Annotated in this window: 106 protein-coding genes, 6 pseudogenes and 4 riboswitches (2 of these 116 cut by a window edge); of the genes and pseudogenes, 48 read left to right on the plus strand and 64 right to left on the minus strand. The window is 70.5% G+C overall.

Annotated features, from left to right (window positions below; all coding sequences use genetic code 11):
* Positions 1-730, plus strand: the 3' end of a protein-coding gene (locus ACGFML_RS29745; RefSeq protein ID WP_393548702.1) for a fumarate reductase/succinate dehydrogenase flavoprotein subunit. It extends 2,126 nt beyond the left edge of the window; the window shows 730 of its 2,856 coding nt (coding positions 2,127-2,856); the start codon falls outside the window, past its left edge; it ends in the stop codon at positions 728-730.
* Positions 731-812: 82 nt separating this feature from the next.
* Here the strand turns inward: ACGFML_RS29745 and ACGFML_RS29750 are convergent, their stop codons facing one another.
* The 3 genes from ACGFML_RS29750 to ACGFML_RS29760 all read right to left on the minus strand — a co-directional run bounded on the left by ACGFML_RS29750 (position 813) and on the right by ACGFML_RS29760 (position 2,683).
* Positions 813-1,313, minus strand: a complete 501-nt coding sequence (locus ACGFML_RS29750; protein WP_393548703.1) for a nucleoside deaminase — start codon at positions 1,311-1,313, stop codon at positions 813-815.
* Positions 1,314-1,472: 159 nt separating this feature from the next.
* Positions 1,473-1,943 (minus strand): cyanase, encoded by a 471-nt coding sequence (cynS, locus tag ACGFML_RS29755; protein ID WP_393548704.1) that lies wholly within the window; start codon positions 1,941-1,943, stop codon positions 1,473-1,475.
* Positions 1,944-2,089: 146 nt separating this feature from the next.
* A complete protein-coding gene (locus tag ACGFML_RS29760) occupies positions 2,090-2,683 on the minus strand; it encodes a carbonic anhydrase (protein ID WP_393548705.1) in 594 nt (197 codons plus the stop codon).
* 126 nt (positions 2,684-2,809) lie between these two features.
* On the opposite strand from ACGFML_RS29760, the gene cynR reads away from it, so the two are divergent.
* Positions 2,810-3,715 carry a transcriptional regulator CynR gene (cynR, locus tag ACGFML_RS29765; RefSeq protein ID WP_393548706.1) on the plus strand — a complete coding sequence of 302 codons (906 nt, stop codon included), beginning with the start codon at positions 2,810-2,812 and terminating at the stop codon, positions 3,713-3,715.
* Between the two features lie 189 nt (positions 3,716-3,904).
* Here the strand turns inward: cynR and ACGFML_RS29770 are convergent, their stop codons facing one another.
* The 3 genes from ACGFML_RS29770 to ACGFML_RS29780 form a co-directional block, all read right to left on the minus strand.
* On the minus strand, positions 3,905-4,243 hold the full coding sequence (locus tag ACGFML_RS29770) for a hypothetical protein (RefSeq protein ID WP_393548707.1): 339 nt from the start codon (positions 4,241-4,243) through the stop codon (positions 3,905-3,907).
* Between the two features lie 1,272 nt (positions 4,244-5,515).
* Entirely contained in the window at positions 5,516-5,683 is a 168-nt protein-coding gene (locus ACGFML_RS29775; protein ID WP_393548708.1) for a hypothetical protein, read from the minus strand.
* Between the two features lie 359 nt (positions 5,684-6,042).
* Positions 6,043-6,333 carry a hypothetical protein gene (locus ACGFML_RS29780; RefSeq protein ID WP_393548709.1) on the minus strand — a complete coding sequence of 97 codons (291 nt, stop codon included), beginning with the start codon at positions 6,331-6,333 and terminating at the stop codon, positions 6,043-6,045.
* A gap of 190 nt (positions 6,334-6,523) precedes the next feature.
* On the opposite strand from ACGFML_RS29780, the gene ACGFML_RS29785 reads away from it, so the two are divergent.
* The gene (locus ACGFML_RS29785; RefSeq protein ID WP_393548710.1) at positions 6,524-6,883 is read left to right on the plus strand and encodes a hypothetical protein; all 360 of its coding nucleotides are present in this window, start codon (positions 6,524-6,526) and stop codon (positions 6,881-6,883) included.
* Between the two features lie 333 nt (positions 6,884-7,216).
* Here ACGFML_RS29785 and ACGFML_RS29790 read toward each other — a convergent pair whose 3' ends face one another.
* Together ACGFML_RS29790 and ACGFML_RS29795 are read right to left on the minus strand one after the other, a co-directional pair.
* Complete coding sequence (locus tag ACGFML_RS29790; protein WP_393548711.1) at positions 7,217-7,594, minus strand: hypothetical protein; 378 nt, start codon at positions 7,592-7,594, stop codon at positions 7,217-7,219.
* A gap of 165 nt (positions 7,595-7,759) precedes the next feature.
* Complete coding sequence (locus ACGFML_RS29795) at positions 7,760-8,350, minus strand: cysteine hydrolase family protein (protein ID WP_393548712.1); 591 nt, start codon at positions 8,348-8,350, stop codon at positions 7,760-7,762.
* A 160-nt stretch (positions 8,351-8,510) separates the two neighbouring features.
* Between ACGFML_RS29795 and ACGFML_RS29800 the strand changes: the two genes are divergently transcribed.
* Positions 8,511-9,521 carry a GlxA family transcriptional regulator gene (locus ACGFML_RS29800; RefSeq protein WP_393548713.1) on the plus strand — a complete coding sequence of 337 codons (1,011 nt, stop codon included), beginning with the start codon at positions 8,511-8,513 and terminating at the stop codon, positions 9,519-9,521.
* A 102-nt stretch (positions 9,522-9,623) separates the two neighbouring features.
* Here ACGFML_RS29800 and ACGFML_RS29805 read toward each other — a convergent pair whose 3' ends face one another.
* Positions 9,624-10,052 carry a DUF6086 family protein gene (locus ACGFML_RS29805; RefSeq protein ID WP_393548714.1) on the minus strand — a complete coding sequence of 143 codons (429 nt, stop codon included), beginning with the start codon at positions 10,050-10,052 and terminating at the stop codon, positions 9,624-9,626.
* Positions 10,053-10,141: 89 nt separating this feature from the next.
* On the minus strand, positions 10,142-10,744 hold the full coding sequence (locus tag ACGFML_RS29810; protein WP_393548715.1) for an FG-GAP-like repeat-containing protein: 603 nt from the start codon (positions 10,742-10,744) through the stop codon (positions 10,142-10,144).
* 58 nt (positions 10,745-10,802) lie between these two features.
* Between ACGFML_RS29810 and ACGFML_RS29815 the strand changes: the two genes are divergently transcribed.
* Entirely contained in the window at positions 10,803-11,210 is a 408-nt protein-coding gene (locus ACGFML_RS29815) for a DUF3662 domain-containing protein (protein WP_393548716.1), read from the plus strand.
* 250 nt (positions 11,211-11,460) lie between these two features.
* The gene (locus tag ACGFML_RS29820) at positions 11,461-11,703 is read left to right on the plus strand and encodes a hypothetical protein (protein WP_393548717.1); all 243 of its coding nucleotides are present in this window, start codon (positions 11,461-11,463) and stop codon (positions 11,701-11,703) included.
* A gap of 281 nt (positions 11,704-11,984) precedes the next feature.
* Here the strand turns inward: ACGFML_RS29820 and ACGFML_RS29825 are convergent, their stop codons facing one another.
* Positions 11,985-12,449, minus strand: a complete 465-nt coding sequence (locus ACGFML_RS29825) for a hypothetical protein (protein ID WP_393548718.1) — start codon at positions 12,447-12,449, stop codon at positions 11,985-11,987.
* A 523-nt stretch (positions 12,450-12,972) separates the two neighbouring features.
* Between ACGFML_RS29825 and ACGFML_RS29830 the strand changes: the two genes are divergently transcribed.
* On the plus strand, positions 12,973-13,839 hold the full coding sequence (locus tag ACGFML_RS29830; RefSeq protein ID WP_393548719.1) for a hypothetical protein: 867 nt from the start codon (positions 12,973-12,975) through the stop codon (positions 13,837-13,839).
* Positions 13,840-14,075: 236 nt separating this feature from the next.
* Here ACGFML_RS29830 and ACGFML_RS29835 read toward each other — a convergent pair whose 3' ends face one another.
* Entirely contained in the window at positions 14,076-14,354 is a 279-nt protein-coding gene (locus ACGFML_RS29835; RefSeq protein ID WP_393548720.1) for a hypothetical protein, read from the minus strand.
* Positions 14,355-14,365: 11 nt separating this feature from the next.
* On the opposite strand from ACGFML_RS29835, the pseudogene ACGFML_RS29840 reads away from it, so the two are divergent.
* The 4 genes and pseudogenes from ACGFML_RS29840 to metE form a co-directional block, all read left to right on the plus strand.
* A pseudogene (locus tag ACGFML_RS29840) lies at positions 14,366-14,563 on the plus strand (SRPBCC domain-containing protein); the annotation flags it as partial.
* Between the two features lie 113 nt (positions 14,564-14,676).
* Positions 14,677-14,895, plus strand: a riboswitch (cobalamin riboswitch).
* A gap of 150 nt (positions 14,896-15,045) precedes the next feature.
* A complete protein-coding gene (gene thiI / locus ACGFML_RS29845) occupies positions 15,046-16,380 on the plus strand; it encodes a tRNA uracil 4-sulfurtransferase ThiI (RefSeq protein ID WP_393548721.1) in 1,335 nt (444 codons plus the stop codon).
* A complete protein-coding gene (gene cobF, locus ACGFML_RS29850; protein WP_393548722.1) occupies positions 16,377-17,198 on the plus strand; it encodes a precorrin-6A synthase (deacetylating) in 822 nt (273 codons plus the stop codon). The genes thiI and cobF overlap by 4 nt, the downstream gene beginning before the upstream one ends.
* 332 nt (positions 17,199-17,530) lie before the next feature.
* Positions 17,531-17,759: riboswitch (cobalamin riboswitch) on the plus strand.
* A 161-nt stretch (positions 17,760-17,920) separates the two neighbouring features.
* Positions 17,921-20,239 (plus strand): 5-methyltetrahydropteroyltriglutamate--homocysteine S-methyltransferase, encoded by a 2,319-nt coding sequence (metE, locus tag ACGFML_RS29855; RefSeq protein WP_393548723.1) that lies wholly within the window; start codon positions 17,921-17,923, stop codon positions 20,237-20,239.
* A 592-nt stretch (positions 20,240-20,831) separates the two neighbouring features.
* On the opposite strand, the gene metF is transcribed toward metE, so the two are convergent.
* A complete protein-coding gene (gene metF / locus ACGFML_RS29860; protein WP_393548724.1) occupies positions 20,832-21,743 on the minus strand; it encodes a methylenetetrahydrofolate reductase [NAD(P)H] in 912 nt (303 codons plus the stop codon).
* 232 nt (positions 21,744-21,975) lie between these two features.
* On the opposite strand from metF, the gene folP reads away from it, so the two are divergent.
* Complete coding sequence (gene folP, locus ACGFML_RS29865) at positions 21,976-22,836, plus strand: dihydropteroate synthase (RefSeq protein ID WP_393548725.1); 861 nt, start codon at positions 21,976-21,978, stop codon at positions 22,834-22,836.
* Between the two features lie 103 nt (positions 22,837-22,939).
* Here folP and ACGFML_RS29870 read toward each other — a convergent pair.
* A pseudogene (locus ACGFML_RS29870) lies at positions 22,940-23,149 on the minus strand (citrate/2-methylcitrate synthase); the annotation flags it as partial.
* On the opposite strand from ACGFML_RS29870, the pseudogene ACGFML_RS29875 reads away from it, so the two are divergent.
* Positions 23,148-23,910, plus strand: a pseudogene (locus ACGFML_RS29875) (short-chain fatty acyl-CoA regulator family protein); the annotation flags it as partial. The pseudogenes ACGFML_RS29870 and ACGFML_RS29875 overlap by 2 nt on opposite strands.
* A 92-nt stretch (positions 23,911-24,002) precedes the next feature.
* Here the strand turns inward: ACGFML_RS29875 and ACGFML_RS29880 are convergent.
* The 3 genes from ACGFML_RS29880 to ACGFML_RS29890 all read right to left on the minus strand — a co-directional run bounded on the left by ACGFML_RS29880 (position 24,003) and on the right by ACGFML_RS29890 (position 25,571).
* On the minus strand, positions 24,003-24,356 hold the full coding sequence (locus tag ACGFML_RS29880; protein ID WP_393548726.1) for a hypothetical protein: 354 nt from the start codon (positions 24,354-24,356) through the stop codon (positions 24,003-24,005).
* 213 nt (positions 24,357-24,569) lie between these two features.
* Positions 24,570-25,328, minus strand: coding sequence for a CbtA family protein (locus tag ACGFML_RS29885; protein WP_393548727.1), 759 nt, complete (start codon positions 25,326-25,328; stop codon positions 24,570-24,572).
* A 21-nt stretch (positions 25,329-25,349) separates the two neighbouring features.
* Positions 25,350-25,571 (minus strand): CbtB-domain containing protein, encoded by a 222-nt coding sequence (locus tag ACGFML_RS29890; RefSeq protein WP_393548728.1) that lies wholly within the window; start codon positions 25,569-25,571, stop codon positions 25,350-25,352.
* Between the two features lie 35 nt (positions 25,572-25,606).
* Positions 25,607-25,764: riboswitch (cobalamin riboswitch) on the minus strand.
* A 168-nt stretch (positions 25,765-25,932) separates the two neighbouring features.
* Between ACGFML_RS29890 and ACGFML_RS29895 the strand changes: the two genes are divergently transcribed.
* Entirely contained in the window at positions 25,933-26,670 is a 738-nt protein-coding gene (locus ACGFML_RS29895) for a (2Fe-2S)-binding protein (RefSeq protein WP_393548729.1), read from the plus strand.
* A gap of 173 nt (positions 26,671-26,843) precedes the next feature.
* Positions 26,844-28,097 carry an MFS transporter gene (locus ACGFML_RS29900; RefSeq protein ID WP_393548730.1) on the plus strand — a complete coding sequence of 418 codons (1,254 nt, stop codon included), beginning with the start codon at positions 26,844-26,846 and terminating at the stop codon, positions 28,095-28,097.
* An 84-nt stretch (positions 28,098-28,181) separates the two neighbouring features.
* Here ACGFML_RS29900 and ACGFML_RS29905 read toward each other — a convergent pair.
* The 5 genes and pseudogenes from ACGFML_RS29905 to ACGFML_RS29925 form a co-directional block, all read right to left on the minus strand.
* Positions 28,182-28,426, minus strand: a pseudogene (locus ACGFML_RS29905) (IS630 family transposase); the annotation flags it as partial.
* Positions 28,419-29,783: an erythromycin esterase family protein gene (locus ACGFML_RS29910; protein ID WP_393548731.1), complete on the minus strand. Its 1,365-nt coding sequence runs from the start codon at positions 29,781-29,783 to the stop codon at positions 28,419-28,421. The gene ACGFML_RS29910 and the pseudogene ACGFML_RS29905, both read right to left, overlap by 8 nt.
* 92 nt (positions 29,784-29,875) lie before the next feature.
* Complete coding sequence (locus ACGFML_RS29915; RefSeq protein WP_393548732.1) at positions 29,876-30,133, minus strand: transposase; 258 nt, start codon at positions 30,131-30,133, stop codon at positions 29,876-29,878.
* A gap of 186 nt (positions 30,134-30,319) precedes the next feature.
* Complete coding sequence (locus ACGFML_RS29920; protein WP_393548733.1) at positions 30,320-31,003, minus strand: DUF899 family protein; 684 nt, start codon at positions 31,001-31,003, stop codon at positions 30,320-30,322.
* Positions 31,004-31,653: 650 nt separating this feature from the next.
* The gene (locus ACGFML_RS29925; RefSeq protein WP_393548734.1) at positions 31,654-32,625 is read right to left on the minus strand and encodes a helix-turn-helix transcriptional regulator; all 972 of its coding nucleotides are present in this window, start codon (positions 32,623-32,625) and stop codon (positions 31,654-31,656) included.
* A gap of 103 nt (positions 32,626-32,728) precedes the next feature.
* Between ACGFML_RS29925 and ACGFML_RS29930 the strand changes: the two genes are divergently transcribed.
* Positions 32,729-33,139: a DUF3224 domain-containing protein gene (locus tag ACGFML_RS29930; RefSeq protein WP_393548735.1), complete on the plus strand. Its 411-nt coding sequence runs from the start codon at positions 32,729-32,731 to the stop codon at positions 33,137-33,139.
* 202 nt (positions 33,140-33,341) lie between these two features.
* Here ACGFML_RS29930 and ACGFML_RS29935 read toward each other — a convergent pair whose 3' ends face one another.
* From ACGFML_RS29935 to ACGFML_RS29945, 3 genes are all read right to left on the minus strand, one after another.
* The gene (locus ACGFML_RS29935; protein WP_393548736.1) at positions 33,342-33,794 is read right to left on the minus strand and encodes a VOC family protein; all 453 of its coding nucleotides are present in this window, start codon (positions 33,792-33,794) and stop codon (positions 33,342-33,344) included.
* 93 nt (positions 33,795-33,887) lie between these two features.
* Positions 33,888-34,418 carry an EF-hand domain-containing protein gene (locus ACGFML_RS29940; protein ID WP_393548737.1) on the minus strand — a complete coding sequence of 177 codons (531 nt, stop codon included), beginning with the start codon at positions 34,416-34,418 and terminating at the stop codon, positions 33,888-33,890.
* A gap of 158 nt (positions 34,419-34,576) precedes the next feature.
* Complete coding sequence (locus ACGFML_RS29945; protein WP_393548738.1) at positions 34,577-35,017, minus strand: MarR family winged helix-turn-helix transcriptional regulator; 441 nt, start codon at positions 35,015-35,017, stop codon at positions 34,577-34,579.
* 156 nt (positions 35,018-35,173) lie between these two features.
* On the opposite strand from ACGFML_RS29945, the gene ACGFML_RS29950 reads away from it, so the two are divergent.
* A complete protein-coding gene (locus ACGFML_RS29950; protein ID WP_393548739.1) occupies positions 35,174-35,752 on the plus strand; it encodes a quercetin 2,3-dioxygenase in 579 nt (192 codons plus the stop codon).
* Between the two features lie 114 nt (positions 35,753-35,866).
* On the opposite strand, the gene ACGFML_RS29955 is transcribed toward ACGFML_RS29950, so the two are convergent.
* Together ACGFML_RS29955 and ACGFML_RS29960 are read right to left on the minus strand one after the other, a co-directional pair.
* Positions 35,867-36,628, minus strand: a complete 762-nt coding sequence (locus ACGFML_RS29955; protein WP_393548740.1) for an IclR family transcriptional regulator — start codon at positions 36,626-36,628, stop codon at positions 35,867-35,869.
* Between the two features lie 16 nt (positions 36,629-36,644).
* On the minus strand, positions 36,645-38,072 hold the full coding sequence (locus tag ACGFML_RS29960) for an MFS transporter (protein WP_393548741.1): 1,428 nt from the start codon (positions 38,070-38,072) through the stop codon (positions 36,645-36,647).
* Between the two features lie 167 nt (positions 38,073-38,239).
* Between ACGFML_RS29960 and ACGFML_RS29965 the strand changes: the two genes are divergently transcribed.
* The 5 genes from ACGFML_RS29965 (at position 38,240) to ACGFML_RS29985 (ending at position 43,503) form a co-directional block, all read left to right on the plus strand.
* Positions 38,240-39,214: a 2-hydroxyacid dehydrogenase gene (locus tag ACGFML_RS29965; protein WP_393548742.1), complete on the plus strand. Its 975-nt coding sequence runs from the start codon at positions 38,240-38,242 to the stop codon at positions 39,212-39,214.
* Positions 39,215-39,977: 763 nt separating this feature from the next.
* On the plus strand, positions 39,978-40,133 hold the full coding sequence (locus tag ACGFML_RS29970; protein ID WP_393548743.1) for a hypothetical protein: 156 nt from the start codon (positions 39,978-39,980) through the stop codon (positions 40,131-40,133).
* A 132-nt stretch (positions 40,134-40,265) separates the two neighbouring features.
* Positions 40,266-41,507 carry a hypothetical protein gene (locus ACGFML_RS29975; RefSeq protein ID WP_393548744.1) on the plus strand — a complete coding sequence of 414 codons (1,242 nt, stop codon included), beginning with the start codon at positions 40,266-40,268 and terminating at the stop codon, positions 41,505-41,507.
* A 39-nt stretch (positions 41,508-41,546) separates the two neighbouring features.
* On the plus strand, positions 41,547-42,062 hold the full coding sequence (locus ACGFML_RS29980; protein WP_393548745.1) for a hypothetical protein: 516 nt from the start codon (positions 41,547-41,549) through the stop codon (positions 42,060-42,062).
* Positions 42,063-42,162: 100 nt separating this feature from the next.
* Positions 42,163-43,503, plus strand: coding sequence for an MFS transporter (locus ACGFML_RS29985; RefSeq protein WP_393548746.1), 1,341 nt, complete (start codon positions 42,163-42,165; stop codon positions 43,501-43,503).
* A 79-nt stretch (positions 43,504-43,582) separates the two neighbouring features.
* Here ACGFML_RS29985 and ACGFML_RS29990 read toward each other — a convergent pair whose 3' ends face one another.
* The 5 genes from ACGFML_RS29990 to ACGFML_RS30010 all read right to left on the minus strand — a co-directional run bounded on the left by ACGFML_RS29990 (position 43,583) and on the right by ACGFML_RS30010 (position 48,155).
* Positions 43,583-44,092 (minus strand): GNAT family N-acetyltransferase, encoded by a 510-nt coding sequence (locus tag ACGFML_RS29990; RefSeq protein ID WP_393548747.1) that lies wholly within the window; start codon positions 44,090-44,092, stop codon positions 43,583-43,585.
* Positions 44,093-44,353: 261 nt separating this feature from the next.
* Positions 44,354-45,517, minus strand: coding sequence for an oxygenase MpaB family protein (locus ACGFML_RS29995; RefSeq protein WP_393548748.1), 1,164 nt, complete (start codon positions 45,515-45,517; stop codon positions 44,354-44,356).
* Positions 45,518-45,633: 116 nt separating this feature from the next.
* Entirely contained in the window at positions 45,634-46,686 is a 1,053-nt protein-coding gene (locus ACGFML_RS30000) for a polyprenyl synthetase family protein (protein WP_393548749.1), read from the minus strand.
* On the minus strand, positions 46,679-46,969 hold the full coding sequence (locus ACGFML_RS30005; protein WP_393548750.1) for a polyprenyl synthetase: 291 nt from the start codon (positions 46,967-46,969) through the stop codon (positions 46,679-46,681). Before ACGFML_RS30005 ends, ACGFML_RS30000 begins: the two co-directional genes overlap by 8 nt.
* Before the next feature lie 238 nt (positions 46,970-47,207).
* The gene (locus ACGFML_RS30010; protein ID WP_393548751.1) at positions 47,208-48,155 is read right to left on the minus strand and encodes a LysR family transcriptional regulator; all 948 of its coding nucleotides are present in this window, start codon (positions 48,153-48,155) and stop codon (positions 47,208-47,210) included.
* A 355-nt stretch (positions 48,156-48,510) separates the two neighbouring features.
* On the opposite strand from ACGFML_RS30010, the pseudogene dnaE reads away from it, so the two are divergent.
* Both dnaE and ACGFML_RS30020 read left to right on the plus strand, forming a co-directional pair.
* Positions 48,511-52,108 (plus strand): annotated as a pseudogene (gene dnaE / locus ACGFML_RS30015) (DNA polymerase III subunit alpha).
* Positions 52,105-52,464 carry a DUF6300 family protein gene (locus ACGFML_RS30020; RefSeq protein WP_393548752.1) on the plus strand — a complete coding sequence of 120 codons (360 nt, stop codon included), beginning with the start codon at positions 52,105-52,107 and terminating at the stop codon, positions 52,462-52,464. The pseudogene dnaE and the gene ACGFML_RS30020 overlap by 4 nt, the downstream one beginning before the upstream one ends.
* Positions 52,465-52,621: 157 nt before the next feature.
* Here ACGFML_RS30020 and ACGFML_RS30025 read toward each other — a convergent pair whose 3' ends face one another.
* Both ACGFML_RS30025 and ACGFML_RS30030 read right to left on the minus strand, forming a co-directional pair.
* Positions 52,622-53,086, minus strand: coding sequence for a hypothetical protein (locus tag ACGFML_RS30025; protein WP_393548753.1), 465 nt, complete (start codon positions 53,084-53,086; stop codon positions 52,622-52,624).
* A 223-nt stretch (positions 53,087-53,309) separates the two neighbouring features.
* Positions 53,310-54,041, minus strand: coding sequence for a TetR/AcrR family transcriptional regulator (locus tag ACGFML_RS30030; protein WP_393548827.1), 732 nt, complete (start codon positions 54,039-54,041; stop codon positions 53,310-53,312).
* Positions 54,042-54,180: 139 nt separating this feature from the next.
* Between ACGFML_RS30030 and ACGFML_RS30035 the strand changes: the two genes are divergently transcribed.
* Positions 54,181-55,863, plus strand: a complete 1,683-nt coding sequence (locus ACGFML_RS30035; protein ID WP_393548754.1) for a CocE/NonD family hydrolase — start codon at positions 54,181-54,183, stop codon at positions 55,861-55,863.
* A 105-nt stretch (positions 55,864-55,968) separates the two neighbouring features.
* On the opposite strand, the gene ACGFML_RS30040 is transcribed toward ACGFML_RS30035, so the two are convergent.
* The gene (locus ACGFML_RS30040) at positions 55,969-56,760 is read right to left on the minus strand and encodes an alpha/beta fold hydrolase (RefSeq protein WP_393548755.1); all 792 of its coding nucleotides are present in this window, start codon (positions 56,758-56,760) and stop codon (positions 55,969-55,971) included.
* A gap of 111 nt (positions 56,761-56,871) precedes the next feature.
* Positions 56,872-57,066 (minus strand): annotated as a pseudogene (locus ACGFML_RS30045) (ABC transporter ATP-binding protein); the annotation flags it as partial.
* On the opposite strand from ACGFML_RS30045, the gene ACGFML_RS30050 reads away from it, so the two are divergent.
* Together ACGFML_RS30050 and ACGFML_RS30055 are read left to right on the plus strand one after the other, a co-directional pair.
* The gene (locus ACGFML_RS30050; RefSeq protein ID WP_393548828.1) at positions 57,061-57,234 is read left to right on the plus strand and encodes an alpha/beta hydrolase; all 174 of its coding nucleotides are present in this window, start codon (positions 57,061-57,063) and stop codon (positions 57,232-57,234) included. The pseudogene ACGFML_RS30045 and the gene ACGFML_RS30050 overlap by 6 nt on opposite strands.
* 233 nt (positions 57,235-57,467) lie before the next feature.
* Positions 57,468-58,088, plus strand: coding sequence for a cysteine hydrolase family protein (locus ACGFML_RS30055; RefSeq protein WP_393548756.1), 621 nt, complete (start codon positions 57,468-57,470; stop codon positions 58,086-58,088).
* A 29-nt stretch (positions 58,089-58,117) separates the two neighbouring features.
* On the opposite strand, the gene ACGFML_RS30060 is transcribed toward ACGFML_RS30055, so the two are convergent.
* From ACGFML_RS30060 to ACGFML_RS30080, 5 genes are all read right to left on the minus strand, one after another.
* On the minus strand, positions 58,118-60,073 hold the full coding sequence (locus ACGFML_RS30060; RefSeq protein WP_393548757.1) for a helix-turn-helix domain-containing protein: 1,956 nt from the start codon (positions 60,071-60,073) through the stop codon (positions 58,118-58,120).
* A gap of 94 nt (positions 60,074-60,167) precedes the next feature.
* A complete protein-coding gene (locus tag ACGFML_RS30065) occupies positions 60,168-61,559 on the minus strand; it encodes an MFS transporter (protein ID WP_393548758.1) in 1,392 nt (463 codons plus the stop codon).
* Between the two features lie 128 nt (positions 61,560-61,687).
* Positions 61,688-62,485 carry a 3-hydroxybutyrate dehydrogenase gene (locus ACGFML_RS30070; RefSeq protein ID WP_393548759.1) on the minus strand — a complete coding sequence of 266 codons (798 nt, stop codon included), beginning with the start codon at positions 62,483-62,485 and terminating at the stop codon, positions 61,688-61,690.
* A 175-nt stretch (positions 62,486-62,660) separates the two neighbouring features.
* Positions 62,661-63,143, minus strand: coding sequence for a DUF3515 family protein (locus tag ACGFML_RS30075; RefSeq protein WP_393548760.1), 483 nt, complete (start codon positions 63,141-63,143; stop codon positions 62,661-62,663).
* Between the two features lie 1,162 nt (positions 63,144-64,305).
* A complete protein-coding gene (locus ACGFML_RS30080; RefSeq protein ID WP_393548829.1) occupies positions 64,306-65,415 on the minus strand; it encodes a GDSL-type esterase/lipase family protein in 1,110 nt (369 codons plus the stop codon).
* Positions 65,416-65,687: 272 nt separating this feature from the next.
* On the opposite strand from ACGFML_RS30080, the gene ACGFML_RS30085 reads away from it, so the two are divergent.
* Together ACGFML_RS30085 and ACGFML_RS30090 are read left to right on the plus strand one after the other, a co-directional pair.
* Positions 65,688-66,314, plus strand: a complete 627-nt coding sequence (locus ACGFML_RS30085) for an alpha-ketoglutarate-dependent dioxygenase AlkB (protein WP_393548761.1) — start codon at positions 65,688-65,690, stop codon at positions 66,312-66,314.
* Between the two features lie 321 nt (positions 66,315-66,635).
* Positions 66,636-67,517 carry an RNA polymerase sigma factor SigF gene (locus ACGFML_RS30090; RefSeq protein ID WP_393548762.1) on the plus strand — a complete coding sequence of 294 codons (882 nt, stop codon included), beginning with the start codon at positions 66,636-66,638 and terminating at the stop codon, positions 67,515-67,517.
* Between the two features lie 117 nt (positions 67,518-67,634).
* Here ACGFML_RS30090 and ACGFML_RS30095 read toward each other — a convergent pair whose 3' ends face one another.
* Complete coding sequence (locus tag ACGFML_RS30095) at positions 67,635-67,871, minus strand: hypothetical protein (RefSeq protein WP_393548763.1); 237 nt, start codon at positions 67,869-67,871, stop codon at positions 67,635-67,637.
* A 206-nt stretch (positions 67,872-68,077) separates the two neighbouring features.
* Positions 68,078-68,239, minus strand: a complete 162-nt coding sequence (locus tag ACGFML_RS30100) for a hypothetical protein (protein ID WP_393548764.1) — start codon at positions 68,237-68,239, stop codon at positions 68,078-68,080.
* Between the two features lie 285 nt (positions 68,240-68,524).
* Here ACGFML_RS30100 and ggt point away from each other — a divergent pair, with 285 nt between their 5' ends.
* From ggt to ACGFML_RS30125, 5 genes are all read left to right on the plus strand, one after another.
* Positions 68,525-70,366: a gamma-glutamyltransferase gene (gene ggt / locus ACGFML_RS30105; protein WP_393548765.1), complete on the plus strand. Its 1,842-nt coding sequence runs from the start codon at positions 68,525-68,527 to the stop codon at positions 70,364-70,366.
* Positions 70,367-70,632: 266 nt separating this feature from the next.
* Positions 70,633-71,028, plus strand: a complete 396-nt coding sequence (locus tag ACGFML_RS30110) for a DUF4180 domain-containing protein (RefSeq protein WP_393548766.1) — start codon at positions 70,633-70,635, stop codon at positions 71,026-71,028.
* Positions 71,029-71,175: 147 nt separating this feature from the next.
* Entirely contained in the window at positions 71,176-71,883 is a 708-nt protein-coding gene (locus ACGFML_RS30115) for a formylglycine-generating enzyme family protein (RefSeq protein ID WP_393548767.1), read from the plus strand.
* A 396-nt stretch (positions 71,884-72,279) separates the two neighbouring features.
* Positions 72,280-72,885: a GPP34 family phosphoprotein gene (locus ACGFML_RS30120; RefSeq protein ID WP_393548830.1), complete on the plus strand. Its 606-nt coding sequence runs from the start codon at positions 72,280-72,282 to the stop codon at positions 72,883-72,885.
* A 66-nt stretch (positions 72,886-72,951) separates the two neighbouring features.
* Positions 72,952-73,212, plus strand: a complete 261-nt coding sequence (locus ACGFML_RS30125) for a DUF6640 family protein (protein WP_393548768.1) — start codon at positions 72,952-72,954, stop codon at positions 73,210-73,212.
* 244 nt (positions 73,213-73,456) lie between these two features.
* Here ACGFML_RS30125 and ACGFML_RS30130 read toward each other — a convergent pair whose 3' ends face one another.
* From ACGFML_RS30130 to ACGFML_RS30140, 3 genes are all read right to left on the minus strand, one after another.
* The gene (locus ACGFML_RS30130; RefSeq protein WP_393548769.1) at positions 73,457-74,290 is read right to left on the minus strand and encodes an SAM-dependent methyltransferase; all 834 of its coding nucleotides are present in this window, start codon (positions 74,288-74,290) and stop codon (positions 73,457-73,459) included.
* A 313-nt stretch (positions 74,291-74,603) separates the two neighbouring features.
* Positions 74,604-75,317 carry a DUF6333 family protein gene (locus ACGFML_RS30135; protein ID WP_393548770.1) on the minus strand — a complete coding sequence of 238 codons (714 nt, stop codon included), beginning with the start codon at positions 75,315-75,317 and terminating at the stop codon, positions 74,604-74,606.
* A 281-nt stretch (positions 75,318-75,598) separates the two neighbouring features.
* Positions 75,599-75,826, minus strand: coding sequence for a hypothetical protein (locus ACGFML_RS30140; RefSeq protein ID WP_393548771.1), 228 nt, complete (start codon positions 75,824-75,826; stop codon positions 75,599-75,601).
* 431 nt (positions 75,827-76,257) lie between these two features.
* Between ACGFML_RS30140 and ACGFML_RS30145 the strand changes: the two genes are divergently transcribed.
* A complete protein-coding gene (locus ACGFML_RS30145; protein ID WP_393548772.1) occupies positions 76,258-76,815 on the plus strand; it encodes a DUF3291 domain-containing protein in 558 nt (185 codons plus the stop codon).
* A 155-nt stretch (positions 76,816-76,970) separates the two neighbouring features.
* Here ACGFML_RS30145 and ACGFML_RS30150 read toward each other — a convergent pair whose 3' ends face one another.
* Complete coding sequence (locus ACGFML_RS30150; protein ID WP_393548773.1) at positions 76,971-77,414, minus strand: VOC family protein; 444 nt, start codon at positions 77,412-77,414, stop codon at positions 76,971-76,973.
* 866 nt (positions 77,415-78,280) lie between these two features.
* Between ACGFML_RS30150 and ACGFML_RS30155 the strand changes: the two genes are divergently transcribed.
* A complete protein-coding gene (locus tag ACGFML_RS30155; RefSeq protein WP_393548774.1) occupies positions 78,281-79,105 on the plus strand; it encodes an alpha/beta hydrolase-fold protein in 825 nt (274 codons plus the stop codon).
* A gap of 31 nt (positions 79,106-79,136) precedes the next feature.
* On the opposite strand, the gene ACGFML_RS30160 is transcribed toward ACGFML_RS30155, so the two are convergent.
* The 6 genes from ACGFML_RS30160 to ACGFML_RS30185 all read right to left on the minus strand — a co-directional run bounded on the left by ACGFML_RS30160 (position 79,137) and on the right by ACGFML_RS30185 (position 86,533).
* Positions 79,137-79,928 (minus strand): enoyl-CoA hydratase, encoded by a 792-nt coding sequence (locus tag ACGFML_RS30160; RefSeq protein WP_393548775.1) that lies wholly within the window; start codon positions 79,926-79,928, stop codon positions 79,137-79,139.
* On the minus strand, positions 79,925-80,878 hold the full coding sequence (gene mmsB / locus ACGFML_RS30165; protein WP_393548776.1) for a 3-hydroxyisobutyrate dehydrogenase: 954 nt from the start codon (positions 80,876-80,878) through the stop codon (positions 79,925-79,927). Before mmsB ends, ACGFML_RS30160 begins: the two co-directional genes overlap by 4 nt.
* The gene (locus ACGFML_RS30170; protein WP_393548777.1) at positions 80,875-81,984 is read right to left on the minus strand and encodes an enoyl-CoA hydratase/isomerase family protein; all 1,110 of its coding nucleotides are present in this window, start codon (positions 81,982-81,984) and stop codon (positions 80,875-80,877) included. Before ACGFML_RS30170 ends, mmsB begins: the two co-directional genes overlap by 4 nt.
* Positions 81,981-83,129 (minus strand): acyl-CoA dehydrogenase family protein, encoded by a 1,149-nt coding sequence (locus ACGFML_RS30175; protein ID WP_393548778.1) that lies wholly within the window; start codon positions 83,127-83,129, stop codon positions 81,981-81,983. The genes ACGFML_RS30170 and ACGFML_RS30175 overlap by 4 nt, the downstream gene beginning before the upstream one ends.
* A gap of 5 nt (positions 83,130-83,134) precedes the next feature.
* A complete protein-coding gene (locus tag ACGFML_RS30180) occupies positions 83,135-84,634 on the minus strand; it encodes a CoA-acylating methylmalonate-semialdehyde dehydrogenase (RefSeq protein WP_393548779.1) in 1,500 nt (499 codons plus the stop codon).
* A 200-nt stretch (positions 84,635-84,834) separates the two neighbouring features.
* Positions 84,835-85,021: riboswitch (cobalamin riboswitch) on the minus strand.
* Between the two features lie 102 nt (positions 85,022-85,123).
* On the minus strand, positions 85,124-86,533 hold the full coding sequence (locus ACGFML_RS30185; protein ID WP_393548780.1) for a short-chain fatty acyl-CoA regulator family protein: 1,410 nt from the start codon (positions 86,531-86,533) through the stop codon (positions 85,124-85,126).
* Positions 86,534-86,898: 365 nt separating this feature from the next.
* On the opposite strand from ACGFML_RS30185, the gene aceA reads away from it, so the two are divergent.
* The 4 genes from aceA to argG all read left to right on the plus strand — a co-directional run bounded on the left by aceA (position 86,899) and on the right by argG (position 92,526).
* A complete protein-coding gene (gene aceA, locus ACGFML_RS30190; protein ID WP_393548781.1) occupies positions 86,899-88,179 on the plus strand; it encodes an isocitrate lyase in 1,281 nt (426 codons plus the stop codon).
* A 179-nt stretch (positions 88,180-88,358) separates the two neighbouring features.
* Complete coding sequence (gene aceB / locus ACGFML_RS30195) at positions 88,359-89,990, plus strand: malate synthase A (protein WP_393548782.1); 1,632 nt, start codon at positions 88,359-88,361, stop codon at positions 89,988-89,990.
* The gene (locus tag ACGFML_RS30200; protein ID WP_393548783.1) at positions 89,987-90,868 is read left to right on the plus strand and encodes a 3-hydroxybutyryl-CoA dehydrogenase; all 882 of its coding nucleotides are present in this window, start codon (positions 89,987-89,989) and stop codon (positions 90,866-90,868) included. Before aceB ends, ACGFML_RS30200 begins: the two co-directional genes overlap by 4 nt.
* A gap of 206 nt (positions 90,869-91,074) precedes the next feature.
* Positions 91,075-92,526, plus strand: coding sequence for an argininosuccinate synthase (argG, locus tag ACGFML_RS30205; RefSeq protein ID WP_393548784.1), 1,452 nt, complete (start codon positions 91,075-91,077; stop codon positions 92,524-92,526).
* Positions 92,527-92,663: 137 nt separating this feature from the next.
* On the opposite strand, the gene ACGFML_RS30210 is transcribed toward argG, so the two are convergent.
* The 4 genes from ACGFML_RS30210 to ACGFML_RS30225 form a co-directional block, all read right to left on the minus strand.
* Positions 92,664-93,416 carry an IclR family transcriptional regulator C-terminal domain-containing protein gene (locus tag ACGFML_RS30210; protein WP_393548785.1) on the minus strand — a complete coding sequence of 251 codons (753 nt, stop codon included), beginning with the start codon at positions 93,414-93,416 and terminating at the stop codon, positions 92,664-92,666.
* Positions 93,413-93,928 carry an RNA polymerase sigma factor gene (locus ACGFML_RS30215; protein ID WP_393548786.1) on the minus strand — a complete coding sequence of 172 codons (516 nt, stop codon included), beginning with the start codon at positions 93,926-93,928 and terminating at the stop codon, positions 93,413-93,415. Before ACGFML_RS30215 ends, ACGFML_RS30210 begins: the two co-directional genes overlap by 4 nt.
* Before the next feature lie 791 nt (positions 93,929-94,719).
* On the minus strand, positions 94,720-95,175 hold the full coding sequence (locus ACGFML_RS30220) for a PaaI family thioesterase (protein ID WP_393548787.1): 456 nt from the start codon (positions 95,173-95,175) through the stop codon (positions 94,720-94,722).
* A gap of 41 nt (positions 95,176-95,216) precedes the next feature.
* Entirely contained in the window at positions 95,217-95,834 is a 618-nt protein-coding gene (locus tag ACGFML_RS30225; RefSeq protein ID WP_393548788.1) for a LysE family translocator, read from the minus strand.
* Positions 95,835-95,945: 111 nt separating this feature from the next.
* Between ACGFML_RS30225 and ACGFML_RS30230 the strand changes: the two genes are divergently transcribed.
* Positions 95,946-96,398 (plus strand): Lrp/AsnC family transcriptional regulator, encoded by a 453-nt coding sequence (locus tag ACGFML_RS30230; protein ID WP_393548789.1) that lies wholly within the window; start codon positions 95,946-95,948, stop codon positions 96,396-96,398.
* A 108-nt stretch (positions 96,399-96,506) separates the two neighbouring features.
* Here ACGFML_RS30230 and ACGFML_RS30235 read toward each other — a convergent pair whose 3' ends face one another.
* Positions 96,507-96,791: a hypothetical protein gene (locus ACGFML_RS30235; protein WP_393548790.1), complete on the minus strand. Its 285-nt coding sequence runs from the start codon at positions 96,789-96,791 to the stop codon at positions 96,507-96,509.
* Positions 96,792-97,173: 382 nt separating this feature from the next.
* On the opposite strand from ACGFML_RS30235, the gene ACGFML_RS30240 reads away from it, so the two are divergent.
* On the plus strand, positions 97,174-98,847 hold the full coding sequence (locus ACGFML_RS30240) for a CocE/NonD family hydrolase (RefSeq protein ID WP_393548791.1): 1,674 nt from the start codon (positions 97,174-97,176) through the stop codon (positions 98,845-98,847).
* A 53-nt stretch (positions 98,848-98,900) separates the two neighbouring features.
* On the opposite strand, the gene ACGFML_RS30245 is transcribed toward ACGFML_RS30240, so the two are convergent.
* The 3 genes from ACGFML_RS30245 to ACGFML_RS30255 form a co-directional block, all read right to left on the minus strand.
* Entirely contained in the window at positions 98,901-99,344 is a 444-nt protein-coding gene (locus ACGFML_RS30245; RefSeq protein WP_393548792.1) for a hypothetical protein, read from the minus strand.
* A gap of 537 nt (positions 99,345-99,881) precedes the next feature.
* Positions 99,882-101,309 carry a GntP family permease gene (locus ACGFML_RS30250; protein ID WP_393548793.1) on the minus strand — a complete coding sequence of 476 codons (1,428 nt, stop codon included), beginning with the start codon at positions 101,307-101,309 and terminating at the stop codon, positions 99,882-99,884.
* A 121-nt stretch (positions 101,310-101,430) separates the two neighbouring features.
* Positions 101,431-102,423 carry a Bug family tripartite tricarboxylate transporter substrate binding protein gene (locus ACGFML_RS30255; protein WP_393548794.1) on the minus strand — a complete coding sequence of 331 codons (993 nt, stop codon included), beginning with the start codon at positions 102,421-102,423 and terminating at the stop codon, positions 101,431-101,433.
* 98 nt (positions 102,424-102,521) lie between these two features.
* On the opposite strand from ACGFML_RS30255, the gene ACGFML_RS30260 reads away from it, so the two are divergent.
* The 3 genes from ACGFML_RS30260 to ACGFML_RS30270 all read left to right on the plus strand — a co-directional run bounded on the left by ACGFML_RS30260 (position 102,522) and on the right by ACGFML_RS30270 (position 106,372).
* The gene (locus tag ACGFML_RS30260; RefSeq protein ID WP_393548795.1) at positions 102,522-104,168 is read left to right on the plus strand and encodes an ATP-binding protein; all 1,647 of its coding nucleotides are present in this window, start codon (positions 102,522-102,524) and stop codon (positions 104,166-104,168) included.
* Complete coding sequence (locus ACGFML_RS30265) at positions 104,165-104,857, plus strand: response regulator (protein ID WP_393548796.1); 693 nt, start codon at positions 104,165-104,167, stop codon at positions 104,855-104,857. The genes ACGFML_RS30260 and ACGFML_RS30265 overlap by 4 nt, the downstream gene beginning before the upstream one ends.
* A 378-nt stretch (positions 104,858-105,235) precedes the next feature.
* Entirely contained in the window at positions 105,236-106,372 is a 1,137-nt protein-coding gene (locus ACGFML_RS30270) for a M20 family metallopeptidase (RefSeq protein ID WP_393548797.1), read from the plus strand.
* Between the two features lie 80 nt (positions 106,373-106,452).
* Here ACGFML_RS30270 and ACGFML_RS30275 read toward each other — a convergent pair whose 3' ends face one another.
* The 3 genes from ACGFML_RS30275 to ACGFML_RS30285 form a co-directional block, all read right to left on the minus strand.
* Complete coding sequence (locus ACGFML_RS30275) at positions 106,453-107,178, minus strand: VOC family protein (RefSeq protein ID WP_393548798.1); 726 nt, start codon at positions 107,176-107,178, stop codon at positions 106,453-106,455.
* A 299-nt stretch (positions 107,179-107,477) separates the two neighbouring features.
* Positions 107,478-108,170: a DUF305 domain-containing protein gene (locus ACGFML_RS30280; protein WP_393548799.1), complete on the minus strand. Its 693-nt coding sequence runs from the start codon at positions 108,168-108,170 to the stop codon at positions 107,478-107,480.
* 85 nt (positions 108,171-108,255) lie between these two features.
* A complete protein-coding gene (locus tag ACGFML_RS30285; RefSeq protein WP_393548800.1) occupies positions 108,256-108,675 on the minus strand; it encodes a DUF6153 family protein in 420 nt (139 codons plus the stop codon).
* Positions 108,676-108,775: 100 nt separating this feature from the next.
* Here ACGFML_RS30285 and ACGFML_RS30290 point away from each other — a divergent pair, with 100 nt between their 5' ends.
* The 3 genes from ACGFML_RS30290 to ACGFML_RS30300 all read left to right on the plus strand — a co-directional run.
* A complete protein-coding gene (locus ACGFML_RS30290; RefSeq protein WP_393548801.1) occupies positions 108,776-109,261 on the plus strand; it encodes a hypothetical protein in 486 nt (161 codons plus the stop codon).
* Between the two features lie 157 nt (positions 109,262-109,418).
* Positions 109,419-110,585, plus strand: coding sequence for a PLP-dependent cysteine synthase family protein (locus ACGFML_RS30295; protein WP_393548802.1), 1,167 nt, complete (start codon positions 109,419-109,421; stop codon positions 110,583-110,585).
* Positions 110,582-111,121 carry the 5' end (the start) of an MFS transporter gene (locus tag ACGFML_RS30300; protein ID WP_393548803.1) on the plus strand. Its footprint extends 747 nt past the window's final position, so the window shows 540 of its 1,287 coding nt (coding positions 1-540); it begins with the start codon at positions 110,582-110,584; its stop codon lies beyond the right edge, outside the window. The genes ACGFML_RS30295 and ACGFML_RS30300 overlap by 4 nt, the downstream gene beginning before the upstream one ends.

The following is a 111,121-nucleotide window of genomic DNA, read 5'->3' on the forward strand; positions in this document are numbered from 1 at the left end:
CGGCCCCGCCCTCGCCGCGGCACTCGCCGATCCCGACCCGGCCGTTCGCTCGGCCGCCGCCGCCTCGCTGCGCGAACTGGTCGAGGTGCTGCCGCCGGTGCCCGACCTGCGTGAGCCGCTGACCGCCGCCGTACAGGGACCCGACACAACCGTCCGTTCGGCGGCCCTCGACGTCCTGCGCGCACTGCGCCTCGGCGACCGGGCCCTGTTCACCACCGCACTCGCCGATCCCGCTGTGGACGTACGCATCCAGGCCGTACGCGCCCTGGTCTCCGTCGACGCCGCCGACGCCCTCCACAGCGCCGCCGCGGACCCCTCCCGCGAGGTCCGGGTGGCCACCGCGCACGCGCTGGGAACCGTCGGCGCACCGGAGGACCTGGCGGATCTGGTCCACGACAACGACATCCTCGTACGGGCCGCGGCACTCGCCGCACTGGCCGCCACCGGCTGCCCGGCGCCGTACGACAAGCTTGCCACCACGGCGCTGCGCCACCCGGCCTGGCAGGTCCGCGCCGGCGCCGCCACCGCCCTGGCGGCCGCCCGCCCCGAACAGGCCGTACCCGCCCTGCTCTCCACCCTCGCCGACTGCCACGCGGACGTACGCAAAGCCGCGGTACTGGCCCTGCGCCACCACACCGCACACAAGGACACCCACCACGCACTGGCCACAGCCATGCACGACTCCGACCCCGACGTCCGCGCCTACGCCCGGCAAGCCGCAGACAACTGACCCCGCACGATCACCACCACCCGGACCAGTACCCCGCACCCGGGAGCGGCCGAGAGCCATCGGCTCGGGTCCTGCGAGCGGTTCAGTCCGCGGTGGGGGCGCCGGTCACACGGCGTTCGCCGCCGTTGCGTTCCTGCCAGAACCTGTACACGTCGACCGCCGCCTCGCGGGCCTCGTAGCGCATCGGCATGCGGCGCTCGGTGTGGTCCTTGGCGAACTCGCCGTAGAAGGTGTCGAGTTCGAAGTACTTGCGGTCGTCCACGTAGTGGGGCTCGTAGGCGTCGCGAGTGGTGAGGAAGACGACCTCGTCCGGCGAGCAGTAGTAGAGCGAGCCCAGGCACATCGGGCAGGGGTGGGCGAGAACGTAGATGGTGGTGCCGGTCAGGTGCTCGGTGCCCAGCTTCGTGCACGCCTCGCGGATCGCGAGGATCTCGGCGTGCGCCGTCGGGTCCGAGGTCTGCGCGACGAGGTTCGGGCTCTCGGCGAGGATCTCGCCGTCCTTGACGATGACGGTCGCGAAGGGGCGGCCGCCTTCAGCGACGTTCCGGTGGGCGATGTCGATGGTGCGCTGGACGAAGTCCATGAGAAACCTCCGGGGATGGAAGGGGGAAGGCTGTGGCCGGGCCCGGCGTGACCTGGCGGGTGGGTGGGCCGTAGCGGGTCGGGGCAGTCGGGCGACCGGGGGCGGGGCGGGCGGGAAGCGTCGCGGCGTCCACACCCGCCCGGGGGGGGCCGGCGTGGGTCAGAAGGGCTTGGTGGGCAGGTACTTGCCGTCCAGCGTGATCACCGCGCGCTCGCCGCCCTCGGGATCGGCGACCTTCTTCACGTCCAGCGTGAAGTTGATCGCACTGATGATGCCGTCGCCGAACTGCTCGTGGACCAGGGCCTTGAGGGTGGTGCCGTAGACCTGGAGCATCTCGTAGAAGCGGTAGATCGTCGGGTCGGTGGGGATCCCGCCGTCGATGGAACCGCGGGTCGGGATGGTCTGCAGCAGCATCGCGGCGTCGTCGTCCAGGCCCAGGAGAGCGGCGACGGCCTGCGCGGCCTCGGCCGGGAGGGCGTGCTGGCCCAGGACGGCAGCGGTGACGAAGGCGACCGACAGGCCGGCGGCGTCCGCGATCTCCTGCCAGGACAGGTCCTTGCGGGTCTTGGCCTCCACCGCGGCGATGGCGAGCTGCTGACGGGCAGTGGGGTCGAACTGGGCGTGCACCATGAGGTGATCTTCCTTTCGGGTGTGCCGACCGCGATGGAGGGGCGGAGCGGCGGGATCGTGGGTGGTGGTGCTCCCGGGCACGGCCACGGCGTGCCGGAGGGAGCGAGCGGGGGCGGGGCCGGAGCCGGATCCTGGGCCTGGGCCCGTCAGGCTGTGAGAGCCCTGTTGCCGCCAGGGGCGTTGAGGGCCTCGACGCGGCCGGTGGCGATGTCGAAGACCCAGCCGTGCAGGGCCACCGTCTTCCGCGCCAGGGCGCGGGCGACCGAGGGGTGCGTGGCCAGGTTCGCCAGCTGGGCGAGCACGTTCTCGCTCACCAGCGCATCCACCGCGCCGACGGTGGTGGTGCGGGCCCGGGAGGCGTCGGCGTGGCGCAGCCAGTCGGCGACCGCTGGCGCGCCGCTCAGGTCGTGGCCCTCGGCCAGCGCGGTCATCGCGCCGCAGGCCGAATGCCCGCACACGACGATGTCGGACACACCCAGGACGGCGACGGCGTACTCGATGCTCGCCGCCACCCCGTCGGCGCCGGGACCGTAGGCGGGGACCAGGTTGCCGGCGGTGCGGATGACGAAGAGCTCGCCCGGCTCGCTCGCCGTGATCAGCTCGGGCACGACCCGGGCGTCCGAGCAGCCGATGAACACCGTGCGCGGTGTGTGATCGGTGGCCAGGCGGGCGAACAGGTCCGCCTTGGCCGGGAAGACGTCCCGCTGGAAACGCGTGACGCCCTCGGCGAGGACTGCCATGGTCACTCCCTTCGATGGCTTCCGGCCCCGGTGGGGCCGGACGAAATCCACCATGCATGACCTGCCCCTATAGCGTCCAAGACGCAATAGCCATGACTGCTATCGATGTCATCTATAGTCGGTCCCATGGCCCTGGAACTGCGTCATCTGCGCTATCTGCTCGCCGTGGCCCAGCACAGCAACTTCACCCGCGCCGCCGAAGACCTGCACATCTCCCAGCCGACCCTCTCCCAGCAGATCAAACAGCTGGAGCGCACCCTGGGCGTGCAGCTGCTCGACCGCACCGGCCGCACGGTCCGCCTCACCGACGCCGGTGAGGCATACGTGCACCATGCCCGGCGCGCGCTGCGGGACCTGGCAGCCGGCGAACGCGCCGTCCACGACGTCCAGGACCTCTCCCGCGGCCACCTACGGCTCGCGTTGACCCCCACCTTCACCGCCTATCTCATCGGCCCCCTCACCGCCGACCTCCACGCCCGCCACCCCGGCATCACGCTCACCGTCCAGGAGATGACACAGGACCGCATCGAGTCAGCCCTGCTCGCCGACCACGTCGACCTGGGCATCGCCTTCCAGGACCCCCACCTGCCCGGCGTCACCGCCACCGCGCTGTTCACCGAAACCCTCAGCCTCGTCATCGGCGCCCACCGTCCCGACACCGGCCCCCGACCACTGCCCGTGCGCCACCTCGCCGAACATCAACTCGCCCTGCTGAGCGGCGACTTCGCCACACGCAGCCATATCGACGCCTACTTCGCCCAGCAGCACGTCACCCCCCGCATCACCGTCGAAGCCAACTCCGTTCAGGCCCTCACCGAAATCGTCCAGCGCACACCACTGGCCACCGTCCTGCCCGACGCCATCACCCACGACCACCCGGACCTCACCCCCATCGCCCTCGACCCCCCGCTCCCCACCCGCACCGTCGCTCTCCTGCGACGCGCGGACGCCTACCGGAGCGCCGCCGTCCGCGCCTTCACCCAACTCACCCACGACCTCACCCACCACCGCGGCTACACGCCCGCCCCGTAACGCGAACGCCGCAGCCTGCGCCGGCGCCGGCGCAGGTATCAAGGGACAGGGCGCCGGCCCGGGTCTCGCCATGCTGATCTGCCAGGTCTGCCGGGTCATCAGGAGTGGGTGGGAAGACATGGGAGAACAGGAGAACAGCAGCAGGGGCCCGCCGTGGGCGGGCCCCTCTGGTGCATGCGGGCTCAGTGGTCAGAACTGGCCCAGACCGCCGAGTTCACTGCCTCCGCCGACCTGCCCCAGCCCGCCGGACATACCCTCTCCGACGGACTCGCCCCGACCGCCGAGCGCGCTGTCCCCGAGGGACTGGCCCCGACCGCCGAGCGGACTGCCGCCGAGGGACTGTCCGTCTCCCGAAGCCTGACCGCCGAGCATTCCCTCGCCACCGAACGTGCTCTCCGGTCCGTTCATCCCGCCGGACGTTCCCACGCTTGCGGGCTCCTTCTGGGGGGTGTCCTGAGCGTGCGCGACACCGCCGCTGAGGCAGAAGCCGAGAGCCACGGCGGCGACAGCGAGGGAACGGAACTTCATGAGCGATCTCCTTGAGGGATGACAGATCCGGCGGCTTCCTGACGACAAGATCCACGCTTGCCTTCGGGAGAGGTACAGCTGCTGTCCGGCGACATGCCTGACCGTCCAGCCCGCCTACCGGCCTTGGGCCGCCTGCGAACGGGGCAACTATCCACCGCTGTCAAGTGGAATGCTCGATCTGGCCGACTGACGCGCCATTTCTCACTGCATCGGCCGGATCTCCGGTCGGCGCGGGCCGAGCAACAGATGCCGCAAGACCGCGAGAGTCACCCGGCCGGACGGTACGACGGCGGCGCCTCGGGACGGTGGTCGTAGCTCCCGTATGCGGGCTGGTGACGGGCAGGTCCCGGGCAGGCAGGACGTTCCACGCACGCACGGGCGGAGAGGGTCGCCGGCGAACGGGACCGTTCACCGGCACGTCGGACCGGGGCGTCGGTGGCGGACGGGGCCGACCGGCGCAACCACAGCAGGCCAGGCCCCTCGCCCGGTCGGCGTGCTCCGGTGCGCGCCACACGTCACCGCCGACCCCGTCGGACCCCACACCGCGATGGCGACGTCGCCGCTTGGCCTCCTGGGGTGCCGGGAACAACGGTCTTCCGGCCCTCTGGCACAGAGGCGAGGTCCTCATGGTCCACGATCGGTTCCGAGATGCCTGGGAGCTTCCCGGCGGCAGGGGAGCGGGCAGGTGCCCGACGGCCTGTTGCCGTGCGCCGGTTACGCGAGCTTCTTGCTGGGACCCGCGCAACGGGCCGAGTACGTGGCCTTGTTCAGCGACCACGCAGTCGGTCTCCGCGACTTCGCGACTTCGCGACTTCGAGGCCAATGACGAGATCGCGTCCATCCGCTGGTGGGACCACGGCATGCGGCGGGCCTGACCCCTATGCCGAACGGGGCTCGCGGCGCTGCCCGTGAAGGCGAAGCGCCGCGGGCCCCGCACACAGGCGGCGGACGAGGCCGTCCCGATCGGCGTGGCCGGGCACTGGAGGGGCGATCGTGCCCGGCGAACTCCCGTAAGCATGCGGCTCTTTCCGGGGTGCCTCGAAGGCCGGTAGCGGACAGGTGGGCGGGCGGCCGAGAGCCGTCGACCGCGCACACTCGCGGCGATGCACGGCGGCACGGAGGCACGGCGCGAAGTACTCAGGGTGGGGCCCGCCTCCGGCTCGATCTCCCATTGCCCGCAGAGAAGAGCGACGGGGGCGGGACGGGATATGGGACGTCCGGCATCATCAGCGCCTTGATCAACTCTCGCCGGATCGCCAGCGGGGACGATTCCTAAGGCGTGTCCTGCGGAACAGCACTGATGCCGAGGTCGTCGAGGATGTGGTGCAGGAGGCCCTGTTTGTGCGAGGCTCCGTCGTCGTCCGCTGTGGCCACGCTCGCGCCACCCAGCACGACAGTGGCGGCCAGTGCGACTGCCGCGAGGACGGTTCGGATACGCATGTTGTGCTCCTGTTGTCGGGGATGCGTAACTCCACGATCCGCGGAGGCATGGGCAGGCGCGCGGCGGGCTACTCCATAGCGTGTCGGGGTGCACCCGATGGGGTGGGTGGGGTGGGCGGCCTGTCCTGCATGCTGTACCGCAATACGGCCCGGTCACCGGCCCGATGAGACGCCGACCGACGCCATCCGTCCTTGATCGGCGGATGAGTGCGTTTCCGCGCCGGCGTCCAGGCGACCCGGGCGACGGAGGAGACGTGGGGGGATGCGTCCCGGTCGGTGCCCACGCCGAAAGACCGGCGGAGCCGACGGCCACATGTGACCGTCGGCTCCGCCGGCGTTGTCGGGCTCGATGCGCTCTATCAGTCGGTAACACCGAGGAGGTGGTCCATCACCTGCTGGAGGGCCGACTCGTTTTCGGGGGCTTGCCGCTGCGTTGCGGGCGCGGGCATCTCGTCACCGAGACGCCCGGAGGACATCGGTCCGCCACTCTTGGTGTCCCCGAAACCGGATTTCCACATGTGGCCGTCGAGCGACGTCTCATCCGCAATCTGGTGCGTGGGGGGCATCGGTCCTACTGCGGACGCCGTGCCTGCGGTGATGATGAGGGATACCGCGGCCAGGGTCAGGGCATGTGCTGTGTGCTTGATCATGAATTGGTAAACGATCCGACGATCTCTGGGTTTCCCCCACTCACCCGTCCTCGCACCGGCCGGCGCAGCTCGCGACGGTCCGCAAGAGGCGCCCCCGCCCCCGCCCCTGACGGCTCGAGATCGACCGTTCCTGCTAAAGAATTCACCGACTCTCCGCCCGTCCCGCATTCCCGTCGCTACGGTGACCGGCATGAACGCCAACGACGCGCACCCCGCCGACGAATGGCCCCTGCCCCCGTCATGGATGTGGAGCTGCCACGAATGCACTGAGCTGTACAAAGCGATGAAGCGGGCTCCCGAAGTGGTCGATGCGGCACGAAGGGCCGGCGAGCCGGGCATGGACTACGACCCGATGGACTCGGTGGTGAGCACCCAGATCCGGCTCGCCCGGCACATCGCCACCCATCACGCTCCGGATGTCCCCGACGCCGACCAGACATGCGACAGATGCGTATCCGACGCCACCACCCGGGAGATTCCTGCCGCACTCGCCCTGGAACACCGCGCCCGCCACGTGTTCGCACCACCAAGCATCGCCGGCCTGCTCTGATACCGCAGCCGGCATGCTCAGATGCGGTCCGGGCGGATGCGGCCGGTCCGCTTGACGGTGGTCAGGAATCGGGGTGGCTTCCATGCCGGTGACGCGTTCCAGGGGGCCGATGGAATCGGTCGGTGAACATCCGGACCCCACAGGTGGTGGTGCTGGACGGTGGCGCTGCCCGACCCGTGCTGGTCTGATTCCACGGCGGCGGTGTCACCAGTGGTTCGGGCGGCTGGGACGGGTACGACGGAGCCCGCCCGGCCGCCTTGCCCTACGTTGCCGGGCCGGGCTCACAGGCCCTGCACTTCCGCTGACCGGAGCTCAGGGCCGCCGGGAAGTCGGTCAGCCGGTGATCGTCACGCAGGGCAGGCCGACGCTTTCGCCGCCACGGAAGCCTTCCGCACACAGCCTGGTGCCCGACGGGAAGTGGCGTTGAGGGTATGCCTGGTCGCGGTAGGTGCGGAACTTCGCAACGTCCTCGACCTTCGTCTTGGCGCTCCACCCGTTGGTGGTCCACACCCGCGCGGAAATCCTGTGCGGCTGATTGGTGTTGACGACCGACACCTCCACCCTGCCCAGGTAACTCCCCGAGTCATAGGTCTCGATGCAGACGGAGTGGTTGCACCACTTGCCGGCGGCCGTGGCGGGCGGCCCAGCGGCGAAGACGATACCGACAGCCGCAGCTGTCGCCGCGATACCTGTGACGAGCTTCCGAACCATGGTCATACCTTGATCAACGACTACGCCGAGTCCTTGTCACGCGCAGCCGGTCACTGCGGTCGGACCATTCGGTTCCACTGCGGCCAACGGCGTGCCGAGCCGCCGCGGAGAACGCATCGAGCGGGGACGCGGCGTTCTCCGCGGCGGGGTCCGCCGGCCGGGCGCTCAGCTCAACGACGAGCCGGACGGGACGATGACGCCGTAGAGGTCGTGGATCGTCGCGAGCGCGCTGTGGTGGATCTGTTCGGCGGACAGGTCGGAAACCACCGTCGTCAGAGGCCGCGTGGCGCAGGCGTCGGCGACGACGGTGGGTCGGTTGCCGCGCAGGAATGCGCCGGATGCCGTGAAGGCGACGCACATGTGGGTCATGAACCCGGCGATGATGACGTCGTCGTTCCCGGCGGCGTCGACGTGGTCGCCCAGGTCGGTGTCGACGAACGCGTTGGGCGTGGTCTTGACGACGACGGGCTCGCCGTCGATGGGCGCCACACGGGGGTGGATCCGGCCGATGTCGGACCGGACGTCGTACGGGGTTCCCTCGCCACCGTCGTTGATGACGTGGATGACCTTCGCGCCCGCGCTCCTGGCCCGGTCCAGCAGTGCGGCGGCCGAGTCGAGGGCGGACCGCCATCCCGTCAGCTCCATCACGCCACGGGTGTAGGTGTTCTGATAGTCGATCAGGATCAGCGTCGCGCCGGCCAGCGACGCCGGAGTCTGATCGAAGCCGTTGAGTTCCCGCAGAGTTGTCGTAGGCATTGCTGCACCTTCTTGGGCTACGTGTCGAAAGGTTCGGGCCACCGCGCGATGACACACCCCACGCTATGATCCGCCCCGCATGGCGGCAATGTCATGCAACTTGCAGATACGGACATCCGATGCGTCATCGAATCAGCATCGCCGACCGGACGGAAGCCCCTTGAGCAGCATCAAACGGTTCATCGTCGTCCTCCTCTTCGACGGCGTCGACCTGTTGGACGTCACCGGGCCCCCGGAGGTGTTCTCCCTGCTGCAACGGGAGGTGGACGACGCGACGGGTTACCACGTCGTTCTGGCCGCCGAAACCATGGACCCCGTCACCACCTCCGCCGGGGTTCGGGTCCTCCCCGACACCACTTTCCAGGAGGTAGCCACGAGGCGTATCGACACCCTCCTGGTTCCCGGCTCGGTCGAAGTCGACGACCAACGCCGTGTCCACGCCGTCACCGACCCGGCAGTGGTCCACTGGGTGAGGACACTCGCCTGCAGGGCACGGCGCATCGCTTCCGTCTGTGTGGGGGCGCATGTTCTCGCAGCCGCCGGGCTGCTGGACGGCAAACGTGCCACGACCCACTGGTCGACCGCGCAGCAACTCGCCACCGACCATCCGTCGATCGAGGTCGACGCCGACCCGATCTTCATCCGTGATCGCGATGTGTGGACCGGCGCGGGCATCACCGCTTGCCTTGATCTGTCACTCGCCCTCGTCGCCGAGGACTTCGGCGAGGCCGTCGCGCTTCGCGTCGCACGGCAGCTTGTGATGTACCTGAAGCGACCGAGTGGGCAGAGCCAGTTCAGCGTCCCGATCGAACCCGTCTCGACGACGCGACGCATGGACGATCTCCGCCACTACATCACGCGAAACATCACCGGACGCCTCACGGTCGCCGACCTCGCCCAGCACGCCCACGTGAGTGAGCGACAGCTCACCCGGATCTTCACGACTGAACTCGGCATGACTCCGGCGACGTACATCGAATCGGCCCGCGTCGAAGTGGCGCGGAACCGACTCGAATCCACGGATGACACCCTCGAACGCGTCGCGTCCGCTTGCGGCTTCCACACGACCGACACCCTCATCCGCGCATTCCGCCGGAAGCTCAACACGACACCGACGGAATACCGCAATCGATTCCGGCACTCCGGTGAGCGCGAACGGTCCGTCCGATGATCGCGTAGCTGCGGCGGCCCGGACGGCCACTCCTCGCCCCGCGCCACAGACCCTAGCCGGCGTGCCGACCGCCCTTCCCGGCAGCTCCCTGGCAGACCGGGCTCAGGTCGCCATGAATCGGCCCAGCTCGCGCGACTTCTGCTGCAGGGCGGCCGCCCACGCCCCCTCAGGGGAACCCGAGGCCGCGAGGACCTGAACATCCTGGGGCTCGCCGCTCCCGGCACAGTCGGGCGGTTGCCAGTTCACCTCGATGCCCGCCCTCTCCGCCAGCACCAGCACCGTGGCGACGAACCCCTCGGACAGGGCAGCCATGACGGCGTGGTTCGTTCTGCGGTGCCACGCGAGCAGGGCGTCGACGAACGCGGTGAACGCGGTCGGGTCGATCTGGCACTCGTCGTCCTTCATGGGGCCGATGCCGGACGGCAGACCCACTTCGGCCCGATAGATGTCCACCTGGCCGATGAACAACCGCGAGGCCCCGTTGGACGGATTCCACAGGGTCTGGTCACCCATGTCGAAGTACTGGCTCACTGCGACCTCTTCCTGCTGGTCATACGGACCAGCATCATGAGCCGCCGACATCACGGTCGGTCGGTCGGGCCCGCTCGTGCGAGGCGGTGTCAGCGCAGGAAGGTGCCGAACCGTGCCTTGGTGACGGGGCCTGCGACGTCGCCGGGGCCGAAGGCCGTCGCGGTCTTCGTCGTCAGGCCGTCGGTGGTACCGCTCAAGGGCCACACTGCGCCGGCCGAACCGTTCTCCGCCGTCGCGGAGACGGCGAGGTCGCGATGACCGTCACCGTTGGTGGCGCGGACGTCGCACGCCGCGCCGAAGGCGTCGCCCTTCTCCGCGACCCCCGGCACACCCGGGGCATTCTGGGTCAGAATCTGGCTGCCGGTACCGGTGACGCCGGACGCGGTGCCGTGCAGCAGCGCGACCGAGCCCACGTCGGTGAGGCCACTGAAGTCCTCACCGCTGATGCCGAGCGCGACCTCCGCGCGGCCGTCGCCGGTCACATCGGCGACCGCGACGCAGGAGCCGAGCCGGTCACCGTCCTCCTGGGCGCCGTAGAACCCGGGCAGGCTCTGGTCGAAGGTCTGGGTGCGGGTGGCGGAGGGGCCGGTGGGCGTGCCGTAGGCGACCGTGACCTTGCCGGTGTCCTCGTCGTCGCCGGCCACCACATCGCCGTATCCGTCGCCGTCCACGTCACCCACGCCGACCGGCACTGCCGCTCCACTCGGCGACCCGGCGGTTGGCCGACCGCGGCACGGGCACACGCACCCCATGGGCTTTCTGAGGCGGATGGAACGCGTGGTGGAGGAGTGCGAGAGCACGCTGCTGGCCAAGATCTTCCCGACCGAACCGGTCGAGCTGTTCGACGATCTACGGGACGAGTGCGACGACCATGCGATCGTCTGCAGCCCCGACCGTGTCCTTGTGCCCAATGACTACACCGTCGAGCTCGCACGAGTGGTGCACGACAAACTGGCCGAGGAAAGCGGGCAAGTGGGACGGCAACTGACCGATGTGCTGGCCCGCCACGCCGCCGAGCGCGGCTACGAATGGGCCGGCCCGCTCACCGTCCATGTCACCACCGCAGACGTGCCCAACGGCCGGTACCGCATATCGAGCGCGGCCCTCGCCCACGTCCCGGCCGCCGCCTCCGGCCCGTCCTCGTCACACGTGCGGTAACCCCGCGGCTGCGCGATCCCACGCGACCGTCGACCGTGTCACTGCCGGCGGGCATGGAACGGACGGGTTCGACCGGGCGCGGAGTCGGCGGGCCGGTCCGCGTCCGCTCTGTCCAAACGGCTCACCACGCGCAGCGCACGGGGCCGTGTCGAGGTGGCGAAGGGCCACCAGGGAAACCCGGGCATGCCGCAACGGTGCTCGGGTACGGGGCCAGGACACCGACGTAGCGATGAAGGAGGAAGCTCAACTGATGTCCCGCCGTGACACGTCGAGCGACGACAGCACTCCGATACCCCATGACCTGCCGAGCCACCAGGCTGATGCCGCCGGTCGGGTCCCGGATCCGTGGGACCCGGAACTGTCGGAGGGCGAGACCGAGGGGCCCGACAAAACGGTCCCCGACACCGATCAGGCCGGCACCGGTCGGACCGGCGTCCCCAAGGCCGCCGGCGTTCGCGCCGACCAGCCCGTCCCGCATGAGCCGGTCGACTGACGTCGCCCGTCCGGGATGCGCGGGCCGTTTTCGTTCGCCGCGCTGATCGCGGGCGGCGAACGAACTCGGCCGGCCGAGGGCCTGTGTGGACGGCTCCTCCGCTCCTCCGCGCACGCGAAGAAAAGGGAAGAACAGGGGTGCCGACACCGGTCCGTCGCCCTCCGGCCGGCGCACGACGGACACCACGGCACCACTCGGTCCGCGACGGACCCGGCATCCCGCTTCCGGCCTGCTCGACCCACCGGGCGCATCCACCGGCGGCACCCCCGCGAACCCCTGATTCAGCCGCTACACAGAGCACCTGTCGTGGGAGGTGTCCCGTCGAGGTACCAACGGCTGTTGTTCACCTTCAGCGTCCAAGAGGTACAGACCGCGCCGTGGTTGCCACGTCCTCTGACGACGAGGTAGCGATCGCTGTCCAGCTTCTCCACCACCGGTCGGAGTCCGTGTGCGTTCGCGGCCTTGAGTTGGACAAAGTAGTTATCCGCATACTTTTCGGCAACGCTGTCGTGCGTGAAAAGCCGCTGCAGGCGACCTGCATCCTGCTCCTGAACGGCCGTGCGGAACGCGTCGCGCAGCGCGGCGGGCGACGACGATCCCTTGGACGGTGCGTCGGCGCCCGCCTTCTCCGACGGTTCGTTGGCTATGGACACACAGAGAAACGCCACCCAGCCGAAGAACAGCGCCGCCGCGCCATATTGAGCCCAACGCAGGCCCTTCGTCTTCTTGCCCTTGGGCCCGGTCACTTGCTTCCTCCTTGCGGCACGCATGCCGAACGGCACGCGGATTCAGTACGCGCCCCATCCGAGTGGGGCAACATGGGGCAACAAAAGACTAGCTACTGTCCGTGCCGTCCCCTGAGCGTCTCTCCCCCGGAGTCGACGCGCGGTGGGGGGCGCCACGAACAGCACCCCCGCCGCCGGATACACCTCCAGGCCGTCGACCGTCGAAGCCCACCCCACTCCGGCAACGGCCCGCCACACACCCCACACCCCACACATCTGAAGTCCGGCGTAGAGGCGTGACATGCCTGCAATCGGGCGGCGACTGGGGCAGGGGCGCCATCGAGCCCCGTCCCCCATCCCGGCATTCAGGATGACATGTCCGGAGCGCTCCGGACGCCGGCAATGAATCTGCACGGAAGCATCACAAGCCCTACGCGATGCCTTCGGCAGGTGCCGTTAGCGTGACTGACCGCTCGATCCCGCGTGCGAACGCGAACAGGTCTCCGGCGTCCCTGGCGACGCAGCAAGCACAGAAAGATCGCAGATGGACTACTGCTCGTCGTGCCGCCGGAATCTCAATGGCGCCCTCGTGTGCCCGGGATGCGGGGATTACGCCCCGGACATCGCGCCGCCTTCCCACCGCCGCGCACCGGCCGCCACCGCGGCGACCTGGGAGGCATGGCCGGCCGAGGCGGCCCCCGCACCGCGGGCCTTCGATGCCCCGCCTGCCGCGAACGACGGCATATCCGACGCGACGCCGCCCGAGGGCTCGGGCGCCGGTTCCACCACCGGCTTCGAAGCCGCCGCCCCCACCGGGCAGGGCCGGGCGGCGCGGCGTCGGCAGCTGGCGCGCTGGAAGAAGCACCGTCGTCGGGCTGCGGCCGCAACGGCCTTCGCCCTCGCCGGGGGCGCGTTGACCGTTGCCCTGCTACCCGACAAGCCGTCCAGCAGCCACGCACAGGCGGCCGGGTCGCCGGACCCGGAGCGCTCTGCCGCGTCCCGGACGGCCACCCCCTCCTCGCCGTCGGAACGGCCGGACTCCCGCGCGTCGCGGCACATCGGCACCCGCCCGTCCAGGGAGACCGGGCACCAACCCACCGTCGACGCCGCATCTCCCACTGCCACACCGGTCCGGCACCAGCAATCCCCAGCGGCCGGCCACCCCTTCACGCACCCGAGCACGCCGCCGCACACTGCGTCCACGCCGGCCAGGACCACGCACACCGATACCGCGCCCACCCACGACACCGCAGCAGCAGCACCGAAGGCCACCCCGTCCGCTTCCGCCGAACCGTCCGACACCGCCACGTCGCCGGCCGGCCAGCAGCAGCCGACGGCGCAGCCCACCCCCTCGGCCGACCCGGCAGCGCCGACGCAGGTATGCGTACTGGGCGTGGTCTGCCTCGGCTGACGGCGCTCCGCCGCTCGTGCCCTCGCAGGGGGCGCCGACCCAGCACCGGCACGCCCGGCACGAGCTCTCCGTACGCCCGATCCGGCGCAGCTCGCGACGACTTGCGCCGGGGCCACGCAGGGCGGGTTCCCGGTCAGGTCCGTGAGCTGCGCGAAGCGGGCACCTGCGCAAGCGCACGGCAGTCGCCGGCGCTTCCTCAGGTCCGCACGGTGATACCCGGGCGACGCCTTCCCGTCTCAAGGGCGCCAGCGGGGGTCCTGGTCGTCCGGGGTGTCGGGGCTCCCGAAGTGGAAGGGAACCGAGAGGTGGGCGGCCAGGGCCCTGCCGGCCCTGTCGGCGGCTGCCGCCGAGGGGTGAACCGGGCCCTCACCCTCGCGTGTTCCGAGGTACCGCACGGCCGTGTCCCGGTAGATGGTGGCCATCGGCTGCTCTCCCGAGGGGTCGGCGGTGACGGCCGGCACGTTCACGAACCAGTCGTGGACAGTATCGCCATCCCACACCGCCTCGATCGCCACGATGCGGCCGGGATACCTCCGCCGCCAACACCGCCGACTGGACGATCACCTGGACGCTGGAGCCGGAAGGTCGCGGAACTCGCCTCTTCCTCGTCCACGAGGGGTTCGACCCGGACGACCCGGCCCAGATGATGGCCCGCAAGCTCATCGGCAGCGGCTGGCGCACACACGTCATGGACGCGCTCCGGAACGTGCTCGGGCGGCTGTAGCCGTACAGGTCACACGCCTCGATCAGGGTATCCCGTGACCCTGCACGCGCGACGCCGTGAGAGCGGCCGCTGCCCACTACCCGCCTCGTTCACGGACCGTGCGCCGCTTTGTCTACCCTGGACCCGCAGCTGGTTCGCCCCGCCCGCCAGACGGGGTGTCGTAAGAGGGAATCCGGTGGGAGTCCGGAACTGCCTCGCAGCGGTGAGTGGGAACGACCGCCGTCACCAAGCACTGGGTACAGGTGTGACCCGGGAAGCGACGGTCAGTAGGTGTCCCGTCCTTCGGGATGTGCCCACGAGTCCGAAGACCTGCCACTGCTCGTGCGGGGTGCGATCGCCACGCACGTATTCCTTGCGACCCGGTAGCGGGACCGCTGAGCGAGTGGTGCGACTCACCCCTCCGCGCCCCTGGCGCGGGCGGTCCCGCACCCCGAACGGAGGCCCGACACCGGTCCTCACGACGACTCGCGAAGGAGAGTTTCGTGCCCGGCGAACCGAGCATTCCCTCCGTCCCCTCCCCCAGAACGCCCCACCCGAGCGGGACCTGTGTCCTGCTCAAGCATGGTGAGGTCTTCCTCAAGGGCCGCAACCGGCACCTGTTCACCGAGCGGCTGCACGACAACCTCCGCCGCGCCCTGCGGGGCGTCGGCGGCTCCACGTGGATCAAGGACGGCCAGAACGTCACCGTGCTCGGCGGCGAGGTCTCGCAGGATGTCCTGGTGGAGCGCGCCCGCCGGGTGATCGGGTTCAACTCGGTGGAGCCCGCCGTGCGCGTCCCGAGCACCGTGGCGGACATCACGAAGACGGCCGTGGACGCGCTCGCCGCCGTTCGCGCCGAGCGGCCCGGCATCAGTTTCGCCGTGCGGGTCAAGCGCCGGGACAAGAGCTTCGAGATGACCTCGTCGCAATTCGAGCGCTTCCTCGGGGCGCGCGTCCGGGAGGCCCTGGGCCCTGTGCCGGTCAACCTCTCCAGCCCGGACGTACGGGTCTCGGTCGAGGTCGATCACAAGGAGAGCTATGTCTCCTGGACCCGTCATCCGGGGCCGGGCGGACTGCCCGTCGGCTCCAGCGGACGCGCCCTGGTGCTGCTCTCCGGCGGGTACGACTCGCCGGTGGCGGCCTACCGGGCGATGCGCCGTGGACTGCGCTGCGACTTCGTCCACTTCACCGGCGCTCCGTTCACGAACGCCGCGTCCGTCTACAAGGCTTACGCCCTCGCCCGTGAACTCAACCGCTACCAGCCCGGGGGGCGGCTGCACGTCATCGCCCTCGGCCACGCGCAGAAGCAACTGGCCATCGCGGGTGCCGGCAGGCTTCAGGTCGTCGCGCAGCGACGGCTGATGGTCCGCGCCGCTTCCGCATTGGCGGGCCGGACCCGAGCGGAGGCCCTGGTGACCGGTGACAGTCTGGGGCAGGTGGCCAGCCAGACCCTGGCGAACATGGCCGCCGTCGACGAGGCCGCCACCCTGCCGGTGCTGCGGCCGCTGGTCGGCTGGGAGAAGCAGGAGATCATCGACGAGGCCCGGTCCATCGGCACCGCGGAGATCTCCGTGCTGCCGGACGAGGACTGCTGCAAGCTCCTCGCCCCGCCCCGCGTCGCCCTCCGGGCCGGGCTGACGCACCTTCACTCGGTGGAGAAGCGACTCGACCTGGACGACCTGGTGAACGGTCTGCTGCGTGACGTCCAGATCATGTACCCGGGAGAGACCGGCGGGGAGGGGGAGGCCGAAGCGGACGGCCCGGACGGGGGCCCCACGCCCAGCCGCCCCGTTCCGGCCGCGTGTGCGACGGCGCCGTCCGGGACGGTGTCCTCATGACCGGAGACGGCCGGCGGCGGATCTTGGTGATCGGGATCGGCGCAGGGGATCCCGATCATGTGACGCTGGCCGCCGTCCGGGCCATGCGGGACTGCGAGGTGTTCTTCCTCCTGGACAAGGGCGCACAGGCATCCGAGCTGACCCGGCTGCGCAGGAATCTGGTGGCCGAGCACGCCGGTCCCGGGCACCGGGTGGTCGAGGCCGCGGACCCGCGCCGCGATCGCTCCCCCGCGAGCCCGGCCGGCTATCAGGCGCAGGTCGTCGACTGGCGCCACCGCCGCGCCGCCCTGTACGAGCGCCTCATCCGGGACGAGCTGGCGCCGGGCGGGACCGGCGCCTTCCTGGTGTGGGGTGACCCCGCTCTCTACGACAGCACGATCGACACGCTGGAAGAGGTCGTCGGCCGCGGTGCGGTGTCCTTCACCTACGACGTGATTCCCGGGGTGAGCAGCCTCTCGGTGCTGGCCGCCCGGCACCGTACGACACTGACCCGGCTCGGCCGCCCGGTCCGGATCGCACCCGGTCGGCACGTTGCCGGGTCCGGGCTCGCCGAGGGCGAGGACGTCGCCGTGATGCTCGATGTCGGTGCGGCACTCACCGTCCACCAGGAGGAGGGCTGGTGGGTGTACTGGGGCGCCTACGTCGGCACACCCGAGGAGCTGCTCGTCTCCGGACCGTTGGCCGAAGTCGCCGACCGGGTACTGGAGTTGCGTGCCGCGGCCCGGGAGCGTCACGGCTGGATCATGGATGCCTGCCTGCTGCGGGCGGATGACCCGGAGCCGCCGGCAGATGCCGTGTCTCCCGTGCGCGGAGGCTAGAACCCCGCCCGCGCGTCCCGCTGTTGCACGCCGGTGTACGTCGCCCACGGCCGGATGGGCCCGTTGCGCGTCGACGGTGACCGAAGCCCGTGCTCTTGCGTTGGGCGGCGAGCGCCTCGTCCGGCCACCGTCTGGCCGCCATCTGGTCAGCAGGGCCATTTCCGGCCATGTGACAGCCGACGCACCGCTCGCCGTCCGACGCACCGCGGGACCGCCCACCGACGACGGCGTGCGCGCCGACATCGCCGCCGCGCCCTGAAACCGCACCCCGCCGGTGGCTCATCTCACAGTCCGACATGTGAGCAAAGGCACCCGATACGAGGGCCACGCTCTAGGCTGGGTGGGCAATTGGTTCGCCCCGTCCGCCAGACGGGCCGCGTCGTAAGAGGGAACCCGGTGAGAATCCGGGACTGCCCCGCAGCGGTGAGTGGGAACGACCGCCGTCATACGCACTGGATCCGAGCCGCGGATCCGGGAAGCGACGGCCAGTAGGTGCCCGCCGGAGGATTCCGGCAGGCGCGCCCGCGAGTCCGAAGACCTGCCCGTTGCCCGTGCACGCCCATGCGTGGACGGAGATCCCGGTGACCTCGAGGGCGGGTCGGCGTACATACCAGGCGGACACGTGCGTCGCGAACGCACCGTGGTTCCGTCCGGTCCGTCACCGCTTCGCGTTCCTCGTCCCGTCGCCGGGGCTTGCAGGCACATCCGCGAAGGAGAGTTCCGTGACAGCGAAGTCCGCAGCCGCGGCAGCACGGGCCACCGTGTACGGCTACCCCCGCCAGGGACAGCACCGGGAACTGAAGAAGGCAATCGAGGGCTATTGGAAGGGCAAGGTCACCGCCGAAGCCCTCAAGGAGACCGCCCGCACCCTGCGCCATTCCCACTGGCAGGAGCTGGCCGACGCCGGCATCCACGAGGTGCCCACAGGTGACTTCTCGTACTACGACCACGTGCTGGACACCAGCGTCATGGTCGGTGCTGTCCCGGACCGTCACCGCGCCGCCGTCTCGGCCGACGCGCTCGACGGCTACTTCGCCATGGCGCGCGGCACGCAGGACGTGGCGCCGCTGGAGATGACGAAGTGGTTCGACACCAACTACCACTACCTGGTGCCGGAGTTGGGGCCGGACACCGTCTTCACCGCCGACTCCACCAAGCAGGTCGCCGAGCTCAAGGAAGCCCTCGCGGTCGGTCTCACCGCGCGGCCGGTTCTCGTCGGGCCCCTCACCTATCTCCTGCTGTCCAAGCCCGCCCCGGGCGTGGCTGCCGACTTCGAGCCCCTGACGCTGCTGGACCGGCTGCTGCCGGTCTACGCCGAGGTCCTCGCCGATCTGCGCGCCGCCGGCGCCGAGTGGGTGCAGCTCGACGAGCCCGCCCTCGTCCAGGACCGCACCCCGGCCGAGCTGAACGCCGCCGCACGCGCCTACCGCGAGCTGGGTTCCCTCACCGACCGTCCGAAGCTTCTGGTCGCCTCGTACTTCGACCGGCTCGGCGACGCCCTGCCCGTCCTGGCCAAGGCTCCGGTGGACGGTCTGGCGCTCGACTTCACCGACGCGGCCGCAGCCAACCTCGACGCGCTGGCGGCCGCCGGCGGTCTGCCGGGCAAGCGCCTGGTCGCGGGCGTGGTCAACGGCCGCAACATCTGGATCAACGATCTGGAGAAGTCGCTGTCCACCCTCGGCACCCTGCTCGGCCTCGCCGACCGGGTCGACGTGGCCGCGTCCTGCTCTCTCCTGCACGTGCCGCTGGACGCCACCGCCGAACGCGACATCGACCCGCAGATCGTCCGCTGGCTGGCCTTCGCCAAGCAGAAGACCGCGGAGCTGGTGACCCTGGCACGGGGCCTGGCACAGGGCACCGACACCATCGCCACCGAACTCGCCGCGAACCGCGCCGACCTGGCCTCCCGGGCGAATTCCGCCCTCACCCACGACCCGGCCGTGCGTGCCCGTGCCGCCGCCGTCACCGACGCCGACGGCCGCCGCTCGGCGCCGTACGCCGCGCGCGCAACGGCCCAGCGGGCCCACCTCGGGCTGCCGCTGCTGCCGACCACCACCATCGGCTCCTTCCCCCAGACCGACGCACTGCGGAGCGCCCGCGCCGACCTGCGGACCGGGCGGATCGACACGGCCGGCTACGAGGACCGCATCAAGACCGAGATCCGTGACGTCCTCGGCTTCCAGGAGAAGGCCGGCATCGACGTCCTGGTGCACGGCGAGCCCGAACGCAACGACATGGTGCAGTACTTCGCCGAGCAGCTCACCGGCTACCTGGCCACCCAGCACGGATGGGTGCAGTCCTACGGCACCCGCTACGTCCGGCCGCCGGTCCTGGCCGGCGACATCTCCCGGCCCGAGCCGATGACGGTGCGCTGGACCTCCTATGCCCAGTCGCTGACCGGCCGTCCCGTCAAGGGCATGCTCACCGGCCCGGTCACCATGCTCGCCTGGTCCTTCGTCCGCGACGACCAGCCGCTGGGCGACACCGCCCGCCAGGTGGCGCTCGCGCTGCGCGACGAGGTGGGCGACCTGGAGGAAGCGGGCACGTCGGTCATCCAGGTCGACGAGCCCGCGCTGCGCGAAACGCTGCCGCTGCGCGCCGCCGACCATGCCGCGTACCTGGCCTGGGCCACCGAGGCGTTCCGCCTCAGCACCAGCGGGGTACAGGACCGGACTCAGATCCACACGCACATGTGCTACGCGGAGTTCGGCGACATCGTGCAGGGTATCGACGATCTGGATGCGGACGTCATCAGCCTGGAGGCCGCCCGCTCCCACATGCAGGTCGCCCGGGAGCTGGCCGAGCACGGCTACCCGCGCGAGGCCGGCCCCGGTGTCTACGACATCCACTCCCCTCGCGTGCCCAGCGCCGACGAGGCAGCTGCCCTGCTGCGCAAGGGACTTGAGGCCATCCCCGCCGAGCGCCTCTGGGTCAACCCGGACTGCGGCCTGAAGACCCGCGGCTGGCCCGAGACCCGCGCCTCGCTGGAGAACCTGGTCACCGCCGCCCGTACCGTCCGAGCGGAGCTCTCCGGCTCCTGACTCCGTTGACGGCCGGGAGGGGGCGCGCAGCCGCGCCCTCCCGGCCGTCTCCGGCCGCCACGCAGCTCCTCGAAACGCTGGGCGATGCCCTGCGGCAGGACGAACGGGCAGCCGAAGAGCACGGCGAACGGCCCCAGCAGGCTCCGACCGTGGACGACCTGCTCGCCGCTCTGCCGGGCCACCTACGCCACACCCGAATAATCTCCGGCCGCACGGATGCCGGCACCCGAAAAGCACCTTACGGTTCCGATGACCGGGAAAGGCGCCGCCGCTGACCGACAATCCCGGGATGGACGCGACCCTGAATCCGGTCGCTGTATACGTAACCCGGTACCGCCACCGCCCCGAAGTGCGATGTGCGCTACCGGGGAATTCGCGGTGCACCCGCGCCTGCCCTCCGACATGCGCACGCCGCGACGTTCCGTGCTGACTGGTTTCGATAAAGGAACCGGTTCAAGGAACCGGTCCAAGGAAGTGGTCCAAGGAAGCGGTTCAAGGAACGGTCTTCCGGCCTCGGTCGCCGCGACCGGGGGCCGTCCGTACGGAATTCGCCAACCGGCTGCCCGCAACCCCCGAAAGGGGTTCGAAGGGCTCACGGGTGCAGTTCGAGATTCTGGTAGATCTCCGTCGTCACCCTGGAAAAATTCATGGTCATGAAATGGATGCCCGGAACGTCCTCAGCGATCAGGCGGCGGCACATCTCGGTGGCGTGGTCGATGCCGAGCGCTCTGACCGCCTGCGGGTCGTCCTCGGCTGCGAGCATCCGCTCCGCGAGCTGCGGCGGGAACACGGCGGTGCTGAGGCTGGGGATGCGGCGCAGCGAGCGGATCGTGGTGACCGGCATGATCTCCGGGATGATCGGCGTCGCGCACCCGGCGCCCACCACCCGGTCGCGGAAGCGCAGGTAGCCGTCGACGTCGAAGAACATCTGGGTGATCGCGTAGTCGGCTCCGGCCCGGCATTTGTCGACGAAGTGGCGGATGTCGCTGTCCCGGTCGGGCGAGCGCGGGTGCATCTCGGGGAAGGCCGCGACGCCCACGCAGAAGTTGCCGGACTCCTTGATCAGCTGGACCAGTTCCGCTGTGTACTCGACCCCCTGGGGGTGCTTCTCCCACGGACCGAGCGGGTCGCCGGGCGGGTCGCCGCGCAGCGCCAGGATGTTGCGTACGCCCTGGTCGGCGTAGTGGCCAAGGATGTTGCGCAGTTCGGCGATGCTGTGGTCGACCGCCGTGAGGTGGGCCACCGGGGTGAGCGTGGTCTCCTGGGCGATCCGACCGGTGATGTTGATGGTGCGGCCACGTGTCGAACCGCCGGCGCCATAGGTCACCGAGACGAAGGTCGGTGACAACGCCTCCAATCTGCGGATCGCCGTCCACAAGCCGGCCTCGGCCTCCGCGCTACGCGGCGGCATGAATTCGAAGGAGTACGAACGGCCTCCCGCAGCAAGGAGGTCGCGGATGGATACTGCGTGGTCCGCTCTTGTGCTGGGGATACCGAGAGCCATGGATCCAGAATAGCGGCCGACCGAAGGCAACCTGAGGCTTCTCCACTTATTGACACTTCTTCCTTCGGCGGATACCACCGCGCCGATGCCGACGCGAGCATGCTTCCGGCCGTCAATCCGGAGGAACGTCCCGATGAGCCGTCCAGCAGGGAATGGCCGTCCGAAGTCGGCGCCATTCCTGCCGCCGCATCGCGGTTTTCGCGCGGAGACCCGAACCCGCCACAATACCGGCATGAGCACCTACAGGAATTTGCTGCCGGGCCTGCCCGACTGGAGGCATTGCGGGGTGATGGGCGTCGTCAACGTCACCCCGGACTCCTTCTCGGACGGAGGGCTTTGGCTCGATCCCGGTCGGGCCGTCGCCCACGGCTTGGAACTGGTCGCCCAGGGCGCCGACATCGTGGACGTCGGCGGCGAGTCGACCCGTCCGGGCGCCGTGCGGATCACCCCCGAGGAGGAACTCCGCCGGGTGCTCCCGGTAATCCGGGGCCTGGCCGACGGCGGTGCGCTGGTCAGTGTGGACACCATGCGGGCAGAGGTGGCAGAGGCTGCGGTGGACGCAGGTGCGCGGGTCGTCAACGACGTCAGCGGAGGCCGTGCGGACTCCGCGATGGTGAAGGTCGCCGCCCGCACGGGCGTTCCGTTCGTGGTGATGCACTGGCGCGGACAGTCCGCCGGTATGGATGACCTGGCCACCTATGAGGATGTGGTGGGCGAGGTCATCGGCGAAGTGGAGCACCAGATGAACGAGGTGGTGTCCGGCGGAGTCGACCCGACCCAGGTGATAGTCGACCCGGGGTTGGGCTTCGCCAAGACCCGCGCGCACGACTGGGCCCTGCTTGCCAGGCTCGACGCCTGGGCCGGTCTGGGCCGTCCGGTCCTGGTCGCGGCCTCTCGCAAGCGGTTCCTGGGCGCGCTGTTGGCCGATCCGGTCACCGGCAGGCCCCGGCCGGCCCGCGCCCGTGACGCGGCCACCGCAGCCGTCTCGGCGCTGGCCGCCGCCCAGGGCGCCTGGGCCGTCCGGGTCCACGACGTACCCGCCACGGCCGACGCCGTCCGGGTCGAGGCCGCGCTGCGCGAGACACTCAGCTGACCGCTGAGCGGCCGCAGCTGCACCCCTCAAGGTCGCAGCAGGGCAGCCCGGTTCCGGTGCTGCACCATGGGCTGCCTGCTCGGTGACGTGAGGGCGGCGTTCGTCAGACGGCCGGTACGGTCCGCTGATCGGGTCCGGTGTAGGCACCCAGGGGGCGGATCAGGGCGTTGTGGGCCGGCTGTTCGGTGATATGGGCGGTCCAGCCGGTGATGCGACCCATCACGAAGATCGGCGTGAAGGCTGGGGTGTCGAAGCCCAGGAGGTGGTAGGCGAGCCCGGTCGGGTAGTCCAGGTCGGGGTGGATGCCCTCGCGGCGGGCCTTCCAACTCGCCACCCGGATCGCGCTGTTGGAATGCGGTCCGCTGCTCGACACCCTGGTCGACGGGGCCGGGCCGACCTCCGCGCAGGCGACGGCACTGGCCCGCATCGGGGCTCGCGAACTACTTCGCCGGCGCCCTGCTGATGCCGTACAGGGTGTTCCAGTCCGCCGCCGAGGAGCTGCGCTACGACGTCCGAGCTGCTCCAGGCGCGCTTCGGTGTCGGCTTCGAGACCGTCTGCCACCGCCTCAGTACGCTCCAGCGCTCCGGGCGGCGCGGAGTGCCCTTCTCGTTCCTCCGTGTGGACCGCGCCGGCAACGTCTCCAAGCGGCAGTCCGCCACCGACTTCCACTTCTCCCGGCTCGGCAGCACCTGCCCGCTGTGGACGGTGTACGCGGCGTTCTCCTCCCCGGCCGCATCCTCAACCAGGTCGCCGAAATGCCTGACGGCAAGCGCTACTTCTGGGTGGCACGCACCGTCACCCGAGGCGGAGCAGGGCACCACGCGCCACGCGCCGAGTTCACCGTCGCCCTGGGGTGCGAACTGCGCCACGCGCATCGCCCGGTCTACGCGGAGGGCGTCGCCCTGGACGACCCTCGGGCGGCGACTTCGATCGGCCTGGGCTGCCGCATCTGCGAGCGCCGGGACTGCGCCCAGCGCGCCCGGCCGCCGGCCGGTGGCCGCCGGCCGGCCGTCGACCCCGACCGGCGTACCTACGTCCCCTACCCGGTGGACACGTCGGGCAGCGACAGGTGAGGCGCCGCAGGGGAGCCGGAAGGAGTACGGGCCCGGGGCGGTGCAAGCGCCGGGCGCACCGAGAATGCGTTCTGGCACTCTGATGCCGGTGTTCAGGGCATCTCGTCCTGGTGACGGCGGCGCAGCAGCGCCGTGATCGCACAGCGCAGGCATTCAGGGTCGCTCTCGTCGGCCGTTCCGGCATGGAGACGGCAGGCCGGCGCTTCCTGATGCCCGACGGCGCCATCCGGCTCGGGGGAGGCGGTCATGGGGCCGCCGACCAGAGCCGTGAGCTCCGCGATGAGCCTCTCGTCCCGTTTGACCTGCTGGGCGAGTACCCGGATGCGCGCGCTCTGGCCACCGATCTGGCGGCGGCTGGCAATCAGCTGTTCGTACTCCTGCAGGGTCAGGGCGACCGCCTCGCGGCCGCCGAGGGTGATGCGGCGCGGCTGGGGATGTCTGGCCACTGGGATTCTCCGCTCGTCGCCCCCCGTTGTCGTGCTCTCTCGACCGACCCGATCGGCTGGACTCGTCCGGCGGGCGGGCTTGGGCCGGCAGTTCGACACAGCCTGCTCGTCGTGTCATGTCGGTGATCCGAGTCGTCGGTGTCCGGAGAACGCGAGAGGGCCCTCGGATGGTTCCGAAGGGCCCTCTCGTGTCCTGGCTTTGTCCTGAAGGAATCAGTTCGCGGCTCGAACTGCCTGCTCGGACGTGGCGGTCGCGGGCTTCGGGTTCAGCAACCGCTCGGCCAGCTCACCGAAGACCAGGCCGAACCCGCCCCACAGGGTGAGTTGAATGGCGAGAGCGGAGATACGGAAGCGCCACAGCAGCATCGCGGGGAAGTCCTTCGGCACCTCGTTGACGACCGGCAGGAAGGCGTACGCCAGCCCGATCACGAGGACGAAGGCGGCCACCGCGACGACCGTGGCGTACCAGGTGCCCAGCTGCGGGGCGAGCCGCTTGCCGAGGATGGTGGCGCCGATCGCGAGGAGCACGCTGAGCAGCATCATCAGGAAGTACAGGGTCGTGCGCTTGCCGATGGTGTCGGGGTCACCGACCGACGGCGGGTTGGCCGGGTACTTCAGGAACGGCACGACGTACACGGCGAGCAACGCGCTGCCGGACAGCAGCAGCGCGGTGGCGCGCGGGGTGAAGCGGCCGACGCGGCCGAGCGCGAAGCAGTAGGCGAGGGCGGCGATGCCGCCGAATGCGATCCCGTAGACCAGGACGCCGGTCGCGAGACCGGCGGTGGACTGCAGAGCGCGGGAGACGAGCTCGACCTCGTGCTCGTGTGCCGGGGCGTGGGCCTCCTCGAAGCCGATGGCGCCGTCGACGTTCGGCTCACCGAGGAAGTAGGCGACGATCAGGGCGAGCACGCCGGCCCCAAGGCCGGCGAGCATGCCCCGAACGAGCAGGTTTCTTACCGTTGCGGAATTCATGAGTGTGCGGCGTCCCTCGGGTCAGTGGCAGGGGAAGCCGAGCAGGTGGCGTCCGTCGTGCACCCACTCGTGCACCTCCGCGCCACTGACCACGGAGGTGGCGCCCTGCTCGGCGCCGACGAAGTAGAGCAGGACGAGCATCAGGATGCCGAAGAAGGCCGCCCAGGGGGCTATCGCCTTGAGCGGTAGCTTGCCGGGGACGACGGGGTTGGTGGCTGTCGGCTGAGCGACGGTCTGCGCCATGGCAGGACCTCCTCTGGGAGTTCGCGTCCCATCTCGGTGGTGCACATGACGACGGCTACGGGTCTGACTCACGAGGTACCCCAGCGAGCTGCGGTGCCTCGTACACAGTGGCGCGACCGTTCCGGATTCTCACCGGCTTCCGACTTGCCGTCGTCAATATCGGATGAACGGTACCGCGTCCCCGGTGCCCGGCCAAGACCGGCCACCTGGCGTGATCTCCCTCGTCCGCCGGTGGCCCGGTACCCCACGGCGACATGGAACACCGGGGACGATGCCTGCCGGGGCCCCCGGACCGGAACGCGGACCGACCGTGACGGTTACGATCCGGCCCGGACCACTCAGCCCGAACCGAGGAGAACCGGTGCCGCAGGAGCCGATGGCCGCAACGCTCGGCCGCGCCGCCGCCGTGGGCCCCTTCTTCTCCGTACGGACCCATGCCGGAGCACCGCGCGACCAGGGCTTTCTCCCCCTGGCGGAGCTCTACCGAGAGGGCGGCTCACCGGCACTGCGCAACCGCCTGGAGACGGTGGCCACGCGGCTCGGCACGGCAGAGCGGCGGGTCGCCGCGTCCCTCGTCCACCAGGGACTCGCCGGGCGCCTGTGGTCGATCGCCTTCGCACCCGCGGTGCTGGCCGGACGCGTCCCCGATCTTGGCGGCGACGCCTTGTGGTGGCATCCGGAACGGAGCACACCCGACGAACTCTGGCTTCCCGCCCCGTCCCCCCTGCCGTCGGCCTCCGAGGAAGATCTCACGGACCGACTACGAGCAGCCGTTCTGCAGAGTCACCTGGTGCCGCTGCAGCAGGCCATCAGCGCCGTGTCCCCGATCTCCCCCCGAGTGCTGTGGGGCAATGCCGCCTCGGCGCTGGTCGGCACCCTCCGCGTACTGCACGACTGGTGCCGCCGGACCGGCCATCGGGAAGCGGCGGAACGAGCCGTGGCACTGACGGCGTCCCTCCTCGACGACGCGCCGCTGCGCGACTGCGGAACCCTGGATCCCGCCGTCCCTGAATTCTCACGACGCAGTTGCTGCCTGTACTACCGCGTGCCAGGTGGCGGGCTGTGCGGGGACTGCGTGCTGAGGCGGACCGGGCGATAGCGCGCCGGCCCCGCCGAACCGGGTGGTGGGCGATCCGTGCAGCCGAGGAGGGGATGTGCGCAACGAATGGTTGTGCACGCCGGCTGATCGGTTGTTTGCTCTCGCCATCTCCTCCTCGCTTTGATGCCGGAGGGCGTGTGTGGTTGTTCAGACCGGCGAGAGGCGTGTGGGGCATGACGGGCAGGCGGGCGCTGGGGCGGCGGTTCGGGTGGTTGTGGGCGGCGTTTGCGGTCAGCTCGTACGGCACAGGGCTCGGCTTCGGCGCGTTCCCCCTGATCGCGATCCTCGTGCTGCACTCCGGGCCGACCCAGGTGGCGGCGCTGGCTGCCGCAGGACGGGCCGTGGGGGCCGTCGTCGCGGTGCCGCTCGGCCCCTGGGTGGAGTTCCGCCGCAAGCGGTCGGTGATGGTCGCGATGGACCTGGCGCGGTTCGCGGCGATGATGAGCATCCCCGTCGCGTTCGCGCTCGACCGGCTCAGCTTCGCCCAGCTCCTCGTCGTCTCCGTCGTCGTCGCCGCGGCCAACATCGCCTTCAAGGCCGCCAGCGGTGCGTACCTCAAGGCGCTCGTCCCCTCCGAGGACCTGCTCGTCGCCAACAGTCGCTTCGAGTCCACGACGTGGACCTCCACCGTCGTCGGGCCGCCGCTCGGTGGAGCCGCGATCGCGCTCTTCGGCCCGGTGACGACCGTGGTGGCCGACGCGGTCAGCTACCTGCTCTCGGCGCTGGGCATCCGCGCCATCGGCGGCAGCGAGCCGCACCCCGCGCGCACCCGGGCGCCCCGGCTGCGCGCGGGTGACCTGCTCGACGGCTGGCGCTACATCCTGGCCGACCGTACGCAGCGCGCGCTGTTCCTCAACAACCTCTCGGTGAACGGCCTGATCATGGCGACCGAACCGCTGCTCGCCGTACTCCTCCTGGGCCACCTCGCATTCACACCCTGGCAGTACGGACTCGCCTTCGCGGCCCCCTGCGTCGGCGGCCTCGTCGGCTCGCGCATCGCGCACCGACTCGTGGCGCGGTTCGGGCAGCGCCGGATCCTCCTCACCTCCGGGGTGCTGCGCGCGTGCTGGCCCCTCGGACTGGCCTTCGCCCAGCCCGGCGTCCCCGGGATCGTGCTCATCATCGTCGTCCAGTTCGGTCTGGTGACCTGCATCGGCGTGTTCAACCCGGTGCTGGCCACCTACCGGCTCGACCGCACCGACCCCGACCGCGTCGCCCGCACCCTCTCCGCCTGGTCGGTCAGCGCCAGCGCCTCCATCGCGGCCCTGACCGCCGTGTGGGGTCTGCTGGCCGCAGTCACCAGCCCGCGCACGGCGATCGCGGTCGCCGGAGTCCTTCTCCTGGCCACCCCGCTGCTGCTCCCGCACCGCGAGAACGCACCCCGGAACACACCCACCGGAGTCCAAGAAGCCATCGATCTCGTCTGAGGCCGGAGCCTCGGTCAGTTCGCCCATAGCAGTCGCAGAAGCCTTTTCTCACACGGCGGTGGGCTGATCCCAGTGCTTCAGAATGCGGCGCTCGGGGACCCCGGGCATCATCGGCAATACCGGCTGCGAGCGGTCCAGTGCCTGGATCTGCGACTTCTCGTCCACACACAGGAGACGGCCAACTGCGACATACCGGTGGCCGTTGCCATCGACCGGGTCGACCAGTGCGTTGCGTTCTTCGGCGTCTCTTCCCGTGTCTTGACGATCACCCGCTCCACATCGGCATCAGTGGACTTCCGCGGGGCGCCCGGCCTCGGCTCCTCAATGACCAACCACTGACTCACGCCACTGGGGCCTGTCTTGTGGAGATGCATGCGGTGTGAAGGCTGCTTCGGCGAAGTCCGCAGTGAGCGTGGTGCGTGGCACGCTGATCACCGCGTCGTAGGCTTCCAGGGCCGACACGGGCAGGAAGCCGTTGTCCATGCGGATCCGGGCCGGCTCCGGCAGGCCATGTCGCCGGGCGTGCGTGCGCAGCGCGCGGGTGTCCACCAGCGCCGGCGCTTCGAGCACGCCTGCGAACAGCGACTCCACGCTGTCGGGTGTCGCTTCGGGGGCGTCGGCCGCAGATTGGCGCATCCCGGAAGGGTGCGCCGGATCGGGGACGTTCGCCACGGTCCGGCCGCCACCGCTGGTCAGCGCCACGGACACATAGTCCGTTCCGAGCTCCTGGGCGAGGGGGTATCCCATGGGCGTCCGGGCGAGCGGGCCGCCCTCGGGGTTGGCGGTGCGTTGGATGTGGGCATTGTGCGCGGAGACGACAATGCGGGTACCGGGTGCGGATCGGTCGAGCAGGTGGAGCAGGCTGTCTGCCAGGTAGCGGTCTCGGGTGGCAAGGTCGGCGGCGTCGGGTGCGCCGCCGAGCAGTTCGGACATCGCGCGCTGCATCTGGTCGGTGCGCCAGGCCGCCCAGACGTCCGAGAGGGCATTCTCGTATGCCTGGCGGCCGCCGTTCTCGACATAGACCTCACGCATGACGGTGACACGGTTGAGCAGCCGACCGAGCATGGCCGAGAGCCGATCCTGGACTGCGGGATCGAGGCGGAGGCGGGCGTGGGCGGGGACCAGACCCGAGCCGCCCGCGAACGGCTCCGACAGCTCCAGAGCGGTACGCGCATAGTGCACCGCGCCGGAGTCGACATCAGCCAGATACCTCGCGACCGGCTCCAGTACGGGCGTCAGCGAGCCGCCGGCCGCCGGGACGTCGAGCCCGGCGAAGCGGACCGGATGCGGCGCAGTGGCATTGTGGGCGCGCAGCCACCGCAGGGTGTCGCGGCCCTCGGCGGACTGGCCCGGATAGCCGTCGCTGCGAGGCGTGATCAGCGCGTCGAGATCACCGTCGTGTCCCCTGACCCAGGCGTCGACGGCTCGGCCGGAGGCGGCCCCGAACTCCACTGCGTAGACGGTAAATCCGCACTCCTGGACCAAAAAGCGCAGCATCCGATCGCGCATCAGCCCGAACTCGCGTATCTGGTGGGAGTTCTCGCCCAGCGCGACCACTCGCGCGTCACCGACGAGTCGGCGCAGCGGCTCCAGGTCGTCGAGCGGGGCGGCAAGGCCGGGAGTGGCAAGACGGACGGCGTTGCGCATAGTCCACTCGGCGAGGGGGAGCGGGCGTGGCAGGCTCATGATCGTGACACTAACAACCAGTGCTCATGTTCGAGTGACCTGATTCAGAAGTTCCCTGACAGTTCCCGCTTGGGCTGAGGAAACGGCGAGATCTAGCCGAGAATCTTTCCACTTGGGGCCATGGTGCTCGGTGTCAGGGATGCGGCAGCTTCTCCTGCGACCGCCGCGTCGGGTCCGTCCCATGACGCGGGCAGGAACAGCCGCCACGAGGGCGGGCAGGAGGCGGTGTCGGAGGCGGCATGAACGCTCACACCGATCTGGCAGGTGCCGACCTTGCCCAAAGTGCCGGAGTACTGACGAGCCACACCGGGCGAGGCAATGCCGTCCTTGGGAAAACCGGTGTCGTCCACCACCCATACCTGCGGACACACCGTCCGCACAGCCCGCCCTTGGCCCGCTGATCACGCCGCACCAACGGCGCGAACACCTCCCCGACGAACTCCTCCAACCGACCCCGACACGCAGCAAGCTCCCCAGCCCTCATACAACCAGCGAACTACCGAACACCCACCGCGACAAGACCAGCTGACAAAGCACTACTGGTAGTTGAGTGCGGCGATCCAGTCGTCTCGGCCCCGGCGGGTGACGTCGAGGAGGTGCCACACCGGGCTGAACAGGTCGATGCCTCGTTGGTCGATGTCGTCGGACATCCGGGGGTGCACCGAGTAGAAGTGGCGCACCGAGCCGTTGTCGTCGCGGGTGAACACGGACACCGTCGAGTCCTGGTTGCCCTCGGCGTCCTCGCTGCCCAGGTCGTACTTGAAGGTACTGGCCCCGGCGCTGAGCAGACGCAGATTCGTCCACTTCCGGTTCCGGGCGTGCGCGCGGAGCGTGGGCAGGTCGGCTGCGCCGACGATCGCGAGGTCGACGTTCTGCGCGAGGTGGTGGGCCACTCCGTTGAACCCATCGCACCACATCGTGCACATGGGGCACGGCTCGGTCTGCTTCTTGCCATACATGAGGTGGTAGACGATCAGGTCACGCCCGGGCTGGGTGAACAGTTCGCTCAGGCGCACGGTCTGCGCCGGCGCGTCACCAGCCTCCAGATCAGCAGGGCCCTCCTCGAACGTGTAGTCATCGACGACGGGGCCCACCGGCAACCGGCGACGCAGGTCGGCGACACGTTCACGATGGCTCATCAGCTCGATCTCGGCTTGCCGCAGTTCCTCGCGGGCGCTGACGTATTCGGCCGACTCCCCGGTGAGATTGGTTGGACGCATCGCTACTCCCGGCCTGGCTGCTGACTGGTGGCCTTCATCTACCTAGCCGCCCCACCGTATGTCTGCGCACAGTTCTCGTGAGGCAGCGAAGTGACAAGGACCTGGGCAGTGCACCCCTTTGGATCAATCAAGATCCACCGGACACCCACACTGCCGGAGAGTGCGGGGCCCGCCTCCCGTCATTCCATCCGGCTGACGTACCGCCAAAGCGAACTGCGGGCCCTATCCGGCCGGCCTGCACAGGAGGTGCTGGCGATCAATTCCCACGAGAGTCGCCGCTAGTCGCCGCTAGTCGCCGTTGAAGACGAGGTATCGGTGAGCTCTGCGCTGGACTTGAGCCGTAAGGGCAAGGATCTCGTGCACCGCTTCGGCTTCACCGTCGGCTGAACCGTTCGCCAAGGCCCGGGTTTTGGGGACGAGGACCCTGAGCTGCGACCGGTTGAACACGGTGTCGTCGTAGGGGTCGACGCATCCCAGCAGGGGCAGGTTCTGGCCCGCTGCCCGTCGTCGAGCGGCCCGGGGGAGCCGGTGCCGGCGCCCGCTGGCTTCGCTGCCCCATACGGGGTGATCGGATCCGGCGAAGGCAGATTCGGGGATGCAGGGAGTACCGAAGGCTCGTCCGCAGGTTCCGATCGAGGCCTTGGGCCCGCTCAGCGTGAAGCGCCGTACCGCTGTGCCAGTACGGCCACGGTCCGGGTGATGGCCTCTCGCAGTTCGGGAGGGCCGAGCACTTCCGCCTCCGCGCCGAGTCTGAGCAGGTCGCTGACGGCGACGGCCTGGGCCTCGACGGGCATCTCCAGGTGTACCCAACCGTCTTGGTCCGGCGGCCCGGCCCCTTCGAGGGCTCGTGCGCCCACCGCGCCGAACTGCATGGGCAGGAAGCGCTGCGCGCGGGGCGAGACCCGTAGCCGCGCCGTCCCCGTATACAGTGCGGCTTCCAGTCGGCGGGAGGACTCTTCCCAGTAGGCGGCGAGATCGAATCCGGCCGGTCGGTCGAAGGGCTCTCCCGTGGTGTCCACGGTCAGGAGCCGTGACATCCGGTAGGTGCGCACGGCCTCGTCCGTCAGTGCCACCAGATACCAGATGCCGCCTTTGAGGACGATGCCGAGCGGGCGAAGCTCCCGGTGCACCTCGCCGCCCCAACGACGGTAGTGCGCGCGCAGCACTCGCTGGTCCCACACCGCTTGGGCGACCTGGGTCAGGTGGGGGACGATGTCGGCCTCCCGGAACCATGCCGGTGCGTCGAGGTGGAAGCGGTCCTGGATGCGCCGGGTCCGCTGGGCCAGTTCGGTCGGCAGAGCGGCCTGCAGTTTCAGTTGGGCCGTGGTCAGCACAGCGCCCAGGCCCAGCTCATGTGCCGGGCCCGGTGCGCCGGAGAGGAAGAGCGATCCGGCCTCGGCGTCGGTGAAACCGGTCAGGCGTGTGCGGTAGCCGTCCAGCAGGCGGTAGCCGCCGTCGGGGCCGCGGTCGGCGCAGACAGGGACGCCCGACGCACCGAGCGCCTCGATGTCCCGGTAGACGGTGCGCACGGAGACCTCCAGTTCGCCGGCGAGCTGGGCGGCGGTCATCCGTCCACGGTTCTGGAGCAGCAGAAGCAGGGCGAGAAGTCGGTCGGCACGCATGACGGCATTGTCGCGCCGTACCTGACAGAAGGTGTCAGGTACGGCAGCCAAGCTGATCGCAGGCCGCAGGGAAGACGCCGTGCGGCCGATCGAGAGGACTTTCATGCCCACGCAGACCGCCGTCGGCCACTTCACTTGCGCCAGCTGGGAGGAGCGGACCGTCAGCCCGAGCGAGGCGGGCCCGAAGCTCACCCACGCCTCCGTGGCCAACGCCTTCTCAGGAGGCCTTGAGGCTGCCGTCACCACCTGCGAGTACACCATCGTCTACGTCATGGAGAAGTCCGGTACGTTCACCGGCATGGAGCTGCTGGCCGGCAGTCTCGACGGGCGCGAGGGCACTTTCGTCGCGGAAGGCCGCGGCACGTTCGATGCGGACGGCACCGTGCGCTGCACCTTCGACGTCGTCCCGGGATCGGGCTCCGGGGAGCTGGCCGGACTGCGCGGAACAGGTACGTTCACCGCCGAACACGGTAAGCCGTCCGTCCCGTACACCTTCGCATACGAACTGGGCTGAGAGGCGTCGCGGGACCGGTCACGAGAGACAGGTAACGCGCAGGACAGGTATCGCAGGACAGGTCACGCGGGACAGGTCATGCGGGAGCCTTCGGGGCGACTGCAGGAGGGTGGGCGGCCGCGTCGCCCGCCCCCAGGCGGCAGCCACTCGGCCTGCTCAGGGCGGGCGCGGCGTCCAGCGTCGAGGGCCGTAGCGGCCCGGCCTACGCCGCGCAGAACTCGTTGCCTTCCGGGTCCTGCATGACCCACCAGTGCCCGGCAAGTCCCCTGTCGACCTCGCAGACGCGGGTTGCCCCCAGGGCTTCGAGCCTGGCCACCAGCTTGTCGAGGCCGCCGGGTTCGCTGTGGACGTCGAGGTGCAGGCGGTTCTTGCCCACCTTGTCCTCGGGCACGTCCTGGAAGAGCAGTCGCCGGCCACGGCCTACGCCGCTGGTCTCGTCGAACGGGTCCTCGGGGTGGCGGATTGCGGCGTAGCCGCGGAAGGTCCTGCGGCCACGGTGCTCGGTGACCGCCTCCGCACCGATGTGGCCGGCGGCCAGTAGTTGCCCGATGAGAGCGCTGGGGTCTTCCACCTCGTATTCAAGGGCCGCAGCCCAGAAGTCCGCGAGGACGGGTGCATGCGTGCTGTCGATGACCAGCTTCCAACTCAATGCCATGCGGCTAGTTATATGGGTTCGGACTCCTCCGCATCCAAGGGCTTGCCGCTGCACTCGTTCCGGTTCCTCCTCGGACTCCGACTCCCGCGACGGTCAGCGGCCGTTGTCCGCGTGCAGGGCGTCGGCCATGGGCGACGCGCCATCGGTCACGTAGGCGCGGATCGAGGCCAGATAGGCGTCGCGGTCGATGCGTCCGTCGCCGTCCAGGTCCAGTGCGTCGAAGGCCGTCCCGGCGTTGTCGGCCGGGTTGCCCAGCGCGGCTCGCAGCCGCGTGAACTCCGCCCGGTCCAGAGTTCCGTCCGCGTCGGTGTCGGCGAGGTCGAACAGCGAACCCAGGGCCTGTCGGCAGACATCGTCGAAGGATTCGCCACCTGCCCATGCGGCGTACTCCTCGAAGGTCACCCTGCCGTCGGAGTTCGCGTCCATCGAGGCGTAGACGCGTTCATGAGCGGTGCGGGCGACAGCGACGAGCGGGTCGTCTCCGCCGCGTCCCGACGCTGCGGCCGCGCGTTCGGGGCGGGCGAGGTATTCCTGCCGGGAGATGACACCGTCGCCGTCCGTGTCCAGCATGGTGAAGATGTTCCCCTTGGGCGTGACGGCAGCAAGGGCGGTGGGGGTCTGCATGACGCGCTCCGGTCCGTAGGGAGCCGAATCCGGCTCGGGGGATATGTGCCCTGATCTCCGGCCGCCAGCCGCGAAGTCGTTCGCATGAGTGAACAGGCCGTACTCGGCCGGGTCCGGCGCGCCCACGCCTGCGCGAGGGGGCAGTCGGCCCGGCACCGTCAGGGCGCCCGCACCAAGGGTGGCTCTCCCCAGGGAGCGGCCAGGGCCTCCCGCAGGGCGTCGACGGCGGCGGGACCGATGCGGTCGGCCAGCGCCTCCTCGAGGACGGCAAGGACGGCCTGGGCGCGGCGGTGGGCTCGGGCGCCTTCGGCGGTGGTGCGGATCAGGCGGCTCCGCGCGGACGCGGGGTCGGGCACCTGCTCCAACAACTCCATGGCGATCAGGCCGTGCACGGCCTGATGCACGGTCTGCCGGGTGACGCCGATGCGCCGGGCGAGCTCGGAGATCGAGGTGCCTTCCGCGTCCAGGGTGGCGAAGACGGCGGCCTGGGCGGCGGTCAGGGGCTGCTCGCCCGCCTGCCGCATGCTGGCCAGCAAGGCGTCGTCGAACCATCGCTTGGCCTCGATGAGCAACTGGGGCAGGTTCCGGGAGGTGGTCATGGCTCCTGAGGGGGACGGGGCTTCGAGCATAACGACTCCGCGACGGCGGCCCCTGGGTGCGGTGAGCGGGCCGCCGCCGCGGAGGCTCACAGAGATTGTCAGGTAGCCTGACAGTCGCTACCCGATGCCCGCTGCACCCTCATGCCGGAGGTTTCCATGACCATGGAGTTCGCCCGCCGCTACCGCTCGCACTCGCACCTCCCCGCCCAGCCGGACAAGCCGTACTTCATCGAGAAGGGCATGGGTGATCGCGCCCACCTGTTCACCGACTTGATCACCATCTACGCCGGCGCGGAGCAGACCGAGAACACCTTCAACTTCTTCACCTGCGAGGGCCCAAGGGGCGAAACCATCCCGGCGCACTCCCATGCGCACACCCACGAAGTCTTCTACGTCACGGACGGCGCGGTGCGGCTCTTCGTGGAAGACCTGGACGGTGAGCAGCACGAGAAGCTGCTCACCGCCGGCGACTTCGGGTTCGTGCCGAAGAACTGCCCGCACGCCTACCGCATCGAGCGCCACCACAGCCGGATCGTCGGTGTGGCCGCCGGTCCCGGTGGCACCTTCGAGCGCTTCTTCGAGAACCTCGGCAGCCCTACCGAGGACCTCGGACTACCGCCGCAGCCGTGCGTGCCCGAACCCCACAAGTTCGCCGGCGTCCCGCAGCAGTTCGACGTACGCTTCCTGCCCGACCACAGGTGGCACAGCGCGGACCGGCCCGGCGCGGCCGACTGATCTCCGGAGGAACCGCGGGACCTCGGCGGCCTCCGCACACCGGCGCCGGCACCGGGTCCGGCGAAAGGCGGCGGCAGCCGGGGGCCGGGGGCCTGATCGAGGTACCGCTCACGCTCACACCAGGCGGGCGGCGATGTCCTGCGCGCAGCTGCGCAGCGCGGGCAGGTGGGCGAGCAGTTCGTCGCGCGAGGTGAGGACGACGGTCGCGCCGAGGGAGACGGCCAACTGCGGGCGGCGGGCGGTTTCGCCGCCCGGCACGGCGACCGCGACGGAACGGACGCCGATCTCGTTCTCCTCGTCCGCCTCCGCCCATCCCTGCGTCCGTACTCGCGTCAGCTCCTCGCGCGCGGCGTCGCCGGTGGTGACCGTGCGGGGGGTGACGGCGACGAGCGGCGCGGCCAGCAGTGCCTCCCGCTCGCGGTCGGGCAGTGCGGCCACCAGGGCCTTCCCGAGCGAAGTCGCGTGCCAAGGGTTGCGGGTGCCTTCGGCGCTGCGCAGCTGGAGATGCTGAGTGCCCTCGATCGTGTGGACGAGCAGGACATCGCCCCCGTCCAGGACTCCTGCGATGGCGGGGAGGCCGGTGCGGGCGGCCAGACGGCGCAGAGGGCCCGACGCGGCGGCCCAGCCGGCGTCGGAACGCTGGAAACCGCGGGCGAGTTCCAGCACCCGCACGCTCAGGGCGTACCGCCGGGTGTCCTCGTCATAGGCGACGAAGCCCTCCGCGGCCAGCCGTCCGAGCAGCCGGTGTGCGCTGCTGACGGGGAGCTGCGCGCTACGGGCGATGGCGCTGACGCCGGCTCCGGACGGCAGATCGGCCAGCACCGTCAGCAGCCGCAGCCCGCGGCCGAGCATGTCGTCGCCCGATTGCGTGCTCACCGCTGCTGTCTCCTGGTCACTTCGCGCGTCCGCCCGCGGGTGCGGGTTCTGCTCCGGCGGGGTTCACCGTACCCGTTGGGTGCGGTGCGGCGGCTTCGGATGCCGTGGCCCGGGGCTCGCGGACGGTGAGCATGAGGGCGGAGGAGAGCAGGGTGCAGGCGGCCATGAAGCCGAAGGCGCCCGCATTGCCGAGTTCGGTGCCGCGCACCCAGCCGACGAGGTAGGTGCCGGCGAACGAACCGAGGGCTCCCAGGGAGTTGACGAGTGCCACCGCGGCGCCCGCGACGCCGGCGGGCGCCAGTTCCGAGACGAGAGCGAAGTAGGGGCCGTACGGCGCGTACATGCACAGACCGGCGACTACCAGCAGGGCCAGGGCGAGCGGGAAGTGGGATCCGGCCGCGTAGCTGCCCAGAAGGGCCAGTGCGCCGGCCGCGAGCCAGGGCCAGACGGCGATGCGGCGGCGTCCGCTGCGGTCGGACAGGCGGGAGTTCAGCAGCATCGCCACGGCGGCGAACGCATACGGCACGGCCGACAGCAGGCCCGTCGCCCCGATGCCGTCGCCGGAGCCCTCCTTGATGATGGCCGGCAGCCAGAAGATGAAGCCGTACATGCCGAAGGACCAGAAGAAGTACTGCGCGGCCAGCAGGAGAATCGGCCGGCAGCGCAGCACCTTGCGGTACTCACGCGCCGTCTCGTCGGCGGAAGGGAGCCCGTCGGCGGAGCAGGGCTCGTCGACGGAACGGGGAGCGGCCGGGAGCGGGGCCCCGGCGGCGTGCCGCTCGGCGGTCAGTGCGGCCTCCAGCGTGGCCCGCTCGGCGTCGCCCAGCCAGCGGGCGTCGGCGGGCCGGTCCTTGATCAGCCACCAGCAGAGCAGGCCCCACACGATCGAGGGGACGCCTTCGAGCACGAACATCAGGCGCCAGTCGGAGACGGAGATCAGCCAGCCCGAAACGGCGGACAGCCACATGACGGTGACGGGATTGCCCAGGATCAGCAGGGTGTTGGCCCGGCCCCGCTCCCCCTTGGTGAACCAGCGGCCCAGCAGCATCACCATCGACGGGAGCACCGCACCCTCGACCATCCCCAGCGCGAAGCGCACCGCGATGAGCTGGCCGGGGCTGCTGAGCAGGCCCTGGAGGACGGCGAGCAGGCCCCAGGTGACGGTGCACCACGCGACCAGCCGGCGGGCGCTGCGCTGCTCGGCGTAGATGGTCCCCGGGATCTGGAAGAGGAAGTAGCCGAGGAAGAAGGAAGCGGCGATGAGCGAGTCGAGTCCCGCGGAGAGACCGAGTTCCTTGGCCATTCCGCCCGTCGAGGCGATCGCGTAGTTGGACTTGTCCAGATACGCGAGCGAGTACGTGACGAAGGCGATCGGCATCAGGTGCCGGGCGCGGCGCGAGGACCAGAATCCCGCGACGGGACGGGAGGGAGACATCTTCGTCATCCCGGACCCCCTTTTTTCCGTGCGATGGAAAGTGTTTCACTGGGCGGGAAGACGTTATGAGGGCGACGCCGACGGGTCAATGGGTTCGGCGGCGTGGCCCGTCCCACATCCGTCCGCGGACGGCGACCCCATCGGCCCCGCCGCACAGCAGCGAGAGCGAGCAGCAGATGCAGCACACCCCCGACCCGGCCGGCGCTTTCGGCAAGGACACCGTGGACGTCCTCGTGCCCTGGAGCGACCTGGACCGGCGGCACGGAACCTGGCCGACCGGGGTCCGTGTCCATGTATGGGACGGGCTCGCCCCGGTCGAAGCCCTGCCGCACGAGACGCTGCGACGGATCGGTCTGTGGGTGATGCCCTACGCCGTGCCCGGGGTCGAGCGGCTGCTGCCGCAACTCCCGCAGCTGCGGGCCGTCCAGTCACTCAGCGCCGGAGTGGAGAAGCTGCTCCCGCTCCTGCCGGAGGGCGTGGCACTGCACAACGGCCGGGGTCTGCACGACGCGAGCACCGCCGAGCATGCGGTCGGGCTGATCCTGGCGGCGCAACGCGATCTGCCCCAATGGCTCGCCGACCAGTCGGCCGGGCGGTGGGAGCCGCACTTCACCCGCTCCCTGGCCGACTCCCGGGTCGCGGTGATCGGGTACGGGGCGATCGGCGAGGCGCTCGAACGGCGCCTGCTCGCCTGCGAGGCGGAGGTCGTACGGGTCGCCCGCCGAGCCAGGCCGCAGGAGAACGTCCACGCCGTCGACGCGCTGCCCACGCTCCTGCCCGAGGTGGACATCGCCGTCCTGGTACTGCCCGAAACGCCTGCGACCACGGGCCTGTTCGGGGCGACGGAGCTGGCCGCACTGCCGGACGGGGCGCTGGTCGTGAACGTGGGGCGCGGCCGCACCCTGGACACGGCGGCACTGCTGCGGGAGGCCGCCTCCGGGCGGCTGCGCGCCGCGCTCGACGTCACCGACCCCGAACCCCTGCCGTCCGACCACCCACTGCGCAGCGCACCCGGCGTTCTCCTCACCCCGCATGTCGCGGGCGGCTCGGCCGCGTTCCGGCCACGAGCGGAACGACTGGTGGTCGAGCAGGTACGTCGCTTCGCGGCGGGCGTACCGCTGGACAACGGCTACCCGGCCCGCCCGGCCTGACCCGGCACGAAGGCTCCCCTCGCCGGCCTCCCCGTCGACCTCCTCATCCGCCTCGCCGCCGGCTTCGCCGTCGGCCTCTCAGCGGGCTCTCCGTCGGGCTCTCCGTCGGGCTCTCAGCGGCGCGCTCGCGGACGGCAGCGGGCAGCGGGCCGCGGGCCCTGTATGATCATGATGCAACTCCGGCGCAGCACGCGGAGTGATGCGTCTGTGGTCCAAGGAAAGACGTCCGCCAGCCGGCGGGAAATGCAGGTGCAAGGCCTGCCGGGCGCTCCACGTAAGAGGTCCCCGCTTCAACCGAGGCGGGGACCTCCTGTCGTTCCCCGCCCTGCGATCGCCTGCTCCGGCCCCGCTGCCGCCCGACGGAGGAGCCCCCGGCCGGACGGGGGGCCGGCCGGGGACACTCTGGCATGTGCCCGGCTCGCGAAGCCGGAAACCTCAGCACTGACGACTCGACAGATCTCGCGGCCGCATCGGCGGTGGACGGCAGGGGCCGCCTCGGCCGGATGTCCTGGTGCCACCGGGCGGCAGCTTGGGCCACCAGGTGTCCGGCCGACGTTCCGACGGTTCGTCATGTGGTTCCCGTTGTGATCATCTCGATGGGATCCCGCCAAAGTTGGCGCGTCGGGCTCACTTCCCCGTGCCCGGAGATTGCCTTTCATTGACATTTACTTGGCCATCGCTTTACTTTCGGTGAGGCGGCATCGGCGCAGGTCAAGGCCGTGCCATCGGACACGCATTGTCCGCACTCTCATCGGAGGTCCCCATGGATCAGCTCATCAAGAAGATGGCCCAGGACAAGGTCTGGCAGAACTGGATCGCGGCCAACTCCGCCCAGCAGGCGGCGAAGAACGGCTGCATCAGCGCGGCGCCCAAGGCCGGCTGCATCAGCGCCGCACCGAAGACCGGCTGTATCTCCTGACCCACGCATCCGCCGGTGCCCGGGAGCGGGCCGGTGGCGGCGATCCCCGCCACCGGCCACCGCCCGCTCCCGGGCAGCGCGCCCCCGGACTCCCCGCGGCACCCGTTCTCCGAGCCCCCTGACGAGGTTTCCATGGAAGGTCAGCCGACCGCCGAGGTCATCGAGCGGATCCGCGACATACCGATCTACCGCGAGTCGCTGGCGAAGGGTCATTTCCCCCTGCTCGACAAGCCGGAGATCGCACGCGGCTTCCCGGACAACTGGATGACGCCCCGGCTGGCCGCGGCGCTGGAGTCCGGCGAGGCGGAGTTCGTGCTCTCGACGGGCACCAACCACGCCCGGATGCAGATCATTCGGCCCCCGTACTTCCTGTTGCACTCCTACTACCAGCTGTGGAGCGAGCACCCCGACATCGCGGCGACCTGGGAATCGGGCTGCCGGCGCGTCTCGCTGACCACGGTGCTGGCGACTGAGCATGTGGCGCGGGTCAACGCCGCACGGCGCGGCGTGCCGCCCAGGCCGGTGCCCACTCTCGACGACCGATGGCTCGACGAGCGCACCTGCTATCTCAATCTGCGGCTCGACCCGGCGCAGTGGGAGCGCGACGACGTGGTGCGGATGCTCGGCGAGATCGAGACCGCCCGGCAGGAGCACCCGCTCGGCTGGTACCACCTGGACTGCTCCGGATACCACCTGGCGCATCTGGTCCGAAAGGTCGACGCATGGGGGCTGTGGGACGACTTCCCGCCGCCCGCCAGCATCATCCACGCCTACGAGTACACCCCGGTGAACGTCCGGCGCTTTCTGCAGGAGCATTTCTCCTGCCCGGTGATCGACCTGTTCGGCAGCACCGAACTGGGCTATCTCTATTTCAGCGACCGCCGGGGAAGGTACTGGCCGCACCTCGACGAAATGAGCGTCGAACTCCTCCCGGTGGCCCCCGGAAGCACGATCTACCAGCTCATCGTCACCAGTGTGCGCAACCCCCACATGCCGCTGGTCCGGTACCGCTCGGGTGACTGCGTCCGCACGCTGGACGGCACGCCGGATTCCGGAAAGATCGCCCAATTCTGCGGCCGGCACAAGGAGTTGCTGAGCACGCCGCACGGGCCGGTCGCCCAGGGCGACCTCGACCGGTGCATCGGCGAGGCATGCACGCAGATCTTTCTGCACCAGCTCCAACTGGTGGGCGACTCCGAGGCCCGGCTGGTGTACACGACGTTCGCCGAGGGACCCGTCGATGCCGCGGAGGCGCGGACGCTGGAGCGGAGCATCGGTGAACTGACCGGGCGGCGCTGCCGGGTCGAGCACCGCGTCCATCTTCCCGTCGGGCAGTCCGGAAAGTACGCCTGGCTCGCCGGCGACGGCGTCTGACACGGCCCTCCCACCCCTCCCCACCCGCACTGGAGCCCGATGACCAGCCGACCGACGATCTCCGCCGACGATCTCAAGGACCTGCTCGGCGCCGCGCTGCACACCGAGGTGGTGCGGCATTTCGACGACAAGAGCCCGGAACTGCCAAGCGAGTTCGTGGCACGCCAGGTCACCGAGTGCCTGCGCTACCTCTATCTCGTCTCCCGGCACCGCGAGCGGCTCGGCGGGCTGTTCCTCCCGGTCGAGCAGGACATCGACGAAATCTGGCACTACCTCATTCTCCAGACCCGCGAATACCGGGCGCTGTGCGAGGAGCGGCTGCCGGGACGGTTCTTCATCGAGCACCGCAGCATCGCCTACGAGGACTACCAGCAGGAGCCGGGCCGCGAACAGGCGCTGGAGGAGGCGCTGCGCTGGATTCCCTTGTACTGCCGGGAGTTCGGTCCGTTCGACGAGGACGCGCTGCCGCACTGGACCATCGTGCGCTTTCTGCACGAGCAGATGGGGCTGTCCCTCACGGATATCGCGGCGCTGGAACCCATGGCGACGACCTGAGGGGTGTCCCGGGACAGCCCTCAGGGAGCGCCTTCGCACTCCCGTCGTCCGCCTTGGACGACACCCCTGGCTCTTCTGTCGGTACGACCGGAAAGAAACCATGACGGCTCCGAACACCGCTCCGGTCACGCGCGAAGTGCCGGAGCAGCGACGCATTCTCGCCGTGTTGGCGCTCTCCCAGATCCTCAGCGGGGCGGCCCTCGCAGCGGGGATCACCGTCGGCGCGCTGCTCGCGGAGGAGATGCTCGGCTCGACGGGTCTGGCGGGGCTGCCCAGTGCGCTGTTCACCGCCGGCGCGGCGCTCGGCGCCGTCGGCATCGGCCGGCTCTGCACCCGCTGGGGCCGACGGCCCGGGCTCGCGCTCGGCTATGCCGTCGGGGCGCTCGGCAGCCTCGGGGTCGTGACGGCCGCCGCCCTCGGCAGCCCGGCGCTGCTGTTCCCGGCCCTGCTGGTCTACGGGGCCGGGACCTCGACGAGCCTGATGGCGCGCTATGCGGGCGCGGACCTGGCCTCCCCCGGGCGGCGCGGGCGCGCCGTGAGCACGGTGCTCTTCGCCACCACGCTCGGCGCGGTGGTCGGCCCCACGCTGGTCACTGTGACCGGCGACGTCGCCCACTCCTGGGGCATTCCCCGCCTCGCCGGACCGTTCGTGCTGGCCGCCGCGGCGTTCGGGGCGGCGGCGGTCGTGCTGGCCGCTCTGCTGCGGCCCGATCCGCTGCGGCTGGCCCAGGCGCTGGCCGGGCCGGCGGCGGAGGGCGGCGGTACGGAAGCCGGCACGCTGGGGACCGTCAGGCCCGACGGCGGGAGCGCGGCCCGCACCACCACTCCGACGCAGCGGCGCGGGGTCGTCGTCGGCACCGCGGTGATGGTCCTCACCCAGCTCGTGATGATCGCGGTCATGACGATGACGCCGGTGCACATGCAGGCGCACGGCCATGGCACCCAGGCGGCGGGGATGGTCATCGCCCTGCACGTGGGCGCGATGTTCCTCCCCTCGCCGCTCACCGGGCTGCTCGTCGACCGGATCGGCCGACGCTGGGTCGCCGGCGCGTCCGGGCCGGTGCTGCTGGCCGCCGGAGTGCTCGCCGCGGTGGCCCCGCCGCACTCGGTGCCCGCGCTCGCCTCGGCCCTCGTGCTGCTGGGCCTGGGCTGGAACTTCGGGCTGATCAGCGGCACCGCCATCGTCACCGACGCGCTGGCCCCCGCCCAACGTGCCGCAACGCAGGGGCTGGTGGACGTAGGCATCTCGATCGCCGGTGCCGTCGGGGGCATGTCCTCGGGGCTGATCGTCGCGGGTGGCGGCTATCCGGTCCTGGCACTGGCCGGTGGGGCCGTCGCACTGGCGGTCGTCCCCGTGGTGGCGTGGTCGGTCCGCCCGGCGTCGCACACCGCCACCACTACCCCGCCCGGGGCCGGTGGTCCGGAGGTCGAACAGGCGTGAGTGCGTGACGGGGCTGCCGCGCACGGCGGCCCCCGGGGATCGGCAGCGGTGTCGAGGTCCGCTGCCGATCCCCGGCACGTCACCGCCGGGAGTCCGGCGCCGTGATGCGGAAGCGGGCCGTGGTGGCGTCGTCGCTCCAGCGGTGCAGTCCGGCCTTTTCGAGTACGCGGACCGAGGCCGGGTTCGACAGTTCCACGTCCGCGTGCAGCGTGTGCACGCCCGGTGCGGTCAGGGCGAACTCCACGATGGCCCGGCTGGCCTCCGGGGCGTAACCGCGGCCCCGCCGGGAGGCGACGATGCCGTATCCGAACTCGAGTGAGCCGTCGGTGGGCGGCCAGAACAGGCCGATGGAGCCGACCACCGAACCGCTGGACCGCTCGATGATCTGGCGGTGGCCGTACTCGTTCAGGCCGTCGGGCTCTTCGGTGAGCACTCCGGCGATGACGCGGTCGCCTTCGGCGGGGAAGTCCTCGGCCCAGTGCGGCAGGCGGACATCGCCGAGAACAGCGGTGAGTTCGTCGGTGGACCACGGCCGCAACACGAGGCGGTCAGTGGTCAGGTCCGTACCGGTGCGGGAGAAGGAAGACATACGACACTCCTGGTCGTTTCGGGCGACCGGGCCGCTGACTGTCCTCACGCGGCCCGGTCATGGGCATGGGCATGGGCATGGTGATGAAGCGTCTGGCGGGCCATATTCATCAACCTCCCTTGTCGCAGCGGTCGTCATGCATGTCACGTACCGGGTGAACGTAGCAACGGGCGGCCGGGCGCCTCCAGCGAATTCTTGCGGGTCGCCGAGGACGGACCCGCCGCCGTGCTCGGGCAGCCGGCCACCCGTGGACGCAGCGGATCAGGCGGTGACGGTGGGGGCCGGGGGCGTCCACCGTCGGGTGCGCGGCACGGCCGGGTTGAGGCCGTAGTCCTTCTTGAGCTGCTCGGGGATGGCGTAGTGCATGACCCGGCCGCGGGTGAGGGAGGAGAGTTCGAACACAGCGGTGAGATGACCGAGGCGGTCCAGCGCCCAGGCTCCCAGCGGTGAACGGTCCTCGAGGGTTTCCAGTACGTTCAGCAGCGTGGGGGCGGCCTTGACCAGCGTGTCCCACGGGGTGCGGGGCACTTGCAGCCAGTCGGCGCAGATGTCGCCGATCAGGTAGCGGATCACGGCGGAGACGACGGGGTCGAAGAGCGTGCCGGGGACGACCTCCTCGTACAGGTCGATCAGTTGCCGTGTGAGGTCGACGCCCTCCTCGCTGGGGCCCATGTGGCGCGTCATGTAGAGGTCGGAGAATCGGCGCGCCTCCTCCAGGTCCTTGGGCACGTGCTCCTGATCGACGCCGAGCATGGCGCCCACCACGCGCCAGGCGTAGTAGTAGGACTCCGCCCCGTCGATGCTCATGTGGATGCCGAGGCGGTGCAGGGCGTCCAGCACCTGGAGGGAGAACATCATCTGCCCGCCGATCATGTCCTCCTGGCAGATCGGCGTCCCGAGGCTCTCGACGTCCCAGCGGTCCTCGCGTGCAAGGTGGTGGCGGATCGAGGCGTGCAGCAGCCGCACCTTCTGGGCGGCGGGGAGGAAGCGGCCACCGGCCTCGAAGGCGTCCGGCTGCATGAGGTAGACGGTGAACTGCCCGGTCTCGGCCATCCGCTTGGAGGGGTACTTCAGCGAGTGCGTCGCCGACAGCAGCTTCGCGATGTGCGGCACGACGTAGCAGGCGGGCATGGAGGCGAACGACAGGGCGGTGGAGATGTGCACGTTGTTGTCGATGAAGAACAGCCGTGCCTTCTCCATCTCGCCCCAGTCCACCCAGGCCGGAGGGCTGCTGGTCTGGTGCAGGTACTCGCGGGCCACCTCCGGCAGTCCGTCCGGCAACTGTGCTCCGGCGGTGGAGACATAGCGCATCAAGGTGTTGAACTTCCCCACCTCACCGCGCTCGAAGAGGGTGGCGACCGTGGCATCGGCCAGTTCGTCGCCGACCTGGCGCAGGGCGTTCGGGGACGGCTCGGTGTAGGTCACGGACGACTCCTTCGATGATGTCACGAACGGTCGGCACGGCAGCGGCCGGCCGGCCCAACAGGGCGATGAGGAGCGGTAGATGACGTGTCATCAGCCAGAAGGGGACGGACGGGTGGTCAGTCCTGACGGACGGTGGCCGCGGTGGCCAGGTGTCTCAGGACCCGATGGGTGGGCCGGGGAAGATCGGCGCCGTGCAGTGCGTCGGTGGCGAGCCCGACCCGCTCGGTGATCATGCCTTCGATGCGGGTACGTGCACCGGTGCGGTCGACGACGCCGCGTACGCGCTCCAACTGGCGGGCGGTGAGATCGCTCCGCCCGAGCAGGTCGGTCAGATCACGGCACTCGGCCGGGGTGGCCGTCTGCCGGGCCAGGGCGAGCAGCGCCGTGGGCCGGGCGCCGACGACGTCGTCGGTGTTCGACTTGCCCGTGCTTCCGGGCTCGCCGAAGAGGCCCAGGAGGTCATCGCGCAGCTGGAACGCCTCACCCAGGGGCAGTCCGTAATCGCTGAAGACCTCCCGCAGGGCCGGGTCGGCGCCGCCGAGCGCGGCGCCGATGTGCAGCGGGTGTTCGACGGTGTACTTGGCCGTTTTGTATCGGATCACCTTCAACGACTGCCGCACGTCCGGTGCGGTCGCGGTGTGCAGGATCTCCAGGGCCTCCCCCGCGATCAGCTCGCGGGCCAGCACACCCCACAGGCCGCGGGCCCGCGCCAGGTAGGCCGCGGGGAGGCCGCAGGACGTGAACAGCTGCCCGGCCCAGGACATCAGGAGGTCGCCGGCCAGCATCGCCAGGGACCGGGCCCGCGCCGTGCGGTGCGGCCCGTCGGCCAACGCCGCGCGCAGGGCGACGTGAGCGGTCGGCAGACCGTGCCGCAGGCCGCTGTCGTCGATGAGGTCGTCGTGGACCACCGCGGCCGCGTGGACGAGCTCCATACTCGCCGCCGCCCGCACCATCGCCGCACTGTCCGGCTGCCCCGCCGCCCGCCAACCCCAGTAGCAGAAGGCCGACCGCAGCCGCTTCCCGTGCTCGGTGACCGACGTCAGCGCGGCGGCGAGCGGCGCCAGGTCCTCGTCCACCGCGAGCAGTGCCTCGACCTCCGCCCCGACGAACTGGGCCAGCTCCCGGTCGACCCGCGCCTTGAGCGCGGTCTGCTCCGACGGCTCAGGCACCGGGTCCGCCGGCGCCCTGGGACCGCACGTGGCGTGCCAGCACCTCCATGTGGGACACGTTCCCCGCGCCCAGACGGTCCAGCGCCAGTCGGCCACGCGCCTGGAGTTCCTGCTGCCCCTGCTCCGCCAGTTCGCCCATGTCCGAACGGCCCAGCAGACCGCGCGCCGCCTTCAGCGCCGCCCCACACGTGCTCAGTGCCAGATCCGCCAGGCCGGCCACCAGCAGCACGGGCCGGCCGTCTCCGTCCCCCTCGTGCCGAGCATCCTGCGTCAAACGCACCATCCCGATCCTCTCCCCCACCGCCGGGCACCCCGATGCCCGGTCTCCGGACAGCAGCTTGCGCAGCGGACGGCGGCGACGCGGTCCGGATACCCCATTAAGTGAGTGCTCGTTGATGCGTGCGATAAGGAGCGGCACAGGGTGTTCGCCGACCATGCCGGACACCGACCGCGATTCCCGGCCAACCTCGGCCGCACCCGACGTCCCTGCGCCGTGGGGAGCCGAAGGGGAACGGCGGGCCCTAACGCGGCGGTTCGAGGCGCCGAGCCCACTTCGGCGTCCAGGTCTCGCCCTCGGGGCGGCCGGTGCGAGTGGAGGTGAAGTGGGTGCGCAGTGCGGTGAGGGCGGGGTGCGGGTTGTCGGTGCGCCAGAGCAGTGAGTGCGGGTAGATCGGGGTCGGGTCGTGCAGGGGGATGCGCCGCAGGTCGTGGCCGGCGGGCCAGACGAGAGGGGTCTGCTCGCTGACGAAGGTCGCCAGCGTCGAGGAGCCCGCAATCGTGTCGAGGAGGTGCTCGATACCGAAGTTGGGACCGACCGGGTCGATGGTGAACCCGAAATCGGCGGCGAGTTCGTCGTAGTAGGCGGCCCACTCGGTGCCGGGGATGTTGCCTGGCATCCAGATGCGGCGCCCGGCGAGTTGGGCGGGGGTGACCGCGCGGGCGGCGGCGAACTCGTGGGCCGGTCCGGTGAACAGGAAGAGCGGCTCGTCGAAGACCGGTGTGGCCTCGATGCCCTCCGGGAGCTGTCGCCCGGGCCTGGTGACGGCGCGGAACGTCGCGTCGATCGTTCCGGACCGGAGGGCGGCGACGGCCGTGTCGGAGTCGAGGAGGGTCACGACATCGAGATCGATGTCGGGGTGCATGCGATGGAAGTCGCGCAGCAGACCTGCCACCGAGAGACGTCGGCCGATCACGTCGACGCGCAGGGCGCGGCAGCCCGGCCGTACGGAAGCGGCTGCCCGCTCCTCGGCTTGCAGGAGGGTCCGGGCGTGGGGCAGGAACGCCTGGCCGTCGATGGTGAGCCGGGCCCCGCGCGCAGTGCGGCTGAACAACTGCACGCCGAGGTCCTTCTCCAGCACGGCGATGCGTTTGGAGACGGCCTGTGGGGTGATCGACAAGTGGGCGGCGGCTTCTTGGAACTGTCCCGCGTCCACGGCGGTGACGAAGGTGCGTACGGCAGTGAGGTCCACACTGGTCATCATAGGCACTCAACCGATCGTTGAGCCCGAGAGGTGAAATGGTTGTTTGATTCCCGTACACGATGCTCGCTTTGATGTCTCTGATCAACGTGCGGTTTCACAGCGGGTGCGGCAGGAGGAGAGCTGTCCGGCGGCGGGCGGTTGCCGGGCCCGAGCTTCAAGGGCTCGGGCCGATCGCTTGCACCGGTGTGTTCGGCCCAGCGGTCGCCCCGCCTGTGTGACCGCACCGCGACGGGCCGAGTCGTCCACCCATCTGCCGATGCCGGTGCGGTCGGTCATGCACAAGGTCACCATCGCGTCTCTGGTCGGGGTGGGGCTTCCTACTCACCCCGGAGGTGACGCACCCGTGCCGGATTCCTTCGTCCACCTGCACAATCACACCGAATACTCGATGCTGGACGGCGCCCAGAAGCTGAAGCCGATGTTCGGCGAGGTGGCCCGCCAGGGGATGCCCGCGATCGCCATGAGCGATCACGGCAACATGTTCGGTGCCCATGAGTTCGCGCAGGTCGCGAAGGGCTTCCAGGGCGTCACGCCGATCATCGGCATCGAGGCGTATGTGGCGCCCTCCTCGCGTTTTGTCCGGAAGCAGGAGTTCTGGGGACCGGGGGGCCGTCGTGCGGTGAGCGCCGACGGTGAGGGGTCGAAGGACGTCTCCGGTGGCGGCCGCTTCACCCACATGACCATGTGGGCGCGGAATGTGCAGGGCCTGCGGAACCTGTTCTGGCTCAGCACGCAGGCCAGCTATCAGGGCCAGTTCCCCGCCGGCAAGCCGCGCATGGACCGTGCGCTGATCGCTGAACGGCCGCACGGCATCATCGCCACCACCGGCTGCCCGTCCGGCGAGATCCAGACCCGCCTGCGGCTGAACCAGTACGCCGAGGCGAAGGCTGCCGCCGCGGCCTACCAGGAGATCTTCGGCCGCGAGAACTACTTCCTGGAACTGATGGACCACGGCCTGGACATCGAGCGTGACGTCCGTGGTGGCCTGTTGCGTCTGGCCAAGGAACTGAACATCCCCCTCCTGGCCACCAACGACGCGCATTACGTCACCCAGGACCAGGCCGACGCCCACGACAGCCTGCTGTGCATCGGTGTCGGCAGGAACAAGGACGACCCGGGCCGCTTCCGCTTCAACGGCTCCGGCTACTACCTCAAGACAGCCGTCGAGATGCGCAGCCTGTTCGCGGAGCTTCCGGAGGCCTGCGACAACACCCTGCTGGTCGCCGAGCGCATCGAGTCCTACGAAGAGGTCTTCGACTACGTCGACGAGATGCCGCAGTTCCCGGACGTACCCGAGGGCGAGACCCAGGAGTCATGGCTGCGCAAGGAAGTCCTCACGGGCCTGGCGATGCGCTACGGGAACCCGGTCCCCCAGCACGTCATGGACCGCTTCGAGACCGAGATGACGGTCATCGGCCCCATGGGCTTCAGCTCGTACTTCCTCGTGGTGGCGGACATCTGCCGCCACGCCCGGGACAACAGGATCCCCCTCGGTCCGGGCCGAGGCTCGGCCACCGGCTCCATCGTCGCCTACGCCACCCGCATCACCGAACTCTGCCCCCTGGAACACGGCCTCCTCTTCGAACGGTTCCTGAACCCCGAGCGCATCAACCCGCCCGACGTCGACCTCGACTTCGACGACCGCCGGCGCGACCGAATGGTCCGCTACGTCACGGAGAAGTACGGCGACGAGTACACCGCCATGGTGAACACGTTCGGCAGGATCAAGGCCAAGAACGCGACCAAGGACTCCTCGCGCATCCTGGGGTATCCCTACTCCCACGGCGAGCGGATCACCAAGGCGCTGCCACCGGACCAGAACGGCAAGTCCGCCCCGCTGGCCGCCGTCTTCGACCCCGCGCACGAGCGGTACGCCGAAGCCGGCGAGATCCGGCAGATGTACGACAACGAGCCGGACGTGAAGCGGGTCATCGACACCGCCCGCGGCGTGGAGGGCCTCACCCGCGGTACCGGTGTGCACGCCGCTGCGGTGATCCTGTCCAAGACGAAGCTCACCGACCGGATCCCGCTGCACATGCGTGCCTCGGACGGCGTGAAGATCACCGGCTTCGACTACCCGTCGTGCGAGGCGATGGGCCTGATCAAGATGGACTTCCTGGGGCTGCGGAACCTCGGCGTCATCGACCAGGCCATCGAGAACATCCGCGGGAACCGGGGCATCAGCCTGTCCACCGTGGCCCCCCTGGACGGCGACCCCGCCACCGTCCTGATCCCCCTGGACGACGCCAGGACGTACCGGCTGCTGGCCGAGGGCAACACGTTCGGCGTCTTCCAGCTCGACGGCGGCGGCATGCGGGTCCTGCTGAAGCAGATGGAACCCACCCGCTTCGAGGACATCGCAGCGGTCAACGCCCTCTACCGCCCCGGCCCCATGGCGGCGAACGCGCACACCAACTACGCGCACCGCAAGACCGGCCGCCAGGAGATCACCCCGATCCACCCCGAGCTGCGCGACGCCCTGGAGCCCATCCTCGGGAACACCTTCCACCTGCTCGTCTACCAGGAGCAGATCATGGCCATCCGCCCGAGAACTGGCCGGGTACACCCTCGGCGGGGCCGACTTGCTGCGCCGTGCGATGGGTAAGAAGAAACCGGAAGTGCTGGCCGCCGAGTGGGACACGTTCCACCACGGCATGCGGAGCAACGGCTACGGCGAGGAAGCCATCAGGGCCCTGTGGGATGTGATGCTCCCGTTCTCCGGCTACGCGTTCAACAAGTCCCACACCGCCGGGTACGGCCTCGTCTCGTACTGGACCGCCTACCTCAAGGCCAACTACCCGGCCGAGTACATGGCCGCGCTGCTCACCTCGGTCGGGGACGACAAGGACAAGGCCGCGGTCTACCTCGCCGACGCCCGCAAGAACGGCGTCCGAGTTCTCCAGCCCGACGTGAACGAGTCGGTCGCGGAGTTCACCGCCGTCGGTGACGACGTGCGGTTCGGGCTGCGGTCCGTACGCAACGTCGGCGACAACGTCATCGAGGCCATCGTCGACGCCCGCCGCCGGAAGGGGAAGTTCACCGCCTTCTCCGACTTCCTCGACAAGGCCGACCTGCCCGCGCTCAACAAGAGAGCCGTGGAATCCCTGATCAAGGCCGGCACCTTCGATTCCCTGGAGCATTCGCGCAAGGGCCTGACCGCCATCCACGAGGATGCCATCGACGCGATCATCCCCGTGAAGAAAGCGGCGAGCTTCGGGCAGGACGATCTCTTCGCCGGTCCGGGCGGCGACGGAAGCGACGGGCCGGCCTTCGGCCTCGACTTCCCCATCGGCGAGGCGGAGTGGCCCCGCAGACAGCTCCTGGCGACCGAACGGGAGATGTTGGGCCTCTACGTCTCCGCCCACCCGCTGGACGGCGCCGAGCACATCCTCTCCGGCGCCCGGGACTGTTCCCTCGCCGAACTCCTCGTCTCCGGCCGCGACACCGGGGACGTGCAGCTCGCGGGGCTGATCACCGGGATCCAGCTCAAGGTGACCAAGCAGGGCAACCCCTGGGCCGTCGTGAACCTCGCGGACCGTGACGCCGGCATCGAGGTCCTCTTCTTCCCCGCCTCCTACCCGCTCGTGCAGCACGCGCTGGCGGCGGACAACGTCGTCTCCGTCAGGGGCAGGATCGAGGACCGGGACGGGACCCTGAACATCTTCGGCAGGGAACTCAAGGTGCTGGACGTGTCCTCGGCCGAGCACGGCGGGAAACCTCCGGTGCGACTTGCCCTCCCCTCCCACCGGATCACCGAACAGTCCGTCAGCGAACTGAGGCGCATCCTCGCGGCCCACCCGGGCGGCAGCCCGGTCCACCTCAGCGTCCGCAACGTCCGGAACACCACCGTCTACGCCCTGCAGGCCACGGTGGACGCCACCACCGTCGTCTCCGACGTGAAGGGCACGTTCGGGGCTGAAGCGTGGGTGGGTCTCGCATGACGCCGAGGGCCGAAGAGCGGGCGGCCGGCGCCCTGCGGATGTCCGGGACGCCTCCCTGCCCACGCTGCGAGACTCCGGTGCTGCTGGTCGCCCGCCACCCGCACGCCTGGCGCAACCGGACCGGAGAACGAGTCGATGGTCTCCGGGAGACGGTGCTCTGCCGGTCCTGCGACACCACCGACCCTGCGGCGGGAGGGCTACTGGCGCTGTTCGCCGGAGACGGTCCACTGGATGCGGCACATCTTGAGGCGTTCGGCGGACTCCTTCATGACTGGCTGAACGCCGTACGCGATCGCGCACCGAACCTCGCGGACCTGGATGCGGAGGAGGCTCGGTGGCGAACCGGCGAACTGTAGGAAAGATCGAGCGAGACGGCGTCGCGCTCCACAACCGGCGTCGTCGGCCTTCGCCGCGCCGGTGCCGACGGCATGCCGTCGCGGCACCGGCCCTGCCGGGTCCGGTCCGCAACGGTCTTGCGCGGCACGGCACATGGGACGCCGCCGACCGACCGCCTCAGCGGGGTGCGGCCTCGCCGTGCTCGCGAGCCGTGACCCGGGCCACCACTTCGGCGCTGTCCGGCTGCTGGGGGTCGCCGTAACGCACCTCGAGGCTGCGAGGTGTGCGCGGCAGCGGGAAGAGGACGTCCTGCCAGTCGGCGGCGTCGCGCTCGTCGGGGGTGGGGAGGTGCTCGACGGTGGCGGAGGAGGGAATGTAGAGGAAGTAGACGCCGGAGCCGGTCCGCGCGGCGGCCGGCGTCAGACGGATCAGGGGGCGACCGTCGAAGGTGCCCGTCCAGTTCCGCTCCGCGTTCTGCAGGACGTACGGGTCCTCTGCGCTGGAGGCGGGGGACGGAGGCTGGGCGCGGCTGTCGGCGGCCCATGCGGGGGCGGCGGCGACCCCCAAGGCGACCAGCGCGACGACGGCTCCGGTCACGGCGACTCCGGTCACGACGGCGGCGTTGCGGCGGAAGGTGCTCATGAGGGCTCCTCGTCCTGAGTTCCCGGCCGGGTCCTGGTTCTCGGTTCCGGGCAGGGTCAGCACGCTACGGGCACCGCACGGGGCGACGGCTGGATTGAGGCAAGAAGAAGCCACCGGCGGGGCGGGCGGCGATGCGGTTCCACCGCGTCCCAGCGTGGTGGCGCGCGCGTCGGGGGCGGCCGGCCCGAGGGCGACAAGAGCCGGTGAGAAGCGTTCGCGCTGGTCATGGCGCCGTCGTGAGCCCGTTGATCATACGGTCGAGAAGACGGTCGAAAACGGCTTGGGGCGACGGGTCTCCGCTCGGCGCTGCCAGGGCTTGGGCAAGGAAGGGGTACGCGCCTCCGGCGGCGACGGACCGCAGGTAGCGGGCCTGTGCGTCGAAGAGTTCGCCCGGGGTGCGGCCGGCGGCCCCGGTCGCCTGCTCTTCGGCCCGGGCCTGCGCCTGCACTTGCGCTTGGGCGAGTTCGTACGAAACGTGGCTGGTCACGAAGCCGGTGAGCAGGCTGAAGGTCTCCAGTGCCGCCTGCGCGTCCAGGCCGACGGGGGCGAGCACCGCAAGGACGTGTTCCACGACGGCGAGGGTGTTCGGGCCGAGCGTCTGCCGCACGGTGAGCGCCTGGGGCAGCCAGGGGTGGCGGTGCATGAGTGCGCGCTGCTCGTGGGCGACGTTCCGAAGGTCGGCGCGCCAGTCGCCGGAGGGCGCCGGCGGCAGGCGGTGGTCGCCGCTCACCTTGTCGATCATGAGCTCCAGCAGCGTCTCCTTGTTGGGGACGTAGCTGTAGAGGGACATCGTTCCGGCCCCGATCCGGCCCGCGATCGCGCGCATGGTGACGGCGGCGAGCCCTTCGGCGTCGGCGAGGGCGACGGCCTCGGCGGTGACGGCGGCGCGGCTGTGCGTCGGCGGCCTGCCCCGTCGCGGGCGTGGGGCCGGCGACCAGAGCGCTTCGGGATCCACACCGGCATGACGGCCGGACGATCTTGCAGGGGCCACGGCATCTTCTCCTCACTCCTGTCGGCCATCCAATCACCCGCTATTCTCGTACGACGTACGAGAATAGCGCGGATCGTGATCCTGATCCGGGAATCGAGGCACCATGACGACGGCAACACCCCACTCGTCCGCGAAGAAGCCGCCCCTGCACGTCCGGGCCCTGAGGCGCTCCCTGCGGGGCCTGCCTCCGAAGCTCCACGACGTCGGGCACGAGCCCGACCTCGAAGTGCCCGCCGCCGACGGCAGTACGCTGCTGACGGATCGCTACTTCCCCTTGGCCGACGGGGACTTCCCCACGCTCCTGATCCGCTCGCCGTACGGCCGGGGCCTCCCCTGGGCGGCGATGTACGGCGTGCTCTTCGCCGAACAGGGCTTCCACGTCGTCCTGCAGAGCTGTCGCGGCACCGGCGGATCCGGCGGCGACTTCGCCCTGTGGGAGAACGAGGCCGCCGACGGCCGGGCCACCGTCGCCTGGCTGCGCCGGCAGCCCTGGTTCACCGGCGTACTGGGGACGATCGGCCCCAGCTTCCTCGGCTACGTCCAGTGGGCACTCGCCCAGGACCCGCCACCGGAGCTGCGCGCGATGGTCGTCCAGGTCGGCCTGCACAACCTGCACGGCTACTTCTACTCCGGAGGCGCCTTCGCCCTGGAGAACACCCTCGCCACCACCATGGGCCTGACACATCAGCACCGCAGCGCCCTGAGCCTCGTCCGGGGCGCCCTGCGGTTGCAGCGCCACATCGGGAGGATCGCCCGGACTCTTCCCCTCGGTGAGGCGTATGTGCCCGGTCTGGGCGGCCGGGTGCCGTTCCTGGAGGAGGCGATGGCCCATCCCGACCCCGAGGACGCACACTGGCACGGGGTGGACATGGGAGTCGCGGCCGAACGGCTGACGGTGCCGACCAGCCTGGTCACCGGCTGGCACGACGTGGCCCTCGACCAGACCCTCCAGCAGTACGGCAGACTGCGGCGCGCCGGGTGCGAGACCGCTCTGCTCGTCGGCCCCTGGACACACCACTCCGCCCTGGAGAAGGGCTGGCCCGAGGTCTTCGCCGAGAGCCTCGCCTGGCTGCGCGCCCATCTGTGCGACGACCGGTCCGGCCTGCGGAGGACAAGGGCGCGCGTCCACCTGGGCGGCCGGCGGACATGGCAGGACCTTCCCGACTGGCCGCCGGCCACCACCCATCGGCGCTGGTACCTCACCGAGGGCGGCACTCTGAGCACCGAGGCGCCCGATGGCGCGTCGCCGCCGCAGTCCTTCCGCTACGACCCGGCCGACCCGACGCCCTCGGTCGGCGGGCCCCTGCTGTCCAAGTCGTCGGGACATCAGGACAACACCGCTCTGGAGGCCCGGGACGACGTGCTGACCTTCACCACGGCACCGCTCACCGAGCCGGTTCAGGTCCTCGGGCCGGTGAGCGTCGCGCTGGCGGTCGGAACCGGCACCGGTCACGCCGACGTCTTCGCCCGGCTCTGCGACGTCGACGGCCGGGGCCGCTCGACCAACGTCTGTGACGGACTGCGACGGCTGGAACCCACCGGAGCCGCCCCGGCCGCCGTCACGGTGGCGATGAGTTCCACCGCCTACCGCTTCGCCGCCGGGCACCGGATCCGCCTCCAGGTCAGCGGGGGCGCCCACCCTCGCTTCGCCCGCAACACCGGCTCCGGCGAACCCCTGGCGACGGCCACCCGCCTCATACCGGTCGACCTGTCGCTCCACCATCCGTCCGCGCTCGTTCTTCCCCTCGTGGAAGCGGAGTCCACACATCCGTCCCCCGCGGTCTGACGGGTCACGGACGCCTTCGCCGCCGGTCGCGGCGAAGGCGCTCCGGCGAGGCGCGGCGGCCCCGCACCACCGAGCAGTCCCCTGGTGCCGGCCCGGCCGCTCCCCTCAGAACGCGGCGTCCAGGAACGGCGCGACCGCCCCTGCCAGGAGGGGTGAGGTGAGGATGTCGTAGTGCGTGACGCCCGGCAGGACGGCCAGTCGGGCTGCCGGACGGTCGGAGCCGTCCCAGCCGGCGTCCCGTGTGCCGCCGCCGAACAGGGCGAAGAACTCCACGGCATGGGCGGGTCGCACCGCGTCGGCGTCACCGAAGACGAGCAGCACCGGCGCGGTGATCGTCGCCACCTCGGAGGTCCAGTCGTAGTCCCGCTGTTTGAGTTCGGCGAGCTTGCCGATCAGTACCGGCCAGTCCTGCGGTCGGGGCGCCAGCCGTGCGTACAGCTCGTAGAGGGGAGACTGCTTCATCGGCTCGGCGGCTGCCGCGCTCATCTGGTCCATCGCTGCGACGACCTCAGGGAACCAGCCGTCCCGGCGGGTCGGGGTGGAGACCACCACCAGCCGGCGCACCACCGCAGGGTGCTGGATCGCGGTGCGCAGGGCGACGTCGGCGCCCACGGAGTAGCCCAACACATCGGCCCGCGCCAGACCGAGATGACGGATCAGAGCGGCGATGTCGTCCGCCATCAGTTCCGGCCGCAGCGGACGGTCGATGTCCGCCGTGCGCCCGTGGCCCTGCAGGTCGACCAGGACGACTCTGCGCCGGTCGGCGAGGGCGGGCAGGACCGACGCGAACGTCTCGCCCGCCCCGATCCCGCCGTGCAGCAGCACCAGCGGCTCACCGGGACCGGAGCCGTGCTCCTCGAAGTACAGGGACAGTCCGTCGACTTCGGCGTAGCTCATCGCCTCACCCTTCTCACCCGCACACGGTTTCCAGGAGACAGACCGTAGCGGTCCGCCGGACCCATCGGTCGTCGCCGGAAGAACTGCCCGATCCCACCTGCGGCTTGCGGGTCAGGGGGCCGTCGTCGCCGTCGTGCGCGCCGAGGCTTCGACGAGGGCGGCGGTGCAGGGGTGCCGCGGCGCGGTGAGCACCTGCTGTGCCGGTCCCTGTTCGACGAGTTCGCCGGCGTCGAGTACGGCGATCCGGGTCGCCGCGGCCGCGACGTCGAGGTCGTGGGTGATCAGAAGCAGGGACAGGTCGTGGCGGACCTGCCCGGCTCACGCCCGGTCACCCTCCACAACGACTACTCGCACGGCGTGTTCGCCAGTCGGGGCAACGCCTGCGTGGACGAAGCGGCCGCCGCGTATCTGGGCGACGGGACCGTTGCCCCGGCCGATGTGCACTGCGCCGGACCCGGCCTGCCGACGCCCTGAGCCCCTACGGCACACGGGAGTTCGCGCCGGCCGAGGGCCGACTCCGAGGCCATCTCGATTCGTGATCGCTGCGTGCTGCGATCGACCCTCGCACCGCACTCCGCCCATGCGCTGTGATGGCCGGTGACCGGGCGAACGGCCCGGTCACCAGGCGCGGCGTGTCTGGATGAGACGACGCCGGCGCGCTTCCGGCACAGAGAAGTGGGAATCGACCTATGCAGGTTCTGCTCGCCATGGATGTTCAGCACAGCATCGTGGAGCGATTTTCCGAGGCGGCGTCCTCCGCGTTCCTGCCCAGGATGGCGGAAGCCGTCTCCGCCGCCCGCCGGGCGGGGGTGCCCGTGGTCCATGTGGTCGTCCGTCACCGTGCCGGCAGGGCGGAGGTCGCCTCGTCCAACAAGCTCTTCGCCCCACTGTTGGGCACCGATGCTCTGCTGGAGTCGCACCCGGGCTCGGAGATCCACCCGGCGGTGGCACCCAGGAGCGGCGAGCCGGTGGTCACCAAGCGATTCGTCGGGGCCTTCGCGACCTCCGACCTCGACGCGGTACTGCGCGGGCTCGGTGCCGACACTCTCGTCATGCTCGGGCTGAGCACCGCCGGCGTCCTGCTCAGTACGGTGCGGGAGGCGACGGAACGTCAGTACCGGCAGATCGTGCTGTCGGACGCCTGCGCCGACGACGACCCCGAGGTGCATGCCGTCCTGATGGGGAAGCTGTTCCCCCGGGAGGCCGACGTCCTCACGGTGGAGGAGTGGTCCAGGACCCTGACGAGCACCGGCACCGATACCGGCACCGGCACTGACACCGGCACCTTGGCGTCGGGTCCGGCAGCGGTTCCCGCGGCCGGCCGCTGAGCGCGCAGTCCGGCCGAGGGGGGCCGGACTCAGAGGTCCGGTGTCGGCGGCCGGCCGATCTCCGCCAAGTGGTGAAGTTTCAGAGCGAGTTGGTTCTCCAGGGCGCGGGCCGGGGCGTTCCAGTCCTCGCCCAGGAGCTGCCGCACCCGTTCCAGGCGCTGGACGACGGTGTTGACGTGGATGTGCAGGGCGTCCTTCGCCTTGGACAGGCTGGCTCCGTGGGAGTAGTAGACCTCCAGGGTGTGGATCAGTTCGGTGCCGCGATGCGTGTCGTAGTCGATGACCGGGCCGAGCACCTGGTGGACGTACCCGCCGATGTCGCTCCGGTCGCCGAGCAGTACGCCGAGGAACCCGAGGTCGGGAAGGCTGGCTCCGTGTCCGGTGTGACCGAGGGCGTGCAGGGCCTCCAGGCAGCGCAGGGCCTCGGTGTAGACGGTCGGCAGGTGGCCCGGTTGCGCGGCCGGGCCGGCCGAGCCCGCGGTGACGGGGGTGCCGAGCGCCTGTCCCAGCTCGGCGGCCAGGGTCCGGGCGAGGAGGCCGGGCCGATCGGACGGGGTGAGGAGCACGACGTGGCCTCGGTGCACTCCGGCCAGACCGTTCAGTGCGCGTGCGCGACGGGCGGTCTCCGCGGTGAGCCGGGGCCGCAGGTCGGGGTCGCAGTGCAGGACCAGGATGGCGTGCGGGTGGGCGAGGTTGACGCCGAGTTTGCGGGCCCGGATCGTCTGGCTGTCCATGTCGCGGACGCGGCCGGGGTGTTCGGCGGTCAGCAGGTCGCTGAGCAGTTCGCCGCGGACCCGGTCCTCGGTTTCGGCGATGGAGCGGCGCAGCAGGAGCAGCAGCGCGGTGACCAGACCGGCCCGTTCGAACAGTCGGCGGTCGGTGTCGGTGAGACCGGGCCGGCCGGTGAGGGTGATGCTGCCGAGGAGTTCGGGGCCCGCCAGAACGGCGCAGACCCAGTTTCCGTCCACGGGGACGGCCCGGCCACTGGTGCGTGAGGCGGTCACGCCCCGGGCCGGCGGGCCGATCGGGTCGGTGCCGATCCGCGCGAGCTCGGTACCGTCGGCGTCGTGGATCACCAGGCCGCCCTCCAGCAGCGCGGCGATCTCCTGGGCGACGTCCGCGACATCGCCGCCGCGCAGGACGAGTTGGGTGAGCCGGTCGTGGGTTTCGGCGGCCAGCCGCATCGCCTCGGTGTGGGCTCGGGCGGTTTCGGTGGCGGCGTTGAGTTCGACGAGCGTGGCGCGGGTCTCGTCGAGCAGCCGGGCACCGTCGATGGCGACGGCGGCGTGATCGGCGAGTGAGGAGAGCAGCGCGACGGCGTCGGGCCGGAATTCGCGCGCGACGCGATCGGCCGCGTAGAGCACGCCGATCACACGGGGGCCGATCCGCAGCGGCACGCCGAGGATGCCGCGCAGCCCTTCTTCGTTCACCCCGCTGTCGATGGCCCGGGTGTGCCTGAAGCGGCTGTCGGAGCGGTAGTCGGTGCTGGCGTAGGGACGGGCCGTCTGGGCGACCAGGCCGCCGAGCCCCTCCCCCATGCCCAGCCGGAGCTGCTGGAACGCGGCGGAGACGGAGCCGTCCGTGACGCGCATGAAGGTGTCTCCGGCACCCGCATCGTTCAGGGTGAGGTAGGCGACGTCCGTGCCGAGGAGGGTTCTGGCCCGGTGGACGATGGCCCGCAGTACGGCGTCGAGGTCCCGGAGGGCGGCGAGGTCGCCGGCCGTGTCGAACAGCGCGGTCAGTTCGGTTTCGCGCCGACGGTGCTGGGCGAGCGTGTGGTGGACCTCCAGGGCGACCTGGGTGGCCTCCTCGATGAGGGTCTGCTCGCCCGGCCCCGCTCCGGCGGCACGTGCGTCGGCGGCGGGCCTGGTCAACCGCTCGGCAGCCGCCCCCTGCGCCAGCAGGTCCAGCAGCTGGCGCAGTGCGGCCGCGGCCCTGTTCGCCGCCGGGTCGGTCTGGTCGGTGGGATCGGTCACGGGGGCCATGCTGGCAGCCCTTCGGTGCGGATGCTGCGTGGGCGGCCGGGCGGGCCCGCCGCGTGCGGGCGCCGGGGCGGCGGGCGCGGTGCTCCGCGCGGGGTCAGGCCGGGTCCGAGCCGGCTGCGGTGGAGACGGGGTCCGGCCGGTGTGGCGCCCCGGGCGCGTGGACCGTGGCCGTGAGGTCGCGGCCGCGGGTTTCCCTGGCGACGGCGACCGTGACGGTGGTGACCACGGCGGCTGCGCACAGGTAGAGGGAGACGGGTACGGAGGAGTGGTGGTCCTTGAGGAGTTCGACGGCGATGACCGGGGCGAGCGCACCGGCGACGATGGAGGCGAGTTGGGAGCCCATCGACGCGCCGGAGTAGCGGACCTTGGTGTCGAACATCTCGGAGATGAAGGCCGCCTGGGGACCGTACATGGCGCCGTGCAGGAGCAGGCCGGCCGTGACGGCTGCCGTGATCACGACGAACGACTTCGAGTCCAGCAGGGCGAAGAAGCCGAAGGCCCAGACGGCCATGCCGGCCGAGCCGATCAGCGTGACGGGGCGGCGGCCGATCCGGTCCGAGAGAGCCCCCCAGGCGGGGATGGTCACGAAGTGGACGGCGGAGCCGATCAGGACCGCGTTGAGCGCGGTGCTCTTGGACAGCCCGAGGTGGTCGGTGACGTACACGAGGAGGAAGGAGGTCAGGATGTAGTAGGAGATGTTCTCGCCGAACCGGGTACCGATGGCGGTCAGCACCTCCCGCCAGCCCCTCCGGAACACCTCGACGACCGGCGCCTTCTCCTTGACCCCACGGGCGGCCTCGGTCCGGGCCCTGGCCTGTGCGGCGAGGAATACCGGCGACTCGGAGACCGAGAGCCGGATCCACAGTCCCACCACGACCAGGACTCCGGAGAGCAGGAAGGGGATGCGCCAGCCCCAGGCCAGGAACGCGGCGTCCGACTGGACGGCGGCAAGCAGCGCGAGGACTCCGGTGGCCAGCAGGTTCCCGCCGGGAGCCCCGCACTGGGGCCAGGAGGCCCAGAAGCCGCGGTGCTTGTCTCCGCCGTGTTCCGAGACGATCAGGACCGCACCGCCCCACTCGCCGCCCAGGGCGAACCCCTGGACCAGCCGCAGTACGGTCAGCAGGACCGGAGCGCCGACGCCGATGCTCGCGTGGGTGGGCAGCAGGCCCATCGCGAAGGTGGCGCCGCCCATCATCATCAGGCTGAGCACCAGCAGCTTCTTGCGCCCGACCTTGTCCCCGAAGTGTCCGAAGACGACGCCGCCCAGCGGTCGGGCCAGAAAGCCGATCGCATAGGTGACGAAGGCGATCAGGGTGCCGGTCAGCGGGTCCGATGTGGGGAAGAACAGCTTGTTGAAGACCAGTGCGGCCGCGGTGCCGTAGAGGAAGAAGTCGTACCACTCGATGGTCGTGCCGATCAGGCTGGCGCCGACGATCCGGCCGATGCTGCCGGAGCCGGCTGTCTCTGGGGCCTGGGTGCGATGCATGGAGTCACCGGATTTCGCTGACAGGGCGGGGACGGGGAGGTGCGGGGCACGACAGTGCGGTGCCGGGAAGTGCGATGCGGGGAAGTGCGATGCGGGGCGGTGCGGTGGAAGGTGACGGGCGGTCCGGGTCAGTTCGCGCCCCAGCCACCGTCCAGGGAGAGGGAGGTTCCCGTGATGTAGCCGGTGTGCGGGCCGCACAGCCACAGGGCGGCCGCGGCGACTTCCTCCGGCTCGATCAGGCGTTTGATCGGCGAGCGGGTCAGCAGCACATCGGAGAGCACCTCGTCGGGGCGGACGCCGTGCGCGGTGGCCTGGTCCTGGATCTGGCCCTCGACCAGAGGGGTACGCACATAGCCCGGGTTGATGCAGTTGCTGGTCACCCCGTGCGGAGCGCCCTCGATCGCGGTCACCTTGCTCAGCCCTTCCAGGCCGTGCTTGGCCGTGACGTAGGCCGACTTGTAGGCGCTGGCGCGCAGTCCGTGCACGCTGGAGATGTTGATCACCCGCCCCCAGCCCCCGTCGTACATGTGCGGCAGCACCTGGCGCAGGAGGAGGAACGGGGCCGTGACCATCACCTGCTGGAGCAGGGCAAAGCGTTCGGGCGGGAATTCGGTGAGGGGGGCGATGTGCTGGAGCCCCGCGCTGTTGACCAATACATCGACCCCGACCGGCAGCGCGGCGACGGCCGCCGCATCGGCCAGGTCGGCGACGTGGGCCTGCCCGCCGATGGCGGCGGCGACGGCTCGGGCGCCCACCGCATCGACGTCCACCACGTGCACGGTGGCACCGGCGGCGGCGAGGGCCACGGCGCAGGCCCGACCGATGCCGCTGCCACCGCCCGTCACCAGCGCGACGCGCCCCCGCAGTTCCACTCCCCCGACGGCAGCCGGGGTCGTGGGGTGAGGAGGAGGAAATCTGCTCGTCATGGCGGGAACAGTAGGCACGACGGGTACCGCCGCCCATGTCGCCGAACACCACACTCGGCGGCGGCGATATGGCGGCCTTGGCCATGCGCGTGGCCGCACCCGCCGCCGGGCGGGGCCGCGTCGGGGCTCGGCCTGCCGGGCAGCACACCGACGAGGTGGCGCCCTGCAGCAGGTGTCAGACGCAGTGCTCGTGCTGCCGGATCGGCTTCACCAACTTGCTCAACGCCACCAGAGACACGTCCGTCCCGGAGCCCGAGTCGGAGATCGTGGCCTCTACCGCCGGGTGGCGCCCGTAGGTGATGAGCAGCTTCCGCCCACCCTGCGACTCGGCTTCCCGCAGCACCCAGTCCACACCGTCGACGTTCACACACGCATCGGCCGTCGGGCGGGGCGCCTTCAGCCCGCACCGCAGCACCACCGCCCCGTCCCCCCACGCCACAACGCCCGGCAGACCGGTGTCCGCCCGCTCCTGCCCGTGCAGTCGCCCCGGGGCGTCCTTCGCGATCCGCGTGCACTCCGACGCGCCACCCCTCGCCGCGGCCTCGACGCCGGACATCGGCGAGTTCACCGCGCGCACCACCACCACGCCGGCGATCACGATTCCGGCGACGGCAGCAGCACCGATCGCGACACCCGACCGACGACTGAGACGCACCATTCCCTACCCCCATGACCTGCGCCGATCGGCACGCTTCAGGACCGACCCGAACGCTACCCCTCCCCCTCAACTACCGCGCCGGCAGCTCCCCTTCAGAAACTCCCCCCCCTCGACGCCCGCCACCGAAAGCCACTGCGGCGCACAGCGCGACATCGACAGGAACACCGAAGCCCCCGAAGCCCGCCCCCTACCCTCCCCTCCCCTCCCCTCCCCTCCCCTCCCCCCTTCCTCACCCTCATCCTCTTACCCGACCATCCCATGAAATTATCAGCGCAATATTTGCGACAATTCCTCAGCACCGGCCTGAATTCCCGACGCCCCGCTTTCCCGACCTCCTTCGACTTCTCGGAGGGAGCGCGCGAGGGCTGACGCGACGATAGATGCGCCCGGAGTGCGGGAGTGCCGCCGATAAACCGGTGTGCGCCGCTTTTCCGAGAAAAGAACGGTTAGACGTAAGGCTGACCGAACCGACCATTGCGCAGGGATTTTCTTTCTCGCCCGCGATCGGCGGTCTCCAGGTCATCTCACCGCTGCGGAAATGCCGCAGACACACAGCACCACATCGGGAGTAGAGATGAGGAACCACAGGTCAGGAACCGTGCAGGCGGCCAACGACGCACGGCAGGAAGCCATCATCCGGGCGGACGAAGACGGCGCCGACGTCCTTGCTCCGTACGGAGAAATGCGGCAGCCGGACGGGGAGTCGGCACGTCTCGCCGTAGGCGAACGAGTGGCCTACGCACGCGAGGAGGGACCGCGGGGGCCAATTGCGCGTGACATTCGCCGCTGAGGACCGTCCCGCGACAGTGTGTACGGTACCGGCGTGACCTCCGTGCGGGACGCCCACGATGTGTGCGTCCCGGGCCTCGAGGTCACGCCGGTCGACAATTGATGGTGCGTGGCGGCGCAGCCCCCGTATCGCGCACCGCGCAGCCGATGTCCGACGGCCGACCGGAGCGGAACCGTGCCACGAAGTCGGCGAAGTCGGCGAAGTTCGCACACAGATACCGAGGATCGGACGGCTTCCAACGGATCTGTTGACGGCTGTCGGCCCACCGGATCTCGAATGCGGTGACGGTGCCTTCGGCCGGCCGGCTCTCGCTGCGATGCGGCAGCGGGGAGACATCTCCCGCCCTGGGGACGGACCTGTCCGGGGTGCCACTCAGTCGGCGCCGAGGGCGAACGGGCCGCCGGCCGCGAAGGCCCGCTCCGCGAAGTTCTCGCCGATGCGGCGGTGGCCGGCGGTGTCCGGGTGGAGGCCGTCGGGCAGCGGCAGCTCGGCCAGATCCGCTTCGCCGTAGAGCGAGCGGCCGTCGAGGTAGTGCAGGTTCGGGTCGTCCGCCGCCCGTTGTGCCGTGATGCGCGAGAGCTCGTCCCTGATGACGTTGAGCGTCAGCCGCCCGCCGGAGCGGTCCGAGGGGTCGCCGAGGGCCCGGAAACGCATACGCGGGCCGTCGAAGTCCGGGACGAGGGGGCCCGGGGTGTCCTCCTGGAGGGGACAGAGGATGGGGGAAACGACCAGCAGAGGTGTGGTGGGGTGCCCCTCACGCATCGTGTCGAGGAAGCCGTGGACCGCCGCGGAGAACGCACGCAGGCGCATCAGGTCGGTGTTGACCAAGTTGATACCGATCTTGAGGCTGATCAGGTCCGCTGGGGTGTCCCGCATGGCGCGCGCGGTGAACGGATCGAGCAGGGCGTTGCCGCCCAGCCCCAGGTTGATCAACTCCACTCCGCCCCGGGCGGCGGCCAGCGCCGGCCAGGTCGCGGTCGGGCTCTCGACATTGGAGCCGTGACTGATCGAACTGCCGTGATGCAGCCACACCCTGCGGCCGTGGTCCGGCACGGCCTCGACCGGGGCGTCCGTGCGCAGGGCGATCAGCTCGGTGATCTCCCCCGGCGGCAGCCAGATCTCCACGTCCTTCACACCGGCGGGCAGGCCGGTGAACCGGACCGTGCCGGCCGGGCCGGGATGGGTGACGGCGCACTGGGTGGCCATGTCGATGGTCTGCACGTTGCCGCCGGGCGCGCTGGCCCCGCCGGTCCGACGGCCGTCGACGAGCAGGTCGTACACGCCGTCAGGAGCGGCAGGGACACCCTCGTAGACCGTCTTCGTCGGGAGCGTGTCCAGCTCGACGGAGGTGGCCCGGGTACGGAAGGCCAGCCGTACGCCGGAGGGCTGGGCCTCGATCACGGCCAGGTGCGCATCGGGAAACTGCTTGCGGGCCCAGCCGGGGAGTCGGTGCGGCAGTACGCCGCGCTCGGTGCGCTCCATGTCGAGGGCACCGCGCACGAGGCCGGGCGTGATGGGGGTGGTGATCCACTCGGTCACAGCAGCGTTTCTCCTGCGGCGGGGTCAGAGACGAAGGACGTCGGGATCATCCCATTTCGCCCTCGAGTGCGAGGGTGCGGTCACGCCCCACACTCCGCCCCACCCGCAGTGGCGGGGTGGCGCACGGTCGTCCCGCCCACCGCACACCGCCTGCGGCGCACGGCACCCTTCGCACGCACAGAACATATATTCGATTTTTTCGTTATCCTCTAGGCATGGCCGTGCATCTTCAGGGCTCGCTCTTCGACCAGGCGGACGAGATCCGCCTGGGCACACTGCGGCATGTGCGCAGGACCCGGCTCGGTGACGGCGCCTGGATCGACCTCCTGCCCGGGTGGCTGAGCGGGGCCGATGCCCTTTTCGCGCGGCTGGCCGCCGAGGTCCCCTGGCAGGCCGAGCGCCGCCGGATGTACGACCACACGGTGGACGTACCGCGGCTCCTCGCCTTCTACGGCGCCGACGACCGGCTGCCGCACCCCGTCCTCGGCGACGCGCGGGACACCCTCTCCGCCCACTACGCCACCGAACTCGGCGAGCCGTTCACCACCGCGGGGCTCTGCTACTACCGGGACGGCCACGACAGCGTCGCCTGGCACGGCGATCGGATCGGCCGCGGCAGACGCGAGGACACCATGGTCGCCATCCTGTCCGTGGGCGCACCGCGCGACCTGCTGCTGCGCCCCCGTCACGGCGGCAGCACGGTGCGGCGGCCGCTCGGACACGGCGATCTGATCGTGATGGGCGGCTCCTGCCAGCGGACGTGGGAACACGCGATCCCCAAGTCCGCACGCGCGGCAGGGCCGCGGATCAGTGTCCAGTTCCGGCCCCACGGCGTGCGCTGATCACCACCGAGGGCAGAACCGCCCAGGCGCAAGTAGCCCTGTCCGTAGCGGTGTTACCAGGTCGTAGCAGTGTTGTCTGGTCGTAGCGGTGTTATCTGGTCGTTCCGCCGCCAGGACTTCCCGGGGGCCGCTGGGGGCGATCGGCTCCTCGCCGCCCGGCATCATGCGGCGCAGTGCCGTCGCGACCTCCGGAGGGCAGGGAGCGCCACGCCCACCGGTGAGACCTCATCCGCCAGATGGGCGAACGAGCGTGCATGCCCCCAATACCTGGGGGTAGGCGGCCGCATGATCGGGGAAACGCGCAAGAGGAGGAGTCAGAACATGGGTGCCAGCGTGGCGACAGCTGTAGTCAACTCTGAGGAGACCGCTGTTGACGTCCGCTCGATCCCGGCTGCGCGGCCGGACGACCTCCCGTACATCGAGGAGCCGCAGAGTGTCACCCCCCAGGACGCCCGGGAGCTGACACAGATTTTCTTCCGGCAACTGGCGACGCTTGAAGAGGGCACGCACGAGTACCAGTACGCCCGCAACACCCTCATCGAGATGAACCTGACCCTGGTCCGCTACGCGGCCCGGCGCTTCCGCCATCGCGGCGACGACATGGAAGACATCATGCAGGTCGGCACGATCGGTCTGATCAAGGCCATCGACCGCTACGACCCTTCCCGCGAGGTGGAGTTCACCACGCTGGCCATCCCGTACATCACGGGTGAGATGAAGCGGTTCTTCCGCGACACCACCTGGGACGTGCGGGTCCCCCGCCGTCTCCAGGAACTGCGTGTCGACCTCGCGCGGGCCAACGAGAAGCTAGCCAGTGAGCTCGGCCGCGACCCGAACGTCTGCGAACTCGCCGCGGAGTTGGACATCAGCAAGGAAGAGGTCGTCGAAGGGCAGGTGGCCGCCAACGGCTACAACGCCTCGTCGATCGACGTCACCATCAACGAGGACGGCAACGAAACCCCGCTTGCCGACCTGATCGGCGAACGCGACCAGGACATGGATCTCGTCGAGGACCTGCACGCCCTCAAGCCACTCCTGGAGCAGCTCGAAGACCGCGACCGGCACATCCTCGAGCTGCGCTTCGGCCAGGAGATGACCCAGTCCCAGATCGGCAGCGAACTGGGCATCTCGCAGATGCACACCTCCCGGCTGCTGTCGCGGGCCCTCACCCAACTGCGGGCCGGCCTGCTCAGCGAGGGATGATCTCCGCTCCCGGTACATCTCCGCTCCCGGTGCATCTCCGTTCCCGGTGCATCTCCGTTCGCGATGCGGGGCGCGTCGGATGCGCCGTGAGTCGGGGCCGTCGCACGGGTCGGCCGCTCAGCCCGCGGTGGCCGCACGGTGGACGGCTCTGACCAGACGGTGGCCTTCGGGGGTCGCGCTTCCCCCGAAGGCGAAACGGCGGCGGGAGCAGCCGTAGGCGAGACGGCTCCGCGGGTCCGCGAAGGCCTGCGAGCCGCCGGCGCCGCCGTGGCCGAACGCACCCTGGCCGAGGAACGGATATGCGGTGCTGCTCGCGGCGAAGCCGAGTCCGTACGCCTGGTCCATGCGGTTCACCAGGTCCTGGCCGGCCCGCGTGCCGACGCAACGCCGCCGACCGAAGCGGGTCCGGCAGCGCGCACGGCACGGGAGTGGGGCAGCGTCTCCAGGTCCGTCGGCCGAGGGTGGTTCCGGTTGAAGGCGATACCGGTCAGGCTGTCCGGCGCCGAGTCGTCGGCGTCCAGCTCCGCCTGCTGCTGCGGGGCGGGAGCATCGGCTGGACGTCACTCCGGCCCCGTCCACAGGTCCACGACCTTCGCACCGCCGACGTGGGCCACCAACTGGGCCGCGCAGTCGGAGCCCTGCTCGGCCACAACCGCCCTGAACTCCTCGCCGACCGCCTGGAATCCGGCGTCGGTTCCCTCCGCCGACACCTCGCTGGGCATTCGGCTCCCGTCGTGATCACGAACGCTTCCGGAGTGCCAACCGATGCGGGGAGCCGCCATTCCCGGTGGCCGACGGACATCGACACAGCGTGGCCGACGGGCATCGACACGGCGGCGAACCGCCCGCCGGGGCGCGACCGCACGGTCTCCTGCCGACGCGGCCGGTTACCGAGCGGAAACCTCAGATCCCCCGCAAACCTTGCAGCTCAGCGTTGCTCCGCGGCTCGAACGGTGCCAGGGTTCGGAAATCCCTTGCACCCACCACAGTGAAAGCGTGGAGGCCGTATGGCTGTCCGTCGTGCCGCTGTCGCCGCCGCGTCCGCGGTTGCGCTCGGCGTCTCCCTGCTCGCCACCTCCTGCAGCCCCGGCACAGAGCCCTCCGCCGCCGGCAAGCTGAAGCCGCCCGCGAAGAAGGCCGTTGCCACGGGCAGTGGCGGCGCGGTGTCCAGCGTCAATCCGTACGCCTCCCGAGCCGGGCTCGAGGTGCTGCGCAAGGGGGGCAACGCCGTGGATGCGGCGGTGGCGACCGCCTCCGCCCTCGGCGTGGTCGAGCCCTACTCCGCGGGAGTGGGGGGCGGCGGCTACATGGTCTACTACGACGCCAAGGCCAAGAAGGTGCACACCATCGACGGCCGGGAGACGGCACCGGCCACGATGCGCTCGGACTCCTTCGTCGACCGGACGACCGGCAAACCGCTCGCCACCGACGACGCCATCAACTCGGGTCTGTCGGTGGGTGTCCCGGGCACCCCGGCGACCTGGGAGAAGGCCCTTCATGACTGGGGCACGGTCTCCCTGGCCAAGGCGCTGCGCCCGGCCACGCGGATCGCCGACGACGGCTTCGTGGTCAATCACGAGTTCCGGGCCCAGACCGCCATGAACGAGAAGCGCTTCCGCGACTTCAAGTCCACCACCGACCTGTTCCTCCCCAAGGGCGAACTCCCGGTGGTGGGCACACGCTTCCGCAACCCCGACCTCGCCCGGACCTACCGGCAGCTCGCCACCAAGGGAGTCGGCGCGCTGTACCACGGCGACATCGGGCGCGATGTGGTGCGGACCGTCCAGCAGCCGCCCATGGCCCCCGGAGCCGGCCACAAGGCCCGGCCCGGCCTCATGAAGACCCGCGACCTCGCCGACTACGCCGCCGAACGCCGGGACCCGACCCGGACCACCTACCACGGACGAGACGTCTACTCCATGGGTCCGTCCTCAGCGGGCGGCACCACGGTGGGCGAGGCGCTGAACATCCTCGGGAACTTCCACCTGTCGAAGTCCGACAGGACCCAGGCACTGCACCACTACCTGGAGGCCAGCCGGATCTCCTTCGCCGACCGCAACCGCTGGGTCGGCGACCCGGCCTTCTCCGATGTCCCCACCAAGCCCCTGCTCTCCAAGGAGTTCGCCAAGAGCCGGGCCTGCCTGATCCGTTCCGACAAGGCGCTGAAGAGCCCGCTGGCTCCTGCGGACCCCCGCCACCCGGACGCGGCCTGTGGGCTGAAGACGGGGAACAAGCAACCCCACGAGGGGCCGTCGACCACGCATCTGGTGGCCGCTGACCGCTGGGGCAATGTCGTCTCCTACACCCTGACGATCGAGCAGACCGGTGGCTCGGCCATCACCGTGCCCGGACGCGGATTCCTCCTCAACAACGAGCTGACCGACTTCGACTTCGCCCCGCTCACCAAGGGGACGCCGGACCCGAACCTGCCGGGCCCCGGAAAGCGCCCGCGCAGCAGCATGTCGCCGACGATCGTCCTGCAGGACGGCAAGCCGGTGATCGCCGTCGGCTCGCCGGGGGGCGCGACCATCATCACCACGGTGCTGCAGACCCTCGTCAACCGTCTGGACCTCGGTATGTCGCTGCCGGAGGCGGTCGCCGCGCCGCGCATCTCGCAGCGGAACCAGGCCGTGACGGAAGCCGAACCGGCCTTCCTCCGCTCTCCCGAACGCAAGAAGCTGGACGGCCTGGGCCACCGGTTCGTGCTCGCCCCGAAGGCGTTCACGCCCTCACCGGAGATCGGGGCGGTGGCCGCCCTGGAGTTCCTGCCGCACGGCAAGATCTCGGCGGTGGCCGAGCCCGAGCGGCGTGGCGGCGGCTCGGCCATGGTGCTCAAGGAAGCACCCTGAATCCACCCCGGCACTGACCGCGGACGTGGCGTGAGCCCGTGGGAGGCGAGCCGGGGCGCACCGGAACGATCGACCGGTGCTCCCTGGCTCGCCGTCCCCGGCCGCCCGTCCCCGGCCGCCCGTCCCCGGGTGACCGACGGCGGGTGGCCGACGGCGGGTGGCCGACGACGATGCCGCCGGGCAGGAGCAGCAGCGCTCCGCTTGGCCGGTTCGGCGAGGTGACCGAGCAAGTGGGCCGCCCCGTCGGCTGGTTGTAGGATCCCGGCATGACTTCCGAGAGCCTCGTCGCACCACACGGAGCCTCCGTTCTCCGATGTGCCCCCGACGGGCAGAGGCTGAGCGACGGCACCACCGCACTCGACCTGATCGGCGAGGCGATGGGGTGTTGCGCCGAAGTGGTGGTGGTGCCCGTGGAGCGGGTTGCCGACGGCTTTTTCTCTCTCGGCTCCGGCCTGGCCGGCGACATCGTCCAGAAGTTCGTGAACTACCGAATCCGTCTGGTGGTCCTCGGCGACATCACCTCTCATGTCACCGGGAGTCACGCGCTGCGTGACTTCGTGCGCGAGGCGAACCGCGGTAGCCAGGTGTGGTTCGTGGCAACGCAGGAAGAACTCGACGAGCGGCTGCAGCAACGACGATCCCTGCCCGGGCAGGGCCGCTGACCGTCCGAGGCGTCGGGTACGGCGGCTTTCGCACCGGGCCGGTCGAGCCGACCGGCGCCGCCGCGGAGCCGCCCGCTCCCTGACGTACGCGGCCGCGTTCACATCCGGGTGCGCCCGCCTGCCGCGGTCGCACCCCAATCGTGGGGGATGAGTACCGAGTTGACCACTGAACCGACGCTGCGCGAGGCAGTCGCCGAGCGCCTGATCAAGATCCCCGCCGGGGAGATCGCCCTGCGCGACGAGGGCACGAGGACGAACTGGACGGTAGAGCTCACCCCCTTCCACCTGGCGCCGTATCCCGTGACCCGCGAGCTGTACCTCGCCGTGCACGGCGAGGCACCCGTGAGTTCGGCGGGGCCGCGGACGCCGGTGACCGATGTCTCCTGGAAGGAGGCCATTCGGTTCTGCAACCTGCTCTCGCGAGCGACGGGCCTCCAACCCTGCTATTCGATCGGCGGCGATCCCGACGCGCAGGACGTGATCTGCGACCGGGAGGCCGACGGCTACCGCCTCCCGACGGAGGCGGAGTGGGAGTACGCCTGCCGGGCCGGAACCTCGGACGTCCGCTACGGAGAGCTGGACGAGATCGCCTGGTATCGCGGGAACTCCGGCGACGAGGTCCATGACGTCGCGACCAGGACGCCCAACGCCTGGGGCCTGTACGACATGCTCGGAAACGTGTGGGAGTGGTGCTGGGATGTCTATGACCCCAGGGTCTACGGCCCGTACCGCGTCTTCCGTGGCGGAGGCGCGTACGACCCGCCCCGAGGGTGTCGGGCGGCGTGCCGCCGCAAGAGCCACCCGACCTTTCGTGTGGAGGACCTCGGGTTCCGGCTCGCCCGATCGCTCCCCTGAACGGAGCCGGGGCGTGGTCGGGGGCATCTCGTGTACGGGGGCCGCACCGGGGTGGGAGCGGGCCGTAGGAGCGCGCGTTCTCGCAGGTCATACCCTTCTTCAGCCCTGCCGGGCGGCCCTCTCGATCGGCTGCCCGGCAGGTCGGGGCCGACGTGGGATGCAGGGGGCGTCCCCGCTCCGTAAGCTCGTAAGCGGGAGTGCTCGGCGGGCGGTCGAGAGGCGCACCCGAGGGGCGGGGCGCGACACTGCACGTGCCGTCACCAGAAGAGCCGTTCGCTGCGCCCCGGCCACCCGAGGAGTGACCGAACTCCGGTGCGGGGTGCCGGGCCGGACCTGAGACCCGCCGTCTGCGCACGACGTCGTTGCGGCGCCTCTGACGTGGAGCCATACATGACCATGACCACCGCGCGGGACCTGTTGATCGTCGCCATGGACATGGCGCCCAGCCGCCCTGTGGAGCGAGGTGACCTGTCGCTGGCGCTCGCCGGGGCCGAGCTGATCGACCTCCTGGAGGCCCAGGCCATCACGCTGGACGGCGAGCGCATCGTCCCGGCCTACCGGCCGACGATCGCAGACCGGCTGTTGGATGAGGCCGCTTCGTCGCTCGTCCGCGAAACACCGTACGAGTCGGTCGGCGACTGGCTGTGGCGCAGGGGGCGCGACCTGTCAGCGACCTACGTCTCCGCGCTCGAGGCGGAAGGCCAGCTCGCCCGGCCGGGCCGACGCGGGATGCCCTTCCGGAGCGGTCGGACGGTACTCGTCGATTCGCCCGCTCGCCGCCAGGCGGCGGACCGCTGGACGGCGGAGGAGCCCGTCCTCACGTCCCTTGCCACGGCCGTCGGGGTCCGCGGCAAGGAGACGGGCGACACCCCGGGCGCGGACGACGACGCGGTGACGACGGTACTGGCCACCGTCCACGAGGCGTTGATGGAGCTGGAGGCCGTACGGCAACGGCGAGCCATCGAGGATGCGGCCTTCGACAACATCTGGCGAGGCGAATGACGCGGGCGGGGGCGGGGCGGCCACGGCTTCAGCGGGGGGCAGGACGGCCACGGCTTCCGAGCGGGCGTGGAGGACACTCGCGAGCCGATCGCCACCGGGGACGCCGTCTCCATCGCCCCGGCCGGCGCCCGCCGACTCCAAGTCATCGTCGTCGCCGCGTCGTTGTATTGGATCACTCAGCTGTCGGCGATCTTCTACCCCGGCACGGCGCTCATCGACGATGGGTGGATCCCGCCCATTCAGCCGGTGCTCGCCGGAACGATGCCGGCCCTCAACCTGCTGGCGTACGGGCTTGAGCGCCGAAGGACCGAGAGGCGTGAGGCGTGAGGCGTGGGTCGTCGGTTCCAGCCTGCGACCAGCGGGATGCGCGCCCACCTCGCCACCCTTTGCACGGTCCGCCCCTCAGGCACTACCCAACGGGCTCCTGCACCGCGCCGCGGGCGGGCACCCCCCAGCCCCCCCAGGCCCCGCCAGGCCCCTCCGGAACCCTGGGGCGCCCTACCTTCGCGCCCTCCCGAGGGCCTCCTTCTCGCCCGGCCCCCGGGACGGGCTCGGCGGGCGCCGGCGCAGCTCAGCTTCGTCGGTCGCCGGGTGCGGTGCGGGGGCCCGGCGTCCGGGCGACGACCAGCAGCCGACGGTGGGCGGGCGCGAAGGGGTGGCCGTCGTCACCCAGGAACCGCACATCGACGAAGCCCGCTTCGCGCAGCCACTCTTCGAGTTCGCTCGGTTCGAGCATCCGTAGGGACCAGCGGCATTCGCGCAGGACGCGGTCGCGCACCACGGTGCGGCGGGACTCGAGCCGGCTCCGGGCCACGTCGTAGGTGACCTCGTCGAGCATGAAGTCGGAGCCGACGCGCTGCAACCCCAGTTGGGGTCGGCCGGTGCTCAGGGCCCGCTGTTGGTCCGGATTGAGGATGTCGAGGAGCAGCCGGCCGCCCGGGCGCAGGGCGGTGCGCAGATTGGCCAGGATCACGCGGCTGTCGGCGTCGCTGCTGTAGCCGAAGGAGGTGAACCAGACCAGCGCGGCGTCATAGGCGCCCTCGGCCGTCAGCTCACGCAGATCCGCGGTGTCGAAGCCGGCCCGCAGGCCCTCCCGGTCGGCTCGGGTACGGGCGGAGGCCACCAGTGCGGGATTGCGGTCGACGCCGTGCACGTCGATTCCGCGCCGGGCCAACTCCAGGCCGATGCGGCCGTAGCCGCACGCCGCGTCCAGCACCCGCATACCGGGTTCCAGTCTCCCGACGCGTACCGCGAGTTCCGCTTCCTTCCCGTTGAACTGCGGATCATGACCGGAACTCATGAAGTACTCGTAGTCGGTGTCGAAGACCTCGTCGAGATCCGCCTCCCGCATGCGCCCGCCGTCCGCGAGCGGCATTCGCCGTATGTCTTCCATCTGCTGCACCATGCGTCTTCCCCTCGTCCGCTGGCCGGTGCCCGCCGGGCCGTGGCACGCCGCCCTTCACGCCGGCCCCGTCCGACAGGTGTGCACCGGCAGCACCTCGCCACCGCTGCGGCGGGCTGCGACCAGCACTTTGACGTCCGTCAACCGGACATGATCAAGCGCGAGGCTACTTCCTGCGCCCCAACTGGCCGTACACGAGGTGCCTTGACGGGCACCTTCGGGTGCCTTGAGGGGCGTCATGGTGGTGCTTTGAGGGCGTTGCGACGATTCTTGACGAGTGGTCACCACACGAGTGGTCACCACCGAGTCCGACCGGTCACCGGCCGATGAAGTACGTGTCTTCCATGTCGGCCGTGGCCGACTCGGTGTGCCGCACGCGCAGCGCCGACAGGTTCAGGCCGGGAACGCCCCACGGGTCGGCGGCCCCCAGGGCCAGGCCGGCGAACACTCCCCATTCGATCAGGTTCGGGTCGTCGTCCAGGTCGATGAAGGTGACCAGATCGTCGTTGTTGTCGAGGTCCTTCTGCGTCATGCCGAGAGCGGCGAGAACCGCTGCGGGGTCTCCGGAGACGACGAACGGCTCGTCACCGGTCCATCCGGCAGCGTGGAACATCGTCCCGTCGGGCAGCCATACGAGGTCCTCGGTGCGGGTGGCTCCGCAATGGGTCTCGACGCGTCCCACGATCCGCGCGTCGGGGAAGCGTCCGCGCAGGGCCGTTGCTTCACCAAGGAGGGGATTGTCCCCACCGTCGGAGACGAACGCCGGGTCGCAGACGGCCAGCACATTGCCCCACGCACCGGCATGCACGATGTCCAGGTCCGCGAGCGTACTGAAGACCGGTGGGTTGACGGCCGAGCGCGGGCCGAGGTCCTCCAGCACCGCATCCACGCTCGACAAAGACGCGGCGAAGGCGGCGGCCCGGCCCGGATCGTGTACCGGGAACCCGGCCGTGTCCGAGGTGAACGGCGGCTGGATGACGGTCAGGTTGCCGTGGACCATGGAGCCACGGACCATCTCGGCTGAGGACATGGTCCAGAACCTTTGATCAGTAGTCATGCGGGCCACCGTAGCGGCCGGAAAACGGTTCGGTGAACGGCGGTACCAGAGAGGGCCGTTGGCCCGTCAGAGGCTCTCGCGGCGGCGTACGTGTCGACGTTGATGGTGGATGTTGGAGGGCAGCCGGAATACGGCAGAAACCGAGGGCATGTGGCCGAGGTAGGACGAGGTCGGCGTCCCAGTCGCTACCGCCTGCGGCGCCGGCATCCGGCAACACACCCTTGAGATGCCCGCACCCGTCGTCGCTGACGCCCTCAGCCACACCGGGCGCCGGCCCGCCCGGCCAGCGCGAGCCCCACTTGCTCCAGGGGCGTGGTTGAGCCGAGTGAGGTAAACCGTGCGTACGGAGCGGCCAACTGGGAGAAGGGCTCGACGAACGTCCGACGCGGGCAGTCCGCCACCCGGCCTCTCACCACCACCTCGACCGTGCCGAACGCGGCCGTCACCGCCTCGACATCCACGTCGTCGATCCCGTCGAACACGAGCGAATCCCACACATGCGGCTGCCGCCTCCACCGCTTTTTGCTCCCCACCGATTCGGCCCAGCCAACCCAGTCGACGCCGACAACGCCGCTGGCGTCGCCCCGGCACACCGGCTTGAGCGGGGTTGTCGATGCCGCGTCTCGGCATGTGAGGGGCCGATGCGGATTTCCACGGAGGCAGGCAGCGCCACCGCCCCAGCTCCCGCAAGGACCCGTGCAAGAGGCCACTCGGACAGGGAAATTGCAACTTCGACATCGCCCGCAGAGGCAGCTACCTTCACCTGGTCTTCGGCGGTCGCCCACGGTCGCACAGGGGTTGTTTCAGGCTGAGCCACCCGTGACGGGGTGAGTTGGTCACGCCCCACGAATCCCCGTCCCACGCACAAGCCACGAACCGGTTCCACACCAGGCACCCCCAACCAGGGAGAGACATGTCCCATCTTGCTCTGTACACATTCGGCGTCCTGAAGTCACCCCTCGCCGATCCCGCACCTCTCACGCGCGAGTTCTACGACATTGGTGGGGCCGTCTACCGGGAGTTCATTCAGCGCCCCGGATACCTCGCGCATGCTGAAGCGGCAGACGGTGACCGGGGCGCGCTCTTCGAGGCGGACTGGGGTGCATGGGGGGAGTTCGCCGTACCGAGTTGGTACGGCAAGGGCCATACGGTGGAAACCACCGCCCTGGCCGCGACCCTCTCCCTCTGGACCGACCTGCGCCCCGCCTTCGACGCCGTCTACACCGGTCTGCACCGTGAGGCGCTGAACAGGCGTTACGACTGGTTCGAGAGGGCAGGGCAGCCAAATTACGTGTTCTGGTGGGTTTCCGAGGGCGTGATACCCACCTGGCGGGACGGGGTTTCCAGGCTGGAGCACCTCCACGACCACGGCTCCGCGCCGCATGCCTTCACCTTCCACGACTCGTTCGCCCCGGACGGAACTCCGACCAGGAGCAAAGGCAGCGGGCCGAAGAGCGACCAGGTTCGCTGACAAGGAAGCCCGAACGACGGGAGTCGCTGTCAAACGCCTCGATCGAATGACGGCGAACAGTCGGGCTCCGGTGATCTCTCGCAGTGACACCTGCGGGCCTTGGTGACCTGGCCGTTGTGGAATGGCAAGGCACGTTGATTGTCACCGAGCTCTGGTCAGTTGATGTCGAACTCGTTCCCTTCGGGGTCCTTCATTCCGACCGCGTAGTGGTCGATTCCCTCCTCGTACATGACAACCGTAATGAGGGCGCCCAAGCCCATCAGGCGGTCGGCCTCGGCGTCCACTCGCCTCCTCCGCGTCTCGATCGGGTCTGTCCGGTCGCCACTGGCGTGGATGTCGATGTGCAGCCGGTTCTTCACGGCCTTCGCGTCCGGGACCGCATGGAACCAGATGGCCGGTCCACTGCCCTGCGGGTCGCTGATCCGGTCCGCGCCGCCGGTCAACGCTTCTTCGGGCAGCCCCAGGTCACGGTAGTAGTCGTCCCATGTGGCGAAACCGGATGGGGGCGGTGCGAGTTCATAGCGCAGTGCGGCGGCCCAGAAGTGGGCCTGGCGGTCGGGGTCGGCGCAGTCGATCACCAGCTGGTAGCGAACGGACATCGGGATTCCTTTCTCAGCCGCACAACTCAACCCACCATCCTGCCAGTTGCGAGCCCAAGAGCCGCGGCCCTGGAGAGCCACGCGCCGGCTCGAAGTGAGATCCCCTTCCTGCTGCCCGGACTCGCACCGATCGGGCACCGCCGCTGCCTGCGCGTGCTCGCCCCCTTTACTCCTGAACCCGAGTCCGAATCCGAGCCCGCCCCGGTGGCGGGCCCATCCGGCTCGTGGCCGCGAGGCCACCGCTTCGCTGACCGCACCCGGACTCGGCACGCCGCGGTCCACGCCCTGCTGGAGGCCGGGCACAGCCGACGTTCGATCCAACGGCAGCTCGGGACGACCTATCGCACCGTCAGGCCGCTCGCCGACGTCCAGATTCCAGAAGAGCTCTTCACAGGCCAGTGGCAGAACCGTCCCTCCGTTCTCGACGAGTACAAGACCTACCTTGACGATCGCTGGGCCGAAGGCTGCAGCAATGCCTGGAAGCTGTGGGAGGAGATCGTTCCACTCGGTTACCGAGGCAGCTACCAACGCGTTCGCGCATACCTGCATCTGAGTCGGGGGTGGGCGCGGTGGCAAAGCCCTGCCGCGCGAATCGCATGAAGGCCAGCGATGCAGCCCGCGTGGTCAACTCGGTCTTCGTCGATCGCTCGACCTCCAGGCCTGCACGCAGGACATCGAGGGCTTCGTCTATCCGCGGTCTGTCGTGCACGTCAGCTCTCCTCGGTTCGTGAATCAGCACCCTTACCTCGTAGGGCCGGATCAAATCCAGTCCTGACCAGCGAGGCAGCCACCTCCCGGCTCGCAACGCTCAGTCACTGCTGCATGCAGTCCTGACGCAGTTCGGTGCCCCGCTCACGGTGCGGGAGGTGCCCGACCCCGAGGCCGGCGGCGGCGAGGTGGTGGTCCAGGTGCTCGCCACCTGCGTGGCCCCGTACGCGGCCGAGGTCTTCAGCGGCGAGCGGAACTACCCCCTCGTGCCTCCCGTTGTGCCCGGCATCGGCGGCGTGGCACGGGTCGTCCACGTGGGCCCGGACGCCACCCGGCTGCGCCCCGGCGATCTGGTGTGGTGCGACTCCACGGTGCGCTCGCGGGACGACGCCCTGACGCCCGACATCACGCTCCAGGGCTGGAGCTCCCGCGGCGAGGGCGGCGCACACGCGGCGCAGGCGGTATGCGTGGCGCTCGACAGAGCGGTGAGTTGGCCCTCCCGGCTGCTCACTGACGGCTACGCCGACTTCCTCGCCGACGACCTGCTGCCCTGGGCGGCCATGCGCTGGTCGGCGGCCGCCGACCCTCGACGCACCGTCGTGGCCGGGCAGAACCTGGGCGGCACCGCAGCACTGCACACCTGCCTGCGCCGGCCGGAGCGATTCGGCAGCGCCCTGGCGCAGTCCCCCCGCACCCGGCCCACCGCGGGATCGGATCGGCCCCCGGCGCTCCGGGCGCCGTCCACGACGAGCCGTCCTGGCCGATGCAGTGGTTCGCCCCGCACCATCGGGGCGGCGTCCGTCTGCACCTCGACCTCGCCCGGCAGGACGTCGTGGCGGCCCCCGGCCGCGCGCTCCATGACCGCCTGCGCCGCTGTGGGCACGTCGTCACCTGGCAGGAGTTCAACGGCGGTCGCGACTCACGACGACGCCTGTTGGCGCGGTGGACTGGCCGACGGCCTGATCTCCTTACTCGGAGGCTGAAACGGGCAGCCCCACAAGGCGGTCCGACGTCTCAGCGGTGGATGAACCCCGGCGGCCGCTTGTCGACGAAGGCGCTCATCCCCTCCTTCTGGTCCGCGGTTGCGAACACCGCGTGGAACAGCCGCCGTTCGAAGCGGACACCCTCGGCGAGGGTCGTCTCGAAGGCCCGGGAGACCGCCTCTTTCGCCATCATCGCGACAGGAAGCGACATTCCCGCGACGGTCTCGGCGACCGCGAGGGCCTCGCCGAGCAGGTCGTCCGCGGGAACGACCCGTGAGACCAGGCCGGCGCGCTCCGCCTCGGTGGCGTCCATGGTGCGGCCGGTCAGGCACATCTCCATCGCCTTGGCCTTGCCGACGGCGCGGGTCAGCCGCTGGGAACCGCCGATGCCCGGGATGACGCCCAGCTTGATCTCCGGCTGCCCGAACACGGCGGTGTCGGCTGCCAGCAGGATGTCGCAGAGCATGGCGAGTTCGCAGCCACCACCGAGGGCGAAGCCGGAGACGGCCGCGACGGTCGGGGTGCGCAGCCGGCCGAGCTGGTCCCAGGCGGTGAACCAGTCGCTGAGATACATGTCGAGATAGCCCTGTGGAGCCATCTCCTTGATGTCGGCTCCGGCCGCGAACGCCTTCGTCGATCCGGTGAGGACGATGCAGCCGACGTCCGGGTCCCGGTCGAGGGCCTCGGTCGCCGCGACGACTTCGGTCATGACCTGGAGGCTGAGGGCGTTGAGCGCCTTGGGACGGTTGAGGGTCACCAGGGCCGTGCGGCCCTGGTGTTCGACGAGGATGGTCTCGTACGGCGGGTCGTGGGGACGGGTCATGCGGTGGTGCCACCCTTCGGGTTGCTCTCGGGTCCGGGCCTGTGCTCGGTGACCACTCCGTTCCTCAGGGTCCGCAGGATTCCGGAGAAGTCCTCGGTCGCGCCGGCTCCCGCTGCGTACGCGGCGTACAGCTCCGCTGCTTTCCTACCGAGTTCGGTGGGCACACCGCCCGCACGTGCCGCGTTGGCGGCCAGACCGAGGTCCTTGGCCATCAGTGGGGCGGCGAAGCCGGGGAGGTAGTCGCGGTTGGCCGGGCTGGCGGGGACGGGTCCCGGCACGGGGCAGTTGACGGTCAGCGCCCAGCACTGGCCGGACGCGGTGGAGGCCACATCGAAGAGCGCCTGGTGGGACAGGCCGAGGCTCTCGCCGAGGACGAACGCCTCGCTGACCGCGATCATCGAGATGCCGAGGATCATGTTGTTGCAGATCTTCGCGGCCTGCCCCGCGCCCCTCCCGCCGCAGTGCACAGCCTTCCTGCCCATCGCGGCAAGGAGTGGTTCGGCCTCTTCGAACTCGGCCTGCCCACCGCCCACCATGAACGTGAGGGTGGCGGCCTCGGCGCCGACAACGCCCCCGGAGACGGGAGCGTCCAGGGCCCGCATTCCGGCGGCGACGCCGGCCTCGTGGGCGGAGCGTGCGTCGGCGACGTCGATGGTCGAGCAGTCGATGAACAGCGTGCCGGGCCGGGCGGCGGACAGCAGGCCCTCGTCCCGGTACAGGGCCAGGACATGACGCCCCGCGGGCAGCATGGTGATCACCACGTCTGCCGCAATCGCGGCCTCCTTCGACGAGGCGGCCACCTCGACGCCGGCGCCGGCAGCGGTGGCGACGAGGTCGGGCACCAGGTCGAAACCGATCACGCGGTGGCCGGCCTTGACGAGGTTGGCAGCCATGGGACCACCCATGTGGCCGAGACCGATGAAGCCGATGGTGCGGGTGTCGCCGTTCACCAGGGCACCTCCTGCGCCGATGCGAGCGGGGCGAGTCCGAGTCCGAATCCGGGGCCGGGGCCGGGGCCGGATTCGGGGCCGGACGATTCGGGTGGTGCGAAGAACCGGTCCACGTCCACGTCGCTGACCTCGGCCAGAGTGCCCGGGGACCACTGCGGGGCACGGTCCTTGTCGATGACCTGGGCACGGATGCCCTCGGTCAGGTCGTGCGAGGACAAGGCGGCGCAGGAGGTGCGGTACTCCTGTTCCAGTACGTGTTCCAGGGGCCCGAGCCGCCGGGCCCGTCGCAGCGCGGCGAGCGTGACCTTGAGCGCGGTGGGCGACTTGGTGGCCAGGGTCTCGGCGGCCCGTGCAGCCTCGGGATCGGGGTGGGCGCGCAGGCGGGCCATGATCTCTTCCACCGTGCCGGAGCGGTAGCAGGAGTCGATCCAGGCCCGATGACCTTCGAGTTCGCCCGGCGGTGGTTGCCGCACGTGGCGTTCCAGCGCGTCCCAGACCACGGTGGTGGTGAGGTCGGCGAGCAGCCGGGGCAGGCGGTCGGAGGGGACGAAGTGGTCGGCGAGGCCGCACAGCAGGGCGTCGGCGGCACCGACCGGGGTGCCGGTGAGCGCCAGGTGCGTGCCGAGCTCACCGGGTGCGAGGCCCAGCAGGTAGGTGCCGCCGACGTCGGGGACGAAGCCGATGCCGGTCTCGGGCATGGCGATCCGGGAGCGTTCGGTGACGATGCGGACGCTGCCGTGCGCGGAGACGCCGACGCCGCCGCCCATCACGATGCCGTCCATGACGGCGACATAGGGCTTCGGGTAGCGCGCGATCCGGGCGTTGAGCCGGTACTCGTCCCGCCAGAACGCCGCCGATGCGCTTCCTCCGGCGCGCGCGTCCTCGTAGATGGAGCGGATGTCGCCGCCCGCGCACAGACCGCGCTCGCCGGCGCCCGTGATGACCACGGTCTCGACGGTGGGGTCGTGCTCCCAGTGGGCCAGTGCCTGATCGATCCGCTCGACCATGGGGGCGGTGAGGGCGTTGAGGGCGCGGGGCCGGTTGAGTGTGATGCGGGCGGCGAGGCCCTCGGCGGTCAGCACGACCGGCTCGTCGGGGCCGGTCACCGCAGGGCCTCCGTCATGCCGCGGGCCACGATGACGCGCATGATCTCGTTGGTTCCTTCCAGGATCTGATGTACCCGCAGGTCGCGAACGATCTTCTCGATGCCGTACTCGCTCAGGTAGCCGTAGCCGCCGTGCAGTTGCAGCGCACGGTCGGCGACGGAGTAGCCGGTGTCGGTGGCGAACCGCTTGGCCATCGCGCACAGCTGCGGGGCCTGGCGGTCGCCACGGTCCAGGGCCTGCGCGGCCTGGTGGACCAGGGCGCGGGCCGCCGCGAGTTCGGTCGCCATGTCGGCGAGCCGGAACTGCAGTGCCTGGGCGTCGAGCAGCCGGGCCCCGAACGCCTCGCGGTCGGCGAGGTGGACGAGACTCCCGTCCAGGGCGGCGCGGGCGCCGCCGAGGGAGCAGGCGGCGATGCCGAGGCGGCCGCCGTTCAGCCCGTTCATGGCGATGCGGAAGCCGTCGCCCTCCCGGCCCAGCAGACGGTCCGCGGGCAGCCGCACCCCGTCGAGGATCACCTGGCGGGTGGGCTGGGCGTTCCAGCCCATCTTCTTCTCGTTCGGCCCGAAGGACAGCCCGGGGTCGTCCTTGTCGACGAGGAAGGCGGAGATACCGCGGGGGCCGTTGCCACTGGTGCGTGCCATGACGACGTACACCTGGGACACTCCGGCGCCCGAGATGAACTGCTTGACGCCGGTGAGGAGATAACCGTCGCCGTCGCGTACGGCGCGGGTGCGCAGGGCCGCGGCGTCCGAGCCGGCGCCCGGCTCGGTCAGGCAGTAGCTGCCCAGGTCCTCCATGGCGCACAGGCGCGGCAGCCATCGTTCGCGCTGAACCGGGTTTCCGTAGTGGTCGATCATCCAGGCGACCATGTTGTGGATGGAGACGAACCCGGCGATGGACGGGCAGCCGGAGGCCAGCGTCTCGAAGACCAGGACGCCGTCGGCGCGGCTGAGTCCGCTGCCGCCGGCCCGCTCCCGCACGTAGACGCCACCGAGCCCGATGCCCGCGGCCTTGCGCAGCACGTCCACGGGGAAGTGCTTGTCCTGGTCCCACCGCACGGCGTGCGGGGTCAGCTGGTCCTGGGTGAAGTCGAGAGTGGCCTCGACGAGGGCGAGTTGGTCGTCGGTGAGCATGGTGGTGGTCATGGCGCTCACTTCATGGTCGGGAGGGTGAAGCTCGCGCCCTCCTTGGCCCCGGAGGGCCAGCGCGAGGTGACGGTCTTGGTGCGCGTGTAGAAGCGGATCGCGTCCGGTCCGTGCTGGTTGAGGTCGCCGAATCCGGAGCGCTTCCAGCCGCCGAAGGTGTGGTAGGCGACCGGGACCGGGATGGGCACGTTCACGCCGACCATGCCGGTGTTCACCCGGCGGGTGAAGTCGCGGGCGGTGTCGCCGTCACGGGTGAAGATCGCCACGCCGTTGCCGTACGGGTGCTCACTGGGCAGGCGCACGGCCTCCTCGTAGTCGGCGGCGCGCACCACGCACAGGACGGGGCCGAAGATCTCTTCCCGGTGGACGCGCATCTGCGGGGTGACGCGGTCGAAGAGCGAGGGGCCGGCGAAGAAGCCGTTCTCGTGTCCGGCGAGGGTGAAGCCGCGTCCGTCCACGACCAGTTCGGCGCCCTCGTTGACGCCGATGTCGACGTAGCGGCGTACCCGGTCGAGGGCGTCTCGGCCGACCAGGGGCCCGAAGTCGGCATCTGGGTCGTCGGAACGGCCGATGTGCAGCTGCCCGATGCGCTCCTTCAGGCGCTCCACCAGGGCGTCGGCGGTCCGCTCGCCGACCGGGACGGCCACGGAGATCGCCATGCAGCGCTCCCCCGCCGAGCCGTAGCCCGCGCCGATCAGTGCGTCGACTGCCTGGTCGAGGTCGGCGTCCGGCATCACGATCAGGTGGTTCTTGGCGCCGCCGAAGCACTGGGCGCGCTTGCCGTGCGCGGCCGCGGTGGCGTAGATGTGCGCGGCGATCGGGGTCGAGCCGACGAAGCCGAGCGCGCCGACCCGCGGGTCCGTCAGCAGCGTGTCGACCGCTTCCTTCCCCCCGTTGACGACGTTGAGGACGCCCGGTGGGAGGCCGGCCTCCAGGAACAGCTCGGCGAGCCGGAGCGGTACGGAGGGATCGCGCTCGGAGGGCTTGAGGATGAAGGAGTTGCCGCAGGCCAGCGCGGGCGCGGCCTTCCACAGCGGGATCATCGCGGGGAAGTTGAACGGGGTGATGCCGGCGGTGACGCCGATGGGGGCGCGCAGGGAGTGCACATCGATTCCGGTGCCGGCGTTGTCGGTGAACTCGCCCTTGAGCAGATGCGGGATGCCGGCGGCGAATTCGACGACCTCCAGACCGCGTTGCAGGTCTCCGTGCGCGTCGGCGACCGTCTTGCCATGTTCGGAGGACAGCAGGCGGGCCAGCGACTCCCGCTCCCCTTCGACCAGTTGGAGGAACTTCAGCAGCACCCGGGCGCGGCGCTGCGGGTTCCACGCGCCCCATTCGTGCTGGGCCTGTGCGGCGTCGGCGATCGCCGCCTCGGTCTCGGCGCGGTCGGCGAGCGGGACGCGGGCCTGTACCTCGCCGGTGTTGGGGTCGTACACGTCGCCGTACGTCCCCGAGGTGCCCGGGGTGTGCTTGCCGCCGATGAAATGTGCCAGTTCACGGACCATGAAAGCCTGCTCTCCGTCAGGTGAGATCCGGGGATGGCGCGCCGGCCCGACACGGACGCCGGGTGGCGTGCATGCGGGGGCAGCGCGAGAAGCGCAGGGCTGGGCGACCGTCAGGTGTCAGTGATCGGTACCCGCCGGGTTCGCCGGCCAGGGGCGTAGGTGCGCACCGGTGCCATGCGTGTCTGCTCCATCCTCGTGGACAACACGGAACACCCCGCGGCCGGTATCCTGACTCCCGGATCAGCACACGCTCCCCGGCCTTCCCGACGGACTTCTCCGTCAGTGGCCGGTCTCTTTCGGGGAGCGCATTCCCCGGTCACAGTGGCGGGACCGCGCCGGAATCGCACCGGCTTCCCTGCACCGCGGGCCTTGCCCCCGAACATATAGTTGGACGTCCTAGTAAGTCCACCCCGCCACGGGCGGCGCGACCGCACATCGCGCTTCCGGACACCGGAGACCGCCGCCCGTACCCGGCCTCTGCACGCGCGTTCAGGCGTCCGGTTCCGCGACGGGGTACGGCACGAACGTGCTGCTGTTCTCGTCCACCGCGAGCCGGCGGTCCAGCGGTGGTACCGCCCGCTGCGGACAGTCGATGCGTTCGCAGATGCGGCAGCCCATGCCGATCGGGGTGGCCGCCGCGGCGTTGCCGAGGTCCAGGCCGTCCGAGTAGACGAGCCGGGAGGCGTGTCGGACCTCGCAGCCGAGGCCGATGGCAAAGGTCTTGCCGGGCTCACCCCAGCCGCCGCGGTGCCGGGTGATCGCGCGCGCGGTCCACAGGTAGCGCTGCCCGTCCGGCATCCCGGCGATCTGCACATGGATCCGGCCGGGGGTGGCGAACGCCTCATAGACGTTCCACAGCGGACAGGTGCCGCCCGCCCGGGAGAAGTGGAAGCCGGTCGCCGACTGCCGTTTGGACATGTTGCCCGCGCGGTCCACCCGGACGAACGAGAACGGCACACCCCGCAGTCGCGGGCGCTGGAGGGTGCTCAGGCGGTGACAGACCGTCTCGTATCCAAGGCCGAACTGGTCGGTGAGCCGTTCGATGTCGTAGCGCGCCTCCTCGGCCGTCGCGTGGAAGCGGCGATAGGGGAGGATCAGCGCGGCCGCGAAGTAGTTGGCGATGCCGATGCGGGCCAGCGACCAGGCGTCCGAGTCCGGGGGAAAGTCCTCCGAGGCGAGGCGGGACAGCTCGTCGTCGCATTCGAGGAACGCCAGCTGCGTGGCCATCCGGAACGCCTGCTGACCGGGGCGCAGCCGGCCCGACAGGCTCAGGACGCGGCGGGCGTCGTCGTAGTGATGCAGAACGCGCGAGTCCGCCGCCGAGACCTGCACGCCGTGGCGTTCCGCCAGCCGGGCGGTCAGAACGCGTACGACCTCACCGGGGCGGATACCGATCTCGGTGGCGAGTTCCTCGGCGGCGAGATCGGTGTCGTGGAGGTAGTTCCGGCGGCGGTAGAAGAATTCACGGATCTCCTCGTGGGCGGAGCGCGGCAGTGCGGAAACGGTCTGCCCCCTTCCTTCCGCGGCTTCGGCCAGGCGCTCGGCGAGTTGGTGGTTGCGGCGGCCGAGGTCGACCAGCAATCCGGCCACGGCCGGGATACGGGAGGCGAGTTCCGCGATGTCGGCGGGCGAGACCCGGTCGGCGGTGATCTCGTTGGCGAGAGCGTCGCGCAGATCGGCGACCAGCCGGGTGGTGTCGCGCTCGGAGAAGAACCCCGCATCGACGCCGAACACCTCGGTGAGGCGGAGCAGGACCGGGACGGTCAGCGGACGCGAGTCGTGTTCCATCTGGTTCAAGTAGCTGGGCGAGATCTCCAGCATGCGTGCCAGGGCGGCCTGGCTCAGGCGCCGGTCCTCGCGAAGCCGGCGCAGGCGCGCTCCGGCATAGGTCTTGCTCACGGCGATCGTCGCCCCTCTCCGCAGATGACTCGCCTGGATCCTATGCGCAGCAGCACTGCATCGAACCTTTGCAAGGTTGGCAAAAGCAGGCGAGAAGATACGCAAAACGTGGCACACATCCATGGTTGTTGGCACTCAGTGCCGGTGTCAAAGTCTGAGTACGGCCCGCCGGAACCGGCGACCGGAGCGGAACACCGGGCACGATTCACGCCCTGATGTCGGAGATCCCGGCCGTTCCCGAAGGAAGTCCGCGCAACATTGCTCACCATTGATCGCGCAGGGACCTCCGGCGGGCCGCACTCGATACGGCACCCAGTGCCATATTCGCACCTTTGACGAGACACAGGCAGACCCGGGAGACGGTCATGGCACAGGCAAGCACGACGACGGCCACAGAGCTCGCGCAGCGGTGGGCGACCGACCCGCGCTGGAAGGGCATCGAGCGCACCTACACGGCCGAGGACGTGGTGCGGCTGTCGGGCAGCGTGCGTGAGGAGCACACCCTCGCCAGGCGCGGCGCCGAGCGGCTGTGGCAGCAGCTGCACGAGCAGGACTACATCCATGCCCTCGGCGCGCTGACCGGCGGTCAGGCGGTGCAGCAGGTCAAGGCCGGACTGCAGGCCATCTACCTCTCCGGCTGGCAGGTCGCGGCCGACGCGAACCAGGCCGGGCACACCTACCCCGACCAGAGCCTGTACCCCGCCAACTCCGTTCCGCAGGTGGTCCGTCGGATCAACAACGCGCTGCTGCGCGCCGATCAGATCGCCACCGCCGAGGGCGGCGACGCCACGGACTGGCTCGCGCCGATCGTCGCCGACGCCGAGGCCGGCTTCGGCGGCCCGCTCAACGCCTTCGAGCTGACCAAGGCGATGATCGCGGCGGGTGCGGCCGGTATCCACTACGAGGACCAGCTCGCCTCGGAGAAGAAGTGCGGCCACCTCGGCGGGAAGGTCCTCGTCCCCACCGAGCAGCACATCCGCACCCTCAACGCCGCCCGCCTCGCCGCCGACATCGCCGATGTCCCCACCCTCGTCGTGGCCCGCACCGACGCCCTCGCGGCGAACCTGCTCACCAGCGACATCGACGAGCGCGATGCCCGGTTCGTCACCGGCGAGCGCACCGCCGAGGGCTTCTACCGGATGGAGAACGGGATGGCCCCGGTCATCGCCCGCGGTCTCGCCTATGCCCCCTACGCCGACCTCATCTGGGTGGAGACCGGGACGCCGGACCTGGCGCAGGCCCGGGAGTTCGCCGAGGCGATCCACGCCGAGCACCCCGACCAGATGCTCGCCTACAACTGCTCGCCGTCCTTCAACTGGAAGGCCGCCCTCGACGACGACCAGATCGCCAAGTTCCAGCGGGAGCTGGGCGCGATGGGCTACCGCTTCCAGTTCATCACCCTCGCCGGCTTCCACTCCCTCAACCACGGCATGTTCGACCTGGCCCGCGGCTACGCCGAGCACGGCATGACCGCCTACGTCGACCTCCAGGAGAAGGAGTTCGCCGCCCAGCAGCACGGCTTCACCGCGGTCAGGCACCAGCGCGAGGTCGGCACCGGCTACTTCGACCAGGTGTCGACGGCCCTCAACCCGGCGTCCTCGACCACCGCGCTCTCCGGTTCCACCGAGGAGGAGCAGTTCCACTAGGAACCGCTCGCCTCTCCGGGCGACCCGGGCGCCGTCGGCCCGCCTGTCGGCCCCCGCGGCTCGGCGCGTAGGCGTCCAGCCACCCGTATTCAGGTGAGGGCCGGACGACCGTCTCCGTCCGGCCCTCACCGCTCCGCCCCGCTCCGCCCCGCTCCGCTCCGCCCGTTGAGGAGATGTGCATGTCCCCCACCGAACTGACCAGCCGCGTCCAGGTGCTCGCCGCTTCCCCAGGCTCTCGACTCGGCGCGAGCAGGGGAGGCCCCACCGCCGACCGCTTCGACGAGATCCTCACGCCCGCCGCCCTGGAATTCGTCGGGTGCCTCGCCCGTTCCTTCGCCGACCGGTACCGCGACATGCTCACCGAGCGACGCCGCCGCGCCCTTCGTCTCTCCTCCGGCTCCCCGCTCGACTTCTCGCGGGCCACCGCCGCCCTCCGCGCCGACCCGGACTGGCGAGTGGCGCCGCCCGCACCGGGGCTCGCCGATCGACGGGTGGAGATCACCGGGCCGCCGGAGCGTCGGACGACCATCGACGCGCTCAACTCCGGAGCACAGGTGTGGCTGGCCGACTTCGAGGACGCCACGTCTCCCACCTGGGAAAACATCATCGGCGGCCAGCTGAACCTGCTGGACGCCATCGAGCGGCGCATCGACTTCACCGCGCCGGACGGCACGGCGTACCGCCTCGGCGAGCGGCTCGCGACCATCGTCGTCCGCCCGCGGGGCTGGCACCTCACCGAAGAGCACCTCCTCGTCGACGGGCGTCCCGTCCCCGCCTCGCTCGTCGACTTCGGCCTGTACTTCTTCCACTGCGCCCAGCGGCAGATCGACGCCGGCTCGGGCCCGTACTTCTACCTCCCCAAACTCGAGAACGCCTGCGACGCCCGCCTGTGGAACGACGTGTTCGTCCTCGCCCAGGATCTGCTCGGCATCCCCCGGGGCACCATCCGTGCCACCGTCCTGATCGAGACGGTCACCGCGGCCTTCGAGATGGAGGAGATCCTCTACGCGCTGCGCGAGCACAGCGCCGGGCTCAACGCGGGCCGCTGGGACTACCTGTTCAGCCTGATCAAGATCTTCGCGCACCGCCCCGACTTCTCTCTTCCCGACCGGAAGAAGGTCACCATGACGGCGCCCTTCCTGCGGGCCTACACCGAACTGCTCGTCCACACCTGCCACAAGCGCGGCGCGCACGCCATCGGCGGCATGGCCGCCCACGTGCCCGGCCACGACACGCAGGCCGACGGGCCAGTGCTCGCCACAGTGCGTCTCGACAAGGAGCGCGAAGCCGAGGACGGCTTCGACGGAACGTGGGTCGCGCACCCCGGGCTCGTCCCCTTCTGCCGGGACATCTTCGACGGCGTGCTGGGCGGGCGCCCCCACCAGATCGACCGCACCCGCGACGATGTGGAGGTCTCGGCCGACGCGCTGCTCGCCGTCCGGCGCACCGCGGGACCGCCCACCGAGGACGGCGTGCGCGCCAACATCGCCGTCGCGTTGCGCTACTTCGACGCCTGGCTGCGCGGCACCGGTGCCGTGGCACTGGAGGGGTTGATGGAGGATGCGGCGGCCGCCGAGATCGCCCGGGCGCAGATCTGGCAGTGGCTGCGCCACGGCGCCGTCGACCGGGACACGGTGGTCGGCCTCCTCGATGACGAGATCGCCGCCCTGGGAGCCGAATACCCCTGGGCCCGGACCGAGGAGGTGCGGTCACTCTTCGAACGGACCGCGCTCGCAAGGGAGTTGCCGGCCTTCTTCACCCCGGACGCCTACACCCGCCACCTCGTGCGGCAGGCAGAGGTCACCGCATGAGCGCGGCACCGAAGGCCGCGATCCGGCGGGTCGGAGTCGTCGGCGGCGGCCAGATGGGCGCGGGCATCGCCGAGGTGTGCGCCCGCGCCGGACTCCACACCGTCGTCTGCGAGGCCGACGCGACCGCGGCCCGCGCCGCACGCGAGCGGGTGGCCGTGTCCCTCGAACGCGCCGTCCAGCGCGGCAAGCTGGACCGGATCTCGGCCGAGGACGCCCTGACCCGGACGGTGTTCACCGGCAGCCTCGAGGACCTCGCCGACCGCCACCTCGTCATCGAGGCCATCGTCGAGAACCCCGCCGCCAAAACGGACGTCTTCGCCGCCCTCGACAAGATCGTCGAGGACGAGGAGGCGATCCTGGCGACCAACACCTCCGCCATCGCGGTCATGCGGCTCGGCATGGCCACCCGCCGCGCGGACCGCGTCCTGGGGCTGCACTTCTTCAACCCGGTACCGGTGCTGCCGCTCGTCGAGGTCGTCACCTCCCTGCACACCGCGCCGGCAACGGTCGCCACCGCCGAGCACTTCGTCACCGGCACGCTGGCCAAGACGGTCGTGAGGTCCCAGGACCGAGCCGGTTTCGTCGTCAACGCCCTGCTCATCCCGTACCTCCTCTCGGCGATCCGGATGGCCGAGTCCGGCTTCGCCACCGCCGCCGACGTGGACGCGGGCATGGAGCTGGGCTGCGCCCACCCCATGGGCCCGCTGAAGCTCGCCGACCTGATCGGGCTGGACACCGTGGCATCCATCGCGCAGTCCCTCTACGACGAGTTCAAGGAACCGCTCCACGCACCGCCGCCACTGCTCCGGCGGATGGTGGAGGCGGGCCTGCTCGGCCGCAAGACCGGGCGAGGGTTCCACACCTACGACCAGGGCTGAGGGGCCCTGGATCGCCGCCGGGGCTGAGGGGCCCCGGCAGGTGTGCGGTAGGGGCGCGGGACGGAGGACTGAGACCGTTCCGCGCCCTGCCACGCCTCAGCGCCCGGCCGGCAAGCGGGGCTCCCGACCCAAGGGAGCCCTCGGTTCCGGTATGCATACGCACGACCCTGATTGCATGATCATGCGTGATGGCACATACTTTTCCCATGTCTAAGGTTCTCACCTCCCTGCCCACCGGCGAACGCGTCGGTATCGCCTTCTCCGGCGGCCTCGATACCTCCGTCGCGGTCGCGTGGATGCGCGACAAGGGTGCCGTCCCGTGCACCTACACCGCCGACATCGGCCAGTACGACGAGCCCGACATCGCGTCGGTGCCCGGCCGTGCGTCGGCGTACGGCGCCGAGATCGCGCGCCTGGTCGACTGTCGCGCGGCGCTGGTCGAGGAGGGCCTGGCCGCGCTCACCTGCGGCGCGTTCCACATCCGCTCGGGCGGCCGCGCCTACTTCAACACGACGCCGCTCGGCCGCGCCGTCACCGGCACCCTGCTGGTCCGGGCGATGCTCGAGGACGACGTGCAGATCTGGGGCGACGGCTCGACGTTCAAGGGCAATGACATCGAGCGGTTCTACCGCTACGGCCTGCTCGCCAACCCGCACCTGCGCATCTACAAGCCGTGGCTCGACGCGGACTTCGTCTCCGAGCTCGGCGGCCGCAAGGAGATGTCGGAGTGGCTGCTCGCCCACGACCTCCCCTACCGCGACAGCACCGAGAAGGCCTACTCCACCGACGCCAACATCTGGGGCGCCACCCACGAGGCCAAGACCCTGGAGCACCTCGACACCGGCGTCGAGACCGTCGACCCGATCATGGGCGTGCGGTTCTGGGACCCCTCGGTCGAGATCGCCGCCGAGGACGTGACGATCGGCTTCGACCAGGGCCGCCCGGTGACGATCAACGGCAAGGAGTTCGCCACACCCGTCGACCTGGTGATGGAGGCGAACGCCATCGGCGGCCGCCACGGCCTGGGCATGTCCGACCAGATCGAGAACCGGGTGATCGAGGCCAAGAGCCGTGGCATCTACGAGGCCCCGGGCATGGCGCTGCTGCACGCCGCGTACGAGCGGCTGGTCAACGCGATCCACAACGAGGACACCCTCGCGCAGTACCACAACGAGGGTCGGCGCCTCGGTCGCCTCATGTACGAGGGCCGCTGGCTCGACCCGCAGGCACTGATGATTCGCGAGTCGCTGCAGCGCTGGGTGGGCACCGCGGTCACCGGCGAGGTGACGCTGCGGCTGCGGCGCGGCGAGGACTACTCGCTCATGGACACCTCCGGCCCGGCCTTCAGCTACCACCCGGACAAGCTGTCCATGGAGCGCACCGAGGACTCGGCGTTCGGCCCGGTGGACCGGATCGGTCAGCTCACCATGCGCAACCTCGACATCGCCGACTCCCGCGCCAAGCTGGAGCAGTACGCCGACCTCGGCATCGTCGGCAATACGCACGAGACGCTCATCGGTGCCGCCCAGGCCGCGTCGACGGGGCTGATCGGCGCGATGCCGCAGGGCGGCGCCGAGGTCATCGCCTCCCGCGGCCGGGCCGAGGGCGACGACGACCAGATGCTCGACCGCGCCGCGATGGAGTTCGGCACCGACTGACCGTGCGGCGGGCAGTACACCGCCCCGCTCGGACGCAGCCACGCCCACCTGCTCGGCGAGTGGGCGTGGCTCAGGAGGCTCGGCGACCGGTACACGGAACGCGCCGCCGCGTAGCGTCCTCGACGGGGCGGCCCTTCTCAGGAGCCCTTGGCCATCGCCCTGTCGACCGGCGGACGCAGGTCCGGGAGGGTTCGGTCGCCGCCCACCGGCGGCCGGTCCTCCAGTGGTGGTGGCTTCTGCGGCAGGTGGTCCGTCCTGCCCAGGAGAGCGAGGTCGAGTGGCGGGCACGCCAGACGGTGGAGGGTCTCCCCCACGCCTCTGAGGCGATGGGCCATCGCCAGGGGAAGGTAGGCGGCCACGGCCCCGATGCGGCCGCCACCACCGATCGAGACCGCTGCGGAGACCCAACCCATGCTGTACTCCTGCAGGTCCAGGAAGGGCGACGGCCACGGGGAAGGCGTGTGCAGCTGGTGGACGAGGAGGCGTTCGTGGGTGAGGGTGCGGGATGTCAGCCGTGCCGGCCGGTGCCGCGCCAAGTGGTCGCGGAGCGCGTCCTCGTCGAGCTGGGCGAGCAGGCACTTGCCGAACGAGTGGGCGTGAGCGGACCGAGCGAAGTCCACCCACTCGGTGACGGGCGGTGTGTTCGGCCCGGACGACTGGGCGACCACCCGGACCTCACCCTCTTCGTAGACCGCGCAGTACAACGACGCCCCCACCTCCTCGCGCAGTCCGTCGAGCAGCCTGCCGATGGACGCGGTGACGGGCTCCGGCAGCGGGTGGGGCTGCAGGGACGTGAGGAAGAGGCGGCCCCGCTCGGCGGTCTCCTCCGCGCCTGACCACAGCTCGTCGACCGCTTCGACGGCTGCCCGAAGGCGCCTGTCGATGCTCATGCGCGGTCTCCTTCCGTGTCGCCGTCCCCGAGTATCGCCCTGAGGGTCCTTCTGCCCGCGTGGACGTGGGAGCGGACCGTTGCCGAGGTTGCTTCCATCGTCTGCGCGATCTCCTCGTACTCCATGCCGAACTGCAGTCGCATGACGAGAGCTTCCTGCTGGCGCGCGGGCAGCTTGCGGACGGCGTCGACGATGTCGAGGCGCAGGTCGCAGGCGGCGACCTCGTCCTGTGCCGCGATCCGGTCCCGTAACGTCGCGGCGTCGAGAAGCAGCCCCTGACCGTGGCGTGCCCGCCGGGCATCGTCAAGGCGCTGGCCGGCCACTTTGAACAGCCAACCCCGGGGATCTGCCATGCCACCCACCCGCTCCCAGTAGCGGTAGGCGGCGAGCATGGTGAGCTGCGCGGCATCTTCCAGAACACTGTGTTCCGCCTCCCGCCAGAGCAGGTATCGGCAGACCATGGGGTGGTAACACCTGAAGAACTCCTCGAATCCGGGCGGTCCCTGGGGCATGCGGTCCTCACTGTGCCGAACAGTTCGCGTGCGCCGAGGTCACGGGCTTTCCTCACTCCGGGTGGACACGTGGTAGGTGCGCCGGTGTCCGCGGTCGTCCACCATGTCCAGTCTGCCGCCCGCGGGCAAACGGTCGAGAACCTCGACAGCGGTGGCCCGGCATTCCCGCTCCGCTGCTGCGGCGGAGCGACCGCGGGCCATTTCCCGCAGGACCTCCCACGGCCCGATCCTTCCGCGTCCCCTCCGGAGCCCCATGAGCGATGTGAGCGTGGTGAGCACCATGATGGTGACGGGCCCGACGACAGCCACGATGTCAGCCAACGCATCCTCCTCTCTCCTGCCTCTTCCGGCATGCTGCCGGCGTCGGCTTGTCGATCCTGCTCACATAAGGGGTCCCGAGGCCGTTCTGTTGAGTCGGGTGCATGATTTTCTGAGAAAAAAGCTCCCGTGCCCGGCGAGGGTGGGGTGATGGGTGGGGGGACGGCACGGGCACCGACATCGACGACTCGGCCGGCTCGCGCCGCCGGCCGGTCGGCCGAGCGTCGTTCGGTGCTGCGCGTACTACCCGCGCAGGTCCGATCGTCGTCGAGCGGCGAGTCGACCGTGTACGGGGCGACCGGCTGGTCGAGGTACTCCGCGGCGCAGCAGCCCGGGTCCAGGCGGCCGTCTGCTCGCGTGGCCGATGAATCCGCTGTCGATCAGGGCCGGTTGGCGTCCCTGGAGCAGGAGCAGGTTGGCGTCGGGAAACGGCCGCTGCTGCCGGATCACCCAGGACGGCAGCGGTTGCGGGCTCACTGCTCGGGCCTGGTCACCCGGATCAGCGTCTGCTGTCCGTTGGCGACCAGTTTCCGGCTGCCGTCCTGGACGCCGAACACCTCCAACTGGCACACGGTCAGGGTGCGTCCGGGCTTCAGGACGGTTCCGACGGCCTCGATGTGGTTGCCGACGGCCGGCGCGAGGAGGTTGATCTTGTACTCGACCGTGAGCACCTCGGTGTTCTCCGGGAACAGCGTGAAGGCCGCGTAACCGCCGGCGCTGTCCGCGATCGCGCTGGTGGCGCCGGCGTGGAAGTAGCCGTGCTGCTGGGTGACCTCGGGGCGGCTCGGGAGCACGATGTGCACGCGGCCCGGCGCTACCTGCGTTATCCGTGCACCGAGGTGGGCCATCAGCCCCTGGCGGTCGAAGCTGGCCCGGATGCGCGCCTGCACGTCGGGGCTCGCCTGGTCCTGCTGCGTCCGGTCTTCCACGTGCTCTCCTTCGGCGGTGTGGGACGGGCGAAGCGGGTCCGTCAGCCGACCAGGCGTTCTGCCAGCAGGAACCCGCCGATGACGATCATCATGGCACCGGAGGCGCGGGAGACCGCCCGGGCCGCCGAAGGCCGGGTCCTCAGTACGGTGCGGGCCAACACGGCGACGGCGAGGTAGATGACGGCGCACGCGGTCATGTGGAGCGTGCCGAGCAGTCCCGTCTGCGCGGCGACCGGCCAGCTTGTCGCCGGGTCGATGAACTGCGGGAACAGCGAGAAGTACAGCAGCAGCGCCTTCGGGTTGAGACCGCTGATCCCGGCACCCTTGAGCATGATCTGCCATCGGGAGGAGCCCATGGGCTTCTCGGAGACCGCAAACGTGGCGGGCTGTCTCAGCACGCCCCAGCCGAGCCACATCAGATAGCCGGCCCCGGCGACGGTCAACGCGGTGAGCAGGGTCGCCGAGCTCGCCACGATCACCACCAGACCCGCGACGGCGAGCAGCGTGTATCCCGCGTATCCGGCTATCAGCCCGGCGACCGCCGGGACCACCGACCGGTCCCGCAGGCCTGCCGCGATCGCATAGGCCCAGTCCGCGCCCGGGGTGAACACCAGCAGGAGATCCACTGCCAGGAATGCCGCCAGCGTGGTCGTGTCCATGGATCGATCCCTCTCACGTTCTGCGTTGTGAGAGGAAGGTTAGGTCGCATCTGCCCGAAAGTGTTCCCGTCTTTTCCCCATGATCGCGCTCTTGGGGGGAGAATCTTCTCCATGGATGCCTTGGATCGGAAGATTCTTACCGAGCTGCAGTTGGACGGACGTCTCACGGTCACCGAGCTCGCCGCCCGCGTGCAGCTGAGCGTCTCGCCCTGCCACCGCCGCCTGCGCGACCTCGAACGAGAAGGCGCGATCCGCGGCTACCGCGCGGTCGTGGACCCGGCCGCCGTGGGACTCGACTTCGAGGCCCTGGTCTTCGCCACCCTGCGGTGGGAGGACCGTGACACCGTCACCTCCTTCGAAGAGGCCGTGGCCGCCGTCCCGCATGTCCTCCAGGCCCAGCGCCTGTTCGGCGAACCCGACTACCTCCTGCGCGTCGCCACCACCGACCTGTCCGCCTTCCAGCGGCTCTACGACCAGGAACTGGCCAGACTGCCGGGAGTCCAGCGCCTGACCTCCACCCTCGTCATGAAACACGTCGTCGACGACCGCCCCCTCCCCGAGTAGCGGCGCTGCCGTGGCCGCCCGGAACCCGAGAAGCGCCGGTTGACCAGGCGCCGAGGGGCGCCGGCGAAGGCCGCTGCCCGGTGCCCGGTCTCGGCGCCCGGTGCGGTGCTACGAATGAGCCACGACCTCACCGGCCGTGACCTGGGGAGGGTTGGGGAGCAGGGAGGCGAGGTGGTCCTGTACGAAGCCCGCCGCCCTGTCCGTCGACTCCTCGGCGCCGGCCCGGTCCTGGAAGACACTCGTCGAGACCAGCACCCCACCCCCGGCGTCGATCCAGTAATAGGCCACAAAGCCTTGGACCTGGCGGAGGAGCGGCAGGAACCCCTCGCTCACCCGGTGTCCCGCCTCGGCCGGGTCGGTCACTCCTTCGTACCGCCGAACCACTGCGTACATGACTGGTCTCCTCATGGGTCGCGGGGCGTCTTCTGCGGAGACGGCGTACCCGCCGCGGCAGGTGCGGTGCGCGCGAGCGTGCGGCAATCACCGGAAGGACCCCGATCAGTGATCCGAACGGAGGCTTCCGGCACCGTCGGCGGTGGCGGTGCCGGTGGCGGTGCCGGTGGCGGCGGCAGCAGCGGGCGAACCGGGGTGCGACGAAGCACCGGCGCCCAGCCGCACGACCGACCTCCACAGGCTGCGGCCGACCACACATTACCCGCGAGTACGTTTGGCTGATCATCGCCTCACCAGGGTCGATGGTGCGCCCGTACGCTCCGAACCACCGCACCTGATGGGTGTCACTGTGGCACCGCGGTCAGATCCCGATGGAGCATCGATGGCACGATCCCGCCGTACCACCGGCAGACAGCACCGCCGGCACAAGATGACATCTGCCGTGTTGGTCTCGGTGCTCGCCCTCGGCGGCAGCCTCGTCACGAACCCTGCGTCGGCGGCCTCCCGACCCGGGTCGGTGGTTGCCGCCGGCGCTCGTGCCACGCCGTCGTTCCGTCCGGCCGACATACCGATGAAGGACGGCACCGTCCTCAAGGCCGACGTGTTCGCCCCCGCCGCCGGCACCCCCGGCGCCGACCGGAAGGGCCGCTACCCCCTGGTCGTGCAGCCGGCCAGCTGGGGGCAGAACGACCTGGAGTACGTCGCCCAGGGCAGGCAACTTGCCGCCGACGGCTATGTCGCCGTCACCTACACCGTGCGCGGCTTCTGGCGCTCCGGGGGCGAGGTCGACGTCGCCGGGCCCAAGGACGTGGCCGATGTCTCCGCGGTCATCGACTGGGCGCTCGCCCACACACCGGCCGACCGGCAGCGCATCGGCATGGTGGGGCTCTCCCTGGGCGGGGGGCTCACCCTGATGGGTGCCGCCTTCGACCCGCGGATCAAGGCGGTCGCCGCGATGAGCGGCTGGGGCGACCTGACCGACTCGCTCTACAGCGGTCGCACAAGGCACCTCCAAGCCGCCGCCCTGCTCGCCGCCGTCCAGGCACCCACCGGCCGCACGAGCCCGGAGTTCGCGCAGATACTGGCAGACCTCGCGGCCGACCGCGACATGTCCAAGGTCGTCGCATGGGCGCACACCAGATCCCCGGCCACGTACGTGGATCGGATCAACGCCCACGGCACGGCCGTCCTCCTCGCCAACGCCTGGGGCGACAGCATCTTCAACCCCAGCGAGTTGACCGCCTTCTACCAACGCCTGACCGGGCCCAAGCGGCTCGAACTGCGCCCCGGGGACCACGCCACACAGGAGCTGACGGGCCTTCTGGGGCTGGACAACGCCGCCTGGGCGAGCGCACGCCGTTGGCTCGATCACCACGTCAAGGGCACCGGCGGCGGCGACGATGCGGGGCGCCCGGTGGAACTGGAGGTGCGGCCGAACCGCACGCAGGAGAGCTACTCGGACTGGCGCGCCGTCAGTTCCCGGACCGCACACCTGCGACTGGGCGGCCCGAACCCCCTTGGCACCGGGGAGCTCGGCGGAGCAGCCCGGACCGGCTGGCAGCGGCCGGTCATCGGTGGCACGGATTCGGGCGCGGACGGCGGCGTCGCCGAACTGTCCGGGCTGCTCGACCAGGTAGCCGCCCTGCCGCCGACCGTTCTCGTCCCCCGGCTGCCACGCAGCTCCGCCGCTGTGTGGCAGTCGGCGCCCTACGCGGCAGCGCAACACCTCCGCGGCGCCGCACGGTTGCACACGAAGGTCACGTCCTCCGCATCGCAGGGCACGGTGTTCGCCCACCTCTACGATGTCAACGCCCTGGGTGTGGGGAAGCTGATCTCGCACGCCCCGCAGAGCTGGTCCGGCAAGAGGCCGGGGAGTGCCTTTCCGCTGGATGTCTCGCTCTTCGCCACCGCGTACGACCTGCCCGCCGGGCACCGGCTCGCGCTGGTCCTGGACACGAAGGACCCGCTGTACGGAGGTCGTACCCCGCTCGCGAGCAGGGTGTCGTTCGGCGCCACTCCGGCCGACCCGTCCGAGCTGGCGCTGCCGCTGCGCTGACCAGGCGGGACTGTGCGGACACCCCCCTGGCGCGCCGCACCACCGGCGGCGCGTCAGGTCACCGTTTGGTCGCCGTCCGGAAGGTCCTCGACCGTCACCCTTTCCCGCGGTACCCCGAGCTCGTTCGCCACCACCGTGGCCAGGCCGTCCGGGTCGGGCTCGGCGGGGACGGGGACCCGCTCACCCTCGGGATAGCTCTCGATCGCCTTGGTGAAGTAGCTCGGATCCCAGGCACCAACGGCGCCCCTGACCTCCACCGCGCGTACGCCGCGCGTCCTGATGCGCTGCTCGACCGCGGCGAGGATCCGATCCGACCGGTACTCCCCCGGCACCTGGAACAAGCTGGCGTGCGCGCCCACTTTTCCACCGTCCCGGAGGCGGACGGTCACCGTGAGGCAACTCGTGACACTCGGGTAGGTGAGGATCCCGCCGGGGCCGACCTCGCCGACCTGGCCCTCGGTGATCGTGATGTTCGCGGTCTCCGGTGCGACGGGCACCGGTGTACGGGCCGGAGGCGTCGCCGGTCCCGGGGAAGGGTCGCTCGCGACCGCCGGCTGCGCCTGGGCCATGACGACGCAGGTGGCACTCAGGGAAAGGACCAGAAGTGGGGTGAGAGGCGCCAGGGCCGTGCCGTAACGGACCCACCAGTTCCGCCCATTCGGCGCCCCCTGCCTCTTCGCCTCGCCGGCTCTCCTTCGTCCCATCCTGCTTCCGTCCTGTTCTCGTCCCGATTCCGCGCCGCGAGGACGGGCATCGCACGACGGCGTCCCGGTGTCGGCGCGGCTCCTGTCGGACGCAGTGCCGCCAGTGGCCGACGCTGACCAAGTCCGTTCGGAATGCGGCCACATACCGGCACCGGCGACCCGTACCGCCCGTCCGGCCCGTACGGAACATCCGTGGCCGTCGCTCTCGGCTCGTGTGCGCCGACCGCGCCCGGCACCCGTCCCACGCCGGAACCCCGGGCTCGGTACGCCGACTCCATTGGGCCGCGCCAACGATACCCGGGGCTCCGGCAGACCGGAGTGGGCCTCCTGTCAGACGAACACCGACAGCAGCAGGGCCATCCCGAGCCCGAGCACACTGACCAGGGTCTGCACGGCCGTCTGGGTCTTGGTGGCCTGGGTGAGGTCCATGCCGAACGACTCCTTCACCAACCAGAAGCCGGCGTGGTTCACGTAGTTGAGGCCGAGGGACCCGGCACCGATCGCGACCACGAGGAGCGACGCCTCCAGCCCACCGCCATCGCCGATCAGCGGGGCCACGATGCCGGTGGCGGAGACGATGCCCACTGTGGCCGAGCCCGTGGTCAGCGAGAGGAGCAGGGCGATGAGCCAGCCCAGCACGATCACGCTGAGGTGGGCGCCCTTGGCGGCCGACGCGATGGCGTCACCGATGCCGGAGTCCTGAAGCACCTGCTTGAAGGCGCCTCCGCCGCCGATGATGAGCAGGATCGCCGCGATGGACTTCAGACTGTTCGTCAGCGAGGCGCGGGTCTCCTCTCCGGAGCGTCCGGTTCGGGTGAACGTCACGCCGAGCGCGAAGAGGAAGCCGGCGAGCATGGCCACCAGAGGTTCCCCCACGAAGGTCAGGGCGGCCCGCAGCCCGCTCGACTCGTCCAGCAGCGTTTCGGCCAGCGTGCGCAGCAGCATCAGGGCGACGGGCACCAGCACGGCCGCCACCGCGAGGCCGGTGGGCACACCGGTGTGGGGCGGCGCGTCCTCCCGCAGCTGTGCACCCGGCCCCGAGGAGGCCGGAACGGGCGCCCGCTCGGCTCCCGTGAACTGCGCCACCAGTTCGGCGTCCGGGCGCACTTCGGAGAGCCGGGGTGCGATCCAGCGGGCGTAGACGGGCCCGGCCAGGATGACGGTGGGCAGCGCGCAGGCGATGCCGACGGCGAGGGTGAGACCGAGATCGGCGTGCAGGCCGGTCATGGCGGTCAGCGGGCCCGGGTGGGGCGGCAGCATGCCGTGCAGGGTGGACAGGGAGGCGATGGCGGGCACTCCGAGGAGCACATACGGGCTGCCCTTCGCACCCCCCTGACCCTCCAGCCTGCGGGCCACACTGAAGATCAATGGCAGCAGCACTATCAGCCCCACCTCGAAGAACATGGGTATGCCGATGACGAACGCCGCCGCGCCGACCCACCACGGCAGCCTGCGGTGGTCGGCGCGGCCGACGAGGGCACGGGCGATGGCGTCGGTCGCTCCCGAGTCGGACAGCAGACGGCCGAGCATGGCGCCGAGGGCGAGTGTGACGCCGACGTCGCCGAGGGTGCCGCCCGCGCCGTCCTCGATGGAGCCGACGAGCTTCGCGACGGGTTCCCCGGCAGCGATTCCCGTGCCGACGCCGACCACGATCAGCGCGACGAACGGGTGCACGCGGAGCCGGCAGTTGATGAGGAGGATCAGTGCTGCGATCGCCACCGTGAGGATGAGCAGCAGCCACCAAGTGTGCGCGGTCATGGGTGCCTTTCCAGGACATGCGGGAGTGCGTACGCCGACAGGGCATGGGTGGGTCGGGGGGTGGTGCGGATCAGCGGGGTGTGCGGGACCGCCGGTGGAGTCACGCCGATGGGCGCGTCGCTCAGTCCAGGTCCAGGCGCGCGAGCAGGACGGCCACGGCCCTGTCCTGCCGGGTCAGGCTGGTGGCGAAGGCACGGCCGGTGAGGAAGGCGTCGGTCCAACCGTGCCGGGTGAGTTCGGCCTTCCACTGTCGGGAGGTGTGCAGCGCGGTCAGCGCGTCGATCCAGCGTCGGCGGTCCGCGGGGCCGATGCCGGGCGGGGCGACGATCCCCCGCCAGTTGCCGAAGACCAGGTCGATGCCGGCGGCCTTCAGCGTCGGTACCCGGGGCAGGGCGGCCACCGGCCGGTCGCTGGTCACCGCGAGCACCCGAAGCTGCCCGGCGGCGATGTGGTCCAGGAACTCGCCGATGCCGCTGGTGGCGAAGTCGACCCTCCCGTCCAGCAGAGCGGGGAGCAGGTCGCCGCCACCGCCGTCGTGGGCGACATACTTCACCTTCTTCGGTTCGACGCCGACGGTCCTGGCCAGCTCCATGGGGAAAAGGTGGTCCGGACCGCCCAGGGAGGACCCGCCGCCGATCGTGACGCGTCCGGGACTCTTCCGCCACGCGGTGACCAGGTCCCCGATCGTGCGGTACGGCGAGTCCTTGCGGACGACCACCGCTTCGGGCTCCTCCATCAAGCGCGCGATCGGCGTGGTCTGCTCGACGGTCGCCTCGGCGTGCGCGACGTGTGAGGCGCCGAGGACGCCGAGCCCCATCAGCAGCGCGAGCCGGCCGTTGCCGCGCTCGTCGACGGTGCGCTGCAGTCCCACCGTGCCGCCCGCTCCGGGCAGGTTGAACACCTGCACGTCCGAGGGGGTACCGGTCTCCTCCAGCACGCGGGCCACGGTTCGTGCCGTGGTGTCGTACCCGCCTCCGGGCGTGTTGGGCACCATGATCCGCAGACCGTCGCCTGCGGCGCCCCCGGAGTCCGGCCATGCCCCGCAGGCGCCGACGAGCAGCGACAGCAGCAGGGCGAGGGCGCCTGGCAGGGCGCGACCGGTACGACTCCTCATGGCACCTCTCTTTCGCTTCTCGCCCGGCAGACGTCATGATTGTGCGGCCTGGCGGAACGGTCGCCCAGGTTGTGTCAGCAGAAGAGATTGAGTTCGTTGTGGTCGCCGTGTTCCGTCGCCAGACGCTCGCGGGCGAGATGCTGGTGCTCCAGCTCGCCATCGTCGTGGTGGTGCTGCTGGCGGTCGCCGCGGTCTCCCTCGCGCAGTCCGAGGCCACCTTCAACCGGGTGGAGGGCCGCCGGGTGAGCGCGCTGGCCGAGCAACTGGCCGCCCATCCCCTGGTACGCAGCCGTCTGGTGGAGCCCGCGCCGGCCGAGGCCCTGGCCCCGCTGGTGCACTCCACGCGGGTGCAGTCCAGCGTCACGTCGGTCACGGTCGCCGACCGCCGGGGCCGCGTCGTCAGCTCGACCAATCCCACGGTGATCGGCGACCGGCTGCCGTTGGGCAAGCGGGTGGGCGAGGGCCGCGGCTGGTCGGGCGCGCTGGACTGGGACGGCAGCCGGGAGCTGGTGGCCCAGGTGCCGGTCCTCGGTGCCACGGGGCACGACCTCGGCCGGGACCTGGGCACCGTCATGATCGGCGAAGCGTCCCCGACGGTGTGGCAGCGGCTGAGCGGCGCGTCCTGGTATCTGCTCGTCTATCTCGGCGTCGCCAGCGCGCTCGGCGTCGTCGGCTCCTGGCTGCTCGCCCGGCGCGTCAAACGGCAGACGCTCGGCCTGGAGCCGCGGGAGATCACCGGGCTCGCCGAACACCGCGAGGCGATGCTCTACGGCATCGCCGAGGGCGTCGTCGCCCTCGATCCGCAGCACCGCGTCACCCTCGTCAACGACATCGGCCGGCGACTCCTGAACCTGCCTACGGACTGCGTGGGCCGGAATCTGACCGAGCTCGGCATCGAAGGACGACTCCTCGACGTCCTGGCCGGTGCCCGGGAGGAGCCGACGGACCTGAAGGACGAGGTCGTCATCCGGCACGGCCGCGCCCTGGTCATGAACCGGATGACCGTCGTCAAGGACGGACGGCCGCTCGGCTCCGTCACCACGCTCCGCGACCGCACCGAACTGGCCCGGCTGGAGCGCGAGATCGGCTCCTTCCGCAGCACGTCCGAGCTGCTCCGCGCGCAGACCCACGAGTTCGCCAACCAGCTCCACACCATCTCCGGCCTGATCCAGATCGGTGAGCAGGACGAAGTGGTGCAGTACATCCGGGCACTGAACCGGAGGCGCCAGTCCCTCGACATGAGCATCGGCCGTCGGGTCCACGACACCGCCGTCGCCGCCCTGCTGATGGCCAAGGCGTCCCAGGCCGGCGAACGCAAGGTCGCCCTGCGACTGTCGGACCGCACCGCTCTCGACCGGCTCGCCCCTGAGGACGCCGCCGATGTGGCGACCGTGGTCGGCAACCTCGTCGACAACGCCCTCGACGCCGCCACGTCCGAGCCCGGCGGCAACGAGCCCTGGGTGGAGATCGAGCTGCGTCAGGACACGGCCGGCGTGGAGATCGTGGTACGCGACTCCGGTCCCGGCGTCGCCCCCGAACTCGCCCATGAGGTCTTCGCCCACGGCTTCACCACCAAGGCCGCCCGGGAAGGCGAGCGCGGCATCGGGCTCGCCCTGACCCGGCTGGTCTGCGAGCGCCGGGGCGGCGAGATCGCCGTGACCAACACCGACGACGGCGCGAAGTTCACCGCCCGCATGTCCGTCAGCCACCCCGCCGCCGCGTTGGCGGAAGGAGCACCCCGATGACCGAGCCGCACGACACCATCGACGTGCTCGTGGTCGACGACGACTTCATGGTGGCCCGCGTCCACCGAACCTTCGTCGAACGGGTGCCCCCGTTCCACGTCGTCGGCACCGCGCACACCGGCCAGCAGGCGATCGAGGCGGTCGACACCCTGCGCCCCGACCTGGTCCTGTTGGACCTCTACCTGCCGGACATCTTCGGCCTGGACGTCATTCCCCGGCTGCGCACCGCGGGACACGACTGCGACGTCATGGTCATCAGCGCCGCCCGCGAGGCCGACACGGTGCGCGGCGCGGTCCGCCACGGCGTCGTCGACTACCTCCTCAAGCCCTTCGACCACGAGGACCTGCAGCCTCGCCTCGAGCGGTACGCGACCCAGCGCGGGCGTCTGCTCACCACCGTCGTCCGCGGCCAGGCGGACGTGGACCGCGTCCTCGCCGGAGCGTTCGCGCCCGCGGCAGGCGGCACCCTCCCGAAGGGCCTGAGCGTGGAGACCGCCGCACTCGTCGAACGCGCCCTCCGCGAGGCGAACGGCACCGTCTCCGCGGCCGAGGCGGCCGCCGCCACCGGCATCTCCCGGGTCAGCGCCCGCCGCTACCTGGAGTACTTCCACACCACCGGCAACGCCGCGGTGTCCCTGCGCTACGGCACGGCCGGCCGCCCGGAGCGCCGGTACATCTGGCTGGCCTGAAGCGCGCCGCCCCGAGCGGCGGCCCCCACGGGTCGACGCGCGGAGTACGCGAGGAGCCGCCGTGCGACGGGGGCGTCGGCGCCGGACCGGAGCCGTTGTGCCCAAGGGGCATTGCGCCAAGGGGCGTTGTGCCAAAGAGGCAGTTGTGCCAAGGGGGCCGTTGCGCCAAACGCTGACACGCCTGGGCACCCACTACGTCGAGCAGGGCACGGCGCTCTACAGGGTCTGCTCACCGGCAAGTACCTGCCACAGTCGCCATCACCGGGGGCTCCGCGCCACTCACAGGTGCGGGACAACGCGTCTGCGTCCAGGGTGCTGTCCGCGTTTCCGGGTTCCTGCGGCGCCGGTCCATCACCTCGGGCCCATTACCCTTTCACCATGACGATGCACAAGACCGTCCCGGTGAGCGTTGACGCGATGCTTGAGGACCTGCGGAAACTCGTCGAAATCGAGTCTCCCTCGCGCCATCTCGACGCCTTGGGAGCATCGGCCAAAGCTGTCGCCGCCGTCATCGAGAGCCGCCTCGGCGGGCAGGCCGTCCTCGTGGAGAGCGAAGCCGGGCCACATGTCCACTGGTCGGGTGGTGGCGATCCCCAGGTGCTGGTCCTCGGTCACCACGACACGGTTTTCCCGCTCGGCACCCTGGAACGCCGCCCGTTCAGGGTCCACGACGGGCACGCAACCGGCCCCGGGGTCTTCGACATGCTGGGCGGTTTGGTGCAGGCCATTCATGGCTTGGCGACGCTCGACGACCGGTCAGGTGTGGAGATCCTGGTGACCGCCGACGAGGAGGTGGGATCCCACTCCTCTCGAGCCCTCATCGAAGAACGCGCCCGTGCGTGCCGTGCCGTGCTGGTGTTCGAGGGGGCCGCCGAGGGCGGAGGGCTGAAAACCGGCCGCAAGGGCTGCGGCACGTTCGAAGTCACTGTCACGGGCCGGGCGTCGCACGCCGGCCTTGAGCCCGCAGCCGGGGTCAACGCCCTGATCGAGGCGGCACACCAGGTGCTCGACATCGCAGCGCTCGGACGGCCCGAGATCGGCACGACCGTCACCCCGACCGTCGCGTCCGCGGGAACCCTGGACAACGTCGTTCCCGCCGAGGCGACCGTCATCGTCGACGTCCGGGTCGAGTCGGCCCACGAGAAGGAGCGCATCGAAGCTGCGTTCGCGACGCTGGCTCCGCATCTCGACGAAGCAGAGATCACGGTACGGGGGGCCATCGGCCGACCGCCGATGCCCGAGTCGGCATCGGCGGAACTCTTCGCGGTGGCGAGGCGGCTGCTCCCTGGCCTCGAAGGCAGAGCGGTCGGCGGCGGAAGCGACGGCAACTTCACGGCCGCCCTGGGGGTGCCGACACTCGATGGCCTCGGAGCAGTCGGGGGCGGCGCCCACGCCGACCACGAGTACGTGGTGATCGACGCCATGGCCGAGCGGGCGAACCTCGTTGCCGGACTGGTGAACACGCTTCGGCCCACGCGGACGGACGAGAGTCAACAGCGCCTGCGCAACCTGTGAGCGGGCACGCGAGGTCGCGGTCCGCGAGATTCGCCATGCCCCACAGTCTCGGATATTCGCCCGGCGTGCGCGGCCGACGTCTACAGCGGGCGTATGCGCAGGCCCTTGATGTCCGTGGTGGGCGGAGTGCCCCCGGTCAGCAACAGTGTGGTGATCCGGTCCGCCGGACCGGCGACGAAGTGCACGTGGCCTCCGGGGAGCGGCACGACGGTGTCATCGGTGCCGGTCGGGATTCCGGTGAGACGGCTGAGCCAGGCAGCGGCTTCAGACGGGTGGGGCGTCTCGATCACGAACCCGGCGAGGTCGTGGGTGCCGCGATTGCCCCCTCCGCCGCGGTAGGTGTCCAGGAGGACCTGCCGGTCGGGGGTGTAGGTGATGAAGAACGGCGCCCAGCGCGGGGCGTCGGTGAGGAAGGCTTCCCGGAACGACACGGGTGAGCCCTCCCGAGCGAACGTCAGCAGTTCGACCTCGTGCCCCTGGCGTCGAAGGCGTTCGGTGGTCGCGGCGACGTCGGTGACGTCGATCGCGAAGTTGAGTGCGCTGCCACCGCCCGCGAGGACGTCATGGACGAAGGGCATCAGCGGCGTCATCGCTCTGCCGTAGGGCGAACCGACGAACTCGGCACGATCGACGATGCCGAGGATCTCGATGTAGCGCACGTCCAGACGCCACGCACCGTTCTGGAAGCCCAGGTGCGGCGGGTTGGTGTGCGCGGGCAGCCCAGCAGCCGTGTAGGCGGCGACGGCTGACGCCACCTCGGGAACGCAGTGCAGGAGATGATCGAACGCCGGTGACTCCGATGCCATGACGCATCCTCCCTCAGAAGTGAGGTGAGCCTAACAACAGGGGCGAGGTCGAATCCCCGTGGTGACCGGATGGTGACAGCCGGGCGGTTGCGGATCGCGGTGGGAGCGCCTCCTTCCCTTGCTCGGCCGGACAACTCGGCAGGTTCGGCTCCTGGTTGCGGTTCGGCTCCTGGTTGCGCCACCCGCATGCGGGCAGCCGCTTCCCGAGCCGCCACGGGGGGGAATACCGACGGACGCGAGCGGGGCCGCACCGGGCGGGGCGGCACCGGTGGGATGCCGCCCCGCCCGAGCGGGGTCGGTCAGCTCTTGCTCTTGCTCTTGCTCTTGCCGAGGAGCTTGTTCATCTGGGTGATCTCCGTGCTCTGGCCGGTGATGACGTTGCCGGCGAGCGTCTTGGCGGGGCCGTAGGCCCCTTCCCGCTGCTCGGTCCGGGCCATCTTCACGGCGCCTTCGTGGTGGCCGACCATCATGGTGAGGAAGGCCGTGTCGAAGGCTTTGCCGGAGGCGCCCTTCAGCTCCTTCATCTGCTTCTCGGTCATCATGCCGGGCATGCCGGAGCCGCCACTGTGGCCCATGCCGTGATCCATGCCGTGGTCCATGTCCCCCATGCCCTCCGTGGTTTCGGCGGGGACCTTTTCGCCCCATGCCGTGAGCCAGCCGGACATGGTGGTGATCTCCGGGTCCTGGGCGTTCTTGATCTTGTCCGCGAGGGTCTTCACCTCGCCGGACGCGGCCCGGTCCTCGGCGAGGTCGGCCATGGTGACGGCCTGGCGATGGTGGGGGATCATCTGGGTGGCGAAGGCGACATCGGCGGCGTTGTGCCGGCCGACCGACCGGCCGGCCGATGCGGAGGCGCTGCTGGTCGCTTCGGCGTGGTGGCCGGAGGACGCGGTGTCGTCGTTGTTGCCGCCGCACGCGGCCAGCACGAGGGCGGCCACTGCCGCGGTGGCGACGGCGGCGCTGCGGCGCAGGGCGGAACGCTGAACGGTCATGGTCGTGCAACTCCTTGGTGTTCACGCGGGCAAGGACGTGCCGAGAGCGGCGGTCGCCGGGGGCGGTCGCCGTCTCGTGGTGTTCCTAGATCCGCAGGAGTTGCAGTTCGCTCAGATCGGGCGGGGCCCGGCTGCCCAGGGAGGCCGGTGCCGGCTGCCACGAGGGCCTGCCGGGCGCAGCGGCTGCCACTGGTCCTGGCGCGGGAGCGGGCAATACGGGGGCCGTGGCCGTGCCGGTGGCCGCGCAGGTGGCGTCGGCGTGCTGGAGGTGTCCGCTGCCGCCGTGCCGCAGATGGTGGCAGGAGCCCCCGGATGACGCCTGTTGACCGATGGGCATCGCGTGCGGGGGCGCCGACGACGCGGGCATCGCGTGCGCGGACGTCGACGAAGGAGCCATCGGCGCCATGCCGTGCATGGCCACCAGCCCGAAGAGGACCGACAACACCAGAAGCGCCTGCACCCGCCATCCGGGAGCAGGCGCACACCGGATACGGGTACGGTCCACCGGATCATCGTAAGCCGCTCCGCCAACAGCGCTTCCACCGCCCGAGCGGGCCGTCGCCCTTAGCAGCACTTTATGTTGCCCATCGACTACGGTACGTCGCGTGGTGATCGGGGTGACGCGTCGTGCTTCCCGGCCCGCGGCCCGCGGCCGGCTCGTGCTGGCGCTGGTCGTGGCCGCGCTGGTCCATGTGCTCGGCTGCGCCCACGGTTCGCCGTCCGATGGTGCGCACCGCATCGACTCCCTGCCCGTCACCACGACCACCGCCGTCTCGCAGCCGGCGGGTCCGGCGCCCGGCCTCCGGGCAGTTGCCGACGCGGCCCCCACGGGGACCGGAGCGCCCGCCATCGCCGGGCGGGGGCTCGCGGGCATGGAGGAATGCCAGGGGGCGGACGAGCCGAGCACGCTGAGCCCCCGCACGCTCCTGCCCCAGCCTCCGCCAGGGGCTGCCACGGACGATCCGGGCACCGGCAGCAAGGAAGCGGTCGTACGCCCGGCAGCGCACGAACTGATGCGCGCGGGCGGTGGCAAGGATCAGCACACGACGCAGGCCCGTACGCGTGCGGTGCTGGGGGTCTGGCGGTCCTGAGCGGTCCGCACCGCCCCCCGGTCCGCCGCCGCGGCAACTCGCCCGGACGCGCCCTGCGAAGTGCGGTGTCCCGCCCGGACGTCCCTTTCCCTCTTGACACTCGGTCAGTTCCCACCCTGCGCTGCGGGGTGGTGCGGGCCGGTAGGAGACCTGTGCGATGACCACGTTCGCGATGCCCTCTTCCCTCATCCCGCCGGCCCAGATGCTGACGGCCGCCTCCCGCCCCGCGCGTACCCCGGCCGGGCTGGTGGGTGACACCCCGATCCTGTGGGTCGGTGAACCCTTCGCCGCGACCGGGCGCGGCTTCTGGGCCAAGCTCGAAGGACACAACCCCGGCGGTATCAAGGACCGAACGGCCCTGCACATGGTCCGCGCGGCCCGCGAGCGCGGCGATCTGAAGCCCGGAGCACGGATCGTGGAATCCACCTCCGGCACCCTGGGCCTGGGCCTGGCCCTGGCGGGGGTCGTCCACGGCCACCCGGTCACGGTGGTCACCGACCCCGGGATCGAGCCGCTGATGTGCGGACTCCTGACCGCCTACGGCGCCGGCATCGACCTGGTGCAGCGTCCGCACGAAAGCGGCGGCTGGCAGCAGGCCCGGCGTATGCGGGTGGAGGAACTGCTGGCCGCACACCCCGACGCCTGGTGCCCCGACCAGTACCACAACCCCGACAACGTGGCCGCGTACCGGCCGCTGGCCCATGAACTGATCGCTCAGATGGGCCGGATCGACACCCTGGTGGTCAGCGTCGGCACCGGCGGCCACTCCGCCGGTATCGCGTCGGTGCTGCGCCACTTCTTCCCCCGCCTGAAGGTCGTCGGGGTGGACACGACCGGCTCCACGATTTTCGGACAGCCCGCCGCCCCGCGCCTGATGCGGGGCCTGGGCAGCAGCATCTACCCCCGCAACGTCGCCTACGACCTCTTCGACGAGGTGCACTGGATTGCCGCACCCGAAGCGGTCTGGGCAGCCAGGCAACTGGCCCGCTGCCTCTACGCCAGTGGCGGCTGGAGCGTCGGCGCGGTCGCCCTGGTCTCCCGCTGGCTGGCGGCGACCGCGCCGGCCGAGGAACGGATCGTGGCCGTCTTCCCCGACGGACCCCAGCGCTACACCGGCACCGTCTTCAACGACGACTACTGCCGCCGACACGGCCTGCTCACCCCCACCGCGCCTGCCGGCCCCCAGGAAATCGCCCATGCCGGTGAGCGGACAGTCACTTCCTGGACGAGGTGCACCACCGTCACCGACCCCCTGGCTGCCCCCGACGACGAGCCGGCGCGCCCGGCCGACGACGCCACCGGCCTGACGGGAGTGGAGCGATGACGGCGCTGTGGCGGTCCACCCGCTCCTTCCCCCGCGGCGCACAGTTGCTGATGGCCAACCAGTTCGCCATCAACCTGGCGTTCTACATGCTCATGCCGTACCTCACCGCCCACCTCGCCGGCGACCTGAAGCTCGCCGCGTGGACGGTCGGCCTGGTCCTGGGCGTGCGCAACCTCTCCCAGCAGGGCATGTTTCTCATCGGCGGTACTCTCGCCGACCGCTACGGCTACAAGGCCCCGATTCTGGCCGGCTGCCTGCTGCGCACCGCCGGGTTCGCCCTGCTGGGTTGGGTCGATGCCCTCCCCGCCCTGATCATCGCCTCCGCCGCCACCGGCTTCGCCGGCGCCTTGTTCAACCCCGCCGTGCGCGCCTACCTTGCCGCGGAAGCCGGAGAGCGGCGGGTGGAGGCGTTCGCGACGTTCAACGTCTACTACCAGGCCGGGATGTTGCTCGGTCCGCTGGTGGGGCTTGGCCTGCTGGTCGCCGACTTCCGCCTGGTGTGCACGGTGGCGGCCGCGATCTTCGCCGGACTCAGC

It is taken from the genome of Streptomyces sp. NPDC048650 (assembly GCF_043199095.1).
In the GTDB taxonomy this organism is placed as follows: domain Bacteria; phylum Actinomycetota; class Actinomycetes; order Streptomycetales; family Streptomycetaceae; genus Streptomyces.

Coding starts and splice junctions, on each gene's coding strand:
- ACGFML_RS29965 (WP_393548742.1), top strand. CDS start 38,240: ATGCAGCACACCCCCGACCCGGCCGGCGCTTTCGGCAAGGACACCGTG.
- ACGFML_RS29815 (WP_393548716.1), top strand. CDS start 10,803: ATGGGCTTTCTGAGGCGGATGGAACGCGTGGTGGAGGAGTGCGAGAGC.
- ACGFML_RS30060 (WP_393548757.1), bottom strand. CDS start 60,073: ATGGCCCCCGTGACCGATCCCACCGACCAGACCGACCCGGCGGCGAAC.
- ACGFML_RS29950 (WP_393548739.1), top strand. CDS start 35,174: ATGACCATGGAGTTCGCCCGCCGCTACCGCTCGCACTCGCACCTCCCC.
- ACGFML_RS29975 (WP_393548744.1), top strand. CDS start 40,266: ATGGAAGGTCAGCCGACCGCCGAGGTCATCGAGCGGATCCGCGACATA.
- ACGFML_RS29970 (WP_393548743.1), top strand. CDS start 39,978: ATGGATCAGCTCATCAAGAAGATGGCCCAGGACAAGGTCTGGCAGAAC.
- ACGFML_RS29885 (WP_393548727.1), bottom strand. CDS start 25,328: ATGAATTCCGCAACGGTAAGAAACCTGCTCGTTCGGGGCATGCTCGCC.
- aceB (WP_393548782.1), top strand. CDS start 88,359: ATGTCCCCCACCGAACTGACCAGCCGCGTCCAGGTGCTCGCCGCTTCC.
- argG (WP_393548784.1), top strand. CDS start 91,075: ATGTCTAAGGTTCTCACCTCCCTGCCCACCGGCGAACGCGTCGGTATC.
- ACGFML_RS30090 (WP_393548762.1), top strand. CDS start 66,636: ATGGGTGCCAGCGTGGCGACAGCTGTAGTCAACTCTGAGGAGACCGCT.
- ACGFML_RS29980 (WP_393548745.1), top strand. CDS start 41,547: ATGACCAGCCGACCGACGATCTCCGCCGACGATCTCAAGGACCTGCTC.
- ACGFML_RS30035 (WP_393548754.1), top strand. CDS start 54,181: ATGACGACGGCAACACCCCACTCGTCCGCGAAGAAGCCGCCCCTGCAC.
- ACGFML_RS30055 (WP_393548756.1), top strand. CDS start 57,468: ATGGATGTTCAGCACAGCATCGTGGAGCGATTTTCCGAGGCGGCGTCC.
- ACGFML_RS29750 (WP_393548703.1), bottom strand. CDS start 1,313: ATGGACTTCGTCCAGCGCACCATCGACATCGCCCACCGGAACGTCGCT.
- ACGFML_RS30115 (WP_393548767.1), top strand. CDS start 71,176: ATGAGTACCGAGTTGACCACTGAACCGACGCTGCGCGAGGCAGTCGCC.
- ACGFML_RS30120 (WP_393548830.1), top strand. CDS start 72,280: ATGACCACCGCGCGGGACCTGTTGATCGTCGCCATGGACATGGCGCCC.
- cynR (WP_393548706.1), top strand. CDS start 2,810: ATGGCCCTGGAACTGCGTCATCTGCGCTATCTGCTCGCCGTGGCCCAG.
- ACGFML_RS30085 (WP_393548761.1), top strand. CDS start 65,688: ATGGCCGTGCATCTTCAGGGCTCGCTCTTCGACCAGGCGGACGAGATC.
- ACGFML_RS30070 (WP_393548759.1), bottom strand. CDS start 62,485: ATGACGAGCAGATTTCCTCCTCCTCACCCCACGACCCCGGCTGCCGTC.
- ACGFML_RS30215 (WP_393548786.1), bottom strand. CDS start 93,928: ATGCCCCAGGGACCGCCCGGATTCGAGGAGTTCTTCAGGTGTTACCAC.
- ACGFML_RS30150 (WP_393548773.1), bottom strand. CDS start 77,414: ATGTCCGTTCGCTACCAGCTGGTGATCGACTGCGCCGACCCCGACCGC.
- ACGFML_RS30180 (WP_393548779.1), bottom strand. CDS start 84,634: ATGGTCCGTGAACTGGCACATTTCATCGGCGGCAAGCACACCCCGGGC.
- ACGFML_RS29920 (WP_393548733.1), bottom strand. CDS start 31,003: ATGCGTCCAACCAATCTCACCGGGGAGTCGGCCGAATACGTCAGCGCC.
- cobF (WP_393548722.1), top strand. CDS start 16,377: ATGACCGGAGACGGCCGGCGGCGGATCTTGGTGATCGGGATCGGCGCA.
- ACGFML_RS30020 (WP_393548752.1), top strand. CDS start 52,105: ATGACGCCGAGGGCCGAAGAGCGGGCGGCCGGCGCCCTGCGGATGTCC.
- ggt (WP_393548765.1), top strand. CDS start 68,525: ATGGCTGTCCGTCGTGCCGCTGTCGCCGCCGCGTCCGCGGTTGCGCTC.
- ACGFML_RS29795 (WP_393548712.1), bottom strand. CDS start 8,350: ATGCCTACGACAACTCTGCGGGAACTCAACGGCTTCGATCAGACTCCG.
- ACGFML_RS29925 (WP_393548734.1), bottom strand. CDS start 32,625: ATGCGTGCCGACCGACTTCTCGCCCTGCTTCTGCTGCTCCAGAACCGT.
- ACGFML_RS29945 (WP_393548738.1), bottom strand. CDS start 35,017: ATGACCACCTCCCGGAACCTGCCCCAGTTGCTCATCGAGGCCAAGCGA.
- ACGFML_RS30075 (WP_393548760.1), bottom strand. CDS start 63,143: ATGGTGCGTCTCAGTCGTCGGTCGGGTGTCGCGATCGGTGCTGCTGCC.
- ACGFML_RS29940 (WP_393548737.1), bottom strand. CDS start 34,418: ATGCAGACCCCCACCGCCCTTGCTGCCGTCACGCCCAAGGGGAACATC.
- ACGFML_RS29785 (WP_393548710.1), top strand. CDS start 6,524: ATGAACGCCAACGACGCGCACCCCGCCGACGAATGGCCCCTGCCCCCG.
- ACGFML_RS30025 (WP_393548753.1), bottom strand. CDS start 53,086: ATGAGCACCTTCCGCCGCAACGCCGCCGTCGTGACCGGAGTCGCCGTG.
- ACGFML_RS29985 (WP_393548746.1), top strand. CDS start 42,163: ATGACGGCTCCGAACACCGCTCCGGTCACGCGCGAAGTGCCGGAGCAG.
- ACGFML_RS30160 (WP_393548775.1), bottom strand. CDS start 79,928: ATGACCCGTCCCCACGACCCGCCGTACGAGACCATCCTCGTCGAACAC.
- metF (WP_393548724.1), bottom strand. CDS start 21,743: ATGGCTCTCGGTATCCCCAGCACAAGAGCGGACCACGCAGTATCCATC.
- ACGFML_RS30280 (WP_393548799.1), bottom strand. CDS start 108,170: ATGACCGTTCAGCGTTCCGCCCTGCGCCGCAGCGCCGCCGTCGCCACC.
- ACGFML_RS29960 (WP_393548741.1), bottom strand. CDS start 38,072: ATGACGAAGATGTCTCCCTCCCGTCCCGTCGCGGGATTCTGGTCCTCG.
- ACGFML_RS29790 (WP_393548711.1), bottom strand. CDS start 7,594: ATGGTTCGGAAGCTCGTCACAGGTATCGCGGCGACAGCTGCGGCTGTC.
- ACGFML_RS29935 (WP_393548736.1), bottom strand. CDS start 33,794: ATGGCATTGAGTTGGAAGCTGGTCATCGACAGCACGCATGCACCCGTC.
- ACGFML_RS30005 (WP_393548750.1), bottom strand. CDS start 46,969: ATGGTGCGTTTGACGCAGGATGCTCGGCACGAGGGGGACGGAGACGGC.
- ACGFML_RS30065 (WP_393548758.1), bottom strand. CDS start 61,559: ATGCATCGCACCCAGGCCCCAGAGACAGCCGGCTCCGGCAGCATCGGC.
- ACGFML_RS30145 (WP_393548772.1), top strand. CDS start 76,258: ATGTCCCATCTTGCTCTGTACACATTCGGCGTCCTGAAGTCACCCCTC.
- ACGFML_RS29770 (WP_393548707.1), bottom strand. CDS start 4,243: ATGAAGTTCCGTTCCCTCGCTGTCGCCGCCGTGGCTCTCGGCTTCTGC.
- ACGFML_RS30240 (WP_393548791.1), top strand. CDS start 97,174: ATGGCACGATCCCGCCGTACCACCGGCAGACAGCACCGCCGGCACAAG.
- ACGFML_RS29820 (WP_393548717.1), top strand. CDS start 11,461: ATGTCCCGCCGTGACACGTCGAGCGACGACAGCACTCCGATACCCCAT.
- ACGFML_RS30265 (WP_393548796.1), top strand. CDS start 104,165: ATGACCGAGCCGCACGACACCATCGACGTGCTCGTGGTCGACGACGAC.
- ACGFML_RS30080 (WP_393548829.1), bottom strand. CDS start 65,415: ATGGAGCGCACCGAGCGCGGCGTACTGCCGCACCGACTCCCCGGCTGG.
- ACGFML_RS30040 (WP_393548755.1), bottom strand. CDS start 56,760: ATGAGCTACGCCGAAGTCGACGGACTGTCCCTGTACTTCGAGGAGCAC.
- ACGFML_RS30225 (WP_393548788.1), bottom strand. CDS start 95,834: ATGGACACGACCACGCTGGCGGCATTCCTGGCAGTGGATCTCCTGCTG.
- ACGFML_RS30210 (WP_393548785.1), bottom strand. CDS start 93,416: ATGAGCATCGACAGGCGCCTTCGGGCAGCCGTCGAAGCGGTCGACGAG.
- ACGFML_RS30250 (WP_393548793.1), bottom strand. CDS start 101,309: ATGACCGCGCACACTTGGTGGCTGCTGCTCATCCTCACGGTGGCGATC.
- aceA (WP_393548781.1), top strand. CDS start 86,899: ATGGCACAGGCAAGCACGACGACGGCCACAGAGCTCGCGCAGCGGTGG.
- ACGFML_RS30175 (WP_393548778.1), bottom strand. CDS start 83,129: ATGACCACCACCATGCTCACCGACGACCAACTCGCCCTCGTCGAGGCC.
- folP (WP_393548725.1), top strand. CDS start 21,976: ATGAGCACCTACAGGAATTTGCTGCCGGGCCTGCCCGACTGGAGGCAT.
- ACGFML_RS30255 (WP_393548794.1), bottom strand. CDS start 102,423: ATGAGGAGTCGTACCGGTCGCGCCCTGCCAGGCGCCCTCGCCCTGCTG.
- ACGFML_RS29760 (WP_393548705.1), bottom strand. CDS start 2,683: ATGGCAGTCCTCGCCGAGGGCGTCACGCGTTTCCAGCGGGACGTCTTC.
- ACGFML_RS29900 (WP_393548730.1), top strand. CDS start 26,844: ATGACGGGCAGGCGGGCGCTGGGGCGGCGGTTCGGGTGGTTGTGGGCG.
- ACGFML_RS30200 (WP_393548783.1), top strand. CDS start 89,987: ATGAGCGCGGCACCGAAGGCCGCGATCCGGCGGGTCGGAGTCGTCGGC.
- ACGFML_RS29910 (WP_393548731.1), bottom strand. CDS start 29,783: ATGAGCCTGCCACGCCCGCTCCCCCTCGCCGAGTGGACTATGCGCAAC.
- cynS (WP_393548704.1), bottom strand. CDS start 1,943: ATGGTGCACGCCCAGTTCGACCCCACTGCCCGTCAGCAGCTCGCCATC.
- ACGFML_RS30295 (WP_393548802.1), top strand. CDS start 109,419: ATGACCACGTTCGCGATGCCCTCTTCCCTCATCCCGCCGGCCCAGATG.
- ACGFML_RS29990 (WP_393548747.1), bottom strand. CDS start 44,092: ATGTCTTCCTTCTCCCGCACCGGTACGGACCTGACCACTGACCGCCTC.
- ACGFML_RS30110 (WP_393548766.1), top strand. CDS start 70,633: ATGACTTCCGAGAGCCTCGTCGCACCACACGGAGCCTCCGTTCTCCGA.
- ACGFML_RS30270 (WP_393548797.1), top strand. CDS start 105,236: ATGACGATGCACAAGACCGTCCCGGTGAGCGTTGACGCGATGCTTGAG.
- ACGFML_RS29890 (WP_393548728.1), bottom strand. CDS start 25,571: ATGGCGCAGACCGTCGCTCAGCCGACAGCCACCAACCCCGTCGTCCCC.
- ACGFML_RS30100 (WP_393548764.1), bottom strand. CDS start 68,239: ATGCCCAGCGAGGTGTCGGCGGAGGGAACCGACGCCGGATTCCAGGCG.
- ACGFML_RS29930 (WP_393548735.1), top strand. CDS start 32,729: ATGCCCACGCAGACCGCCGTCGGCCACTTCACTTGCGCCAGCTGGGAG.
- ACGFML_RS29780 (WP_393548709.1), bottom strand. CDS start 6,333: ATGATCAAGCACACAGCACATGCCCTGACCCTGGCCGCGGTATCCCTC.
- ACGFML_RS30235 (WP_393548790.1), bottom strand. CDS start 96,791: ATGTACGCAGTGGTTCGGCGGTACGAAGGAGTGACCGACCCGGCCGAG.
- ACGFML_RS30230 (WP_393548789.1), top strand. CDS start 95,946: ATGGATGCCTTGGATCGGAAGATTCTTACCGAGCTGCAGTTGGACGGA.
- ACGFML_RS30130 (WP_393548769.1), bottom strand. CDS start 74,290: ATGGTGCAGCAGATGGAAGACATACGGCGAATGCCGCTCGCGGACGGC.
- ACGFML_RS30275 (WP_393548798.1), bottom strand. CDS start 107,178: ATGGCATCGGAGTCACCGGCGTTCGATCATCTCCTGCACTGCGTTCCC.
- ACGFML_RS30135 (WP_393548770.1), bottom strand. CDS start 75,317: ATGTCCTCAGCCGAGATGGTCCGTGGCTCCATGGTCCACGGCAACCTG.
- ACGFML_RS29775 (WP_393548708.1), bottom strand. CDS start 5,683: ATGCGTATCCGAACCGTCCTCGCGGCAGTCGCACTGGCCGCCACTGTC.
- ACGFML_RS29830 (WP_393548719.1), top strand. CDS start 12,973: ATGGACTACTGCTCGTCGTGCCGCCGGAATCTCAATGGCGCCCTCGTG.